Origin of the sequence: Moraxella sp. ZY210820 (assembly GCF_030674635.1) — a bacterium.
Taxonomy (GTDB): Bacteria; Pseudomonadota; Gammaproteobacteria; order Pseudomonadales; family Moraxellaceae; genus Acinetobacter.
This window is the reverse complement of the sequence record NZ_CP089978.1, coordinates 230,686-346,028: the sequence shown is the minus strand read 5'-3', so window position 1 is coordinate 346,028 and position 115,343 is coordinate 230,686. Positions and strand designations below refer to the sequence as shown.

General features: G+C 35.7%; 99 protein-coding genes, 9 tRNA genes, 3 rRNA genes and 2 pseudogenes (2 of these 113 only partly in view). 33 read left to right on the top strand and 80 right to left on the bottom strand.

What is annotated here, in order from left to right:
* The 3 genes from LU301_RS01720 to LU301_RS01710 form a co-directional block, all read right to left on the bottom strand.
* On the bottom strand, nucleotides 1-201 hold the 5' portion of the coding sequence (locus tag LU301_RS01720) for a dihydrofolate reductase (protein WP_305271936.1). Its footprint begins 360 nt before the window's first position; the window shows 201 of its 561 coding nt (coding positions 1-201); the start codon lies at nucleotides 199-201; the stop codon falls past the left edge of the window.
* 63 nt (nucleotides 202-264) lie between these two features.
* Nucleotides 265-696 carry a hypothetical protein gene (locus LU301_RS01715; protein ID WP_305271934.1) on the bottom strand — a complete coding sequence of 144 codons (432 nt, stop codon included), beginning with the start codon at nucleotides 694-696 and terminating at the stop codon, nucleotides 265-267.
* Between the two features lie 8 nt (nucleotides 697-704).
* Nucleotides 705-1,547 (bottom strand): thymidylate synthase, encoded by an 843-nt coding sequence (locus LU301_RS01710; RefSeq protein ID WP_305271932.1) that lies wholly within the window; start codon nucleotides 1,545-1,547, stop codon nucleotides 705-707.
* Between the two features lie 192 nt (nucleotides 1,548-1,739).
* Between LU301_RS01710 and rplM the strand changes: the two genes are divergently transcribed.
* From rplM to LU301_RS01690, 4 genes are all read left to right on the top strand, one after another.
* A complete protein-coding gene (rplM, locus tag LU301_RS01705) occupies nucleotides 1,740-2,168 on the top strand; it encodes a 50S ribosomal protein L13 (RefSeq protein WP_305271930.1) in 429 nt (142 codons plus the stop codon).
* Nucleotides 2,169-2,180: 12 nt separating this feature from the next.
* On the top strand, nucleotides 2,181-2,573 hold the full coding sequence (gene rpsI, locus LU301_RS01700) for a 30S ribosomal protein S9 (RefSeq protein WP_305271927.1): 393 nt from the start codon (nucleotides 2,181-2,183) through the stop codon (nucleotides 2,571-2,573).
* A gap of 143 nt (nucleotides 2,574-2,716) precedes the next feature.
* A complete protein-coding gene (locus LU301_RS01695) occupies nucleotides 2,717-3,364 on the top strand; it encodes a glutathione S-transferase N-terminal domain-containing protein (protein WP_305271925.1) in 648 nt (215 codons plus the stop codon).
* Nucleotides 3,365-3,383: 19 nt separating this feature from the next.
* Complete coding sequence (locus LU301_RS01690) at nucleotides 3,384-3,800, top strand: ClpXP protease specificity-enhancing factor (RefSeq protein WP_305271923.1); 417 nt, start codon at nucleotides 3,384-3,386, stop codon at nucleotides 3,798-3,800.
* A gap of 97 nt (nucleotides 3,801-3,897) precedes the next feature.
* Here the strand turns inward: LU301_RS01690 and rpoC are convergent, their stop codons facing one another.
* From rpoC to trpE, 14 genes are all read right to left on the bottom strand, one after another.
* A complete protein-coding gene (rpoC, locus tag LU301_RS01685) occupies nucleotides 3,898-8,157 on the bottom strand; it encodes a DNA-directed RNA polymerase subunit beta' (protein WP_305271921.1) in 4,260 nt (1,419 codons plus the stop codon).
* 77 nt (nucleotides 8,158-8,234) lie between these two features.
* The gene (rpoB, locus tag LU301_RS01680; protein ID WP_305271919.1) at nucleotides 8,235-12,323 is read right to left on the bottom strand and encodes a DNA-directed RNA polymerase subunit beta; all 4,089 of its coding nucleotides are present in this window, start codon (nucleotides 12,321-12,323) and stop codon (nucleotides 8,235-8,237) included.
* Between the two features lie 278 nt (nucleotides 12,324-12,601).
* Nucleotides 12,602-12,973 (bottom strand): 50S ribosomal protein L7/L12, encoded by a 372-nt coding sequence (gene rplL, locus LU301_RS01675; RefSeq protein ID WP_305271916.1) that lies wholly within the window; start codon nucleotides 12,971-12,973, stop codon nucleotides 12,602-12,604.
* 51 nt (nucleotides 12,974-13,024) lie between these two features.
* Nucleotides 13,025-13,531 carry a 50S ribosomal protein L10 gene (gene rplJ / locus LU301_RS01670; RefSeq protein WP_305271913.1) on the bottom strand — a complete coding sequence of 169 codons (507 nt, stop codon included), beginning with the start codon at nucleotides 13,529-13,531 and terminating at the stop codon, nucleotides 13,025-13,027.
* A gap of 281 nt (nucleotides 13,532-13,812) precedes the next feature.
* Nucleotides 13,813-14,508, bottom strand: coding sequence for a 50S ribosomal protein L1 (gene rplA / locus LU301_RS01665; RefSeq protein WP_305271911.1), 696 nt, complete (start codon nucleotides 14,506-14,508; stop codon nucleotides 13,813-13,815).
* Between the two features lie 2 nt (nucleotides 14,509-14,510).
* Nucleotides 14,511-14,939 carry a 50S ribosomal protein L11 gene (gene rplK, locus LU301_RS01660; protein WP_305271909.1) on the bottom strand — a complete coding sequence of 143 codons (429 nt, stop codon included), beginning with the start codon at nucleotides 14,937-14,939 and terminating at the stop codon, nucleotides 14,511-14,513.
* A gap of 124 nt (nucleotides 14,940-15,063) precedes the next feature.
* Nucleotides 15,064-15,597 (bottom strand): transcription termination/antitermination protein NusG, encoded by a 534-nt coding sequence (gene nusG, locus LU301_RS01655; RefSeq protein WP_305271906.1) that lies wholly within the window; start codon nucleotides 15,595-15,597, stop codon nucleotides 15,064-15,066.
* 4 nt (nucleotides 15,598-15,601) lie between these two features.
* On the bottom strand, nucleotides 15,602-16,042 hold the full coding sequence (gene secE / locus LU301_RS01650) for a preprotein translocase subunit SecE (protein WP_370692213.1): 441 nt from the start codon (nucleotides 16,040-16,042) through the stop codon (nucleotides 15,602-15,604).
* A 203-nt stretch (nucleotides 16,043-16,245) separates the two neighbouring features.
* Nucleotides 16,246-17,436: an elongation factor Tu gene (gene tuf / locus LU301_RS01645; RefSeq protein WP_305270061.1), complete on the bottom strand. Its 1,191-nt coding sequence runs from the start codon at nucleotides 17,434-17,436 to the stop codon at nucleotides 16,246-16,248.
* Between the two features lie 143 nt (nucleotides 17,437-17,579).
* Nucleotides 17,580-17,654: transfer RNA gene (locus LU301_RS01640), tRNA-Thr, on the bottom strand.
* A 36-nt stretch (nucleotides 17,655-17,690) separates the two neighbouring features.
* Nucleotides 17,691-17,766 (bottom strand) — tRNA-Gly (locus LU301_RS01635).
* A gap of 29 nt (nucleotides 17,767-17,795) precedes the next feature.
* A tRNA-Tyr gene (locus LU301_RS01630) sits at nucleotides 17,796-17,879 on the bottom strand.
* A 46-nt stretch (nucleotides 17,880-17,925) separates the two neighbouring features.
* A tRNA-Thr gene (locus LU301_RS01625) sits at nucleotides 17,926-18,001 on the bottom strand.
* A 100-nt stretch (nucleotides 18,002-18,101) separates the two neighbouring features.
* Complete coding sequence (gene trpE, locus LU301_RS01620; protein ID WP_305271904.1) at nucleotides 18,102-19,598, bottom strand: anthranilate synthase component I; 1,497 nt, start codon at nucleotides 19,596-19,598, stop codon at nucleotides 18,102-18,104.
* 371 nt (nucleotides 19,599-19,969) lie between these two features.
* On the opposite strand from trpE, the gene LU301_RS01615 reads away from it, so the two are divergent.
* Together LU301_RS01615 and LU301_RS01610 are read left to right on the top strand one after the other, a co-directional pair.
* On the top strand, nucleotides 19,970-20,938 hold the full coding sequence (locus tag LU301_RS01615; RefSeq protein ID WP_305271903.1) for an AEC family transporter: 969 nt from the start codon (nucleotides 19,970-19,972) through the stop codon (nucleotides 20,936-20,938).
* 46 nt (nucleotides 20,939-20,984) lie between these two features.
* The gene (locus LU301_RS01610; protein WP_305271901.1) at nucleotides 20,985-21,995 is read left to right on the top strand and encodes a methyltransferase; all 1,011 of its coding nucleotides are present in this window, start codon (nucleotides 20,985-20,987) and stop codon (nucleotides 21,993-21,995) included.
* A gap of 108 nt (nucleotides 21,996-22,103) precedes the next feature.
* Here the strand turns inward: LU301_RS01610 and hmpA are convergent, their stop codons facing one another.
* The 4 genes from hmpA to tpx all read right to left on the bottom strand — a co-directional run bounded on the left by hmpA (nucleotide 22,104) and on the right by tpx (nucleotide 27,060).
* Nucleotides 22,104-23,288: an NO-inducible flavohemoprotein gene (gene hmpA, locus LU301_RS01605; protein ID WP_305273909.1), complete on the bottom strand. Its 1,185-nt coding sequence runs from the start codon at nucleotides 23,286-23,288 to the stop codon at nucleotides 22,104-22,106.
* Between the two features lie 192 nt (nucleotides 23,289-23,480).
* Nucleotides 23,481-25,007, bottom strand: a complete 1,527-nt coding sequence (locus LU301_RS01600; protein ID WP_305271899.1) for a helicase HerA-like domain-containing protein — start codon at nucleotides 25,005-25,007, stop codon at nucleotides 23,481-23,483.
* A gap of 174 nt (nucleotides 25,008-25,181) precedes the next feature.
* Nucleotides 25,182-26,360, bottom strand: a complete 1,179-nt coding sequence (locus LU301_RS01595) for a Fic family protein (RefSeq protein WP_305271897.1) — start codon at nucleotides 26,358-26,360, stop codon at nucleotides 25,182-25,184.
* A gap of 202 nt (nucleotides 26,361-26,562) precedes the next feature.
* Nucleotides 26,563-27,060 (bottom strand): thiol peroxidase, encoded by a 498-nt coding sequence (gene tpx / locus LU301_RS01590; RefSeq protein ID WP_305271895.1) that lies wholly within the window; start codon nucleotides 27,058-27,060, stop codon nucleotides 26,563-26,565.
* Nucleotides 27,061-27,427: 367 nt separating this feature from the next.
* Here tpx and LU301_RS01585 point away from each other — a divergent pair, with 367 nt between their 5' ends.
* Both LU301_RS01585 and LU301_RS01580 read left to right on the top strand, forming a co-directional pair.
* On the top strand, nucleotides 27,428-28,321 hold the full coding sequence (locus tag LU301_RS01585) for a DMT family transporter (RefSeq protein ID WP_305271893.1): 894 nt from the start codon (nucleotides 27,428-27,430) through the stop codon (nucleotides 28,319-28,321).
* A 275-nt stretch (nucleotides 28,322-28,596) separates the two neighbouring features.
* On the top strand, nucleotides 28,597-29,976 hold the full coding sequence (locus LU301_RS01580) for a Na+/H+ antiporter family protein (protein ID WP_305271891.1): 1,380 nt from the start codon (nucleotides 28,597-28,599) through the stop codon (nucleotides 29,974-29,976).
* A gap of 75 nt (nucleotides 29,977-30,051) precedes the next feature.
* Here LU301_RS01580 and bfr read toward each other — a convergent pair whose 3' ends face one another.
* The 3 genes from bfr to LU301_RS01565 form a co-directional block, all read right to left on the bottom strand.
* Nucleotides 30,052-30,531: a heteropolymeric bacterioferritin subunit Bfr gene (gene bfr, locus LU301_RS01575; protein ID WP_305271889.1), complete on the bottom strand. Its 480-nt coding sequence runs from the start codon at nucleotides 30,529-30,531 to the stop codon at nucleotides 30,052-30,054.
* Between the two features lie 204 nt (nucleotides 30,532-30,735).
* Nucleotides 30,736-30,930 carry a bacterioferritin-associated ferredoxin gene (locus tag LU301_RS01570; protein WP_305271887.1) on the bottom strand — a complete coding sequence of 65 codons (195 nt, stop codon included), beginning with the start codon at nucleotides 30,928-30,930 and terminating at the stop codon, nucleotides 30,736-30,738.
* Nucleotides 30,931-31,095: 165 nt separating this feature from the next.
* Entirely contained in the window at nucleotides 31,096-31,476 is a 381-nt protein-coding gene (locus tag LU301_RS01565) for a RidA family protein (protein WP_305271885.1), read from the bottom strand.
* Nucleotides 31,477-31,765: 289 nt separating this feature from the next.
* Between LU301_RS01565 and LU301_RS01560 the strand changes: the two genes are divergently transcribed.
* Together LU301_RS01560 and LU301_RS01555 are read left to right on the top strand one after the other, a co-directional pair.
* Nucleotides 31,766-32,077, top strand: coding sequence for a hypothetical protein (locus LU301_RS01560; RefSeq protein ID WP_305271883.1), 312 nt, complete (start codon nucleotides 31,766-31,768; stop codon nucleotides 32,075-32,077).
* 60 nt (nucleotides 32,078-32,137) lie between these two features.
* Nucleotides 32,138-32,605: a hypothetical protein gene (locus tag LU301_RS01555; RefSeq protein WP_305271882.1), complete on the top strand. Its 468-nt coding sequence runs from the start codon at nucleotides 32,138-32,140 to the stop codon at nucleotides 32,603-32,605.
* 25 nt (nucleotides 32,606-32,630) lie between these two features.
* Here LU301_RS01555 and LU301_RS01550 read toward each other — a convergent pair whose 3' ends face one another.
* The 14 genes from LU301_RS01550 to lptF all read right to left on the bottom strand — a co-directional run bounded on the left by LU301_RS01550 (nucleotide 32,631) and on the right by lptF (nucleotide 46,157).
* Nucleotides 32,631-33,233, bottom strand: coding sequence for an aminotransferase class IV family protein (locus LU301_RS01550; RefSeq protein WP_305271880.1), 603 nt, complete (start codon nucleotides 33,231-33,233; stop codon nucleotides 32,631-32,633).
* A gap of 67 nt (nucleotides 33,234-33,300) precedes the next feature.
* On the bottom strand, nucleotides 33,301-34,020 hold the full coding sequence (purC, locus tag LU301_RS01545; RefSeq protein WP_305271878.1) for a phosphoribosylaminoimidazolesuccinocarboxamide synthase: 720 nt from the start codon (nucleotides 34,018-34,020) through the stop codon (nucleotides 33,301-33,303).
* Nucleotides 34,021-34,054: 34 nt separating this feature from the next.
* A complete protein-coding gene (locus LU301_RS01540) occupies nucleotides 34,055-34,651 on the bottom strand; it encodes a lipoprotein-34 precursor (NlpB) (RefSeq protein WP_305271876.1) in 597 nt (198 codons plus the stop codon).
* A complete protein-coding gene (gene dapA / locus LU301_RS01535; RefSeq protein WP_305271874.1) occupies nucleotides 34,652-35,545 on the bottom strand; it encodes a 4-hydroxy-tetrahydrodipicolinate synthase in 894 nt (297 codons plus the stop codon).
* Between the two features lie 244 nt (nucleotides 35,546-35,789).
* Entirely contained in the window at nucleotides 35,790-36,524 is a 735-nt protein-coding gene (locus LU301_RS01530) for a Bax inhibitor-1/YccA family protein (protein ID WP_305271872.1), read from the bottom strand.
* 346 nt (nucleotides 36,525-36,870) lie between these two features.
* Nucleotides 36,871-37,677 carry a hypothetical protein gene (locus LU301_RS01525; RefSeq protein WP_305271870.1) on the bottom strand — a complete coding sequence of 269 codons (807 nt, stop codon included), beginning with the start codon at nucleotides 37,675-37,677 and terminating at the stop codon, nucleotides 36,871-36,873.
* Between the two features lie 123 nt (nucleotides 37,678-37,800).
* A complete protein-coding gene (locus tag LU301_RS01520; protein WP_305271868.1) occupies nucleotides 37,801-38,028 on the bottom strand; it encodes a hypothetical protein in 228 nt (75 codons plus the stop codon).
* Between the two features lie 59 nt (nucleotides 38,029-38,087).
* The gene (locus LU301_RS01515) at nucleotides 38,088-38,744 is read right to left on the bottom strand and encodes a ComF family protein (RefSeq protein WP_305271866.1); all 657 of its coding nucleotides are present in this window, start codon (nucleotides 38,742-38,744) and stop codon (nucleotides 38,088-38,090) included.
* The gene (gene recG / locus LU301_RS01510; RefSeq protein ID WP_305271864.1) at nucleotides 38,737-40,776 is read right to left on the bottom strand and encodes an ATP-dependent DNA helicase RecG; all 2,040 of its coding nucleotides are present in this window, start codon (nucleotides 40,774-40,776) and stop codon (nucleotides 38,737-38,739) included. The genes LU301_RS01515 and recG overlap by 8 nt, the downstream gene beginning before the upstream one ends.
* 1 nt (nucleotide 40,777) lies before the next feature.
* Nucleotides 40,778-41,758: a hypothetical protein gene (locus LU301_RS01505; RefSeq protein ID WP_305271862.1), complete on the bottom strand. Its 981-nt coding sequence runs from the start codon at nucleotides 41,756-41,758 to the stop codon at nucleotides 40,778-40,780.
* A complete protein-coding gene (locus LU301_RS01500; protein ID WP_305271860.1) occupies nucleotides 41,749-42,675 on the bottom strand; it encodes an AAA family ATPase in 927 nt (308 codons plus the stop codon). Before LU301_RS01500 ends, LU301_RS01505 begins: the two co-directional genes overlap by 10 nt.
* 46 nt (nucleotides 42,676-42,721) lie before the next feature.
* Nucleotides 42,722-43,942, bottom strand: coding sequence for a phosphoserine phosphatase SerB (serB, locus tag LU301_RS01495; protein ID WP_305271858.1), 1,221 nt, complete (start codon nucleotides 43,940-43,942; stop codon nucleotides 42,722-42,724).
* A gap of 59 nt (nucleotides 43,943-44,001) precedes the next feature.
* The gene (gene lptG, locus LU301_RS01490) at nucleotides 44,002-45,069 is read right to left on the bottom strand and encodes an LPS export ABC transporter permease LptG (protein ID WP_305271856.1); all 1,068 of its coding nucleotides are present in this window, start codon (nucleotides 45,067-45,069) and stop codon (nucleotides 44,002-44,004) included.
* A 14-nt stretch (nucleotides 45,070-45,083) separates the two neighbouring features.
* The gene (gene lptF, locus LU301_RS01485; protein WP_305271854.1) at nucleotides 45,084-46,157 is read right to left on the bottom strand and encodes an LPS export ABC transporter permease LptF; all 1,074 of its coding nucleotides are present in this window, start codon (nucleotides 46,155-46,157) and stop codon (nucleotides 45,084-45,086) included.
* Between the two features lie 226 nt (nucleotides 46,158-46,383).
* Between lptF and zupT the strand changes: the two genes are divergently transcribed.
* Both zupT and LU301_RS01475 read left to right on the top strand, forming a co-directional pair.
* Nucleotides 46,384-47,181, top strand: a complete 798-nt coding sequence (gene zupT / locus LU301_RS01480) for a zinc transporter ZupT (RefSeq protein WP_305271852.1) — start codon at nucleotides 46,384-46,386, stop codon at nucleotides 47,179-47,181.
* 235 nt (nucleotides 47,182-47,416) lie between these two features.
* On the top strand, nucleotides 47,417-49,519 hold the full coding sequence (locus tag LU301_RS01475) for a TonB-dependent receptor domain-containing protein (RefSeq protein ID WP_305271850.1): 2,103 nt from the start codon (nucleotides 47,417-47,419) through the stop codon (nucleotides 49,517-49,519).
* A 218-nt stretch (nucleotides 49,520-49,737) separates the two neighbouring features.
* Here LU301_RS01475 and LU301_RS01470 read toward each other — a convergent pair whose 3' ends face one another.
* Entirely contained in the window at nucleotides 49,738-51,042 is a 1,305-nt protein-coding gene (locus LU301_RS01470; RefSeq protein ID WP_305273907.1) for a solute carrier family 23 protein, read from the bottom strand.
* Between the two features lie 210 nt (nucleotides 51,043-51,252).
* On the opposite strand from LU301_RS01470, the gene LU301_RS01465 reads away from it, so the two are divergent.
* The gene (locus tag LU301_RS01465; protein WP_305271848.1) at nucleotides 51,253-53,724 is read left to right on the top strand and encodes a heavy metal translocating P-type ATPase; all 2,472 of its coding nucleotides are present in this window, start codon (nucleotides 51,253-51,255) and stop codon (nucleotides 53,722-53,724) included.
* Nucleotides 53,725-53,896: 172 nt separating this feature from the next.
* On the opposite strand, the pseudogene LU301_RS01460 reads toward LU301_RS01465, so the two are convergent.
* The 4 genes and pseudogenes from LU301_RS01460 to LU301_RS01445 form a co-directional block, all read right to left on the bottom strand.
* Nucleotides 53,897-55,976, bottom strand: a pseudogene (locus LU301_RS01460) (peptidase domain-containing ABC transporter).
* Between the two features lie 26 nt (nucleotides 55,977-56,002).
* Nucleotides 56,003-57,268, bottom strand: coding sequence for an HlyD family secretion protein (locus tag LU301_RS01455; RefSeq protein ID WP_305273905.1), 1,266 nt, complete (start codon nucleotides 57,266-57,268; stop codon nucleotides 56,003-56,005).
* A gap of 16 nt (nucleotides 57,269-57,284) precedes the next feature.
* Complete coding sequence (locus tag LU301_RS01450) at nucleotides 57,285-57,638, bottom strand: hypothetical protein (protein WP_305271845.1); 354 nt, start codon at nucleotides 57,636-57,638, stop codon at nucleotides 57,285-57,287.
* Nucleotides 57,639-57,800: 162 nt separating this feature from the next.
* Nucleotides 57,801-58,964, bottom strand: a complete 1,164-nt coding sequence (locus LU301_RS01445) for a JmjC domain-containing protein (protein ID WP_305271843.1) — start codon at nucleotides 58,962-58,964, stop codon at nucleotides 57,801-57,803.
* A gap of 492 nt (nucleotides 58,965-59,456) precedes the next feature.
* Here LU301_RS01445 and hisIE point away from each other — a divergent pair, with 492 nt between their 5' ends.
* From hisIE to LU301_RS01425, 4 genes are read left to right on the top strand one after another with little or no spacing between them, the layout of a single operon-like run.
* The gene (gene hisIE, locus LU301_RS01440; RefSeq protein ID WP_305271841.1) at nucleotides 59,457-60,239 is read left to right on the top strand and encodes a bifunctional phosphoribosyl-AMP cyclohydrolase/phosphoribosyl-ATP diphosphatase HisIE; all 783 of its coding nucleotides are present in this window, start codon (nucleotides 59,457-59,459) and stop codon (nucleotides 60,237-60,239) included.
* A gap of 8 nt (nucleotides 60,240-60,247) precedes the next feature.
* Complete coding sequence (locus LU301_RS01435; RefSeq protein WP_305271839.1) at nucleotides 60,248-60,703, top strand: hypothetical protein; 456 nt, start codon at nucleotides 60,248-60,250, stop codon at nucleotides 60,701-60,703.
* 16 nt (nucleotides 60,704-60,719) lie between these two features.
* Entirely contained in the window at nucleotides 60,720-61,160 is a 441-nt protein-coding gene (locus LU301_RS01430; protein ID WP_305271837.1) for a hypothetical protein, read from the top strand.
* Between the two features lie 29 nt (nucleotides 61,161-61,189).
* A complete protein-coding gene (locus LU301_RS01425; RefSeq protein ID WP_305271835.1) occupies nucleotides 61,190-62,665 on the top strand; it encodes a UvrD-helicase domain-containing protein in 1,476 nt (491 codons plus the stop codon).
* 21 nt (nucleotides 62,666-62,686) lie between these two features.
* Here the strand turns inward: LU301_RS01425 and LU301_RS01420 are convergent, their stop codons facing one another.
* Nucleotides 62,687-62,959, bottom strand: a complete 273-nt coding sequence (locus LU301_RS01420; protein ID WP_305271833.1) for a hypothetical protein — start codon at nucleotides 62,957-62,959, stop codon at nucleotides 62,687-62,689.
* Nucleotides 62,960-63,173: 214 nt separating this feature from the next.
* On the opposite strand from LU301_RS01420, the gene LU301_RS01415 reads away from it, so the two are divergent.
* Complete coding sequence (locus LU301_RS01415) at nucleotides 63,174-63,437, top strand: FAD assembly factor SdhE (protein ID WP_305271831.1); 264 nt, start codon at nucleotides 63,174-63,176, stop codon at nucleotides 63,435-63,437.
* A gap of 11 nt (nucleotides 63,438-63,448) precedes the next feature.
* Nucleotides 63,449-63,862: a protein YgfX gene (locus tag LU301_RS01410; protein ID WP_305271829.1), complete on the top strand. Its 414-nt coding sequence runs from the start codon at nucleotides 63,449-63,451 to the stop codon at nucleotides 63,860-63,862.
* A 176-nt stretch (nucleotides 63,863-64,038) separates the two neighbouring features.
* Here LU301_RS01410 and LU301_RS01405 read toward each other — a convergent pair whose 3' ends face one another.
* From LU301_RS01405 to baeS, 10 genes are all read right to left on the bottom strand, one after another.
* Nucleotides 64,039-64,674: a hypothetical protein gene (locus LU301_RS01405; protein WP_305271827.1), complete on the bottom strand. Its 636-nt coding sequence runs from the start codon at nucleotides 64,672-64,674 to the stop codon at nucleotides 64,039-64,041.
* A 36-nt stretch (nucleotides 64,675-64,710) separates the two neighbouring features.
* On the bottom strand, nucleotides 64,711-65,256 hold the full coding sequence (locus LU301_RS01400) for a GTP-binding protein (RefSeq protein ID WP_305271825.1): 546 nt from the start codon (nucleotides 65,254-65,256) through the stop codon (nucleotides 64,711-64,713).
* Between the two features lie 181 nt (nucleotides 65,257-65,437).
* Complete coding sequence (locus tag LU301_RS01395) at nucleotides 65,438-66,688, bottom strand: hypothetical protein (protein ID WP_305271823.1); 1,251 nt, start codon at nucleotides 66,686-66,688, stop codon at nucleotides 65,438-65,440.
* A gap of 84 nt (nucleotides 66,689-66,772) precedes the next feature.
* Complete coding sequence (locus LU301_RS01390) at nucleotides 66,773-67,369, bottom strand: hypothetical protein (RefSeq protein ID WP_305271821.1); 597 nt, start codon at nucleotides 67,367-67,369, stop codon at nucleotides 66,773-66,775.
* A gap of 231 nt (nucleotides 67,370-67,600) precedes the next feature.
* A complete protein-coding gene (locus LU301_RS01385; protein WP_305271819.1) occupies nucleotides 67,601-68,347 on the bottom strand; it encodes a PhnD/SsuA/transferrin family substrate-binding protein in 747 nt (248 codons plus the stop codon).
* 2 nt (nucleotides 68,348-68,349) lie between these two features.
* Nucleotides 68,350-68,835, bottom strand: a complete 486-nt coding sequence (locus LU301_RS01380; protein ID WP_305271817.1) for a PAS domain-containing protein — start codon at nucleotides 68,833-68,835, stop codon at nucleotides 68,350-68,352.
* Nucleotides 68,836-68,895: 60 nt separating this feature from the next.
* Complete coding sequence (locus LU301_RS01375) at nucleotides 68,896-69,258, bottom strand: roadblock/LC7 domain-containing protein (protein WP_305271815.1); 363 nt, start codon at nucleotides 69,256-69,258, stop codon at nucleotides 68,896-68,898.
* A 787-nt stretch (nucleotides 69,259-70,045) separates the two neighbouring features.
* Nucleotides 70,046-70,726 (bottom strand): response regulator, encoded by a 681-nt coding sequence (locus tag LU301_RS01370; RefSeq protein ID WP_305271813.1) that lies wholly within the window; start codon nucleotides 70,724-70,726, stop codon nucleotides 70,046-70,048.
* 156 nt (nucleotides 70,727-70,882) lie between these two features.
* On the bottom strand, nucleotides 70,883-71,497 hold the full coding sequence (locus tag LU301_RS01365) for a Uma2 family endonuclease (protein ID WP_305271810.1): 615 nt from the start codon (nucleotides 71,495-71,497) through the stop codon (nucleotides 70,883-70,885).
* Between the two features lie 54 nt (nucleotides 71,498-71,551).
* Complete coding sequence (gene baeS, locus LU301_RS01360) at nucleotides 71,552-73,360, bottom strand: sensor histidine kinase efflux regulator BaeS (RefSeq protein ID WP_370692233.1); 1,809 nt, start codon at nucleotides 73,358-73,360, stop codon at nucleotides 71,552-71,554.
* 141 nt (nucleotides 73,361-73,501) lie between these two features.
* Here baeS and LU301_RS01355 point away from each other — a divergent pair, with 141 nt between their 5' ends.
* A complete protein-coding gene (locus LU301_RS01355; RefSeq protein ID WP_305271807.1) occupies nucleotides 73,502-74,098 on the top strand; it encodes a hypothetical protein in 597 nt (198 codons plus the stop codon).
* A gap of 192 nt (nucleotides 74,099-74,290) precedes the next feature.
* Here LU301_RS01355 and LU301_RS01350 read toward each other — a convergent pair whose 3' ends face one another.
* From LU301_RS01350 to LU301_RS01330, 5 genes are all read right to left on the bottom strand, one after another.
* Nucleotides 74,291-74,983 (bottom strand): FKBP-type peptidyl-prolyl cis-trans isomerase, encoded by a 693-nt coding sequence (locus tag LU301_RS01350; RefSeq protein WP_305271805.1) that lies wholly within the window; start codon nucleotides 74,981-74,983, stop codon nucleotides 74,291-74,293.
* 144 nt (nucleotides 74,984-75,127) lie between these two features.
* Nucleotides 75,128-75,871 (bottom strand): BamJ family beta-barrel-assembly machinery protein, encoded by a 744-nt coding sequence (bamJ, locus tag LU301_RS01345; RefSeq protein ID WP_305271803.1) that lies wholly within the window; start codon nucleotides 75,869-75,871, stop codon nucleotides 75,128-75,130.
* Between the two features lie 76 nt (nucleotides 75,872-75,947).
* Entirely contained in the window at nucleotides 75,948-76,691 is a 744-nt protein-coding gene (gene tfpZ, locus LU301_RS01340) for a TfpX/TfpZ family type IV pilin accessory protein (RefSeq protein ID WP_305271801.1), read from the bottom strand.
* 67 nt (nucleotides 76,692-76,758) lie between these two features.
* Nucleotides 76,759-80,445 (bottom strand): phosphatase PAP2 family protein, encoded by a 3,687-nt coding sequence (locus LU301_RS01335; RefSeq protein WP_305271799.1) that lies wholly within the window; start codon nucleotides 80,443-80,445, stop codon nucleotides 76,759-76,761.
* Nucleotides 80,446-80,567: 122 nt separating this feature from the next.
* Nucleotides 80,568-81,008 (bottom strand): pilin, encoded by a 441-nt coding sequence (locus LU301_RS01330; RefSeq protein ID WP_305271796.1) that lies wholly within the window; start codon nucleotides 81,006-81,008, stop codon nucleotides 80,568-80,570.
* 443 nt (nucleotides 81,009-81,451) lie between these two features.
* Here LU301_RS01330 and LU301_RS01325 point away from each other — a divergent pair, with 443 nt between their 5' ends.
* Both LU301_RS01325 and LU301_RS12040 read left to right on the top strand, forming a co-directional pair.
* Nucleotides 81,452-81,670 (top strand): IS630 transposase-related protein, encoded by a 219-nt coding sequence (locus LU301_RS01325; protein ID WP_432525628.1) that lies wholly within the window; start codon nucleotides 81,452-81,454, stop codon nucleotides 81,668-81,670.
* Nucleotides 81,654-82,165 (top strand): annotated as a pseudogene (locus LU301_RS12040) (IS630 family transposase). The gene LU301_RS01325 and the pseudogene LU301_RS12040 overlap by 17 nt, the downstream one beginning before the upstream one ends.
* 137 nt (nucleotides 82,166-82,302) lie before the next feature.
* Here the strand turns inward: LU301_RS12040 and LU301_RS01315 are convergent.
* The 14 genes from LU301_RS01315 to LU301_RS01250 form a co-directional block, all read right to left on the bottom strand.
* A complete protein-coding gene (locus LU301_RS01315; protein WP_305271794.1) occupies nucleotides 82,303-82,491 on the bottom strand; it encodes a hypothetical protein in 189 nt (62 codons plus the stop codon).
* A 173-nt stretch (nucleotides 82,492-82,664) separates the two neighbouring features.
* Nucleotides 82,665-82,907, bottom strand: a complete 243-nt coding sequence (locus LU301_RS01310) for a hypothetical protein (RefSeq protein ID WP_305271792.1) — start codon at nucleotides 82,905-82,907, stop codon at nucleotides 82,665-82,667.
* A 107-nt stretch (nucleotides 82,908-83,014) separates the two neighbouring features.
* Entirely contained in the window at nucleotides 83,015-83,188 is a 174-nt protein-coding gene (locus tag LU301_RS01305; RefSeq protein WP_305271790.1) for a hypothetical protein, read from the bottom strand.
* Between the two features lie 2 nt (nucleotides 83,189-83,190).
* Nucleotides 83,191-84,474: a sensor histidine kinase gene (locus LU301_RS01300; RefSeq protein ID WP_305271788.1), complete on the bottom strand. Its 1,284-nt coding sequence runs from the start codon at nucleotides 84,472-84,474 to the stop codon at nucleotides 83,191-83,193.
* Nucleotides 84,471-85,127, bottom strand: a complete 657-nt coding sequence (locus tag LU301_RS01295; RefSeq protein ID WP_305271786.1) for a response regulator transcription factor — start codon at nucleotides 85,125-85,127, stop codon at nucleotides 84,471-84,473. Before LU301_RS01295 ends, LU301_RS01300 begins: the two co-directional genes overlap by 4 nt.
* A gap of 154 nt (nucleotides 85,128-85,281) precedes the next feature.
* Nucleotides 85,282-87,318, bottom strand: coding sequence for a TRAP transporter permease (locus LU301_RS01290; protein ID WP_305271783.1), 2,037 nt, complete (start codon nucleotides 87,316-87,318; stop codon nucleotides 85,282-85,284).
* Nucleotides 87,305-87,724, bottom strand: coding sequence for a DUF1850 domain-containing protein (locus LU301_RS01285; RefSeq protein ID WP_305271781.1), 420 nt, complete (start codon nucleotides 87,722-87,724; stop codon nucleotides 87,305-87,307). Before LU301_RS01285 ends, LU301_RS01290 begins: the two co-directional genes overlap by 14 nt.
* A gap of 114 nt (nucleotides 87,725-87,838) precedes the next feature.
* Nucleotides 87,839-89,002, bottom strand: coding sequence for a TAXI family TRAP transporter solute-binding subunit (locus LU301_RS01280; protein WP_370692212.1), 1,164 nt, complete (start codon nucleotides 89,000-89,002; stop codon nucleotides 87,839-87,841).
* Between the two features lie 162 nt (nucleotides 89,003-89,164).
* Entirely contained in the window at nucleotides 89,165-90,235 is a 1,071-nt protein-coding gene (locus LU301_RS01275; protein ID WP_305271779.1) for a hypothetical protein, read from the bottom strand.
* Between the two features lie 348 nt (nucleotides 90,236-90,583).
* Nucleotides 90,584-90,698: ribosomal RNA gene (rrf, locus tag LU301_RS01270) — 5S ribosomal RNA — on the bottom strand.
* A 111-nt stretch (nucleotides 90,699-90,809) separates the two neighbouring features.
* Nucleotides 90,810-93,703, bottom strand: a 23S ribosomal RNA gene (locus LU301_RS01265).
* A gap of 445 nt (nucleotides 93,704-94,148) precedes the next feature.
* Nucleotides 94,149-94,224, bottom strand: a tRNA-Ala gene (locus LU301_RS01260).
* A gap of 66 nt (nucleotides 94,225-94,290) precedes the next feature.
* Nucleotides 94,291-94,367 (bottom strand) — tRNA-Ile (locus LU301_RS01255).
* A 71-nt stretch (nucleotides 94,368-94,438) separates the two neighbouring features.
* Nucleotides 94,439-95,971 (bottom strand): 16S ribosomal RNA (locus tag LU301_RS01250).
* The 16S, 23S and 5S rRNA genes sit together here with 2 tRNA genes alongside, the layout of an rRNA operon.
* A gap of 712 nt (nucleotides 95,972-96,683) precedes the next feature.
* Between LU301_RS01250 and LU301_RS01245 the strand changes: the two genes are divergently transcribed.
* Complete coding sequence (locus tag LU301_RS01245) at nucleotides 96,684-97,352, top strand: hypothetical protein (protein ID WP_305271777.1); 669 nt, start codon at nucleotides 96,684-96,686, stop codon at nucleotides 97,350-97,352.
* An 82-nt stretch (nucleotides 97,353-97,434) separates the two neighbouring features.
* Here LU301_RS01245 and LU301_RS01240 read toward each other — a convergent pair.
* The 3 genes from LU301_RS01240 to LU301_RS01230 all read right to left on the bottom strand — a co-directional run bounded on the left by LU301_RS01240 (nucleotide 97,435) and on the right by LU301_RS01230 (nucleotide 97,729).
* Nucleotides 97,435-97,511, bottom strand: a tRNA-Arg gene (locus LU301_RS01240).
* 40 nt (nucleotides 97,512-97,551) lie between these two features.
* Nucleotides 97,552-97,628, bottom strand: a tRNA-Arg gene (locus LU301_RS01235).
* Between the two features lie 10 nt (nucleotides 97,629-97,638).
* A tRNA-Ser gene (locus LU301_RS01230) sits at nucleotides 97,639-97,729 on the bottom strand.
* Nucleotides 97,730-97,951: 222 nt separating this feature from the next.
* Between LU301_RS01230 and rnr the strand changes: the two genes are divergently transcribed.
* A complete protein-coding gene (rnr, locus tag LU301_RS01225; protein ID WP_305271775.1) occupies nucleotides 97,952-100,348 on the top strand; it encodes a ribonuclease R in 2,397 nt (798 codons plus the stop codon).
* Between the two features lie 72 nt (nucleotides 100,349-100,420).
* Nucleotides 100,421-100,636: a hypothetical protein gene (locus LU301_RS01220; protein WP_305271773.1), complete on the top strand. Its 216-nt coding sequence runs from the start codon at nucleotides 100,421-100,423 to the stop codon at nucleotides 100,634-100,636.
* Between the two features lie 99 nt (nucleotides 100,637-100,735).
* Here the strand turns inward: LU301_RS01220 and LU301_RS01215 are convergent, their stop codons facing one another.
* Both LU301_RS01215 and LU301_RS01210 read right to left on the bottom strand, forming a co-directional pair.
* Nucleotides 100,736-101,416 carry a GAD-like domain-containing protein gene (locus LU301_RS01215; RefSeq protein ID WP_305271772.1) on the bottom strand — a complete coding sequence of 227 codons (681 nt, stop codon included), beginning with the start codon at nucleotides 101,414-101,416 and terminating at the stop codon, nucleotides 100,736-100,738.
* A gap of 215 nt (nucleotides 101,417-101,631) precedes the next feature.
* Nucleotides 101,632-102,840, bottom strand: coding sequence for a WG repeat-containing protein (locus tag LU301_RS01210; RefSeq protein ID WP_305271771.1), 1,209 nt, complete (start codon nucleotides 102,838-102,840; stop codon nucleotides 101,632-101,634).
* Nucleotides 102,841-102,985: 145 nt separating this feature from the next.
* Here LU301_RS01210 and LU301_RS01205 point away from each other — a divergent pair, with 145 nt between their 5' ends.
* Nucleotides 102,986-103,780, top strand: a complete 795-nt coding sequence (locus LU301_RS01205; protein ID WP_305271769.1) for an NAD-dependent epimerase/dehydratase family protein — start codon at nucleotides 102,986-102,988, stop codon at nucleotides 103,778-103,780.
* A gap of 156 nt (nucleotides 103,781-103,936) precedes the next feature.
* On the opposite strand, the gene LU301_RS01200 is transcribed toward LU301_RS01205, so the two are convergent.
* Together LU301_RS01200 and LU301_RS01195 are read right to left on the bottom strand one after the other, a co-directional pair.
* On the bottom strand, nucleotides 103,937-104,842 hold the full coding sequence (locus tag LU301_RS01200) for an alpha/beta hydrolase (RefSeq protein WP_305271767.1): 906 nt from the start codon (nucleotides 104,840-104,842) through the stop codon (nucleotides 103,937-103,939).
* Nucleotides 104,843-104,918: 76 nt separating this feature from the next.
* Nucleotides 104,919-107,150, bottom strand: coding sequence for a FepA family TonB-dependent siderophore receptor (locus LU301_RS01195; RefSeq protein WP_305271765.1), 2,232 nt, complete (start codon nucleotides 107,148-107,150; stop codon nucleotides 104,919-104,921).
* Nucleotides 107,151-107,320: 170 nt separating this feature from the next.
* On the opposite strand from LU301_RS01195, the gene LU301_RS01190 reads away from it, so the two are divergent.
* The 7 genes from LU301_RS01190 to LU301_RS01160 all read left to right on the top strand — a co-directional run.
* Complete coding sequence (locus LU301_RS01190) at nucleotides 107,321-110,833, top strand: hybrid sensor histidine kinase/response regulator (RefSeq protein WP_305271762.1); 3,513 nt, start codon at nucleotides 107,321-107,323, stop codon at nucleotides 110,831-110,833.
* Nucleotides 110,834-111,036: 203 nt separating this feature from the next.
* Nucleotides 111,037-111,714 carry a beta-ketoacyl synthase chain length factor gene (locus tag LU301_RS01185; RefSeq protein ID WP_305271761.1) on the top strand — a complete coding sequence of 226 codons (678 nt, stop codon included), beginning with the start codon at nucleotides 111,037-111,039 and terminating at the stop codon, nucleotides 111,712-111,714.
* Nucleotides 111,698-112,477, top strand: coding sequence for a lysophospholipid acyltransferase family protein (locus tag LU301_RS01180; RefSeq protein WP_305271760.1), 780 nt, complete (start codon nucleotides 111,698-111,700; stop codon nucleotides 112,475-112,477). Before LU301_RS01185 ends, LU301_RS01180 begins: the two co-directional genes overlap by 17 nt.
* A complete protein-coding gene (locus LU301_RS01175; RefSeq protein ID WP_305271759.1) occupies nucleotides 112,474-112,731 on the top strand; it encodes a phosphopantetheine-binding protein in 258 nt (85 codons plus the stop codon). The genes LU301_RS01180 and LU301_RS01175 overlap by 4 nt, the downstream gene beginning before the upstream one ends.
* Before the next feature lie 11 nt (nucleotides 112,732-112,742).
* Complete coding sequence (locus LU301_RS01170) at nucleotides 112,743-112,991, top strand: acyl carrier protein (RefSeq protein WP_305271758.1); 249 nt, start codon at nucleotides 112,743-112,745, stop codon at nucleotides 112,989-112,991.
* 20 nt (nucleotides 112,992-113,011) lie between these two features.
* Nucleotides 113,012-113,557, top strand: a complete 546-nt coding sequence (locus LU301_RS01165) for a COG4648 family protein (protein WP_305271757.1) — start codon at nucleotides 113,012-113,014, stop codon at nucleotides 113,555-113,557.
* A gap of 167 nt (nucleotides 113,558-113,724) precedes the next feature.
* On the top strand, nucleotides 113,725-115,343 hold the 5' portion of the coding sequence (locus tag LU301_RS01160) for an ApeI family dehydratase (RefSeq protein WP_305271755.1). It continues 103 nt past the right edge of the window; only the first 1,619 of its 1,722 coding nucleotides appear in the window; the start codon lies at nucleotides 113,725-113,727; its stop codon lies off the right edge, out of view.

Here is a 115,343-nt window from a genome sequence, read left to right as displayed (position 1 = left end):
TCGTCCCATACTTTCAAAGGTTTTACGCCCCATCACAATCACACCGCCAGATGTAATATCTTTAAAATGTTTTAAATCTTCAGGGATATGCCATGCCAGTTGATTATCTTTGCCTATGCAATGATTTTTATCAAATGCAACCACATGCACCAATTCAATATTTTGGGCGTTTAAGGTTTGTTTAATATTTAATAAATTCATTAGGTTACACTCACTATTATATTTAGTTCAATAGAATACTATCATTGAATTTAACTAAAATCTTCACTCAGCAATATCTTTTGATTTCAATAAAACTAATCCACTTAATAAAACAAATAAACATTGCCCTATCAAAAAAACTACTAAAAATCCATTTTGACAATCCACCATAGAGTGCCAAAATAAGCGACCAACTGATGTACTTTCAATCCATTGCATCATCAGCCACATCAACATATAATACATCGAACACAAAGCTACATAAATGATTTTATTTTTAAAACAACTTAATAGTATGGTAAAGAAAAAGCCTAATATTGCCAATAACTTAAAAACCACATCGTCATCATTACCTGAACTATTAATTTCACTCATGTAAAATGGCGTACCATCAAAAATACCAGCACACAAATTATCAGCATTGACAAAAGTTAAGGCTAATGATGAACATAATAATGCACTATTCGCTAACAAGCGATAAGATACTGATTTCATTTGCAATATTAAACAGCCACATCTGCCTTAATACGTTCATGCGATTGATAATTCACAATTTTAATATCATCAAAAGTAAACTCAAATAAATCTTTAATATTTGGATTTAATTCAAGCTGACATAATGGCAGCGGCTCACGGCTTAATTGTAATTTGGCTTGTTCAAAATGGTTATGATACAAATGCGTATCGCCACCCGTCCACACAAATTCGCCGACTTGCAAATCACAAACTTGGGCAATCATATGCGTTAATAAAGCGTAACTAGCGATATTAAATGGCACGCCTAAAAATACATCAGCACTACGTTGATATAATTGACATGACAATTTACCATTAACCACAAAAAATTGAAATAAAGTATGGCACGGCGGCAATGCCACTTGATTGGCTTCTTTCGGATTCCAACCCGAAATAATTAATCGGCGAGAATTAGGGTTAGTTTTAATCTCATTAATCAGCCATTTTAATTGGTCAAAACCATCAGCATTATATTGCCCTTGCTCATTTTTACTCGCACCAAAATTACGCCATTGATGACCATAAACAGGACCTAAGTCGCCTACTTCACGTCCAAATTTAGCAGTCTGCTCTGCTGTTGCCCATTCGTCCCAAATGCTTACACCATTATCCGTCAAATATTTGACATGAGTATCGCCTTTAATAAACCACAATAATTCATAAATAATTGATTTAAGGTGCATTTTTTTAGTAGTTAATAAAGGAAAACCTTGTTTTAAATCAAAACGCATTTGATAGCCAAATACTGAACGTGTACCCGTACCTGTACGGTCGCCTTTATCATCGCCAGTATCAATAATATGTTGTAATAAATTAAGATATGTTTGCATATTTAAAATCGTATCATGAAAAACTTATTGCTACCTATTTTAACCTAAAATTATGGCTATCATCATCTATATTCACAAAAATAAATATTAGAAAGCTGATAATAGAGCTTTTTTTTTACATCAAAATCATATACAATACGCATTCTTAAGTTTGGATAATATCTATCCAAACCAACTATAATAGGTATTGAAATGAAAACTATCAGTGCAAAACCTGCTGAAGTACAACACGATTGGTACGTTGTTGATGCGACAGGCAAAACACTTGGTCGTTTAGCGACTGAAATCGCACGCCGTTTGCGTGGTAAACATAAAACTTCTTATACTCCGCACGTTGATACTGGTGATTATATCATCGTCATCAATGCTGAGAACATTCAAGTAACTGGTAACAAAGCTTTAGATAAAAAGTACTACCGTCATACTGAATTCCCAGGTGGTTTAAAAGAAACTAACTTTGAAAAATTAGTTGCTCACAATCCAGAAGAGATTTTCCAACGTGCTGTAAAAGGTATGTTACCAAAAGGTCCTCTTGGTTATGCAATGATTAAAAAAATGAAAGTGTATGCTGGTAGCGAACATCCACACGCTGCTCAACAACCACAAGTTTTGGATATCTAAGGAATACTACACATGGCTAATAAATACGACTACGGCACAGGTCGCCGTAAAACAGCAACAGCTCGTGTATTCTTATCTGCGGGTACTGGTAAAATCACAATTAACAATAAATCATTAGAGCAATATTTCGGTCGTGAAACTGCTCGTATGGTGGTTATGCAACCATTAGAATTGTTAGATGTTACAACTAAATTTGACCTTTATATCACCGTAAAAGGTGGTGGTATTGGTGGTCAAGCAGGTGCTATCCGTCACGGTATTACTCGTGCATTAATCGCATCTGATGAAACATTAAAACCAGCTCTTCGTCAAGCAGGTTTCGTTACTCGTGATGCTCGTGAAGTTGAACGTAAGAAACTTGGTTTACGCAAAGCACGTCGTCGTCCACAATTCTCAAAACGTTAATCGTTACGAATTTGGTTCGATACAAAAACCTTGCTGTTATGGCAAGGTTTTTTCATATCTTAAAATACATAATGAATTATCACATAGATTTTTCAGCCTATTTTTAGTATGATAATACATTAGCCTTTACATTGATGATGTCTATGTCGATTGAAAAAAATCTATCTCAAGGTATTACACTTTATAGCCATAGTGACGATTTCCGTTCGCATTGGATTCGCTTTATGTTAAAAGAAAAACATATTGCCTATCAACTTATTTTAAGCGATTATGATGATGAAGATATTCAAGATTTAAGCCCTTATCAAACACTCCCTATACTGATTGAACAAAATTTAAAACTCTATCATTGTCTCTCTATTGCAGAATATATCGATGACCGCTACCCCCAATATAAATTATTTGCTGATAGTCCTGCAAAACGTGCTGAACAACGTCAATATTTATGGCGATTTGAACAAGATTGGTTTCATTTAGTCGATGATATTACACGCCATGAAGATAGCTTAGACCCACAAAAACAACAACAGGCTTTAACCCATTTGTCCAATACTTTAAGTTCATTAACCCCTTTATTTGAACATTTTTCTTATTTTTTATCTGAACAATTTACTATTTTAGATTGTATGCTTGCCCCAATCTTGTTAAGATTAGATGCAATGCAACTGTATTTACCAATGCCACATTGTCGTGCCATTCGCAAATATGCAACACGTTTATATCAGCGACAAAGTTTTGTACAGTCACTCACTTTACAAGAACAACATCGTTATCAAATGTATCTAAAATAGGTCTACTTCATAGGATTTTATGATGAGTAATGATATTAATATGACCCCAAACCGTCCATATTTAGCTCGTGCTATTTATGAATGGATTATTGATAATAATCTCACACCACACATTATGGTTGATGCCACACAGGATAATGTAATGGTACCACAACAATTTGTGCAAAATGGGCAAATTGTTTTAAATATCGCTCCACATGCCACTCATCAATTTGAAATAACCAATCACGCGATTACGTTTTCAGCACGCTTCGGTGGTGTTGCACATAATCTTTATATCCCTATGCCTGCTTTATTAGGAATTTACGCCCGTGAAAATGGTATGGGGCTATTTTTCGATCCAAATGAATATAAAGATGTTGAATTTATCGATAAAGAAATTCAACCAAGTGAAGAAGCACCAAAACGTAATTCTAAATTAAGTTTTGTTGATTAAACCGTAATTTTATTTAATCAACATTCTACTAGGTTTCCTGTTACACAAAAAAGAGAAGTTAATCATAGACTAACTTCTCTTTTTGTTTATCATCAGATTACATATCTTGATTCAAACCTTCACTAAATGCTTGGTCTAAATCTAAAGTTGCACTCGATGTTTCACTCAACATATCTGAAGCAAATTCATTGGCTAAATCTTTAGCAAATTCAGCAGCAAAATTATCTTGCTCAGGAAGTTGCTGTTCAGCTTCTTCTGCACGACGGCGTTCTAAATGATACGCTAGACCTGTACCTGCTGGAATCAAACGACCCACAACTACGTTTTCTTTCAAGCCACGTAAATCATCTTCTTTGCCTGTTACCGCTGCTTCAGTTAAGACACGAGTTGTTTCTTGGAATGAAGCTGCAGAAATAAACGAATCAGTCGATAATGATGCTTTAGTAATACCCATTAATTGACGTTCAAAACGTGCAGGGAATTTATTCTGCTCTAATAAAGCCTGATTTTCTTGGACAACTTGGATATAATCCACTTGATCGCCTTTAATAAAGCTTGAATCACCGCCATCAATGATTTCAACTTTACGCAACATCTGACGTACAATCACTTCGATATGCTTATCGTTGATTTTTACACCTTGTAAACGATAAACGTCTTGTACTTCATTTACGATATAGTTGGTTAATGCCACTTCGCCTTTTAAACGTAAGATGTCATGTGGATTTTGTGGACCATCAGCAATGGTTTCACCACGTGTTACTGTTTCACCTTCAAATACGTTGATTTGACGCCATTTTGGAATGAGTTCTTCGTAAATTTCACCACCATCTTCAGGTGTAATGATTAAACGGTTCTTACCTTTAGTCTCTTTACCAAAACTTACGATACCACTTACTTCGGCTAAAATTGCATGCTCTTTTGGTTTACGTGCTTCAAATAAGTCAGCAACACGTGGTAAACCACCCGTAATATCACGAGTACGTGAACTTTCTTGTGGTACACGACCTAAAACATCACCAATACCTACTTTTTCGCCATCACGTACTGTTAAAATAATACTTTGTGGTAAGAAATAGAATTGTTCGCCACCATCAACCGTATCTAATACAATTGCAGGACGTAAATCTTTACCAGATGCAGGACGAGCTGTTACAGGTAAGATTTGAATCGTGGTCATACCAGTTGCTTCATCAGACTTAGATGCCGCAGTTACACCATCAATAATTTGAGAGAAACGTACTTTACCCGCCACTTCTGTTACGATTGGATGTGTATGTGGATCCCAAGTCGCTACGATACCACCAGCTTCTACAGCATCACCATCTTTCAACTGAATACTTGCACCGTATGGTAATTTATAGCGTTCACGCTCACGACCTAACTCATCAGCTACACCAATTTCACCAGAACGAGAAACTGATACTAAATGACCTTTAGCGTGTTGTACTGTTTTTACGTTATGGAAACGTACTGTACCTTTATTTTTCACTTGAACGCTATTCGCTGCTGATGTTCGGCTTGCCGCACCACCCACGTGGAATGTACGCATGGTCAGCTGCGTACCGGGTTCACCAATCGATTGTGCAGCCATAACACCTACAGATTCACCTGGATTTACCAAATGACCACGAGCTAGGTCACGACCATAGCATTTTGCACACACACCAAATGTTGATTCACAACTCACAACTGAACGAACTTTAACTTCATCGACACCTGCTTCTTCTAATTGAATAGCAATTTTCTCATCGATAAGCGTGCCTTTTTCAAGTACTACTTCGCCATCAACCGCACGGCGGACATCATCAGCAGTTACACGACCCAAAACACGGTCACGCAATGGCTCAATTACATCACCACCTTGGATAAGCGGTGTCATCACTAAGCCATGCTCTGTACCACAGTCAGCTTCTGTAATGACTAAATCTTGTGCTACATCCACCAAACGACGTGTTAAGTAACCAGAGTTTGCCGTTTTCAATGCTGTATCGGCAAGACCTTTACGAGCACCGTGTGTCGAAATAAAGTACTGCAATACAGTTAAGCCTTCACGGAAGTTTGCTTTAATTGGCGTTTCAATAATCGAGCCATCTGGCTTTGCCATCAAACCACGCATACCAGCAAGCTGACGAATCTGAGCAGCACTACCACGTGCGCCCGAATCCGACATCATATAAATGCTATTGAATGATTTTTGTTTTTCATCTTCACCCTGCTTATTTTTAACAGTTGTGTAAGATAAGTTATCCATCATCGCTTTCGCAATCTGATCGTTAGTACGAGCCCAAATATCGACAACTTTGTTATAACGTTCGCCTTCTGTTACAATACCCTGATTGAATTGAAGTTCAATCTCACGCACTTCAGCTTCCGCTTTAGCAATAATTTCTTGTTTTTGTGGTGGAATTAACATATCTTCCATACCAACCGAAACACCTGAACGTGTTGCTTGGCGGAAACCTAAATACATTAATTGGTCAGCAAAAATAACAGTATCTTTTAAGCCTAATACACGGTAGCATGAGTTAATTAATTTTGAGATATTTTTCTTATTCATCTCAGCATTAATCATCTCAAATGGCAAACCTTTTGGTACAATTTCCCAAAGTAAACAACGACCTGGTGTTGTATCAACTAAAATACGACGTTGTTCTTGCTCACCTTGTTCATTGATAATGGTTTCATCAACACGAACTTTAATACGTGCGTGTAATGCGACTTGTTGTGTTGCCAGAGCACGATTTACTTCTGCTGTATCAGCAAAAATCATGCCTTCCCCTTTTGCATTTACTGCATCACGAGAAATGTAGTACAAACCCAATACTACGTCTTGCGATGGTACGATAATTGGTTCACCGTTGGCAGGCGATAAGATGTTATTAGTAGACATCATTAACGCACGAGCTTCTAATTGAGCTTCAAGTGTTAATGGAACGTGTACCGCCATTTGGTCACCGTCAAAGTCGGCGTTAAACGCTGTACATACCAATGGGTGTAAACGGATCGCTTTACCTTCAATCAAAATCGGTTCAAACGCTTGTAAACCCAAACGGTGAAGTGTTGGTGCACGGTTCAACATCACAGGATGCTGACGAATTACATGAGCTAAAACGTCCCACACCTCTGCGGTTTCACGCTCTACCATTTTTTTAGCAGCTTTAATGGTACTTGCATAACCTGCTGATTGTAAACGAGCATAAATAAACGGCTTGAATAATTCAAGTGCCATTTTCTTTGGTAAACCACATTGATGTAAGCGTAATGATGGACCTACCGTAATTACCGAACGACCAGAATAATCTACACGTTTACCAAGTAAGTTTTGACGGAAACGACCTTGTTTACCCTTAATCATATCAGCAAGTGATTTTAATGGGCGTTTGTTAGAGCCTGTAATGGCACGACCACGACGACCATTATCCAATAAAGCATCAACAGATTCTTGTAACATACGTTTTTCGTTACGTACGATAATATCTGGTGCAGCCAAGTCTAATAAACGTTTTAAACGGTTATTACGGTTAATCACACGGCGATATAAATCGTTCAAGTCAGATGTCGCAAAACGACCGCCATCAAGTGGTACTAATGGACGTAAATCTGGTGGTAGGACTGGTAATACATTCATGACCATCCACTCAGGCTTATTATTTGACTCTTTAAACGCTTCCATTAATTTTAAGCGTTTAGACATTTTTTTCAATTTAGTTTCAGATGTCGTTTGTGGGATTTCTTCACGTAAACGTGAAATTTCTGCTTCTAAATCAATATCTTTTAATAAGTCTTGAACTGCTTCAGCACCCATTTTTGCTGAGAATTCATCACCATGCTCTTCTAAAGCATTATAATATTCTTCATCAGTCAAAAGTTGGTATTTTTCAAGTGGTGTCATGCCTGGGTCAGTTACCACATAAGATTCAAAATACAACACACGTTCAATATCACGCAAAGTCATATCTAACAATAAACCAATACGACTTGGTAATGATTTTAAGAACCAAATATGTGCAACTGGGCTTGCTAATTCAATATGACCCATACGGTCACGGCGGACTTTAGCTGTGGTTACTTCAACACCACATTTTTCACAAATCACGCCTTTATATTTCATACGCTTGTATTTACCACACAAGCATTCATAATCTTTAGTTGGACCAAAAATTTTAGCACAGAATAAACCATCACGTTCAGGTTTAAACGTACGATAGTTAATAGTCTCTGGTTTTTTCACTTCACCATGCGACCATGACTTAATCATCTCAGGAGACGCAAGACCAATACGAATACGATCAAACTCTAAAGTCGTTTGACCATCTGTATCTTTCTTACGCATAATATCGAGCAAGTCTTTCACTTTAATTCTCCATAAACCGAATGATTTTGCTATATCATTCGGTGAGTTCAATACTGTAATACGTTTTCTGAACGAGATTATTCGCTATCTTTAAGTTCAATGTTGATGCCTAAAGAACGAATCTCTTTAGTCAATACATTGAATGATTCTGGAATGCCAGGATCCATATAATGATGACCATCAACAATATTCTTATAGATACGTGTACGACCATCAACATCATCAGACTTCACGGTAAGCATTTCTTGCAATGTATAAGCTGCACCGTAAGCCTCTAATGCCCAGACTTCCATCTCACCGAAACGCTGACCACCAAATTGTGCTTTACCACCTAATGGTTGTTGTGTTACTAATGAATAAGAACCAGTCGAACGAGCATGCATCTTATCATCAACTAAGTGGTTCAATTTCAACATATACATGTAACCCACTGTTACAGGGCGGTCAAATTGTTCACCTGTACGACCATCAAATAAGATTTGCTGACCAGAACGTGGTAACTCTGCCAATTCTAACAGCTCTTTGATTTGCGTTTCTTCCGCACCATCAAACACAGGCGTTGCTAATGGTACACCTGCACGCAAGTTACCAGCAAGTTTTAAGATTTCTTCATCAGTTAAACTGTCTAAATCTTCTTGCTCACCACCGACTTTGTTGTAAATTTTATCTAAAAATTCACGCAATTCGAGAATAGTACGTTGTTGTTTCAGCATCTTATCGATTTGCTCACCCAAACCACGTGCAGCTAAACCAAGATGTGTTTCCAAAATCTGACCCACGTTCATACGTGACGGTACACCTAATGGATTTAATACAATATCAACAGGCACACCGTTGATGTCATACGGCATATCTTCTACTGGTAAGATGTTTGATACTACACCCTTGTTACCATGACGACCTGCCATCTTATCCCCTGGTTGGATACGGCGTTTTACTGCAAGATAAACTTTTACGACTTTTAATACACCAGTCGTCAGCTCATCACCTGATGATAATTTACGTTTTTTCTCTGCAAATTTCTCATCAATCTCCACACCCTTCTCTTTCAAGAATGTTTGAATTTGTGCTAAACGCTCTGCTACACCTTCATCAGCAGGTTGAATTTCTAATAAATCCACCACTTCTAGACGAGACAATATATCTTCAGTTAATGTATCGCCACGTTTAGTTGTACCACCACCATTTGATACTTGGTCTTTTAATAAGCGGACAATACGCTCACGTGCAGCTTCTTCAAAGATTTTGTATTCTTCTTTCAAGTCTTTACGATACGCATCAAGCTGTGATTTTTCAATTGCTTTCGCACGTTCATCTTTCTCTACACCATCACGAGTAAAGACTTGTACATCAATCACTGTACCTTTCGTACCAGATGGCACACGTAATGATGAATCTTTCACATCAACCGCTTTTTCACCAAAGATAGCACGTAATAATTTCTCTTCAGGCGTAAGTTGTGTTTCACCTTTAGGTGTTACTTTACCAACAAGAATATCACCTGCAGTCACTTCTGCACCGATATAGACAATACCAGATGCATCAAGTTTATTTAACGCTGCTTCACCCACATTTGGAATATCTGCAGTAATTTCTTCTGCACCAAGTTTAGTATCACGTGCCACACATAGTAATTCTTGAATGTGAATAGATGTTAAACGATCTTCTTGTAATACACGTTCTGATAATAAAATCGAGTCTTCGTAGTTATAACCATTCCAAGTCATAAACGCAACACGCATATTTTGACCTAATGCCAATTCACCCATATCGGTTGATGGACCATCAGCTAAAATATCGCCAATTGCAATTTTATCGCCTTGTTTAACAATGACATTTTGGTTAATACAAGTATTTTGGTTAGAACGTGTATATTTGATTAAGTTATAAATATCAACGCCTGCTTCACCTGCAACCATTTCATCTTCATTAACACGCACCACGATACGAGATGCATCAACATAATCAATTACACCACCACGTTTAGCAACCACACATACACCTGAATCTCGTGCTACGTGTGCTTCCATACCTGTACCGACTAATGGCTTATCAGCACGCAACGTTGGCACAGCTTGACGTTGCATGTTAGAACCCATCAATGCACGGTTCGCATCGTCATGCTCAAGGAACGGAATTAAAGATGCCGCTACAGAAACAACCTGCTGTGCAGATACGTCCATATGCGTTACACGGTCAGGTGTCATACGCACAAATTCACCATGATGACGTACAGAAACCAAATCTTCAGCAAGATTATTGTGTTCATCAAGAATTGAGTCTGCTTGTGCAATCACTGTACCCACTTCTTCAATCGCTGATAAATATTCAACTTCATCTGTTACACGACCATCAACCACTTTACGATAAGGTGTTTCTAAGAAACCAAATTGGTTAGTTTTCGCATAAATTGATAATGAGTTAATCAAACCAATGTTTGGACCTTCAGGCGTTTCAATCGGACATACACGACCATAATGCGTTTGATGTACGTCACGTACTTCAAAGCCTGCACGCTCACGAGTCAAACCGCCCGGACCAAGTGCGGATACACGACGCTTATGCGTGATTTCTGACAATGGGTTGTTTTGATCCATAAATTGTGATAATTGGCTTGAACCAAAGAACTCTTTAATTGCTGCTGATACAGGTTTTGCATTAATTAAATCTTGTGGTGATAAATTATCCGTTTCGGCTTGTGATAAACGCTCTTTTACTGCACGTTCAACACGCACCAAACCGACACGGAATTGGTTTTCAGTCATTTCACCTACAGAACGTACACGACGGTTACCAAGATGGTCAATATCATCAACCTCACCTTTACCGTTACGGATATCTACTAATGTACGCAATACATCAATAATATCTTCATGTGATAATACGCCTTCAATTTCACGCGTTTTCTGATCAATACCCACTTCATAAGGACGACCTAAACGGCGATTAAATTTCATACGACCCACAGGCGATAAATCATAACGCTCATTGCTAAAGAATAAATTATTAAATAAGGTTTCTGCAGCTTCTTTAGTCGCTGGCTCACCTGGACGCATGACTTTATAAATTTCAACTAAGGCATCATCACGTGTTCTTGTACTATCTGCACGTAAGGTATCCGCAATAAATGGACCACGATCAATATCATTAGTAAATAAGATTTTAAATTGCTTAATCCCATTTTCAGCAATTTTTACTAAAGTTTCATGATCTAATAAAGTATTTGATGCAATTACACTGCCATCTTTAAGCTCAATATCTTCAGCAACAATGCGTTCATACAGATATTCATCAGGTACTGTTAATTTATCAATACCAGCAGCTTCGATTTGACGTACATGACGTGCATTAATACGCTTTCCTTGCTCAACAAGTACTTTTCCATCTTTATCTTTAATATCAAATTGAGCCATTTCACCACGTAAACGCTCTGGCACTAAATCAATTTGACATACGCCCATATCCAGATATACGCCTACTTTTTCGTAGAACATATCAAGGATTTGTTCATCTTGATAACCTAAAGCACGCAAAATTACCGTTGCTAATAATTTACGACGGCGGTCAATACGTACATAAACTAAATCTTTCGCATCAAATTCAAAATCTAACCATGAACCACGGTAAGGAATAATACGTGCAGAATATAATACTTTACTACTTGAGTGTGTTTTACCTTTATCATGATCAAAGAACACACCTGGTGAACGATGTAATTGCGACACAATCACTCGCTCAGTACCATTAATTACAAATGTACCATTTTCAGTCATTAATGGAATTTCACCCATATAGACTTCTTGTTCACGCACATCTTTAATCGCTTTTGTTTCACGATCTTTTAAAATCAAACGAATTTTTACACGCATCGGTGCTGCGTAAGTTGAACTACGCATAATACACTCACGCACATCAAACTCAGGCTTACCCAGTTGATACTCAACAAATTCTAAAGCCGCATTACCAGTATAACTTTCAATAGGAAATACTGAACGAAACGCTGCTTGAAGTCCGATATCCTCACGCTCTTTTGATGATTTGCCATCTTGTAAGAATGCTCGATAAGAATCGACTTGAATAGCCAATAAATATGGAACATCCATCTTTTGAGGCAATTTACCAAAATTTTTACGGATCCGCTTTTTCTCGGTATATGAGTATGCCATCTTGGGTCCTCTTCATTTAAACTCAATCATTCGGCCGAATGAAACAACAAAACACATTTTAAGTCAAAACTTAAAAATTATAAACACAGAAAATGCTTAAGCATATTTTCACTATAAAAATATGATTAAACATTTTTAGATATTGGGTTAAGTATAGCCACTTAGATTTTCAACATTCAAAAACATAAGCAAGCTATATATTATAACGCAAAATGGTTGATGACCCAATAGCCATCAACCATTTTTTAGAACTTTTTTGCAAAAATTCTATAAACAGATTACTTAAGTGTAACTGTAGCACCAGCTTCTTCAAGTTTCTTCTTAAGTTCTTCACCTTCTTCTTTAGAAACACCTTCTTTAAGAATAGCTGGAGCACCTTCAACTAAGTCTTTAGCTTCTTTCAAGCCCAAACCAGTTGCTTCACGAACTGCTTTAATTACGCCTACTTTGTTTGCACCGAAGCTTGTTAATTCAACATTGAATTCTGTTTGTTCTTCAGCAGCAGCACCGCCAGCAGCAGGAGCAGCAGCAACTGCAACCGCAGCAGCAGATACATTGAATTTCTCTTCAAAAGCAGAAATTAATTCAACTAATTCTAAAACAGTTTTTTCAGCAACTGCATTTAAGATTTCTTCGTTTGATAAAGCCATGAGAATAACTCCAAATGGATATAAATTGATAAATAATAAAATGGATTAAGATTAAGCAGCTTCTTGCTCGTTTTTCTCTTTGAGTGCTGTAAGTAAGCGACCCAATTTCGAAATTGGAGCTTGAAGAACGTTGGCAAGCATAGTAAGTGCTTTTTCTTGGTTCGGTAAGTTAGCAATTGTACTAATACCAGCACCAGTATAGACTTTACCATCAAATGCTGCTGCTTTTAATTCGAAGTTTTTGTTTGTTTTAGCAAACTCTTCAAATAAGCGTGCAGCTGCACCCATATCGTCTTCTGAAGTTGAAAAACCGAGAATTGTTGGACCAACTAAAGTATCATTTAAAATGTTAAACTGAGTTCCCTCAACTGCACGTTTTGCCAATGTATTACGCACAATACGTACATATACATTTAATTTACGTGCTTCAACACGAAGTTGAGTTAATTGTTCAACAGTTAAACCTTGATAGTCAGCAACAACAACAGAATATGCAGAATTTGCTACTTGACTAACTTCTTCTACAATCTGCTTTTTGTCCTCTAAAAGTAGAGCCACTGTAAACCTCCTAAGGTTGCTCCATACATTGCACCGTGCAATGTACACCATTTGTCGCCTTTCAGCCACATTACGGAGGAGAAATCTCTCACTACCGCATCTACGCAGGCTAATTTTTAAGAGTAAGAATTATCGATAGTAATAATCCATACCCGCCTGAGGTCTTTGACGCTAATAGATTTACATCTATCAATTCAAAGTCCACTTGGGTCATTAATAATGTACACATTCCCAATGCCCAAGATTTTTAAATTCCGTCAAACAATCAGTAATATCACTGATTATTTAGATACATCATTTACATCAATAGTCAAACCAGGACCCATTGTAGAGCTCAAAGTTACTTTTTTGATATAAACACCTTTTGAAGTTGCTGGTTTTGCTTTTTTCAAGTCAGCAATCAACGCTTCAACGTTTTGACGTACTGCTTCACGTGTAAAGCCTACTTGACCAATCGCGGCATGAATAATACCAGCTTTATCTACACGGTAACGTGCTTGACCAGCTTTTGCATTTTTTACAGCAGTTGCAACATCAGGAGTTACTGTACCTACTTTAGGGTTTGGCATTAAACCACGAGGACCTAAAACCGTACCTAACTTACCAACAACACGCATTGCATCTGGAGCAGCAATTACCACATCAAAGTCTAAGTTACCCGCTTGAATACTTTCTGCTAAGTCATCAAAACCTACAACATCAGCACCCTCAGCCTTAGCTGCTTCTGCTTGAGCACCTTGAGCAAATACTGCAACACGTACAGTTTTACCAGTACCTGCAGGTAAAGTTGTCGCACCACGAACCACTTGATCAGATTTACGTGGATCTACACCTAAGTTTACTGCCACATCTAAAGATTCTTTAAACTTAACTGCTGGTAAACCATTTAATACATCAACCGCCTCATCTAAAGTATAAACTTTATTCGTATCAACTGCCGCAGCAATCGCTTTTTGACGTTTAGTTAATTTAGCCATAATTATAACTCCACATCCAAGCCCATTGAACGAGCAGAACCTGCAATTGTACGCACACGTGCATCTAAATCAGCACCTGTTAAATCTGGTTCTTTAGTTGTTGCGATTTCTTCTAATTGAGCACGGGTCAATTTACCAACTTTAGTTTTATTTGGTACAGAAGAACCTTTCTGGATACCAGCCGCTTTCTTGATTAAGATTGATGCCGGTGGAGTTTTCATGATAAATGTAAATGATTTATCATTATATACTGTAATTACAACAGGAATTGGTAAACCTGGTTCAACTTTTTGTGTTGCAGCGTTAAACTCTTTACAGAACGCCATAATATTTACACCACGCTGACCTAATGCAGGACCAATTGGTGGAGATGGATTTGCTTTACCAGCAGGAACTTGTAGCTTGATATAGCCATCAATCTTCTTTGCCATGTCTATTTACCTCTGGGTACAAACGCCGCTAAGCTCCCCATTTTAATTAAAAATCTTACCCTTAACATAAAGGCAAGTTATTATACATCACTTTCAATCAAATAGATATTTATTTCAGACAAATTTAGATAATTTTTTCAACTTGTCTAAATTCCAACTCAACTTGAGTAGGGCGACTAAATACACTAATAATCAATGTCAAACGTGACTTATCGTAATTCACTTCTTCAACTACACCACGAGAATTTGCAAATGGACCATCAATGACCAACAATTCTTCACCTGGCTCAAACATTGTTTTAGGACGAGGAGCATTTGTTTTCACATTAATGCGTGCCAAAATTGCATCAGCCTCTTTTTGAGTAATAGGTGCAGGTTTTTCAGGTGTACCTCCTACAAAACCTAATACATTTGGGCATTCTTTTACTAAATGCCATGCCTCATCATTCATATCAATTTCAACAAGCACATAGCCAGGGAAAAACTTACGTTCTGATTTACGCTTTTTCCCATCTTTCATTTCCATCACTTCTTCAGTTGGAACCAAGACCTCACCAAAACTATCTGCCACAGCACTACGCTGGATTCTCTCTTTTAAAGAACGCATCACTTGCTTTTCATAACCTGAATAAGCATGAATAATATACCAACGCTTCATATAACTACCCAATAATTAATTTTGTTAACCAGCTAAATAATGTATCAAAAACCCAAATTAAAAATGCAGCAATAAATACAACAACTATAACTTGCCATGAAGTTGAAATTGTTTCAGGCTTTGTCGGCCATGTTACACGACGCAACTCAATACGAGACTCTTTAAGTAGCTGAATAAAACCTTTACCCTGTTGTGTTAAATACAATAATCCTAACGCAACAATTACACTACCTACAATTACACCAATACGCACCCAAACATCATTTGCCATAACCCAATATTTAGGCAAATAACTATTTGCCATTGTTGCAAATAGCAACAATGCAAGTGCAATCACCCAAAGCACATAATCCAAAGGAGAACTTTGTTTTACCACTTCAACTGACTGTTCTTTTCGCTTTGCCATCTTTATTTGCTCAGTATTTGATGTTTGACCGTTTTGCATTTTTTTACTCATGATAAATTTAGCACTATATTATAAAAGTAGAATATAGACTGAATCAAGTTTTTTCATAATTTACCTACAAAATTAACCAAAAATAAATATAAATTCATTATCATTATTGAATATATTAACTACAAATAAAAAGCTAGACCATAAAGACCTAGCTTTTTGCACTTTAATTTCTAAACAATATAATGTTAGAATTAAGAGATAACTGTTGCTACAACACCAGCACCTACAGTACGACCACCTTCACGAATCGCAAAGCGTAAACCTGCGTCCATTGCAATTGGGTGAATTAACTCTACTGACATTTCTACGTTATCACCTGGCATTACCATTTCAACGCCTTCTTTCAACTGGATTGCACCAGTTACGTCAGTAGTACGGAAATAGAATTGTGGACGGTAACCATTTAAGAATGGAGTATGACGACCACCTTCTTCTTTAGACAATACGTATACTTCTGCATTGAATTTAGTGTGTGGCTTGATTGTACCTGGTTTAGCCAATACTTGACCACGTTGAACCTCTTCACGCTTCGTACCACGTAATAAGATACCACAGTTTTCACCTGCACGACCTTCGTCTAGTAATTTACGGAACATTTCAACGCCAGTTACTGTTGTTTTCGCTGTATCTTTGATACCAACGATTTCAACTTCTTCACCTACTTTGATAACACCAGTTTCTACACGACCAGTTACTACTGTACCACGACCAGAAATTGAGAATACATCTTCGATTGGCATTAAGAAGTCTTTGTCAATTGCACGCTCTGGTTCTGGGATATAGCTATCCAACGCCTCAACTAAAGCCAATACTGAAGATTCACCATATTGACCAGCATCACCTTCTAATGCTTTTAATGCAGAACCACGAATTACTGGAGTATCATCACCAGGGAAATCGTAAGAAGAAAGAAGTTCACGCACTTCCATTTCTACTAATTCAAGTAATTCTTCATCATCAACAAGGTCACACTTGTTCAAGAATACGATGATATATGGTACACCTACTTGGCGAGACAATAAGATATGCTCACGAGTTTGTGGCATTGGACCGTCAGTTGCTGCACAAACAAGGATTGCACCGTCCATTTGTGCCGCACCAGTAATCATGTTTTTCACATAGTCAGCGTGTCCTGGGCAGTCAACGTGTGCATAGTGACGAGTTGGAGAGTCATACTCAACGTGAGAAGTGTTGATGGTAATACCACGTGCTTTTTCTTCTGGTGCTGAGTCGATTTGAGAATAGTCTTTTGCTTCACCGCCGTAGTTTTTTGCACAGATTGTTGCAATTGCAGCAGTTAAAGTTGTTTTACCATGGTCAACGTGACCGATTGTGCCCACGTTAACGTGTGGTTTATTACGTTCAAACTTAGCCTTAGCCATTGTTGAGATTCCTCATAATAAACATTATCTAAACTTAGATAATGATGATAAAAAATAAAGCCTTAATACTTTAAAAGCAGACTATGTAGCCTGCTTTGAACTTAAATGTATTATAGATAAAATTTAAAGTGTTGTAAAGTATCTGGAGCTCTTATCGAGATTTGAACTCGAGACCTCTCCCTTACCAAGGGAGTGCTCTACCACTGAGCTATAAGAGCGATAATTCAATCTGATTTAAATCGATACTTAGATAATGGAGCGGGAGACGAGGATCGAACTCGCGACATGCAGCTTGGAAGGCTGCCGCTCTACCAACTGAGCTACTCCCGCAAAGATACGATTTAGATTGAAAAGGTAGATGGTGGTGAGGGAAGGATTCGAACCTTCGAAACTTTCGTGGCAGAGTTACAGTCTGCTCCCTTTGACCGCTCGGGAACCTCACCTGATTTGCATCGCACTTATTCAGTGCTGTTCTGAGAATTAAAAGAATGGTGCCGACAATCGGATTCGAACTGATGACCTACTGATTACAAGTCAGTTGCTCTACCAACTGAGCTATGTCGGCGTTTTTTTAATGTTCATCTCAGGAACGATGCAAAGTATAGCAAATTTAAAAACTATTGCAAGCACTTTTTGCAATATTTTTTAAAAAATCATTTATTTGTTTAAAAAATCAACCCACTTGCCGATAATTCAACCGCCTTTATCACTGCACGGGCTTTTATTTGCGTTTCATTCCACTCTGACTGTGGTACAGAATCCGCTACTACACCCGCCCCTGCTTGCACATAGACTTTATCATCACGAATTACGCCTGTACGAATTGCAATTGCCAAATCCATTTCGCCATGCCAACCCAAATAACCGATGGCACCGCCAAAAATTCCACGTTTGACAGGTTCAACTTCATCAATAATTTCCATCGCACGGATTTTAGGTGCCCCAGACAGCGTGCCTGCAGGGAAAGTCGCTTTTAATACATCTAAAGCATCAATACCATCTAATACTTCACCTTGGACATTCGACACAATGTGCATGACGTGTGAATAACGCTCAATCGTCATTTTTTCAGTCACTTGCACTTTGCCAATTTTTGATACACGACCAATATCATTACGACCTAAATCAATCAACATCAAATGTTCAGCAATTTCTTTGGCATCAGCGAGTAAATCTTGTTCAAATGCAACATCTTCCGCAGGCGTTTTTCCACGTGGACGTGTACCAGCAATCGGACGTACCGTTGCAATCCCATATTCCAAGCGACATAAAATTTCTGGTGATGAGCCAACAATATGAAATTCTTGTTGATTGTCTAAAGTATAACCTTGCAATAAAAATAAATATGGTGATGGATTTAAATGACGCAACGCACGATATACCGAAATCGCTTCGCCATCAAAATCAGCGACCATACGTTGTGCAGGCACGACTTGCATCACATCGCCTGCTTTAATGTATTCTTTCACATGATTGACATCTTGTTTGAATTTTTCTTCGCCAGTCATCGAAGTAAATTGTGGGAATGTATGCGGTTTTGCCACTAATTTAATCGGCTCATCAAGTAATTTTTCAATTTCATCAAGCACTTGTTGGGCTTTGGCAAAACTATCGCCTTGTGTGGTATCAGCATGATGAATTAAAAACATCGTGTCTTTTAAATTATCAAACACAATCACGGTTTTAGACAACATCAACCAAATATCAGGTAAGCCGATTGGGTCATGGCTCGGTGCAGAATGGCGTAATTTTGGCTCGATATAACGCACAGCATCATAGCCAAAATAGCCGACTAAACCGCCTGTAAACTGTGGTAAATTCGGTAATAATTCTCGTGGCGGTGCATTAAATTGAGCTTGATAATCACGGATAAATTGATATGGGTCTTCGCAAGGTTGCTGGCTTTGTTCACCTTGTTCATTTTGAATGGTTAAAATACCATCATTACAGGAAAAAATACGACTTTCACCCAAACCAATAATTGAATATCTCGCCCAAGTTTCACCACCTTCAACCGACTCAAATAAATAGGCTAATTTGTGCATTTTTAAGCGTGCAAAGACAGTTAATGGTGTTTCAGTATCAGCAAGGCGTTGGCGGAACACAGGAATGGTATTGTAGCCTGCTTGTTCAAGTTCGGTAAATTGGGCAAGTGTGGTCATATTTTTTACTCATTTTTGTTGATAAAGGCATTATAACAAAAAACAACTATAATTTAAGGAGAATTTTGAAGAAAGTAATTTGTTTGGTGGCAAAGATACAGTATTGTAACCATCAAATGAAGAGCCAAACTCTGTATATATCGAAAACTGGGCAAATTTAGTCGAATATATTAAAACAATAGAAGATACATTTGAGTTGAAACATTTAATAGAGACCATGATTTGATAAACAAATTATTGAAAAAAATGATAGATGTAAGGACTAAAATTTTTGTCCTTACAATTACCAGAAAACTGAGCTAATCCCCATTAAGATATTAAATAAATTTGTGGTAAAATATTATTTATTTCACTTGAAAACAACAACTATTATGAATTTTTATGATGTATTACAGGCATCTAGTTTTGCATTAACGATTACTCTGCCTAATTTATTGTTATTGTCATTAGGATTTTATTTATATCGACAAGGGAAAATCGAGCGTAATTTTGTGAATGTTGCTTCAAATTTTGTTTTTAATTATTGCTTACCATGTTTATTGTTTTTAAGTATTATTAAAAGTCAGGTTGATTATAATCAGCAAATCACATTAATTGGTGCAGGTATTCTCGTTACTTTTATTTTATATATTGGTGCAGAAATTTATGCGTATTATCGTATTCAAGCACCTGAAGATAAAGGTGTTTTTGTACAAGGTGTATTCCGTAGTAATATGGCGATTATTTCACTGGCAACCGTTGCCAATGCTTATGGTACAGTGGGGATGAGTGTTGGTGCGGTGTATATGGGTGTAGTAACCATTTTGTTTAATATTTTATCGGTAATTACCTTAAGCCGTACACAACAACAAGTTTCTTTTATCGCACAAGCTTGGGATATTATAAAAAAAATTATGACTAATCCGTTAATTATCGCCCTTGTTTCTGGTTTTATTTATAAAATGATGGCAATTCCTTTACCGCCTGAAGCATTGATGAAAACAGGAACATTATTGGCTGGGGTTGCGTTACCATTGGCATTAATTTGTGCAGGGGCAAGTTTGGATTTAAAGTCAATGTTTGGCTTGTCAGGTTTGTCAATGCAAGCCAGTTTAGCTCGTATTTTGATTGCTCCGTTGATTGCTGTAGCGGTTGGCTTAAGTTTTAATTTGCCACCTTTACAGATGGGTGTATTATTTATGATGGTTTCTGCACCTGTGGCTACAGCCAGTTATGTAATGGCAAAAGCAATGGGTGGAAATGAAACATTAGCTGCCAATATTTTAGCATTTACCACTGTTTTTTCAATGATTGGTATGGGCATTGGTGCAGCAATCTTACGCTCAATGGGATTAATTTAAAGTGTAGTGTATAATAGCTTATTATCATACAAATATTGAGCTAATTATGAATCCAATGAGTGAAGTGATTTTACGTCAAAAATCACAATTAAAAGGTAAAATTTTATTAATTAATCCACCACAAGATAAATTGTGCCACCAATTAGATGGAGATGTGGATATTTGGACGTGGAATTATGCGGATTATCAATATTTTAAAACTGTAGGAAAAATATCAGAAATTTTATTTTCGGTCGAATTTTATAAATCATATGATTATGATTATATTATTATTTTTAATCCTAAAATCAAGCAACAATTACACTATGTACTTCACCAACTCTCTGCAAAATGTACATTAAATTCAGTAATTTGGTTAGTGGGTGAGAAAAAAGCGGGGATTGAAGGTTGTGCAAAATTATTAACAGATTATGGTAAAAGCAGTAAAATTGATATTGCACGTCATTGTCAATTATGGCAATTATTTTTACAAAAACAAGAGTCATTATTACCATTATCACATTGGGTAAAATCGTATGATTTGGTGTGTAATGAGCGAACTTTAAGCATAAAATCACTGGTAGGCGTGTTTAGCCAAAATAAATTAGATATTGGAACAGCAGAATTATTACCATTTTTAACACAAATTCAAGGCAAGAAAATCGCTGATTTTGGTTGTGGTGCAGGTGTGATAGCGTGCCATTTAGCGATTTATAACCCGCAAGCCAAAATTATGGCGTATGATGTTGATGCTTTTGCGTTGTCATCGGTGGCTTTAACTATTGAGCATAATCAATTATCCAATATTGAATATCAAGCGATTACAGGTGTAGATGATATAGATGGCAATTTTGATGCGATTGTGAGTAATCCACCATTTCATCAAGGGGTAGCAACGTCTTATGATGTGAGTGAACAATTATGTCATCAAGCAAAAAAACATCTGAATGCTCAAGGGCAAGTGTGGTTAGTAGCAAATCGCTTTTTGAATTATCCAAGTTTATTGGCACAGCATTTTGCAAACGTAGATATTGTGCATGATGCAAATGGGTTTAAAGTGATACGAGCAAGATTGTGAGATAGACAGCTTTTATCAGTCCTAAAATAAAATAAGCGTTTCATTTTATCTAAAAGTAAAACCGTTTAACATTATATTAAACGGTTTTACTTTTATCATGATGATAAATTATAGAGCAGGTACACCTGTAGTAAATGCTTCAAAATGGATTTGACTTGCAGGAATGCCACGAGCCAATAATGCACTTTGTTGGGCTTTCATAAATGCAAGTGGTCCGCAGAGATAATAATCCGCATCTGCAGGTAACAAGTCCGCAGGTACAGTATTTAAATCTAATTGACCCGTTGCATCTGCTTGACCTTCTTCATACACAGTAAAGGTTTTGACATTATCAAATTTTGCTTTTACATCAGCCAAATGTTGTTTCATTGCGTGTACTTTTTCGTTACGGCACGCATGGATAAAGCTCACTGCTTGTGGTACGCCTGCTTCAACGATTTGATTAAGCATTGCCACCATTGGGGTTAAACCAACGCCACCACTGATAAATACATTTTTCTTATCAGTATTGATTAAGAAGAAATTACCTGTTGGAGCTGTAACTTCGATTTCCTGACCCACTTCATAGCCGTGCAAAGTATTTGATACCCAACCCGCTTTCCAATCATTTTTAGCATCTTCACGTTTTACAGAAATACGCAAATAATCCGCTTTAGCACTATCAGAAAGGGTATATTGACGTGGTTGTTTTAAGCCCAATTCTTCGACCAATACACGCACCGAAATATATTGACCTGCTTTATATTTTGGTAAATCTCCACCATCAACAGGTTGTAAATAGAAAGATGTAATTTCATCGCTTTCTTGGACTTTTTGAGCGATTTTAAATTTACGCCAACCGAGCCAACTTCCTTTTGTTTGTGCGTGTTCATCATAAATCGCTTTTTCTGCACCAATGAATACATCAGCCAAAATACCATAAGCTGCCGCCCATGCTTGAATCAATTCATGGTCCATCGGAATACTTAATACTTCACTAATCGAATGCAATAGGTTTTCACCAACAATATTATAATCAGGTGCTTGGATTTCTAAGCTAACGTGTTTGTGAGCAATTAAATCAATCACAGGTGCTAAAACACTAGGATTTTCAATATTTTCTGCATACGCCAACACCGCACCTGCTAACGAACGAGCTTGTGCACCACTACGTTGATGCCCTAAGTTAAACACTTCTTTAAGATGTGGGTTACCATTAAGCATACGGTTGTAGAAATGTGAAGTTAATGCTTCACCGCTTTCACGAAGTACAGGAACTGTACCTTTAACAAGTTGAATTTGTTCTGGCGTAATAGACATGGCTTGAACTTCCTATCAGTAAGGTTTTAAAGATGTATTTATAATATATCTTTAAAACACTAATGACAAGGGTCAAATTTCAAAATGACGTAATATTATTAAGGTTATGATGATTATTCGTTTACTATTTAAACAAAATCCCTAAGTTTTTAAGCCTAGGGATTATTTTTATCTCAAGTTGATAGGTTATTTTTTACCAAAAATTGACCCTAACACACCACGAATAATTTTTTGACCTGTTGAACTACCTAAAATATTTACCGCAGTTTTCAGTAAATCTTGGTTTTGTTTGCTACGTTGCTGTTCTGCTTTGGCTTGTTCACGTGCTAAACGTTCTTGTTCTTTCGCTTGCTGTTTTTCCAATTCAGCCTGTTCTTTCGCTTGGATTTTCGCTTCAGCTTCAGCTTGCTTTTGTTGTTCTACTTCAGCAACTTTACGTTGTAACATTTCAAACGCACTATCTCGATCAACAGCTTCATCATACACGCCAGCGACAATACTTTGTTGCATCAATGATTTACGTTCTTCTAAGCTAATCGGGCTAAATGAAGAGTATGGCGGCATCACCCAACCACGCTCCACAATTTGTGGTGTACCCTGCTCATCTAAACAACTGATTAAAGCTTCGCCAACTCCCAGTTGGGTAATCGCTTCTGCCACATCAAAATTTGGATTGGCACGGAAAGTTTGTGCTGCCACTTTAACCGCTTTTTGATCTTTAGGCGTAAATGCACGCAAAGCGTGTTGTACACGATTACCAAGTTGTCCGAGTACGCTTTCTGGTAAATCCAGCGGATTTTGTGTAATAAAATAAATCCCCACGCCTTTAGAACGGATTAAACGCACCACTTGTTCAATTTTTTCTTGTAAGGCAGTGCTTGCATTATCAAATAATAAATGGGCTTCATCGAAGAAGAATACCATTTTAGGTTTATCTAAATCACCGACTTCTGGTAAACGTTCAAATAATTCTGAAAGCATCCATAATAAAAAGGTCGCATATAGTTTTGGCGTATTCATTAATTTATCTGCAGCCAATAAATTAATATAACCATGACCATTGGCATCGGTTTGGATAAAATCCATAATATCTAAGCTTGGCTCACCAAAAAATTGTTCCCCACCCTGATCACCTAATGCCAATAAATTACGTTGAATCGCACCTAAACTCGCAGGCGATAAATTACCATATTCATTTTTTAAATCGCCTGCGTTTTCACTGACATAAGTCAGCATGGCTTTTAAATCTTTAAAATCGATGAGTAATAAGCCTTGATCATCAGCAATTCTAAATACGGCAGATAATACACCTTCTTGTGTATCATTTAAATTCAGCATTCTTGATAATAATACAGGTCCAATTTCTGATACTGTGGTACGAATTGGATGCCCTTGCTCGCCAAACATATCCCAAAATGTAACGGGCGAACCTGCAAAATCAATACCATCTAAGCCTAGCATATGTAGGCGTTCATCAAATTTTGCTCCACCTGTACCTGCTTTAGCGATACTAGAAACATCACCTTTCGCATCTGCTAAAAAGACAGGCACGCCAATACGAGAAAAACTTTCTGCTAATACCTTAAGTGTAATGGTTTTTCCTGTACCCGTTGCCCCTGCGATTAAGCCGTGTCGGTTGGCAAGTTGTGAATGTAAAACAATGTCTTGTGATGTGTCGCCAACTTTTTTGGCGATGATGATTGGTGTACCCATAATCAAATTCTCAAATATAAATTAACACTATTATAAACGAGAATAATTGCAAAATAAAAACGATTTTCACGATTTTTAACAGGATTTTGTCAAGAAAAATGTCAAAACTTTTTAAATAAAAATCAAAATGATAGTATATTTTTGGAATAAAAAATGTCAAAGAAAATGTCAAAATTAACCAAAGACAAGTTGATGTTCAAGGTTTTCTTTTAAGAAACCAAGCTGTAATAGTTTTTCTATATCGCGATAAAAAGTACGTTCGGTTTTATTTGCATATAAACTTCGCACTGGCGGTAAATGGTAAAGCTCACGCAGTGTTAAAGAAAGCTCACTTGCTAAATAAATTTCAATTAAACTTACTTGGCGTTCATTGAGTATTTTATTTTGGCGAGCGGAAAATAATGAATTTCTAAATAATAAAAATTTAATTAAAATATTACTTTGATCATGTAATTCATTAATCACTTCAAGCATACCATCAAGTAAAAATTTAACAAAATCGTGTAAGGCATATTCCTGCTTTTGTTTCTGCTGTTGCCGACAATGATTAAATAAAGCAAAATATTGATAAATATGTTGCTGATAATATTGCCAAATCGCAGATGAACTAAATTGATAGCCTGATTGCTCTAAAATCAGCATTTCTAATAATCGCCCAGTACGTCCATTGCTGTCCCAAAAAGGGTGAATTAATTCAAAATAATAATGTGCTAAACTGGCACGAATGAGTGCTGGTTGATTTAAGATTGCAGGTGAGTTTAACCATTCTAAAAAGCATTGCATTAAAAATTCAATATCTGCTAAACATTTTGGCGGTCGATATGTTCCGCCTGTATTTTCATTACCGACAATGGTTTTTTGTCCCGTTTGATTATTACGAAATTGTGCTGATGGATTATTTTTTTCGTCAATATCTTGGGAAACTAAACGATGTAAATGCAAAACATCTGCCAATAATATCTCTTTTCCTTGCAATGGCTGAAAATCACGACTGGCTTTATTTTTGACCCATTCAATCGCTGATTTTAAATTAGTCAAACGCTTTTCTTCGCTATTTTGAATTTGTTCGGGTGAACGTTTTAGAATTTGTGCTGTTTCTTCAGGGGTAAATTGTCCCCCTTCAATGGTATTGGTACTATAAATACTGCTAGCAAGTGTGCGTTCTTGCATGGCATCAACTATTTCTGGCAACATTGGCATTTTATTAAAACGAATTTGAGCATCATTAACACGGTCAAACATCGCTTGTAATTGTGTCATATTAATCGCCAAGCTAAAAGTAAATGAGCCTGATTTGTAGGTCATCACTCGTAAAGTGGTGTCATTTAACCATGTTTTTTCAAGTTCAGGCATGATAATTTCTCAAAATTCCACGTAAAAATGTCAAAGAAAATGTCAAAACATTTATAATATACATCAAAGTGTTAGTTGATTTCAAGCGAAAAAAATGTCAAAGAAAATGTCAAAAAATATTGTTTTTTTATTGAGCTAAAAATAAAAAAATCTCTTTAACCGAAAATCGACTAAAGAGATTATTTTTAACCAATATCGATGATTATAATACTGCTAAAGCCGCATCATAATTTGGTTCTTGTTTAATTTCTGGCACAAGTTCACTATGTAATACTTTATTATCTGCATCAAGTACAATTACTGCACGGGCAGTTAAGCCAGTTAATGAACCAGAGACCATCGCTACGCCCACTTGTTGAGCAAATTCAGCATTGCGGAAAGTTGATACAGTTTTGACATTCGTTAAATCTTCAGCACCACAGAAACGTGCTTGAGCAAATGGCAAATCCGCAGAAATACATAATACAGCAGTATCAGCAAGATTGTTTGCTTTTTCATTAAAGACACGTACTGAAGTTGCACAAATACCTGTATCAATACTTGGAAAAATATTTAAAATTTTACGTTTATTTGTAAAATCAGCTAAATGAACATCTGCTAAATCATTGCCAACCAAAGTAAAATTTTCAACAGTATCACCAATTTGTGGAAATTGTCCTGCAACTTCAACAGGATTGCCACCAAGTGTAATTTGGCTCATAATAGAAACATCCTAAAACTAAAAAAGATAGCTTTACTATAGCGAAAATTATTCAAAAGTGCTAGTGGGCTTTTTGTAATTTTAATCATACTTATAGTATATCTTTTTGAATAAAATCTTGCCCATCATATACAGTCAATCAAACTTATCTCATAAAATATGATAAGATATTGATTTTTAATAAATTATTATTTTTTAATATTTGAAGAATAATTTCATAAAATCAATCATTTAAATCACTCATACGATTGCTCTGGATGCAGTCATTTTATCCTGATGATAAATAGCCAAAAGATAGGCGATATTAATAACAAAAAATCTTATAATTTATCCTATAATAAAGCATTTTTATCATTGTTTATTTTCTATGACTTTATCATCATCGACATCAAAATTAGTTAAACCACACCACGAAACAGGCTCTTATTGGGGTTCTCTATGGATGGTACTTGCTACCTTAAGTTTTACTTTGATGAGTGTTTTAGTAAAAATGGCGGGCGTAAAATTTGCATTACATGAATATGAATTGGTATTTTGGCGAGTATTATTTGCAAGCATTGTATTAGGTGTGCAAGCATGGTTAATGAAACGAGACTTTACCACACAATATCCTAAGGCACATTTTTGGCGGTCGTTGTTTGGTTCATTGGGCATATTTATGTTTTTCTATAGTTTAGGGAGTTTGCCTTTAGCAACAGCAATTACCTTTAATCATACATCTGCCATATTTTTAGCCTTATTATCAGTTATTATTTTAAAACAAATCCCAAGCCGTTTAACATGGTTTTCATTAATATTAGGGTTAATTGGTGTGATTTTTATTTTACGTCCGAGTATTTTACAGTATGGTGCATTTGCTACATTAATCGGTTTATGCAGTGGAGCGATAGCAGGTTATGCCTATTTACAAGTAAGAGAATTATCTTTATTGGGCGAGCCGTCATGGCGAATTGTATTTTATTTTTCCACTTTGGCGACTATTTTAGCAGGAATCGCCAGTAGTATAAAAGGCTGGTCAAGTTTAACTTTTGAAATGTTGCCTTATTTATTGGGTATTGGCTTTTTTGCGATGGTCGGACAATTAGCCATGACTTATGCGTATAAAGTCGGACGTAAATTTATGGTGGCGGCATTGGGTTATTTGGTGGTGGTATTTTCAACTTTATTTGGTATATTTGTATTTAATGAGCCGATTTCACTGTTGATTATAATAGGAATGTTGTTGATTATTGTAAGTGGGATTATTGCGGGGGTGAAATAAATGAAAGGTAGTGATTGGAAAAGTATGCTATTCATATTTAATATTAGAAATATTTGCGTAATATATTGATTTACAACATAATTATTAATCATAAATAATATTCAGCATACTTTTTTAGACCACAATCATATTATTTTTTAATTTAAATAGTTTAATAAAATCAATAAGTTAAATCACTCATACGATTAGTCTGAATAATTGACATAGGATTTATCTTATCAATAAAATTATGTTACAATACGTTAATTTTTTTCTATTTTTATAAAGATTAACTTATGAACGCAGTCGTCATAGCTATTATTGTGATGTGTGCCTTATCACTCTCTCGTATTTCTGTCGTATTGTCTTTAGTCATTGCGGCAGTCGTTGGCGGTTTAGTCGCTGGTTTAGACCTCGCAACCGTTATGAAAACCTTTAATAATGGTGTGGGCGGTGGAGCTGAAATTGCTTTATCTTATGCTATTTTAGGTGCTTTTGCACTTGCACTCGCCAAATCAGGTGTACCTGATATCTTGGCACATAACATGGTTAAAAAACTCCATCAACAATCGGATAGCACCAAAATCGTGAGTGCTAGCAAAATCAAATTCTTTTTATTAAGCGTATTGTTAATTGCTGCTATCATGTCGCAAAATGTTATTCCAGTACATATTGCGTTTATTCCTGTTTTAGTTCCACCATTATTAGCAGTCATTAATCAATTAAATCTTGACCGCCGTGCTGTTGCCTGTGTTATGACGATGGGATTGGTCGGTACATATATGCTTATTCCAGCAGGTTTCGGAGCAATGTTCCTTGAAGATATTGTCATGAAAAATATCAACGAGGCAGGACAAGCCATGAACTTTAGCGTTAGTAAAGACATGATGCCTAAAGCCATGCTAATTCCTGTAGCAGGTATGTTTTTAGGTATGTTGATTGCAGTATTTATTAGCTATCGTAAACCACGTGTTTATCAAAATATTGATGTTGAACCACAAAAAACCATGCATTTTGACGGTAAAACTGCAGCCGAAGAGCCTGTTATTCCACACGTTAGCACTAAAGTCATGATAATGGCAGGTATTGCAATTATCGCAACATTATGGGTACGTCTCTCTTCTGGTTCAATGGCGTTAGGTGGTTTAGTCGGTTTTGCCATTTTATCATTTTCAGGGATTTTCAAATGGAAAGAGTCCGATGATGTCTTTATGCAAGGTATGCGTATGATGGCATTAATCGGCTTTATCATGATTGCAGCAGCAGGTTTTGCAGCAGTAATGAAAGCAACAGGACACGTTGATACCTTAGTCAGTGCTATCATTAGTATGGTTGATGGACAAAAAGGTCTAGCTGCCTTTATGATGTTATTGGTTGGTTTATTGGTAACATTGGGCATTGGCTCATCATTTAGTACAGTGCCGATTTTAACGGTGCTTTATGTACCATTATGTATCCAACTTGGTTTTTCGCCATTAGCTACGATTGCCATTATTGGTACGGCAGCAGCTTTGGGTGATGCAGGCTCACCAGCCTCTGATTCAACACTTGGACCAACATCTGGTTTAGCAGTTGATGGACAACATAACCATATTTGGGATACAGTTGTACCCACGTTTATCCATTTTAATATTCCATTACTCATCTTTGGCTGGATTGCAGCAATGGTGTTGTAATTATCCTTAAATTATTCCCAAACACAAAAAAGCACAAATCTTAAATTTGTGCTTTTTTCTATCAATATGAAACAATTAATGTTCATCTTCGCCCATATTTGATTGGATATAGTTTTGAATACCTACTTTTTCAATCAAATCAAGCTGTGTATTTGCCCAATCATGATATTCTTCTTCAGCTTCTAAAATATTTTGTACCAATTCACGGGTAACATAATCTAAATGCTGTTCAGCCACAGTAATCGCTTTTTGTAATGCTTCAATGTTTTCTTGAGCCTTACGCACGTTGCATTGTAATACTTCTTCAGTATGCTGACCAATATACAATTTACCTAAATGTTGCAAATTTGGTAAACCATTTAAAAATAAAATACGTTCAATGATTTTATCAGCGTGTTTCATTTGATGAATCGATTCTTTATAATCTGCTTCACCTAATTCATTAATACCCCAATCATTAAACATACGAGCGTGTAAAAAATATTGGTTAATCGCAGTGAGTTGATGATAAAGCACTTGATTTAATTGTATAATGACTTCTTTATTACCTTGCATGGTAAGCTCCAAATGATATGTTAATTTTGCTATATTAACCAAATTTATTATATTTTTCGAGTATTTTTTTGAACTGCAAATGAAAACAATATACAAAGTAGAGTATATTTTATTCAAAATAAATTAGCATTATCATTTGTGAATTATTATTAAATAACTTCCCTGTCAATCAATGAACTATTTCAATTTTAAATGATAATCTCATTAAGCCGCTACAGCTAAACGACTCGCAATTTCTGCCAATTCTTGATTGATAATTGAACGAGCTTCAGGGGCACACCGTCCACAACACGTGCCTAAATCCAATAAATCACGCACTTCACGGAAACTGCTCGCTCCTTCAGCCATTGCATTTTTAATATCTTGGTCAGTAATGCCTCGACATAAGCAAACGTACATGATACTTTCTCCCAAATGGATAATTAAATAAGATAAGTAATATTATCGATAATTATTATCAACTGTCAATCATTTTTATTCAATTTATCCATTATTATCATTGTTATTTTCAATTAAAAAGCATTACTTAATCGGTAATGCTTCTCGTTTATATCACGGTAGAATTTATTTAAGTACCACAATACCGTCCATTTCCACTAATGCACCACGTGGTAAACTTGCTACACCCAAAGCGGCACGAGCAGGATAAGGCTGTGCAAAATATTCACCCATAATTTGATTAACTAATTGGAAGTGTGATAAATCTGTTAGAAAAATATTTAATTTTGCAATATCAGCTAAACTTGCACCGCCTGCTTCACAAACTGCTTTTAAGTTATCAAATACACGGCGTATTTGTGCTTCAATCCCATCAACCAATTCCATCGTATAAGGGTCTAAACCAATTTGCCCTGATAGATAAATGGTATCATTAACCAAAATTGCTTGTGAATAAGTACCAATCGCCGCAGGTGCGTGTTCTGTATGGATAACTTGACGTGTCATAATATGCTCATCAATAAAAATTAGTTAGGTTGAATATAGCATAATTCACGGTTTTTAGGCAATGATGAACTCACTTTACTTCACCAAATCAATCATTTCATCAGTACTCATTACAAGATACCATATAATTTTTCATTTGATAGGTAATTTTATATATGCTATTATCCAAATATGAAAATTGTATTAGATAACGTGAGTGCAGTTTAATAAATGAATATAACTTATTGAAATATAAAGATTAAGTAGATGGCATCTACTTATTACTAATTGTGTAATGGTAATATAAACGATGTATATTGTTCATATTTGGTCTAATCAAGAACCATTTCAATCACTTGAATACCAAATCCTTTCTAAAAATTTAGCACAACTTTTAGTAAATTTCTCTCATCATCAATACACTTTAATTTCAGAAGTTTCATGGGTTGATTATGAATTGATTACTGATTTAGACACATTACTTGATGAATTTCATTATTTTCATCAACAAAACACTAATTTTTCAGATGAAATTTTATCAATTATTAAATTGATACAGAAAGCAAAAAACAATAATCATCACATTTTATTTGACCCATTTGAGAATACGCCCTATAAATAAAATGTTAAACGTGAGTTTAGATAATTTATTTTTCATAACTATTTTAATTTAAGGTATCACATGAAAAATTTGCAACTCAATCAAACAGAATTATTACATCGTTTACAATTATATTTCCCTAATATAGCCAATATTCACTTAAATCGTTATTATTTAGCTGTTACAGATTTTGCTGTGATGCGTAGTGATTTCTTTAAATATATTATCAATTATTTCAATAATATCAATATCTTATTCTATTTCTATGATGCAAAAAAAGACCAATTTGAAATCATCAAAAAATTTAATATCTCCAATATTCATGATGCCAAAAAAGTAGCTCACTTTTATTTTCATGAAAATATAAATCAAAACCAATTTTCCTATTTCTATATCATATATGACTCCAATTATAAATTTATTATTTTATCTGATGATAGTTTAGACTTTTCACTATTATTATATAATATCAACCTAGTGAAAAAATCTTTTCTAAAAACCATAACAGATTATTTTATTTTGCTTGATGAAATCACTCTAGGTCATTAATATAAAAATAACACCTAGTAAATCATCACACACCTTGAACCATTTGCATTGAAATCGCTCGTTGTTCATCAAAAGGATTTAAGGCATTAATCATCATCATTTTTTCAAATTGATATAAATGATTGAAATAAATATTAGCCAGTTGAATTTGCCCTAAATCTAATAACTTCGCTCGCTGTGTGCCTGCCAATAATGGTTCTGATGGTGTAAACCATTGCCCATTTTTATAAAATAACAAATTGCCAATGCTACTATCGGTTATTTTGCCATTTTTAACGATGATAATATCATCACATCCACCACGCTGAGCGAATAGTTGATTAATCATTTCACGGTCAGTATATTTATAGCTATAATCAATTTCATTACATATAACAATTTGATAAGTTTGAATATTTCTTGTTTGATAGTGAAAAAACTCAATATGCTGTTGATAAACATCATATTGCATACGACAACGTACTAAACCACGCTGAAATTCATTTGGTACAATAATGTGTGATAAAGCAAAATCTGAATTGGATTGCGTTAAAAATCGCATACCCTGCTGATAACGTTGCTGATGATAATCAAAATTTTGGATTTGCCCATCAACAATGGCAATGGTTTCTAAAAGTTGTAATGTCATGCTATTTGCATCAAAAAATCAATCATAAAAAACTGCACTTGCGTACAGTTTTTATGATTTTAAATCATTAAATATCGCTTAAATCAACACCTAAACGATGTGCCACTTCTTCATAAGCTTCAACTACATCGCCTAAACCTTGACGGAAACGGTCTTTATCTAATTTTTTCTTAGTGTCTTTATCCCACAAACGGCAACCATCTGGAGAAAATTCATCACCTAACACAATACGGTCTTTAAACACGCCAAATTCAAGTTTAAAGTCCACTAAAATCATATTACCTTGTGCAAACAATTCACTTAATACTTCATTTACTTTGTAAGTTAGACGTTTCATTTCTGCAAGTTGCTGTTCAGTTGCCCAACCTAATGCAACTGATTGGCTTTCATTAACCATTGGGTCGCCTAATGCATCATCTTTAAAGAATAATTCAAAAGTCGGTGGTGTTAATGGTAAACCTTCTTCCAAACCTAAACGGCGACATAAACTACCTGCTGTATAGTTACGAATCACACATTCTACAGGAATCATGTCTAATTTCTTAACCAATACTTCAGTTGGTGTTAATAATTGCTCAAAATGTGTTTCAATACCCGCTTCAGCCAATTTTTGCATAATAAATGCATTAAAGCGATTATTTACTTTACCTTTACGCTCAAGTTGAGCAATTTTTTCACCGTTAAATGCTGACGCATCATCACGGAAAACTAAAACCAATAAATCTGGATTTTCTGTGGTATAAACTGATTTTGCTTTACCAGTATAGAGTAACTCTTGTTTTTGCATGGATAAACCTTTAAATATCATTTCTGTTTATGATTTAAACAGGCCAATTTTGATAAATTTGTGTAAGAATTTCAGTTGCAATTTCTTTTGAAGCAAAACTTCCTGTTTCATCATATAATGCCAAAACGTGTGTCGCACCAATTTGACTTAAATATAACAGATATTGTTTGCCATCTTTTTCTAAAACTGCTGACGTTTTATCTTCAGAGGTCAGTTTATAATTTAAACTGCTTGCTGTTGCCACCACATAACGCCAAATTTGCTCCGTATCACCAGCAATTTGTAATAATGGATTTTTATTACCATCATAAATCATATGTGGGCGTAAATTTTGCAACTGAATGGTATTCATTGACATGCTTGCACCTAGAGCAGGACGTGGCAATTCATAACGATTACCACGACGATTTTCATAACGTGGTGCATTGTTTAACGCATGTTCTTCAATAACAGGTGAAGGATATAATGCGGTTTCTTCACGCATTTGCATACCATAAGGCACTTCTAATGGTTTTAATGTTTTCGCATTTTTATATTCTAAAGAGCGGTTATCAATGCCCATCATGCTACAACCAGCCAGACTCAAACTGACTAAGCTAAGCATGATTAATGTTGTTTTTTTCATCATCACTTAGATAATCTCCGCTTGTTGTAAGGCTTGGCGAATTGGCTCACGGAATTGTGTTGCAAGTGGTGTTAAAGGTAAACGAATGCCCACATCAATACGTTTCATTTCATATAAAGCCCATTTTACAGGAATTGGGTTCGATTCACAGAATAAAATCTCATGTAAATGTGCGACTTTGGCATTGCTTTGTTCTGCTTCCGCTTGATTTCCTGCTAATGCAAATTCACATACTTGGCTCATCACTTTGGGTGCAACATTAGCTGTTACCGAGATATTACCTTTCGCCCCTGCCAAAATCAGTTGCCAAGCGGTTGCATCATCGCCAGAATAAACCGCAATTTTACCATTTAAACGTTGAATGAGTTCTGTTCCACGTGGAATATCGCCTGTTGCATCTTTAATTCCAACAATATTTTTAACATCAGCCAAACGTACAACTGTATCATTTGACATATCGACCCCTGTACGCCCCGGCACATTATATAAAATTTGTGGAATATCTACCGCTTCAGCAATCGTTTTATAATGTTGATATAAACCTTCTTGCGTTGGCTTATTATAATAAGGTGTTACCAATAAACACGCATCTGCACCTAAATCCTTAGCTGCTTGAGTTAATTCAATCGCTTCATGCGTTGAATTTGCACCCGTACCTGCAATAATTGGAATACGTTTATTTGCCACACGAATAATTTCTTTAATCACTTGAGTATGTTCTTCCATACTCAAGGTCGATGCTTCACCTGTTGTACCCACCGCAACAATACTATGTGTTCCTTGTTCAATATGCCATTCGACTAAATCTTCAAGTGCTTTCCAGTCTACACCACCATCTTCTAACATTGGCGTTACAATGGCAACAATAGAACCTTGAATATTTGGTGTGTGCTGAGTCATTTTTACCTATCCCCACATTCCTATTTAGCCTAAAATGCTTTTAATTTAAACAGGAAATATGTCTTTTTAACTAAATAATCATCAAAATGATGAACAATCAAAATCATACTAAATTATGAACCATCGCCATCTGTTTCTCAATATCTTTTTTGTAGAAAACACAATTTTTTTCATCATTTAAAGCAATTATACATAAAAAAACTGAACACATCGGTTCAGTTTTTTATTCTCAGCTATGAACGATTTAATCATCACTACTTAAAAAGCCAATTAAACGTAAGAATGAAACATACATCCACACTAAAGTCGCTAAAATACTAATACCACATAACCATTCTGTATATTTTGGTGCAGATTGAGCAGCAAAATTTTCCACTAAATCAAAATCTAAGATTAAATTTAATGATGCAATAATCGCTACAAATGCTGCAAAACCAATCCCTAACCATGTATTTTCAAATAAACCCGGAATAGAGCTTGAGAATATTAAACTTAAAATAATTTGTAATACAAATACAATGGCTATTGCAATGGTTGCTGAAATCACAACAGATTTAAATTTTTCAGTTGCACGAATAATACGAGCTTTATATAAAGCTAACATCACACCAGCAGTTACTACTGTCGCCAACAATGCCATCATCGGCACGCCAGGAAATTTTGCTTGATAATAATAAGATACACCTGCTAAAAAGCACCCTTCAAATAAAGCATAAGGAATACCTAAAGTTGGTGCATATTGTGGTTTAAACGTTACCACTAATGCCAGAATAAAACTGACAACAATACCAATAATACTCGCTAAACCAGCCGCACCTGCATTACCCGTTAAAGCAAAAAAGAAAAATAATGCTACAGCAAATGCTGATGCCACACTTGTTAAAATTACGCTCTTCTGAATTGCACCACCAATCGTCATTGGGTCTTGCGGTGTTGCATACATTTCAACACGATTTAAAATCGGGTTTTGACTGTTCATATCAAATGTTCCTTTCTCTTAACCATATTATGATGGCTGTTAATGCAAATGATAAGCATACTGCAAAAATTGTACAGATACAAGTAAAAAATGATAAATGCAAAAAAACCCGTATATTGTTCCATTAATATACGGGCTTCTTGTCGGAGGGTTGGCGGACAGTCCATTATCTAAAGTTCATCTATGAAATTCGTCCATTCTGTTCAACAACTTTTATCCAAAAGTTTGACATCATGTCAATTTCCTTGTTGATGGTTGTATTATAAAAAAATAATATCAATCATCACTAGCCGTTTTTGACTGAAAATGATGTAAGCCATAGCGTACAATATTGTTTAAAATATCATCATTTATTTAACCAGCCAATTTCTTGGGCAGTTTGTGGGTTGATAACCGTCTCTGCTAAGCTATTTGGTGTATGCCTTTGACTCGGTGATGTTGCCACATATCCACCCATAATTTCCGCAAAACTTTGTGGGTATTTAGGATTTTTATTCGGCTCAGCCAAGCCAATAGGGTCTAAAGGCTGTCCTGTTCTCAAATCATATTTATCAGTTGCACCAAAAGCGTGCAATAATTCATGCACAATAATCACTTTATTTGAACCATGATGTTTCATATCAGCAAATAAATTAACGATACCAATTCGCCCATTTTCTAATGCTGTTGAATGTTTAACCACTTTATGTGTTTTAGGATTATAATAATTGAGATAAAGCGTTACGGTTGGGCTTTTATCTTCATCAAGTTCATATTTCCATGCATAATAACGGAATTTTAAACTCCACAGCATAATATCTATAATACCACCACCACTCGGCACGGCAGGCGGTTTTTGCATCATTTCACGTCCATATTGAATATAAATCGCACTAGGACGATTACGGTATTTTTGACTATTTTCTACTAAATATTGTTGTGCATCTTTAAAATCATCACTAGTTAATTTTTGGATATATTGTTGCACTTCTAGCGAGCCATCAACATTTACAGGGTGTAACATCACAACAATCGGTTTATCCCAATTTTGATTATTATCTCTCCATGCATTTAGTGCGACAGCAACTAAAATAATCAATAAAATAACCACTCTAATATGTTTCCAAAAAGGATAACTGGCTTGTGTTTGAGCTTTTCGCTTATTTTTTGACATGATAAACCTATAAACTTTATAAATGTTGATAATATTTGATAAATTAAAATCAAGATAGGCAAAAATATTTTGCCCTTACAGAAAATCAATCAGTTACACTACATTTAAAATAATGTGATTGTATTAAATATAATCAGGGTTTACTTTACGCCATAATGTCCATTCACCATGTCCATCTAATTGAATTTTCCATTGGGAATAAAAAGTTAAATAAGGATATTCAAATTCTCGAATTTTAATTTGGCGTTGCTCTGGCTCACGGCGATGTTCAACATAGGCTTTTGCCGACTCAAGGCTATCAAAATTATGCTCTTCAACTTTTGAGCCAAAATAAACTAAATAATGTGCCATGTTTTACCTACTCTATTTTGCATTTTTCTATATTGTAACACAATTTAAAAACAATACTATTATCTTGCACCTGCGACACACGCATAACTGATTTTTTCAATCTTTAACGGTTCAAGTGCTTTACTTAAAGCTGATAATGATGCTCCTGTGGTAACAACATCATCAATAATTAGAATATTACGATAAATTTTACCTATTTTATCTTGAATCATAAATTGTTCATCGATATTTTCTAAACGCTCTACACGACTTAAACCCTTTTGCCGTCCTGCACTAGCTCGTTGAATTGGTTGCCAAATGGGTATATTTAAGGCTTTTGCCACAATTTTAGCAATTTCTAAGGCTTGATTAAAACCACGTTCAGCAAGACGCTGTTCAGAAATGGGCATGGCAACCACAGCTTGTACTTTGGGTAATTTTAATTGTAATATCAACTGGGCAAATAATGGTGCATAGAGTAATTGATGATGATATTTATATTGTAAAATCATTTGATTGAGTGGATAGTCATAATAACAGGCAATTTGTACATTTAATTCATGACGTTGCACTTCAGTCAATGCCCAAGGTAGTTGTTGCCAGCAATCTTCACATAAACCTGCGTATATTGAATTGTCCATTTGACAAGCAACACAGGGTAAAAAACGCTGTAAATAATCTCGCCAAGTATGATATAAAGGCTTAAAGCGGATTTTTGAACGTGATAAATTAGACATAAGCATATCTTGTTGCATTTGGAAGCCAACGTTTGACCAATTGTTCTGCATTTTGTGGATATTGTTCTATTAAAATATAAGCTGTTTGATGGGCTTGCTCCAGTAAATGTTCATCACGCTGTAAATTTGCCACACGAAACCCCATATCACCTGTTTGTTGTGTGCCTAATAATTCACCCGCACCACGCAATTCCAAATCTTTCTCTGCAATGACAAAACCATCATGGCTTTCTCGTAAAATATTCAAACGTTCTTGTCCATTTTGTGATAATGGATTTTTATACATTAATACACAAAAACTTGCCTTTGCTCCACGTCCTACTCGTCCTCTTAATTGATGTAATTGTGATAAACCTAAACGTTCCGCATTTTCAATAATCATAATAGACGCATTAGGAACATCAACACCCACCTCTATCACTGTAGTAGCAATTAATAATTGTAATTCATTATTTTTAAATGCCATCATCACTGATTGTTTTTCATCTGCTTTCATTTTACCGTGTATCAATCCAACATTTACATGTGGAAAACGTTGTTGTACCTCTTGATAAAATACTTCGGCAGCTTGTGCATCTAAACTTTCAGATTGTTCAACTAATGTACACACCCAATAGGCCTGTTTATCTTCCATACAATTTTTAATCACACGTTGTAACACTTCTTCACGGCGGTCAATTGCAACAGTTACTGTTTGAATAGGTGTACGATTGGGTGGTAACTCATCAATGATGGAACTATCTAAATCACCATATAAATTCATGGCCAAACTGCGTGGAATGGGGGTTGCACTCAATGCTAATTGATGTGGCATAACTTTTTGATTTTTATTGCGTAATGCCAAGCGTTGCTCCACACCAAAACGATGTTGTTCATCAATCATCACCAAACCCAGTTGGGCGAATTGTACCTGTTCTTGAAATAAAGCGTGCGTACCGATAATCATTTGTGCTTGATTGGATTGAATATCGTCCAATATTTTTTGCCGAGCCTTGCCTTTAATTTTGCCCACTAACCACGTTACAGTAATCCCCAACGGTTCAAACCATTGTTTAAAATTCAGGTAATGTTGCTCTGCCAAAATTTCAGTAGGTGCCATCAATGCGACTTGCCACCCTTGCTCCAATACATGACATGATGCAAGACCTGCCACTAAAGTTTTACCTGCACCTACATCACCCTGTACCAAGCGTAACATTGGAACATTCTTTGCCATATCTTGAGCAATTTCCATAGAAACTCGTTGTTGTGCATTGGTGATTTTATACGGTAAACGTTCTAATAATTGTTGTTTTAATGACTGACTTTCTGTAAATGTAGGTGCTTGAATATGTTGAATATATTGACGGCGTTGCAATAAACTCACTTGATGTGCGACCAATTCTTCAAAAATTAAACGTTGCTGTGCAGGGTGTGAACCTTGCAATAATTGTTGCATATTTGCTGTTTTTGGTGGTTGATGAATATAAACTAAGGCTTGTTTTAAATCATAACCATTGGTCAAATGTGCTGGTAACAACTCTACTAAATCATCAGTATTTTCAATAGCTTGTTGAATCAATTCTCTTAATTTTTTTTGAGTTAAACCATCTGTACTTGGGTAAATTGCTGTCAGTTGAGTTTTTGGTAAAGGTGTAGTTTGACTGATTTGCTCAACTTCTGGGTGATAAAATTCAATACCACGCACACCCAATCGAGCTTCACCAAAAACTCGTAAAACCTTACCCACAGCCATACGCTCTATCATGGTTTTATAAAAATGATAAAAGCGTAAAGTAACTTTCCCGCTCCCATCATCAAGTGTAATTGCTAAAGACTGACGTTTACCTTGACTAAATTCACTCGATTTAACAATCCCTTGAATTAAATAGCTCCGCCCAGCTTGTAATTGATAAATTGGAATAATGGTACTACGGTCTTCATAATCTCTTGGTAAATGGAATAATAAATCATCAAGCGTAAAAATCTGCAACTTTTCCAGTTGAGCCAATGTATTTTTGCCAATACCTTTGAGTTGAGAGAGTTGTGTCATTTTATGCAATAACTCTCTGATAATCTGCTGCTATTTTTTGTAAAAAATAGTCGTTATGTTTAAGATTTGGGAAATAAACATCATAAAAATAATGATATAATACGGTTTTTAGTGAGTTTATTTCTTTAAAATAATTAGCTATTTCTTGTTTTCGGCTACTAATTTCATTTGGTGAATATTGTTTTTCCACATCACCTAATTCTTTATTTTGTCTTACTTTTATAATTTCTTTTAAAATCGGCTCAACAAATTTATTTTCAAAATCATGACAACGAATAAAAGCCCAAACATTATTTTGAATAAAACCTTTTTCCACTAGATGTTCACAAAACATCATAAAATCATTCTGATTTTCAATATATTGATTCAGTTTTTGATTTAAAACTAACATTCTCTCTTGATATGCTGAAAAATCTTGACTTAAAGCAATCATTTTACTTTCTTGATTTTGCAATGAAATTGCTTTTATCCAATCATCATGTGTAAAATTGGTGTTTTTTTGATTGTGTAAAAATAAAAACTTCTGATATGACTCAAACCAAATCTCAGATAGTTTCTCAAAAATAGATAAAATGGGATTGGGATGATTATCAATATAAAGTTTAAATTTATTTTCTAATATTTGATGTAAATAATTCGGTGAAAAAGTAATATTTTCTCGACCATGAGCATAAGTCTGTAAAATATACTGTTGTTTCTCGGATAATAAAATACTTTCATCACGATGATTAGGACACAATACATCAAAATCACTATCAATAGCAATCAGTTGATTCGCACTACAAATCTGTAATAATTTAGATTTTCCTGTAATCGTTTTTCCAGCATCAGAATACAATTTCACTTCATGATGTACAGCAATATTTTGCCAAAACTGTTTATCAGTAATATCTTCAATATAAATTACACCTAAAGTTTTTTGCTTTCGGCTTTTCATGATACTATATGCTTTGGTATAGTCATCACGTCCCATCATAGCCATGTGGTAATTTCCTCCATATCTGTATAGACATCATTCCAACCATTCATGATTAAAGCAGGACTATGCGTAACAATAATAAATTGAGCATCAGGATTTAAAATCGTAAGTTGTTTAATAAAATGCTCTTGCCAATCTAAATGTAAAGAGATTTCAGGCTCGTCCATCAAAATAATTGCTGTTTTATTTTTATCAGCATTACTTAAAACCACACGCAATAAAATATAAATCAACTGGCGTTCACCTGATGACAAATGAGAATAATTTAACTTTTTTTGTAAGTCTATATCTGTATAAACTAACTCATTATTTTCATAACTGACTTGTTTACCAATTTGATTAAAAAATAAATTAAAACTAGATAACAAACGCTCAATCAACTCATCTGTTTTAATTTTATTAAATTCATAAATTGTTTCACGAATCTCCATATCTAAAGCATTGGTTTTTTCTTGATTGCTTTTTTGAATAATATGATTTGCATTAGAATTCGTCAGATTGGCTTCAATTAAATCAATATATAATTTATCTGTATCCTTTCCTAAAATTACTTTAATATTTAATTTATTTTCATTATCTAAACTATTAACTTCATTTAAAGATAAAACACTCTTAATAGATACTATCTGTAATAACACTCTCAAATCTGATGAAATATTATTCTCAAATTGAGATAATTCATTAGGTGAGATTGAATCAAATATTCTTACTGAACTATCACTAAAATATATCTTAGAAGAGTCAAATAAATCTATATTGTTTCTTAAACTTTTTGTTAATAGCATATCATATAAAAGAGATAAAATCGTCGATTTCCCACTTCCATTCGCTCCAACAAGTACATTGACTTGTGGATTAAGTTCCCAACAAATATCTTTTTTACCAAATAAACCTTTAATCTCAACTTTTTCAATTTTCATAATTCTACTCCAAAAAACTATTTAAAAATGGTAGCTTAAGCTACCATCACGCCCGATATAAATCTTTATCATGCACACCTAATAAATAGAGTACACCATCTAAGCCCACACTCGAAATATTTTGATTCGCATTTTCACGAACCATTGGTTTTGCACGGAATGCTACGCCTAAACCCGCAATAGATAACATCGGTAAATCATTTGCTCCATCGCCCACCGCAATAGTTTGTTGTAGAGAAATGCCCATATTATCAGCGATTTGGCGTAAAAGCTCAGCTTTTCTTGCACCATCAACAATCACACCAGACACTTCGCCTGTAACAATACCATTTTCCACATCTAAAATATTGGCATGAACTTCATCAATGCCTAATTTTTGTTGTAAATATTCGGCAAAATATTGAAATCCACCTGATAAAATCGCAGTTTTATAACCCAATGCTTTTAGAGTAGAAATCAGACGTTCCGCCCCTTCAGTAATGGTTAAACGTTCAGCAATTTTTGGTAAGACACTCGCATCTAAACCTTTTAATAAAGCAACACGAGCTTTAAAACTACTTTGGAAATCTAACTCGCCTTGCATTGCACGCTCAGTAATTTCTGCCACTTGATGTCCAACACCTGCTTCTTTAGCTAATTCATCAATCACTTCTTGTTCAATTAAGGTAGAATCCATATCAAAACACACCAAACGGCGGTTACGGCGATATGGATTATTGACTTGCACGGCGACATCAATTTGCAATTCATTAGACAATTTCAAACACGCTTCACGCATGATTTGGTCGTCCATCAAAGTACCATTCAAGCTAAATTGAATACACGAACGCTTCATGTCATTTTGACTTGGATTGAGTGATTGTCGTCCTGATAAACGAGTAACCGTTTCAATATTCAAACCATGTTCAGCAATCACTTGGGTAACTGCTTGTAAATCTGATGGTTTTAACTCTGGAGCAAGTGCTGTTACGATATAACGAGCCTCGCCACCACTTTGCGACCATTGTTCATATTCTTCTTGTGAAATTGGTTTAAAACGCACGGTTAAATTAATTTCTTGAGCCAACATGAGAAAATCTTTCATTGCCAATGCTGTAGCAGTTGGATTGTCAGATGCAACAAAAATTCCTAATGTAAGCTGATTATGAATAACCGCTTGTCCCACATCAAGCATTGTTAATTGATGGCGGTCGAGTACTTCCATTAAACGTGTAAATTGTCCTGCTTGGTCAGGCCCTAAAAATGAGAATAAAATAATTTCTTTCATAATAAAAACAAGTAGGCAAATAATTTAGTAAAATTGTAGCATAAAATCAGCAACAATGACTATTTAGCACGATGTAGTAGATATGCACCAATCAAAAACATCAACACAATTGGCACACACACAAACCAAGCTGGCGATGGGCTATACACCAAACTCGCATAGCCGAGAAAGTCTTGTAAATAGAAAAAGCCTAAGCCTGTAAATAAAGCAATCACTAAACGAAATCCCATCGACTGCTGGCGTAAAGGTCCAAAAATAAAGGAACAAGCAATCAATACCAATGCCATCAAAGCAAAAGGCGACATGACTTTTTGCCAAAATGCTAATTGATAAGGTTTCGGCACTTGACCATATTGGCTTATATATTGCATTAGATTAACTAATTGGCTTGGCGATAAATCATCAGCATCCATTGTTACCATATGTACATATTCAGGTTTTAACGCTAAATTTAAATCTCGTTCAGCAATTTTTTGTTGATAAGCATTATTATCCTGTAATTTAGTTTGTGTAACATCTGATAAACGCCACTGACCTTCTTGTACAAATTGTCCTTGTTTAGCATTCAGCCATTGATTTAAATAATAATCTTCACTAAAAGTCATAGTTTGTATATGACGTAATTGTCCTCGTGCATTGGCATAATCGATATAAACAAATTGATTATCTTCTTTTGTCCAATAACCACGCACTTCACCCAACTTGGCTGCATATTGTTGGTCTTTTACTTTTTTAGCTTGTTCACTGGTATAAGGAATAACCCATTCACTCAAAGCCAAAGAAATAATGACCAAAATCACCGCAGAACGCATGACCCAAGCTACAATTTGCCATAAACTAATGCCCGAAGCACGCATAACAACCAATTCACTATTCGATGCCATACTACCTAAACCGACCACCGCACCAATTAAAGCGGCGATTGGAATAATTTCATATAAATAATAAGGTGCACCCCATAATACATATAATAATGCTTTCCCTGCTGTATAATCGCCTTTAACATCGCCCAACTCGCCTAAATAGGTAAACAGAACTTGTAATCCTGACAAAAGCAAAGTTGCTCCTAACATTGCCACTAAAGTTGTGCTAACCACATGTTTTGCGACGATTTTTTTTGCGAACATGGTTTAAATCTCTCTTAAGACTGCTTGGCGGCTAATTTTGCTTTACGAGAAAACAGTAAAGTGATACCAATATAAATCATAAACACCATAGGATACGCCCACACATCCATTTGTGCTTTACCAATACGTGTTTTGACTGCCATTAATGCTACAATTAGACTTGCAAATAATAAAATCGCTGGGAATAATTTATAATAACGTCCTTGACGTGGATTGACTTCTGCTAAAGCAGTTGCCAATACTAATGCTAAAAATATCACAAATGGTGCAGAAATCCGCCAACCTAATTCGCTACGCACTACAGGCTCATGACGTTTATCCCATAATTGTTTTAAAGTAAAGGCTTCAACTTCAGGACTTTCTAATTCCTTTTGTTTATTTTCTAAACGTAAACGATAATGTTGAAATTCAGCTTGCGTATATTGTGGTTTATCGTGAAAAATTTCATAACGGCGACCTTTCACTAAATCCACCACACTTGCTGTATCATTATTCAATTCAATGCGTGTTGCTTCCTGTGCCAAAATCAATACATCAGGGCGACCTTCTTTTTCTGCTCGTTGATAGAAAAATATATCTTTTAAATTTTTACGGTCATCGGATAATGAACCTGCATAAATAGTATAAGCCCCACTAGAAATAAATTCTTTAGGACGCACCAAATCAAATCCAGAACGCACCGCTTGATTGGCAATTAAATTATCATACTGACGCAAACCCCATGATGAACCCCATAACATCAACACAGCATGCACCACAAAAAAGCCAACCGTCATCGGCACTAATAAACGTGATAATTTCCAACGACTTACCCCACTGGCATTCAGTACGGCCATTTCATGCTCGACATATAAACGACCGAACACGAGCATTAATCCAATAAAAAAGCCTAAAGGTACAATCAAAGTTAAAAATTCTGGTAAGCGATAGCCAATAATGCTAAATAAAATACTCGCATCTAAGCGACCTTGTGCCGCCACACCAAAATATTTAATCAAGCGTCCACCCATCATCACTACAGTCAATAGTAAAATGACTACGGTCGATGTTGCTAGCACTTGTTTGGTTAAATAACGTTGGATAATCAAAATTTATTGTCCAATTCTAAAATATAACTCAGTATTTTATCATATCTAACAATAAATGATATATTGTGTTTTAGTGAATAATATACAACATCTGTATAAACCCTATTTCTATCAAAACAATCACTACTATTTATTTCTGAAATGATTGATATTGTTTTGTAAAACCCACTTTAAATCAAGGAATTTATTATTTATAATAATTCATTTTTAAATAATGATAGATTAAATGAATTTTATAAGTATTGAAGTTTTAACTGCACTGAGTGTAACTTTATTAGCAGGGCTTGCCACTGTAATTGGAGGCTTTTTGGTTTTGTTTCACAAACAACCAAGCCATCGTACTTTAGCCTTTGGTTTAGCTTTTTCTGCAGGTGCAATGGTTTATGTCTCTTTAACTGAGATTTTAAACAAATCTGTTGATTCTTTCTCTGAAGTTCTAACTCAACAACATGCTTTTAGTTATGGCACTATTGCTTTTTTACTTGGTATGGTTGCAGTGATTGTACTTGACCGTTGCGTACCAAATCCTCACGTCATTATTGAAAATAACCAAGATATAGACCAACGCCGTTTAAACCGCATTGGTTTACTTACATTATTCGCCATTACTGCACATAATTTACCTGAAGGCTTAGCAACTTTTTTTGCGACTTTAGAAAGTCCAACTTTGGGTGCTCCATTAGCAGTTGCTATTTCAATTCACAATATTCCTGAAGGTATTGCTATCGCTTTACCTGTTTATATGGCGACCAAAAGTAAAAAATTAGCTTTACTTGCAACCTTTATTTCTGGTTTAGCCGAGCCTTTGGGTGCGATTTTAGGTTATGCAATCTTAGCTCCAATTATGAGTCCATGGGTTTATGGTTGGGTATTTGGTATTATTGGCGGTGTGATGGTGTTCTTAGCTTTAGATGAGTTATTACCTGCTGCTAAAGAATACGGTGAAGGACATGAAACCGTCTATGGCTTAGTCTCTGGTATGGGCGTATTAGCTTTAAGTTTAGTATTACTCAATTATGGCTAATCATTGCATTCTCCATCAGAAATAAATCATGCATTATAGGGTGGAATTTTCACCCTATATTGTTAAGGCTCTAGACGAGTAGAATTAAAAAAATCTTTTAATCAAATTACTATTATTGATAACAATTCTTGTTTACAGCAACAAATAAACCCATTATAATACCTATATCCATACATAAAGTATGTTATTATTTTCCATCTATAGCAACAATTTTATCTATAATGTGAGATAGCAAATGATGTTTTCATATTTTCATTTCTTGAGCAAAAAGTTATGGCTCAAACGGCGTATTGCCAAACACAAATTAATGATTGCTCTTTTGGGTTTAGGTTGTAACTCAATGGTTTGGGCTGAACAACCCATCTTAGCATTGGACACCATTGAGGTTACTGCAACTGCAAATGACAACCGCCATCTTTATGTCGATAGCCAAACTTTAAAGCAGAATGCCAGTAACTTAGGCGATATTTTATCAACACAAACAGGTATTCATGCGAATCAATTTGGTGGTGGTGCGTCAGCTCCTGTCATTCATGGACAAGATAGTCATCGCATTAAGATTTTACAAAATGGTGCTGATGTCGTGGATATGTCGCATACTTCTCCTGACCATGCTGTTGTGGTAGATGCGACTTTAGCCAAAAATGTCGATGTCATTTATGGTGTTGATGTATTACGTTACGGCTCTGGTATTACAGGTGCAGTGGTTAATGTCAATGACGATAAAATTTTAAGACAAATGCCCAACAAAGCACTAGAAGGTGAAGTTGGTTTACGTTTTAATACAGGTAACGATGAAAAACTCGGTCATGCAGGGGTAAGTGTAGGCTTAGGTTCTAATGTTGCTTTACGTTTACAAGGTTTACATCGTAAAGCCAATAATTATCGTGCTGAAAATGCCACGCCTGTTGAAAATACTATGGCAGAATCAACTTCAGGTAGTGTAGGTTTATCATGGATTGGTGATAAAGGTTTTATTGGCGTGGCTTATACTGAACGTAAAGACCAATATGGTTTACCTGGACATAGCCATGAATATCACGATTGCCACCCCGATGAAAATCAACTTGATAAATTCCATATTGAAAACGGTATTTGTGTCGCACACGATGACCACGACCATCACGATGATGAAGAACATGAACACGCTGACCCAATTGTTGATTTAAAATCAAAGCGTTATGACCTACAAGCAGAATATCATCAACCATTCACAGGTATTGAAAAAATCCGTTTAACTGCTGATTATACCGATTATCAGCATGACGAAGTGGAAGATGAACCCGTCAGTTTCTTTAAAAATAAAGGCTACAATACACGTCTAGAATTAACCCATCAACCGATTGGTAATTTAACAGGTCATATTGGTGTACAACTCGGCAAAAATACCATGAGTATTACGGGCGAAGAATCATTACTTCAGCAAGTAACGACTAATCGTCTTGCATTGTTTGCGGTAGAACGCCTGAACTGGGATAATATTGATTGGTCATTTGCAGGACGAGTCGAGCATCATAAAATTGATACCACCGATAAAACCATGCAAAATTACAAGAAAACTGCCTATTCTTATGGTACAGGTTTAGATTGGCATATCACACCACACTTTAAATGGACAGTTTCAGCGACTCATCAACAACGTATTCCAACTGCATTAGAAATGTATGCTTTAGGAGCACATTTGGCAAGTAGTACATGGGAATATGGTAATGACCAATATCAACTAGCGGTAAATAATGCTGTTCATCAACGTTTAAATCCTGAAAAATCAAATAATTTTGAACTCGGTTTCCATTATAAAACTGATGTAAATGATTATAAATTAACAGGTTTTTATAAGGATTATGATGGCTATCTCTATGCTCAAACTTTAGATAGACATGAAAATTTACGCTTAATCCGTTATGCTCAAGCTGATGCGAAATTTTATGGTCTCAATTTTGATATGAATACACAACTTACGCCACGTTATCATCTAGGTGTATTTGGCGATTTAGTGCGTGGTAAAATTGAAACACAAAATGCACCACGTATGCCAGCTCATCGTATTGGTGCACGTTTTAAAGCTAATTTTGGCGATGGATTTACAGGCTCAGTTGAAGCATTACGCACCTTTGACCAAAAACATTATGCTGATTTTGAAACCAAAACGGCTGGACATACGATTATGAATGTAGGGCTAAACTATCAGCGTACATGGGCAAATCAATTTGAATATGATATTTTCTTTAAAGGTAATAATTTATTCGACCGTCCAATGTATTCACATTCATCATTCTTAGCCAACATTCCACAAATGGGGCGTAATTTTAGTTTAGGTGTGAATTTTAAATTTTAATATAATCAAAGAACTTAAGAACTGGTACAAAACTCACCATTGTGTCGTAGGGGCGAATCATATTCGCCCAATAAACACAAGGTCTGCATAAGGGCAAATGTGATTTGCCCCTACAATCCTGTACCAATTTTTAGGTTGAATTAATATACCACCATCACACAAATAACAAGGGCAAAATTAACATTCAATTTTGCCCTTGTTTTAGCTGTATAATAAACTTAATTTGACGATTTATTTTCTCGTAGGTTCAAGAACCAATGCAAAATAATCGCTGCAAAAGTTGCTGTACCAATACCTCCCAAATTAAAGCTACCAATCATCAACCCGAAATCGCCTGTTCCTAAAATAATGGTTACAGCACCAACCATTAAATTTTTATTATTAGAAAAATCAACACGATTATCAATCCAGATTTTTGCACCTGCAATGGTAATTAAACCAAATACCACAATTGACGCACCTGTCAATACAGGAGTAGGAATCGTTTGAATTAAAGCACCAAATTTTGGAGATAAACCTAAAATAATGGCAAAAATACCAGCTATCACAAAAATAATGGTTGAATATACACGTGTAACTGCCATCACACCAATATTTTCGCCATAAGTAGTCATACCTGTTGAACCGACACTACCAGAGAACATAGTTGCCACACCATCAGCAACAAAAGCTTTACCTAATTGTGGCGTTAAATCCTTGCCTGTCATCGCACCAACCGCTTTAATATGCCCTAAATTTTCCGCCACTAAAATAAATGCTACAGGAGCGATAATTAACATCGCATTCATATCAAATGTTGGGCTAGTAAGTGTTGGTAAACCAAACATTGGAGCTTGAGCAATTGGAGCGAAATCAATCGGCTTGCCTAAATTTAAACCATTTGCTACAATCGCATAAATCACATACGCCATGATTAAACCGACCAATAATAGCAAACGTTGTAATAAACCTTTGGTAAAGACCGCAATGACACTCATACATAATACAGTAACTAAAGTCATCACCAATTCAAACGGCTGACCTGCCACACTTTTCACAGTAATCGGAGCAAGGTTTAGACCAATAATCATGACCACCGCACCTGTTACCACAGGTGGCATTAAATTCTCAATCCATTTTGTGCCTGTTGCCATCACGATACTACCAATCACGGCGTATAATAAACCACAAGCAATAATTCCACCTAAAGCAACCGAGATATTAGGATTTGCCCCAGCACCTGTTGCATGAGCAGTCGCTGCTGCCACCACACCGATAAAGGCAAATGATGAACCTAAATAACTTGGTACACGTCCGCCTGTCATGATAAAGAATAAAATTGTACAAATACCACTCATTAAAATGGCTAAGTTGGCATCAAAACCCATCAATAAAGGAGCAAGTACCGTTGCACCGAACATTGCTAAAACGTGTTGTAAACCTAATACGATACTTTGTGCAGGAGGTAAATATTCATCGGGAGCAACTGCTTGTTGATTTAAATCGCCTTTATAAGCTCGCCATTGTGGAAACCAAGACATAATGAACCTTAATCAAATCGTAAAATATAAAACGGTGCAAATCATACTCTAATTTTACACTATTGTGGATATGTTTCAGCGTGTATCTTTAATTATTTTTGCAATGTGTTATCAAAATCTCATTTTTTTTCATAAATGTATTACGATAAAATCGACTTTTACAGGATTTAGACTTATAATTTTCAATCATCAGCAACGGATTAAATCAAGTCTATGAATACAACACAACCATCATCTTTATATCAACAATCATTTTTTATTCAAGGAATGTCTTGTAGCTCTTGTGTTGCAAAAATAGAAAAAAAATTAAACGACATTCAGTACGTTGAACAAGTGAATATTCATTTACATGATAAAAAAGCAACCATTTATAGTCGTGAGCCGATTGAACTTGAATTGTTATTACAAACTGTGCGTGATTTAGGTTTTCAACCGATTATCGCCCAACGACTTGAATTTAATATTACAGGATTACGTTGTGCAGGTTGTGTCAGCAAAACTGAAAAAATGTTACGTGAAATTGAAGGTGTTGATGATGTATTTATTCACCCTACAACCCATAAAACTCGTATTGATAGCTCTGCCCCTATTGAAGCACAACTTATTATCGATAAAATTGCTCAACTTGGCTATCAAGCGAATTTAATCGAAAAAAATCAAAACCATCCACCAGTAACCATCACACAACAACAGCAACAAGAATTACAACAACTCAAACGTGAATCAATCATTGCAGGTATTTTTACACTGCCGATTTTTATCATTGAAATGGGGGGGCATCTCTATCCGCCTTTACATCATGCAATCATGAATCTCATCAGTCATCAACATTTATGGATTTTTGAGTTTATTTTAGCCACTATAGTATTAATTTTTGCAGGTCGGCGTTTTTATCAATTGGGTATTCCTGCTCTATTGCGTTTTATGCCTGATATGAATAGTCTGGTTGCGATTGGTACATTATCAGCTTATGCCTATTCTGTGATTGCCACTTTTATACCGCAACTGTTACCTGAACAGATGACTTATGTTTATTATGAAGCGACTGCAGTCATTATCACGCTGATTTTAATTGGACGTTATATCGAAACTAAAGCCAAAGGACAAGTTTCTCAAGCGATTGTCAAAATGATGGATTTACAAGTTAAAACAGCTCGTGTTTATCAGAAAAATCAATGGGTTGATGTAGATATTGATGATATTGTTACTGGCGATTTAGTTGAAGTGCGTGCAGGTGAACGTATTGCAGTTGATGGTATTGTGCAATCAGGACAAAGCTATGTTGATGAAGCGATGATGACTGGCGAATCTATGCCTGTAACCAAAAATATAGGTGATACGGTCATTGGTGGTACTATTAATCAAACAGCGATTTTACATATTCAAGCCACAACGGTTGGACAGCAATCTGTATTAGCACAAATGATGAATATGGTCGAACAAGCTCAAAGTCGAAAACTGCCAATTCAACATTTAGTGGATAAAATTACGCTATATTTTGTACCTACGGTGATGTTATTTGCGATCATAACACTCATTGCATGGTTAATATTTGCACCACAACTAGGCATACATTTTGCTTTAGTCAATATGGTTGCGGTATTGATTGTTGCTTGCCCTTGTGCGATGGGATTAGCCACGCCTATATCGATTATGCTCGGTTTAACACGAGGTGCAGAACATGGAATTTTATTTCGTCAAAGTGATTCATTACAACATTTACAACAATGCAAAGTGATTGCGTTCGATAAAACAGGAACGCTGACCACAGGACAACCTACTTTAAGCGATTTTGAATGTTTTAGTAATATTGATGAATATCAAATTTTACAATGGGTTGCGTCAATGGAAGCGAAATCACAGCATCCGATTGCTCAAGCGATTGTTAATGTTGCCCGTGAAATGAACCTTGAATTGCTTGAACTTGATGATGTGCGTGATGTCATTGGTTATGGCTTACACGCTATGATAGATAATCATGCAGTATTTGTCGGTGCAGAACGTTATATGCAACAGCTTGGCTTGGATATTTCGCCTTATCAAAATCAAATACAACGTTTGACTAAACAAGGTAAAACACCTATTTTGGTTGCGATTGAACAGCATATTGTCGCTATTTCAGCTGTAAGCGACAGTTTAAAATCAAGCACTTATGATAGCATTCAACGCTTAAAAGCAGATGGTTTTAAAATTGCCATGATTACAGGCGACCATCAACAAACAGCGGATTATATTGCTCAACAATTAGGCATCGATGAAGTGATTGCCAATGTACTGCCCGAAGCCAAAGTCAATGCTATTCAACAATTACAGCAACGTTATCAAACAATTGCGTTTGTTGGTGATGGCATAAATGATGCTCCTGCTCTTGCTCAAGCCGATATTGGCATTGCCATTGGTACAGGAACAGATATTGCTATTGAAACCGCTGATGTAGTGTTGATGTCTGGGCAATTATCAGGTGTATATAAAGCGATTGATTTAAGCCGAGCTACCTTAAATAATATTCGCCAAAATTTATTTTGGGCGTTTATTTATAATATTTTACTGATTCCAATTGCGATGGGCATACTTTATCCATTTTTTGGCGTACTATTATCACCAATGTTAGCTGCTGGAGCAATGGCTCTATCATCAGTTTTTGTGTTGTTGAATGCCTTACGTTTAAAAACAATGGCGTTGTAAATGAAAGAAATATTTTTTGACCCAATACCTAAACAGATGAGAAGTAGTGTGCGTGCCACGCACATTTTACAAGTTTTCATCGAAATTGTGCGTAATACGCACACTACTTAATCTTTATTTATTTCAATGAGTTACAATATTAAATTTAAACCAAACTCACGTTAATTTACCCTTATGTTAAATCAATAACTTCATCAGCACTTGCTATGGTTTCTGGGCGATGGGCAATCATTACTCTTGTGATATTTAAAGATTTAATCATTTCATTAATTTCTCTTTCTTTTTCAATATTTAGATGACTAGTTGCTTCGTCCAAAAATAAGATTTTTGGTTTTTTATACAATGCACGGGCAATAAAAATCCGCTGTTTTTGCCCACCTGACAATACACTTCCCATATCTCCTACTAAAGTTTGATAATTCATTGGCATTGCCATAATTTCATCGTGAATACCGACCATCTTGGCACAGGTTTCAGCCCAATCTCTATCCAATTTATCATCAAAAAAACTGATATTTTCAAGTAAACTGCCTGCAAATAAAACATCATCTTGACTCACGCACGCCACGCAGTTTAATGAATTCACATCGCTCATATTTTTGATTATTTTTCCTGCAATTTTAATTTCTCCGCCATTGGCAGTGAGTTCCCCTAATAATAAACTCATTAAGGTGCTTTTACCGCAACCAGTTGCCCCAACAATCGCAACCGATGAATTTTCTTTGATATAAAAACTGAAATTTTCAATAATATTCGGTTCATCATCACTATATTTAAATGATAGATTTTTCACTTCAATATCATATTGTTCCATTTTTGGTTCATCTAATATAAATTCTTGCTTTTCTTTTTCGGTTAAGACAATATCAGCCAATCGCTCACCATGCAAAGATAGCATTTTAACTTGTACAAATTTATCAATTAAACTACTCACTCGCCCACCAAATTGGTTTTTTATAGGCAATAAATGCCATTAAAATACCCACCGTAAACGTACCATCAATCACATAACTTGCTCCTAAATAAATGATAATCAGATTTTCTAAACCAAAAATAATTCCATTAACAAAACCAAATGCTAAGCCTAATTTTTGCGTTTTTAATCCTGCATTGATTTGATTAACGAATAAAGTTTGCCAAGTATTTTGGCGTAAAGTTTGTTTATCAAAACGTTTAATCGCACGGATACCACGCATAGTTTCCATAAAATGACTGCTTTGTTTGGCACTATGAATAATTTGCTCTTCACTTGCTCGTCTAAGTGGCATATACCAAGCCCATCTTAAAAGTCCATAAATCGCCATTGCACCAATGGCAATCCAAGCCAAAGTTGGACTATAAAAAAACATCAAAATTAAGGTAAAAATCGTCATTAAACCGTCCAAAATGGCGGTCAAAAAACTGGTGGTTAAAGTAGATTGAATGCTATCAATCGAACCAAAACGAGAAATAATATCGCCCAAATGCCTTTTTTGAAAAAATGAACTAGGTAAATGAATTAAATGATTAAAAATATTGGCTTTCCATTGTACATTAAGTGTGGTTGCCAAATACATCACAATCCACGCTTGTAATAGGCTAATCAGTTGTGTTAAAAACATCAACAAACCAAAACCAATCACAAGTGTGGTTAATAAATTTAAATCGGCTGATACAATGGCATGGTCAATCACCCATTGCATGAAAAACGGACTAGTTAAAGCAAAAATTTCTAAAACAATCGCCAAAATCAAAATCTGATTTAACGATTTCCATAATCCACGAATTTCTCCAAATAATTTAAAAATTCTAATTTGTGTTTTTTCTTCCTTTTTCTCAAAATCATTATCCGCCCAAACTTCTAAAGCAATGCCTGTAAAATGTTTTGACACATCATCAAATGTTAAAATTTTTAAACCTGATGCAGGGTCAATCATGGTTATTTTATTTAAACTAACAGATTTTAATACCACAAAATGATTTAAATCCCAATGTAAAATACAAGGTGTGCGTAATTCTTTTAGCTCATCGAGTTCTAACTTTAAAGGGCGGGTATTGAGTTTAATATTTTGTGATATTTTAATCAATGTATGTAAAGTCGCTCCTTTTTGTGAAATCGGATATTTTTGTCTTAAACTAAATAAATCTGTATGATAGCCATAATAATTAGCAATCATCGCAATACAGGCTAAACCACATTCAGCATTTTCAGTTTGCAAAATCACAGGTAATTTACGACCAAAACCCAAAGCAATATTTTGTAAAATATTCATGATAGACTTATTCCATGTTTAAAATATTAAATTTTTCCAGTAATGCTATATAATGGCTCTAAAACCCATTCATAAAGTTTTCTTGTTTCGTGTAATATATCGCCTTCTAACATCATGCCCACTTGTAAAGGCATATGTTCGCCATAGGCTTGAATGTGTTGTTTTTCTAATTTTGCACGCACAATATATAAAGGTTCATTATTCATTTGTTCGGTTAAAGAAACTGTTCCGATTGTAGGTAAATTCTGCCCTGCCAGTGCCGTTTTGGCTACCGAAATAATTTCTGCTTGAGCGTGTCCAAATTTTTGATAGGGATACGCCTGATAACGTAATAACACATTATCGCCAGTTTTTATAAAACCAATGGCACGACTAGGCACATACAGTTGAGCAATTAAAATATTATCTTGCGGTAAAATGCTTAACAAAGGCTTATTATTATCCACCACTTGCCCTATATCTGCATTGACCGTGCTAACCGTTCCGCTAGTATTCGCTTTAATAATAATCGATTGTTGGGCTTGATTTTCAATCAATTCTTGTTGATTATTGACCAATGCTCGTTGAAACTGGGCTTGTTGCACTTGATATTGAGCATTTAAACGTTGTAAATTAATTTCTTGTTCTTTGAGTTGTTTTTCTAAATTTTGCTTTTCACGTTTTAAAGTTGTTAATTTTTCATTTTGGCTAAATACTTCAGCTTTACGGTATTCTAATTCTTCTTGAGAGACAATATTTTCTTGATACGCACTTGAATAACGCTTAACATTATTTTCCGCCAAGTCAATACGTTGATGTTGAGCATTAATTTGCCCATCAAGTTGTAAAATATCATTTTTTAAACGTTGAATTTGGTTTTCAGTACTCTGTTTTTCTTGCTGGTGGACTTGTTGATTACGAGCAATTTCTTGACGTAAAGTTTGCTCTTTAAGTTTAATTTGTTGCTGTAAGGCTTGAGCAATATCGCCATTTTCAGTGTGGCGAGTGAGTGAAATTTTATACAAGGCTTCGCCTGCCTGCACGGTTTTTCCTTCAAAAACGTATTTTTCGCTAATAATACCTTGTTGTAAAGCATAGACTTGTACCAAGCCTGATTGTGGTATCAGTTGCCCTTTAACCGTACTGCGTTTGGTATATTCGCCCCAAATAGCAAAGGCAACCAATACTAAACCAACCGCCAAAGCACAACAAGTTAAAAAAGTAAAACTGACTGGACGAGTCAAAATAATCGAACCCGTCCAGTTTACTTTTTGAGCATCAAATACTTCTTTGCGGAATAGATTAGACATAATCTTACCCTAAAAACTACTATTTTTTAGGTGCATCTCCGTAATTACTACCTGATTTATCATTTTGACTATTAGCCTGTTTATCTAAACCAGTAATTTTATCAATACCAGTAGCCAACCAATCTTGAATAGGTGTATTTTCATTTAACCATGTACCAACAGCCCAACCACCACGTGCAGCCGCATAAACTCCCACACCAGCCATAGCACCTTGCCCTGCTGTCATAGTCATAGAAATAGGCACTTTGGGAGCTTGAGAAATCACTGCACCAACTAATGCAGCTTCACCATATGTACTAGCAGATGAAGCCAAGTTTTCTAATACTTTAGCTCCACTAACTAAATTTAACTCATAAATAGATAATTCACGCATTATTTACTCACCTTTAAAAAGGTATAACAAGAACTAATTATCACAGAAAATACTAAACTTATATATAACCAATGGTAATCCTGTTGGTAATATATTTCATCTAAACTTTCTGTACGTACAATAAATAAAAGAAAAAAGCAACATACGAATAAATAACAAAATTTAAAGAGCTTTTTCATCACTATCATTTACCTCAACAATATCTAATTCTGCTAAATGATAAATCAACTGTTTAATTTTATCTTCATCAACATCATTTAATTGATGAATAATATCAGACAATTTAATTTGATATTTTACAGAAATTAAATTTAATAACTGACGACTGCTCTCATCAATATTGATTTTCGTGCCATTTGCAATTAAATAACCTTTATCGATAGTTCTACAATCAATCTCATTTAAGGTAATTAAAGCATCTAATGAAATATCATTGGCATTTTTATTACCAAAAATTTGCATATTAAATGCACTATCTATACGATAATTAGCAAAATATTCCTGCATAAATTTATCATAATTTTCACGGTCATTTATCATATCCGTAATCGCAGTTGCTGTCGCATTTAAATTATGTAGGTCATATTGCCAATCATCTAAATTATGGCGAATAGATGAAATATTTGGGAATTTTTTCATCAACCATTCAATATAATCATAACCTGTCGGTGCAAACGTTCCAACTGCTAAATGAAAAGTTTCACAATCCATTGGTACAGGATTATGCCACCAACCTCTAGGAATATATAAAACATCGCCAGCTTCTAACACAACTTCCATATCAGGAATAGTTGGCTCCTCTATATCCATATCTTTCGCTTGTTGCATATACAATGGATTTTCAAAATTTGGCTTATATAAAGACCAATGCTTTTTCCCAATCAACTGAATAGCATATACATCTCGAGTATCCCAATGAGATTTAAATGAAGCATCTGAACCAAATGCTAAATAGCCACTTGTTACTGTCGGAGCATTGGCAAATTGAGCAACTTGTTTAGCCAAATTATCCACAAAAGGCTCATTGTTAATACGATTATAGACAATCGTTGCTCCATTTTTCATATGATGATATATCGCAGGTTTAATAAAACGATAACGAGTACGCCCTATATCATCAAAACTTTCTACATATTCAGATACAGGAACAACTTCCCCTTTTCGTAAACGAAATAACTCATCTATAGGATTAGCACGTTGATAAATTTCATTGATTTCTGTCCAAGAAATATCCAGATTTTTCACAGCACCCTTGAATAATTTTGGCTGTTTATATAAATATCCATCTCTAAAATCTTGAGATGAGAGTCCAAAATCTAAAAGCATTGAATTTACTCACCATAAAATATTTACAAAGCATTATAATTAAAAAAAAAAAAAAAATGTCAATAATAATCACAATTTGGTAGATAAATAATAAACTAAAATTTAATTATTAGATTAATATGTAGTCATTTTTTGTATTATAAAATCCATTCCAAACGTAAAACTTACTGGACGAGTAAGAATAATCGAACCAGTCCAGTTTACTTTTTGAGCGTCAAAAACTTCTTTACGGAATAGATTAGATATAAAAACAAATTTAACTCACTCATGCGATTGGTCTATAAAATTAAATTCTTCACAGAGCAATCTCACTATGTAGATAACTGATTGATTTAGTTAAAATTTATTTTTAATAAATAACATTGAAAGACTAAAAATATTTAATAAAATCAAATAGATATTTTTTTATAATGCAATTACCATGACTTTTTCATAAAATTCATCTTATAGTTATGCTACAATATTGACATCAATAATCAATAGAGAATATTCATGACAACTTGGCTCAACGAAGTAAAATTTAACGCTGATGGCTTAATTCCAGCGATTGCCCAAGATTATCAAACAGGGCGAGTGTTGATGGTCGCTTGGCAAAATCAAGAAGCCTTACAATTGACCGTAGAAAAAAATCAAGCGGTGTATTATTCTCGTTCACGACAAAAATTATGGCACAAAGGCGAAGAGTCTGGGCATTTTCAAACCGTGCATGAAATCTGTCTCGATTGCGATGCTGATGTGATTATTTTGATGATTGAACAGCACGGTGGCATTGCCTGTCATACTGGGCGAGAAAGCTGTTTTTATCGCAAACTGACCGCAGATGGTTGGCAAATTGTTGATGCTCAACTGAAAAATCCTGATGAGATTTATCAAAATAATCATGCGGATAAATCGCAACTTATCCACAGTAGCGAACAAAAAAACAACACTGATGAAACGGTTGATGTATTAGACTATTTAGCCAAATTGATGATTGAACGTAAATCCGCCAATGCTGATGAATCTTATGTGGCGAATTTATATCGTAAAGGGCTGAATAAGATTTTAGAAAAAGTCGGTGAAGAAAGTGTAGAAAGTATTATTTCTGCTAAAAATTATCAACATGAACGTAGCGAAGCCAATAAAAATGATTTAATTTATGAAGTGGCGGATTTATGGTTTCATAGTATCGTCATGCTCGGTTATTTTGATTTAAGTCCACAACTCGTGCTTGATGAATTGGCTCGCCGTCAAGGTTTATCTGGTTTGGTGGAAAAGGCAAATCGTAGCAAATAATTTTCAATATGAAAGGTTTATTTTCTGCACAATTACGCAGTTCAGAATTACCTGAACAAGTTTTATCTCGCTTATCACAACAGATAGGCGATGATATTTCTTGGAAAAATTTTATTTCCTATTCTCGTCAAAAATCATGGTTTGGACATATTGAACAATCATCATTTCACATTAGAGCAACTGCTAGAACATGGAATTTTGGTGCTTTAGGTGTCAATTTTTATGGCACGGTATCACCTTTACCCTATCAAGGAGGAAGTAAAATTGAAATCAAAGCAACTTTAGCCAAAGAAATATTTATTTTTCAAATGTTTATACTTATAAGTGTACTTCAGTGTTATGATTTTTCGTCTTTTGCTATACATTTCATTATTACTTATTTTATAAGTATTAGTATTGGTTTTATAATTGCCTATCGATATAGCATACATCGATTAAAACAAAGTTTAAATATTTTTGATTGATATAGGAAATTCTATCATGTACAAGAAAAAATTTTATAGTACTGAAACATCACAACAAATTGTTGAACGATTACAAAATATTCAACATCAACCTAATTCTTTTTCAAATCAAAATAACCAACAAATTTGCGTCACACATATTGAACAAAATCATTTTGAATTGTTTTTATATCCAAAATGGTTATTTTTTACACGTCTAAACTTAAAAATTCGTGGTAAAATTGGCGAAACTGAGCAACAACATCGTGTCATTACCCTTTATATCATGCCATTGGTAAAACAATTTTTACTTTATACTGCTGTTGCATTTTTAACATATTTCCTTATTTATCAACAATTACCATCATTATTTTTCTATTTAGGAATATTATTTGCTGGTTTATGTTTATACCTTTTGGCATTTTTAAATATTGATGAACAATTATTTGCCGATTTAAATTTTAAATCACAGCTTTAATATTCATCATTAATAAGTATCGTAATAAAATGAGCAATTTATCCCCAACCGATGAGCAATTATCCGCCATTAACCAAGCCCAACAGGGACAATCTTTTAAAGTGATTGCCTACGCTGGCACAGGTAAAACCACGACTTTACAAATGGTGAGCCAAGCCTTGCAACACAAACGGGGAATGTATCTCGCTTTTAATAAATCAATTGCCGATGAAGCTCAACAAAAATTCCATCAAAATGTAAATTGTCGGACATTTCATTCATTGGCATTTCGCAGCGTACCACGCAATATTACCGATAAATTACGTTTGCCACGTCTTAGCCCAAGTTTTTTAGCCCAAGAATATCGCCTTGAGCCAATTACTTTACGCCGTTTGATGGGCGGACGTTATGAAAAATATACCTTTATGCCTAGCCGATTAGCCAATGTGGTGTCCAATGGCGTGAGTTATTTTTGTTCAACGGCATCGCAATATCCTGGACCACGTCATTTACAAGCCCCTGATTGGTTACATCAAGATGATATTGAACACTTGCAACAACATCTCTATCCTGCATTGGAACGGCGTTGGCTAGATTCGATTAATCCACAACATCAAGCAGGCATTGGGCATGATATTTATTTGAAATTATGGGCATTGTCTGAACCAAATATTCCATGCGACTATATTTTGTTCGATGAAGCCCAAGATGCTGACCCATTGATGTTGGGCATTTTACTCAAACAAAAAAACACTCAAGTGATTTATGTGGGCGATGCTCATCAACAAATTTATGCGTGGCGTGGTGCAGTGAATGCTATGCAAAAATTGCCTTTAGCAGAAAGTCGTTTAACCACATCTTTCCGTTTTGGTGAGCCGATTGCTGAAGTGGCTAATCATTTTTTATCAGCATTGGACGAAAAAGTACCATTATTGGGCAATCCGAATCATCAATCCAAAGTGATTACCAGTCCACATCATAAAGCCCGTGATGCCATTTTATGCCGTACCAATGCTCGTGCGATGGAATTATTATTATCAGGTTTAATCACAGGCGATAAAGTAGCTTTGCAAGCTGATATTCAACGTTTAAATCGTTTTGTTGAAGCATCAAGCCAGCTCAAACAAGGCAAACGTAGTGTTGATGTACCAGAATTAGCATGGTTTAACTCATGGCATGATGTGCATGAATATTGCGAAACCAACGAAGGTAGTGATTTAAAAACCTTAGTCAAATTGGTTGATGAACATGGCACCGATCCACTGAAAAAAGCCTTAGCCAAAATTACACCAACTGAACAGGCAGATTATATTATTTCTACGGCACACAAGGCGAAGGGGTTAGAATGGAAACGTGTACATTTGGAAGATGATTATCAATTTAAACTGAATGCTCATGATTATAAAATCAGCGATGAAGAATTACGCCTACTGTATGTAGCTTGCACCAGAGCCAAAGATAGTCTCAATATTCAACATATTCGTGATTTGTTGGATAAAATTAAATCGCAACAACGTGCTAAATAAGGCTTGAATTTTTACAGATGATTAATATTTTAATTTATCCAATGCAGGTAAATGTTTTGTCCAATATTGTAACTCTTCTATGGTTTTAAAATCAGGCACAACTACACCATTTTTCAATGCGTCTTCCTTTGTTTCACAACCTTTTATCGCTTGTTTCATGCGTTCTATATCAAAAAGTGGTTGTTGAATCACAAGGCTATCATTAGTTTTGGTTAAATGAATTTCTTCATCAAATGGCAAAGTTTTAACCCACGCTTGTACAGCAGGTGGTAAAGTAGCGATTTCAATAATCATTAGATTGTCCTTTTATTTCAAATAATCTTATTCTAACAAAATTGATAATATTTAGGGAAAATATTACAAAAATAGTTAAAAATATTATAAATATATTATTCAATAAGTTATGCTATCATTAGTCCTAAATCAGTTTATTTTATTCATTTTTAACAAATATAATATACTTTTCAGTTATAATATACCCATTACCCTTTATATTGAGAAAGCAGCGATGAATTTTGACGATTTAACTTTAGAACAACGCAAAACCATTTACCGTGCAAGACGTGGCTTAAAAGAGCTTGATGTCTATTTTGACCCTTATGTCAAAAATCACTATTTACAAGCTGATGACAATGAAAAAGCTATTTTTGGCGAACTGATTGAACAGGAAGATCCAGATTTACTTGATTGGTTTATGGAAGTCAGTGAACCACCTAAACCTGAATTTAAAGCCTTAATTTTAAAGTTAAAACAAATGTTACATGGAAACTAAGCCATTTTACCATGTCGATATATCGTGAATTTCAATTTAGACCAAGCCGTTTAGCACTCATGTTTCACGGTTTGGTTTTTATAATATTGCAAATTTTACTTTATGCCTATCTTTCGCCTGCATTTTGGGCAGTTTGCTTTATCCTTTTTACGCTCGGCTCTGCAATTTTTATCTATGGTCAAACACAAGTCATTTATTTAGGACATCTGGCAGATAAACAATGGACACTCATTACCCAATGCAAAAAGAAAAAACATCAACAACACGTACATATTAGTAATATGCTCAATCACGGTCTTTATGTAGTGATTTATTTTGAACCACAACAAAAAATTGCCCCATTGGTTATTTGGCAAGACCAACTTAATGATTTGCAATGGAAGGCACTCAAAACACAAACTCAATTTAAACAATTTAGTGAATAAATATAGTCAATTCAATTCATCATTAAACTGTAGGGGCGTATCATATACGCCCAATAAACATAAGGTTTGTACAGGGCAAATGTGATTTGCCCCTACAAGTCTGTACCAATTTTTAGGTTGAATTAGTATATTGTTCTGATAAAAATCAACTATATGACGTGAAATTAAACATCACATTATTTATCTTCATCTTTAGAATGTTCAAAACGCAAACCAGATGTTTTAATCGCCCAAATTAATTCCACAAATGCACGATTATTAGTCAAAGGCTCACTATCTAAAATGAGAATATAGCCTGTACCATCAATCCATAAAAATACAAAACTGGTATTTGGCATGAGTAAATCAACTTCATTAAAAAATGAAATCGCCTTACCTTGCATGACCCAACCACGTTGTTGCTGACGTACCATAAAATCTAAAAAGTCCGCCGCAACCACACTCAAAGTATCCGCTTCTTGTTGCGTATAACCAATACGTGCGAGACAGAAGCCTTCATCAGAACCAATGGCAGCACGGCGTTGCCCTGACAAATTTGCCACCACATAAGGTAAAAATTGATCTAAAGGCATGGTTGGCGACATTAATTGACGTTTTAAAACCTGCACCCACCCTTTGGCAGTAAACTCTCCTAACCAATTATGTGGATATTGTGCCAACCATTCACTTTCAGTCAAACTATGTGGATGTGATAATATTTGTTGTAATGCTTCTTGCTCTCGAGTTGGTTCTACGCTAGAAAAAGCTTCAAACACTCCACTCGGTGTCAGCATTAAATACCCATCATACGGGTCTGATAAAACTACAGACATAATTTCTTCCTGATATTTGATGACAATGCTTAAATATTAACTCGCAATCATATACACCAACGAACTTACCAATTGTTGCATATCAGCACGCTTTCGTGCATCAACAATACTGACATTGGCAGGAATACCACGCTCCACTAAATATTCTGATAAACGTTGATGCAAGTCCCAAGGGATATTTTCAGCGTGTGTTACACCAACAACTAATGCACTACTTTTAATCAATGGTAAAAAGCTATCTAAATAATACGCTAAATCATCAACAGGGTCTTCATTTTCAGCATTGAGCAATAAAATTAAACCTAATGAATTTTCACTTAAAATATCCCACATAAAGTCAAAACGACGTTGTCCAGGTGTACCATACAAACGTACCTGTTCACCACTATCTAACTTCATAATACCATAATCCATTGCGACTGTAGTGGTTCTTTTCATTTTACTGACTTCATCACTCGCAACTTCTTCAGTGGTTACAACACCTTTGTCTGACAGCATACGAATTGCTTCGGTTTTTCCTGCACCAACAGGACCAGCAATAATTAACTTATAAGTGTTGGAATCATTTGCATAAATTGTCATCATTTTACTCCGCAGTCAAATAAGAGACTGGTTTGAATTACATCATTTTCATTGTATCAAATCATGTTAGATGCTGTGATAAAATTTACCAATCAATAATAAATTTATTTAATATTTCATTGATAATATCCAAAGGCATCGAACGATGATTTACATCATGAGTATTAAATCTAAAATTATCTTACCAACTTAATTTTTTGAGTAAACGTTCAAAGAAACCTTGAGAACGTGCTTTTATCACTTGTTGATTTTTCACTTGCTCATTTTCTTCTGTTGCAGGAATTTCAAAGGATAAAGGCTTACTTTCTATCGGTTTATAATGCAGAATATCTTCTTCAAAATAAGAAATATCTGCATAATTACTCAACACGGATAATAAAAATACACGCTGAATATTATCAATCGTTAAGAATTTGAATAAAACTCTTAACTGTTCAAAATATTGTGGCTGACCTAAACACGCAGATGACACTGTACGCATATAAGCAGGGACATTGACCATATTCGTAAAATCAGGCATATAATTTAATTTAATACACAAATCAGTTGCATCAAGTTCAAGTTTTTCTGGTAAAATTTCTTGATAAATTTGCCATAAAAATAAGTTTAATTGATAAGGCTTACACCCTTGTTGCAAAAACTCTTGCTCAACCACAATAAATTCATCGCTATACAATGGTTCAGATTCGATTTTATGTGCAGATAAAGTAAAACTTTTCATCAAGATAAAGTATTCAACCACACTTTGCATTTTTTGCAATAGAATCATATTTTTTTCGGGAAATACCAACATTTCATGTTGGGAAATCGTCAGCTTAAAAGGGATACTTTGTGAAAAGATATTGAGCAAATGTTGTAATACGGGTTGTTCATTAAAATTTGTCCAGCGTTGCTCTAATAATTTACGAGTAAATTGAGTACGTTTAGCAATCGCCACTTGCCCCATAGGTGCTTGTGCTACTGAACTATGATTTTCAATATTTAATGATGTTAATTCTGGAGTTTCATCAACGGTTGTTTGTACTGGTACTTGCTCTCCAGATAAAAGACGTTGTAATGCCTCAATAATATTATCACGGCTATAAGGCTGTAATACATATTCAATATGAGCTACAGTTACTTGTTCTAAAGACGCTTGCCAATCTTGTTGAATTTGACGTGAAATTAAAAGTGCTGGCTTTCGCCCAATGATTGATAATAATTGAGTTTTATATTCTTCACTAAAACTCATCATACCAATACCGTCTAAATCGATAATGAACATATCGGTATTGGTTATCACACTAGATTCCATTTCGGGAATAACGGGATATAAATAAGTTGATAATTTACGAGGAATACTCACATAAGTATGTGCGGAAAATTCTCGGCTAATTAACAATTCTAAGGCATTTTGTGCTTGCTCTGAAAAACCAATTAACAAAAATTGCATAATACTCTCATATGGTGTTTGGATTATATTCACATAATTTGACATCATATTTAAATTAGATGACTAAATTGAAATAGTCTAAATTTAATATGTTAAAATTTGATGACAATTATGCCACTTTGAAGTAAAGTTCCAATCTTTTTTACTCAACTTCATCCACACTGTTAAAAATGCAATACGATCCATACATGCCATACAATGTGAAATAAATTCATCTTCTAGCAATTCTAATAACTCGCTATTTTTCTCCTCCCTTGCCTGTAAAAGTTGCTGACTGATATGATTTGCTAACACTAAAGCATCTTCACTATTAATAATCTGCTGATGTACTGGAACATCATTACTTGGTGTTAATAAGACACTCCAACGTGTTGCCAAATCACTAATCGATTGAATATAGTCTTGTTGAGCAATGCATCGCTTAAATTTTGCTAAAGTATCTACTTTAAAACGATGTTCAATATCAACAAAAAAATCTTGCTCTTGTGCTGAAAGTTCATACCAATACATAAAAATATAATCAGCAATTGCACCTTGTAATGGCTCATTTTCTACAAATGACTTGGCAATTTCTATGCGTTGCTTATGGTCATATTTAGAATAAGGTTGTCTTAACACACAACGAGAATGATAACGAAATAAACGTTTCGCCTCGAAAGATGTTTGATTTGAACTATTCATTTGTTTCACTACCGACATTACTTGATGATTACTGAGACGTGCTATATTACCACAATCCACATAAAAATCCATATATTTAATATGGTTTTATGATACTACTGTTTTTGATTGGTCATTTTGTAGCATACTTATGTAAATTTTTGATTTATATAACAATAGTATTGATTAATAAAAAATGCCCAATACAATAATCGATATTGGGCATTCAAGAGATTCACATCATTTAACAAATTAATTCACTAGTGTATCTAATAAATCAATCATAAATTCTGCTTCTTCTTCACTCATTGCTTCAAAACCTTGAGGCATACCCAATTCAGCAAGTACCGCTTTACCCTCATCATCATTTTGTAAAGATAAAATCACTTGCTCAATTTCATTGGCTTTTTCAAAACTATCTTTAACTAAAATAACATGGCTAATTTCAGCTAAGTCACTTTCAATCAATACATTCAGCTGTGATTTAGTTAAGTTCGACAAACTATGATAAATTTCTGAAATAAAGAAAGCCACATCTGCCTTACCTTGAATCACATGACGTGCCGCTGCTTGATAAGTTTCAGTAATATCAAATTTTAAGTCTTCTTCTGTTACATCCACAGCTTCCAACAAACGCATACCTATTAGTAATACGTCTTGGTTATCCGCCATTGCTACAGTTTGACCTGCTTTTACATCATCAAGCGATTTGATTTCACTTTTAGCTGATGACGCAATGACCATTTCATTTGCTTTAGCAATCGGACGTGCAATTGCACGATAGCCTTGTTCACGAACTAATTTTGATGCATCAAACGGATTTGCATAAATAACTGAAACCTCACCTTTTGCAATGAGTGCTTCTTGCTCTGCATGAGATGCTGGAGTAACCAAATGTACTGCAACATCTGAACGTTTTTGTAGCAATGTATTTAACATATGCCAACCTGCAAAACGTTCTGGTGAGAAATCAGGGGCAATCAAAAAGTTATAAGCCATGATTATGCTCCTTTCATCGCAGCGTATTGTGCTACAGCTTGCTCAATCTTAGAACGAGATGGTTTACGGCGAACCGATGTATAACCTACAACTTCACCACGGCGTACATTTGGTACAACTGTTGCATAAACCCAATAATGACTACCATCTTTACATAAATTTTTTACATAACCATGCCATTTTTGGCGTTGTTGAATAGTATTCCACATATCAGCAAAAGCTGCAGCAGGCATATCTGGATGACGTAAAATGTGCTGTGGCTTACCAATCAATTCATCAATACTATAACCACTAATTTCAACAAATGCATCATTGGCATGAGTTAAGATACCGTTTAAATCTGTACGCGATACGATTAACTTACCATCAGGATAAGGACGTTCTACACCAGTATCATATACCGTACGCGTAGTACCATCATTAAAGGTCAGTTGATATTCTGTTGCATCACCAGTTGGTTTTGCCATATTTTCTAATTGAGTACTCATTTAGCTTCTCTATCACGTTTAAATTTAACAAATAAATTGACGCAAACTGCGACCATTTAATTATAGTAACTTCGCTAAAGCCTCTGCTGCACGCTTAATGTCTAAGAAGATTAAGCCTAATTTCGCATTTGGTTTGGCTAAAATTGTCAATACTGCCTCACTACCTGCTGAGGTCATAATGACATAACCTTTTTCGCCTTGAATCAAAATACGGTCAGTAGAACCACGACCCAATTCACTACCTGCACGGTCGCCTAGTGATAATAAGGCTGCTGACATTGCACCTACACGGTCTTCATCTACGCCTGATGGTAAAGCAGATGCAATCATCAAACCATCAGTAGAAATTAAAGCAGAGGCTTCAACATCAGCAGAAGAGCTATTCAAATCATCTAAAATTTGCTGAAACATATCGGTACGCATTTATAACTCCACTTAATATAAGTACAATTTTAAAGATATTTAATCAATTTTTACTATCAAAATACATAAAGTATTTTAAATTTATGTTGTAATAGTAAAAATAGTTACTTGGTCTATTGATAGTATTTTAAACAATACTATACATAACATTTTCCGTTTGTGTAGAATACTCCTATTTAACTTAATATGCAATTCTGTCAATTTTTGCCACCACGCACAAAATTACAAAAAAAAAAAAAAAAAAACATTAAGATACATTTTACACATTTCAACAACATGATTATCATAAATATTAAAAATCTACATTTTATAAAAACAATTTGAAACAATAATATAAGATATTGATTTATAATAATTTTATTTCATATTTTTTATAAGAATATTCCATGTAGTATCATCTATTAGTTTTTTTATATCGTAACTCAATCATAATCGATAATTTGAATTGTAATTTTATATTAATCAAACACAGCCTTCCATAAAAACAGACCAATTTAGTTTGTTTTAAATCAAATATTTAAATAAATATACAATATAATCTTTATTTAATATAAAAATCAATCATTTACTATAAGTAAATGTATTAAAATTTATGTTAAGATTAGCTAAAGATGTATTTTAAATATATCTTTATGTGATTATTACAAAATACAACATTTAAATATATCAAATTAACAAAAAACAAGAATTGAAAGTATGTCTAACTCTCTTTAAAGCTTAAAAAGTGATAAGTGAGACATACTTTTAAGTAAATATTATGTAACTTACTGTCATAAAATGACATCTATTACACGTACTCAAAACGGTAGCCCACACCATATACTGCTTGAATCCATTCATGTGGCGTATCTTCCTCAGTTACATCCATAATTTTACGGCGTAAATTTTTGATATGGCTATCAATCACACGGTCAGCTACATCATAATTATCAGGATTAATATTATCTAATAACTGCGAACGTGAATACACTTGCCCAACATGGGTTAGAAATAATTCCAATAAACGGTATTCAGTTGGCGTTAAATTAAGTGCTTTTTGCTTATACCAAATACGCTGTTGAATGCTATCCACACGGAATAATTCATTACTTTCTGGTTCAACTTTACGCTCCAATCGACGTAATACCGCTTGTACACGAGCGACCAATTCTTTAGGGCTAAATGGCTTACACACATAATCATCTGCCCCCATATTTAAGCCTAAAACACGGTCAATTTCTTCCGTCATCGCCGTTACTAAAATAATCGGTACATCTGATTGCTCACGCACTTTACGGCAAATGGTTAAACCGTCCATACGTGGTACCATTAAATCCATCACCATCAAATGCGGTTTACGTTGTAGAAAGCTATTATAAGCATCTAAACCATCATGATATAAGCTCACTTCAAAACCAGCCGCTTCTAAATAATCTTTAACCAAATTAGCTAACTCAACTTCATCTTCAAGAAGTAAAATATGTTTCATATCGATTTCTCTAACCCCGTACTCAACTTAAAATCATAATATATTGATATGATTTAAAATATTTAATTTTGTACGGGCGAATAATCATTCGCCCCTACATAAAATCAATAACTGACTATAAGTTGAAAATGACGTTTTCTCTAACTATTTTTGATGTTAATTTGCATTAAAATCAACATCTATATACAATTCTTCTATATCAAAAGAATAGCCAATGGATTGATATTCTACCATACCATGCGTATAGGTTTCTTGACTCCAACCAAAGAAATGTCCTCTGCGATGAATGGTAACGTGTTTACGATTTTGCGAAATTAGCACAATTTCTTGTACAGAATGCAGATTTTTATATTCATCAATTTTGTTCATAATCTCTTTTTTGCTATTACTCTTGGATAAAACTTCGCCAACAATAATAGGACTTGATGTATAAGTCGCCTCACCATCAATACCGCAAGCAATACAAAAATCAGGATAACGCACCTGATATTCTGCCGTTTGAACGCCAAAATCGCTGGTATAAACTTTACAATTTGGTTTATTTTTACGTAAAAAAAACTTTACATCTAAACAGTTCGAAGCAATCAGACTATGATTTGATGTCCCACCTGTCATCGGTAGGATTGTACCATTAATCAACTCAACACGTTGATGGGGATTTTTTTGTATATAATCCATAAATTCATCAACGGTGATTTTTTGAATCGTTGTTTTTTTCCCAAAAACATCATTATAACGATAGATTGGAAAAATTTTACTAAATGTTGTCATCACCAATTCTCCTAACTTCCATTATAGACTAATTTACCATCATTGCCTAGTAAACTATTTTTTAAGCACAGGTAAACTTAAGCAACAGCGTAAACCACCTAATGGTGAATGGTCAAATTTTAATTCTCCTCCCAACATTTGAGCAATACGCACACACAATGCCAAGCCTAAGCCTGTACCACCTGTACTACGAGTACGAGAATCATCAACACGATAAAAACGCTCACCCAAACGTTGCAATTGCTCATCAGTCAAACCTAATGGACTATCATCAACAAATAATAGCCATTGTTGTTGATGCAACTCACTATGAATATGTATTTTTCCGCCTGCTGTGGTATAACGAATCGAATTTTGCAATAAATTAACAATAATTTGTTTAAAACGCTCTGCATCAACATAAGCAATAGTATCTATACCATTGATTTCTATGCTTAAATCAGCTTGTTCAAATTTAGGACGGAATTGTTCAACCTCTTGTAGCACCACTTGCCACACTGACACTTCACTTGGATAATGGCTTAATTGTTGTACATCTGCCTGTGCTAAATCTGCCAAATCTTGTGTTAATTTTTTCAAGCTTTGCACTTGACGTTGCATAGCTTCTAAATGTTCTGGTGTTGCCTGACGAATACCATCTTGCATTGCTTCAATTTGTGCTTGTAAAACTGCTAAAGGTGTTTTTAATTCATGTGATGTGTCTGCTACCCATTGCTTACGAGACTGTTCATGTTGATGTAAAATTTCTGCTAAACGATTGACCGTATTAGATAAATCTCCCAATTCATCATGACGTTTAATATTCACTTGATATTGATAATTGCCTTGACTTAACTCTCGTGTTGCCAATAATAATCGTTGGATAGGACGTTTAAAATATTCTGCCAATAATAACGAAATAATTAAACTGGCAATAATTGCCAAAGCATAAATCGACCATAAATAGCGTTGTTGATTATCAAAAAAGTTAATACTTAATGCATCTTTTTGCTCTAAAGTTGCTTTTAAACCTAAATAACCAATGACTTGACCATCAACTTTTAATGGACGATAAGACACTTCCCCCGCTGGCGATGGATCACCTACCACAAACTGCCAATCTTTATTATATAATGATAAACGTGAACTTAAACCCAAACGATCAGGAATAAAAATAAAGGTTTTACGATTTTTTGCCCAAACATCAAACTGTGCAGGGTCTGCGGTAATTAAACCATCATTTGCAGAATCTGTAATGGCTTTAACTTTATCATCGGCTTCCACAGTTGTCGGCTGTGTTTCTGTTCCATTTTGTTGAGGTTCAACAATCATTGGTGGCTTTTCACTTGGTAAACCAATGCTATCACGCAAGGGAAAATTTAAACCTTCAAATGGATTGTATTCTGATGGTAAATTATCCTTTAACGCTTCATATTCTTGAGGGCTTAATTTACCAATAAATTGTTCTTTATCTCGATTATAGCTACCTATCGCTATTCGCTGTTCACGTTGATGAATTTGTCCCGCCAGTTGTTGAGCAGTTTGCTCTTTAAACATCAGCTGTTGCAGTGCAATATCATATTGACGGCGTAACCACCAATGCGATAAACGGTCATAATCTTCTGGGTCTGGTTGCCCTTCAACCATATCAATTTGTGCTTGAATCGCATTTCCCCAATCACCATAAAGATGATAAATACTTTCAAGTATCTCAATCAGATGGTCTAATTTTTGCATTTCTACATCAGCCACATAGCGTGCAAAATTTTTCTGCATTTGATAATGCTGACCGATTAAACTTGCGGTAATAATCAATACTGAAGTAAAGACCACAAAAATAAATAAACGTAATGCGATAGGGATACGAACTTTCACAAGCAATATTCTTAATTTCTACGATATGTTGTATTGTACTAAACATTTTAGGTAAAAATCACACATTATTTCTCCATCTTAGTTGTGTATTATTTATAACATTGAAAAACTTTACGTTTATTTTATTTTATTTTTTTAAGGTCATCTCCTATGAAAACATTAAACAAAATCGTAATTGCTTGTACGGCAGTTGCATCTTTAGGTTTAGTTGCTTGCCAATCGAATACTCAACACTATCAAGCTCCAAAACATCACAGCGAACATCATACTCATCATGATAAACGTGGTATGAAACACGATAAACATCCACGCATGACTGAAGAACAACGCAAAGCATTTGATACTCAAGTACAACAAGTATGTGCAGGTAAAATTGGTCAAACCGTAAATTTCACGATTGATAATAAAACCATGCAAGGTATATGTGCAGTTAAGTTTAAGCCAAATGATAAAGATGGTAAAAAAATATTATTTGGCGATAAAGACAAATTTGACAAAAAAATGAAACACCCAAGTCAAATGAGTGAAGCAGAACGTGCAGACCATGAGAAAAAACGTATAGAAATGCAACAGCAACGTCAAGCATTTGACACACAAGTACAACAAGCGTGTGCAAATAAAGTTGGACAAACAACATCTATCAGTTTAAATGGTAAAACGCTTGAAGGTACTTGCCAAGTCATGATTCAACCAGACAAAGATAAACAAAATATGAAACATCCACATCCTATGCTAGAGAAAAAATAATCATTTTTCATCACCAAAATAAAAGGCCTATCAAATTGATAAGCCTTTATTTTTCATTAATTATAGTCGATTTATATCAAAACAATACTATAAATGTAGGGGTTTATTACATAAACCCTTTGTAAAATCAATTATTTGGGCGTATGTGATACGCCCCTACTTTTCAAATATGAATTGACTAACACATTCATTTTAATGCACTTCTACCAATTCCACATCAAAAATTAATACCGATGCACTTGGAATAACACCTGCACCAATATCGCCATAAGCTAAATGGGCAGGAATAAAGAAACGGGCTTTTTCCCCTACCGACATTAAGTTAATACCTTGTTGTAAACCGCTAATTAATTGTGTCATTTCAAATTTTTTAACTTCATTGCGAGCAATAGAGCTATCAAAAATTGTTCCATCAATTAAACGCCCTTCATAGCGAATACTAACTTGTTGATAATCATTCATTTGATTTACTTTCTTTTTTGCCACCGATTCAAGCCATTGTACTTGTAAGCCTGATTTTAAACGCTGTACTTCACGTTTTTTGCCATTTTCTTTTAAAAATTTTTGTCCTACTTGATTATTTTGTTCAATTTCGGCGAAAAGCTCCAATAATGGTTTAGATTTTTCTTGATTTACCATATGTGTTAAAATTTGATGCATTTCTTCATCAGATAACTTAGCTTTCTTGCCTGTCGCATAATCTTGAAAAGCCTGTAATGCGATTTTCACATTAACAGTTGGTAAGATTTTTTCTTGTGTTTTGGCTAAAGTATAACCATAACTATAAGAAAATTTATCTTGAAATGTACTTTTTTCGCTAATTTGAGCCATCGCCATTGAACTAGACAAACTCAAAACTAAAATAGAAGATGCTAATAATTTCATTAAGTTCGTTCCCGTGTATAATGATATATTAAATATGAACAAGTTACTCTAGTTTAAATTATTTTCGTTCATTTGAATAGCCTAAATCTGTGCAAAAATAAACCTGTTTATATGACATAAACAGGTTTATTTGATAAAGCCAAATTATTCAACTTTTAATAATTCAACTTCAAAGATTAAAGCACTATTTGCTGGAATACCAGGACGTTCCTGACTTGCATAAGCCAATTCGGCAGGAATATAAAACTCAAATTTTGAGCCTTCTTTCATTAAAGACACTCCTTCCGTCCAACCTTTAATAACTTTATTTAACGGGAATGTTGCAGGCTCTTTACGTTGTACCGAACTATCAAAAATATTACCATCAATCGTTTTACCCGTATAGTGTACTGTAACCGTTGATTCTGGTGTTGCTTGCTTACCTGTACCTTCTTGAATTACTTTATATTGCAAGCCAGAAGTGGTTGTTTTCACACCTTCTTTTTTAGCATTTTCTGCTAAAAATTTTGCTTGTTCAGCTACATAGCCTTTTGCATCAACAGGTTCAGCATCTTTTGCTTGTTTATTCATTTCTTGTTCAGCAAGTTCTTTGTTATATGCTTCAAGTGCAGCTGCCATTTCTTCATTGGTAAAAATAGGTTGTTTACCTTCACGTGCATCTTTCTGACCAGCAATTAATGCGGGCATATCTGCTTCTGGTGGTGTTTGCTGTCCTAAAGCATAACCCAGCATATAGCTAATTTTTTGTAAATTAGATGAATTTTGGTCTAATTTTACCTGTTCAATTTTTTCAGAAACAGGAGCAGGATTTTGAGCTGAATAAATCACAGGGGCTAAGGCTAAACCGCCAAGAGCGATGGCAACAACGGTTGAAAGAGCTTTACTCATAATTTAAAATGTCCACAATTTCGTTAAGGTTAAATTTTAACATAGAATGGGGGGAGAAAAAAGCGATAATATTATTTTACCACGGTCTTAAATCCACCACCTTCATAAAACTTTTATCTTTACTATCCACTAACACCACCATATCCACTTCACTAGTTCGCATTGGTAGGAATCCATCTACATTCGGATATTTTGCTAAAATTGGCTCAACCACAGGTTTATTATTAAACTTATTTAAATCCGATAATGGCAATTTTTCTTTAATTACCCTATCCATATTCTCAGACAGCGGTGCATATAAAGCAGGTCGCATAGCAGGCGAAGTGCCTGTCTCTAGCTCATAAAACATCCAATCATCTTGCTCCTCCCTATCTTTGGGTGGGCGAACCGACACCCAAGATGGCGAGCCAAAGCCCTCCTTTTGATAAGCAGGTGGCACCTTGACATCTTTGTCCTTCTCTCGGTCAATCATAAATTTTTGTACCAGTTCAAAACGACTATGGTCAAACGCCACCCACACAGGGCGACCCTTTTCCACACTATATAAACCATAAAATAATGCTAATAACTGTACGATCGCAATCACTACCAAATCAAATTTAAGCCCCTTTTTGCCTTCTTTAGCAAGCACTAAAGTCAAGAGCGGTCCAAGCGTAACGTCAATACCAAGCATAATTAAAATAATCTGCTCTACACCAACAGCCACATCAAAAGGTGCTGGATACCATACAAAAAATACCAAATATAGACTTACCAAGGCAATCAATAATGAAATCAATAAATGCCCAAAAAAATAACGCAAACGAAATGATTTTATCATAACAAGCTCACATTAAAACAAATGTGCATTTGTATTACATATACAAATGCACATCATTTTCAATCTTTTACTCCTGCAATTCAAATTGATGTAAAAACTCAATATTTCTAATCACAGTATCATCAGCAACAATTGCATTACCTTTTGGCGTTGAATACTCCAACTTTAAGTTATTATCGGTTGAGATAATACGGCGTAAAGTTGGGTCAAAGGTTTTTGCCAAATTATTGATACCTTTTGGTGTCAAAATTTGTCGGCGAGCCAAATCATCAGAACGCTCTTTTAAGGCTTCAGCCGTCATATCATGATAAGGCGGTTTCAATACATGATAATTGGTTGCTTCAGGAGAATTTGATGCCACAATAATCCCCTGTCCACCCGATTCATACAGCCACACATATTCAAATTCTGAACGTACAGTATTTAAAATATAAACTAAATCCTGTGGGTAAATATGATGGAGCTGAACCCATTGCTGCAAAATGCCATCATCATGCAAGCGTTTTTTGGCAAGCTGATAAAACTCTTTGTTATATAAATTTGCCGCCCCTGCAAACCAAATACTACTAATCTCCATACTGATTAAATCGTATTTTTTATCTTGAGTCAAAAGATAATTACGACCATCTGTATAATACATATTGACATTAGGTTTTGAGGATACTCCCATATTATTTTCTGGGAAATATTTATCCGCAATCGTAACAATATCCTTTGCCAATTCAACCACATCCAATACTTTAAAATGTTGGTCGTGCAATACCCGAGCTGACATACCTGTACCATAACCAATCACTAGGGTACTATCACGCTTATCAGTGTGCAATAATGGAATTAAAGCGATTGATTCTTGAGCTTCAATTTCACCTGTATTATTGCCCTGAAACTTACCATTGGTCAATAATGTTAAATTTTCACTATTTGGGTCTTTAGCCACTGAAGTTATTCCGCCTGTAATACTTTCCGTATAATCAATCACTTCTCCCCAATAAGACGGTGCAAAATAAACATTCGCCCCTTGCGATAAGCGGTTAAAATCCCACTGTTTTGGATAAGCAAAAAATAAAGCAAAACTTGCGACTAAACTTGCTATACCAGCTTGGAAACCTACATTTTTCACATTGATAGATTTATTATCAACAACAAACATCAACACCGCCAAAGCAAATGCCAACAATGCCAACCCAAAAAACACACGGTTTGAACCAAAAGTCGGCAAGGCATAAAATGCAATAATCAACACGCCTGAAATATTACCAAAGGTATTTAAGGCACTGGCAATCCCCACCGCTTTGGCTTCGCCTTTATTGGATAACCAATCCGATGCCAATGACATGCTTGCAGGATAGTTAATCCCAATAAAGAACGCTGCAGGGAACATCGCAATCGCACATACCGCCCCACGAATAATCTCACGAGCAGTAAAATCAAAAGTATGAAACTGTGCCATGACACCAAAACTGGCAAAATAATCAGGAACTTTATCCCAAAAGAATGCGGTAACAATAATAGAAATACAGACACCACATTGAGCCAGCACAATGGTATAGCGATTGCTGATATATTTTAGAATTTTTTCGCCTGCGATTGAGCCCATACTCAAACCCGCCAAAAAAGTTGCCAACATCAAACCAAAGGCATAGACACTGTTTCCTGCAACTACTGCGAGCATATGAATAGAAACAACTTCCAAGCCAAGCGTAATTGCACCGCCAATGGTTAAAATCAGTAACGCAGAAATACCGATAGCTTTGCTCACCGTCGTTTTTGTTGTACTCGCAGTTTCTTGATTATCTTCAACAATGCTTTGTTCACCCAACTTTTTCACTTGGTCTAGCACATACAAGGCAAGTAATAAGCTAATTGCTGCCGCTAAATTGGTCGCCCCAATCCGTCCTAATGTTGGTAAAATCACATACGCACCAATCAATGAACCAGCAGCCGCACCAACCACATTGGCACTATACAACTTGCTCACAGCGGACTCTGTGGTTACACCAAAGGTTTTTAAGTATTTAAACATAAATGGAACGGTCGCACCCATCAAAATGGTTGGAATCCCTAGCACCAGTGCCCCTAGTCCCACACGAACTGCGGTTAAAATCGGTGCATCTGGAGACAAATCCCCAACCATCGATAAATAGACCCATTGAATCAGTTTGAAGAACGTTGGTGTTAATACTGCATATAAACCAATAATCGCTTCAATACCAATATAGTACATCAACGGTTTTTTGACTTTATCGGCAAAAATACCGCCAATCCAAGCACCAAGTGCCATACCGCCCATATAAGTAACAAGAACAGTATAAGATGCTAATGATGTACTACCAAAGGTAATTGCCAAAGATTTTGCATAAACAACTTCGTATAATAATCCTGCAAAACCAGAGGTTACAAAAGCACCAACCACCCATTTTGGATAATGAGCCAATTTTTTAGTTTGCTGAGCGGACTGGGCATCAGCTAATGTGGCATCATACTGCTGTTCAGCAACTGGTGCTTTCCATACTAGTTTTAGATAAAAAGCGGTTAAATAAACCCAAACACCAATGCTCCAAAGCGACAGCAAACGCACGAACCACAAGTTATCTGACAACCACCCAGGCATAGCAACAATAGAAATCATCCAAAAAACAAAAGTTGCAGCCGCCAAACTCCACAGAATTCTTGTTGATTTTTTGGCAAACCAACCCCGTGGCGAAATCAAAACCAAGCTCAATGCAATGGCGAATGGCATCGCCACAATCAAATCAACGACATAATGCTCACCCGTCCCCAAGGTTGCAATCACCGTCAAAGCCAAGAAAAAGGTGGTTAAATAAAAATAAAGCTTTTTGCGTAAGGTTGCTGCCAACAGCCAAATCATAAACGCACCTGTAAAATGCATGGACGGCATGCCGTTTCTAGGTGCTGGCGGGATAATTTCAGTTTTAGCAAGAAATTCACTGGCAAGCGGCATAGCACCCAACAACTGAATCTCACTAAACGCATAAATAGGACCAGAAATAGGAACAATCATGTAACAAACAAATGCCACACCAAATGGTACTACAATGGTTCTGACAATATTATATTTTTTTGCCCCGCCATCTCGAATAACCAAGCCAAAAAACATAAACAAGCAAAGGCTTAACATACCATAGACTGTTAAAATCAATGCTTTAAACCACTCAGCCCCGCCATCAAATAACATCACCAACCAATGACGAGTACCAAAATAAGCCTCATCTATTTTATAAGCAATCACATCATAGGTCGCTGGACGAGCAAAATGTACAATCTCTAAAGCTGCATTGGTGGAGATACCTAAAAAAATCACAAATAAAGACAAGTAAATATAAAGTTGTAATAATGCTTTATTTTTATGCTTAAAAAATTGAACCAAAACCGCAGATAGGACAAAGACACCCAACGGCGCTAAAAGCGACGCAAAGTCACCGCTGGCCAGCCTATATAATTCATCAGAACCAAGCCATAACAACACCAAGTAGATTAAAAAACCAAAACCAAAGCAAGAAATAGCTATTTTTTGATTAAAATACTTCGGGAAAGCCAATGCCAAAATCAGACCCGCAATGCCAAGCCTAACACCAATTTTATTCATCCAATCCCAAAAAGTATATTCACTCATGGGAACAGAATTCTGTATAGGAAAAAAATTAAAATGGACAAATAGTACCAATAATGCTGATAAAATACTCCACTTTAACCAATACTGCAACTTTTCAAGCAGGTAGTTGACATCACTCATAAAATACTCTAATCTTTAAAAAATAATTCCTATGATAATTATTTTAACATAAATGTTTTATAAATACTAAATAAAACCAGCCTAGTTGTTAGGCTAGGCTGGTTTTGTCTCTTCAAATTAGATTAAGAGCGACAAGTTGCTGGAAGGAACTTGTTAGAAGCGTTAGAAGCACATTTCCACTCATAAGAACCAGAAGCAGAAGTCAATGCAGTTGGGGTCAAAGTAAGTGTCTTACCTTGAATATCTTTAGAGATATTAGCAGATTGCATAGTTGCAGTGATAACACCGCTAGCACCAATCCCAACACTAGCAACATATTTACCTTTAATGTTACTTGCTGCTGCAATACCGGCTTCTAAGTTAGAAGTAGGGAATGCACCTTTGTCAGCATGGAATTCAGTTACTGCTGACTTTTGACCACCAGCTAGGTTCATTGCTTCAGTCATTTGTGTACGAGCGATGTAGTCTTGGTAAGCTGGTAAAGCAATCGCAGCTAAGATACCGATAATAGCGATTACGATCATTAATTCGATTAAGGTAAAACCTTTTTGCATAGTATTCATACTATAACTCCAAAAAATTGTGATTAGATTTGCGATTTATCGCGGTATGTGCGTATTATGCCATATTTTTGTCAGTATGCAACCACCTTAAAATTAATTTCATAAATTATTGATTTATATATTTTTTATTTTTATTATGTGATTTCCATCACAATTATAATTAATTGTTTTATGGTAAAGATGTCAATTTTTGTCAGTTACTGAAAATCAATGCAATTCCACACTTTAAACAATGTTAATATATGTTATCAATAATTTCATCATGTAATCTATATTTGATTATTTTTTATCCTATTAAAAATATATAGTATAATAACATAAAAATCAATACAGGTATTTAATGATGACGTATCCAATGTCTATGCGTAAAAAAAATTCTTGCTGAACTTGAAACCAGTTCTTTCCGTCAAGTTGCTAAAAAATACAATATAAGTATTTACACTTTGTATAGTTGGAAACAGTGTATAGATATTAAAGAAACGCATGATAGAAAACCAAGAACGATTCAAGATGAACAGCTTTTGCAAGACATTAAAGATTATCCAGATGCTTATCAATGGGAAAGAGCTTCTCGTCTAAATTGCTCACAAGCTGGTATATGTAAGGCGTTAAAACGCTTGGGTATTACTCGAAAAAAAATCCTTCATTCCGAAACAAGCTGATGAAGTAAAGCGTCAAGAATATTTAGAGTTACTTTCAATTTATGAAAAGTGTTTATATCCTATTGTTTATATTGATGAAAGTGGATTTAAGATAGAAGATAATCGACCACACGTTTATGCACCCAAGGGTCAAACCTATCAAGAAAAAGGGACTTTTAGCGTTAAGCAAAAGAATGTGATTGGTGCAATTTGTGGACAAACTCCCTTTGCATTAAGTGTATTTGATTGTTCAATTACTGCTGATGTTTTCTATGCTTGGGTTATACAGCAGTTAATTCCTGAATTACCTGCAAATAGTGTTGTTGTGATGGATAATGCACCTTTTCATAAAAAAAAGATATTCAGACTGCTTTAGAACAAGCAGGACATCAAATTCTATGGCTTTCACCCTATAGTCCTGATTTTAATCCTATAGAAAAATTATGGTCATGGATTAAGTATCTAAGAAAAGTATGGAACGTTAATTGTATTGAAACTCTACTATTTTGTTTTTAACTATCGTATCTTTTTTAGGTAATTACACTATATTTCTCTTTTCCCATTCTAAAAGATTATTTTTTAATCTTTTTAATGAAAATATTATGTATTTTTTGTGAGTTATTTCGCGTTTTGTGGATATTTTAAGGATTTATTTAAACCATTTCTGCCAATGTAGGCAATTCAAAAGGCGGATGATAGGATAAAGCAACTAATTTAATGCTATCGTCAAATCGCATATAATGCAAAATATATTCACTCACTTGCTCTCCATTATATGCCATTTCATAAAACGGTATGCCAATGTGATAATGCCATAAGCAATATTGGTGGGCATAACTCACTTTTGCTGACCAATTTGGGTCATCTTTAGGTACATTGTCCGATGATTTGTTACGCCCTTTTAAGCCATCAAAACCGTATTTTTCAATATGCTCAATAAACTCAAAGATTTTTTCTTGGTCAGTATTGGGGAAATGAACAATTTTTTGAGCAAAACTTCAGCTAAAATCAACTTTCATGTCATATTCTGCTGTAACCAACGCTGAAAACTTACAAAATCTTTTTTTGCCCAATCAGGCATTTCAACAAAACCACTTTCAACCGCTTGTTTCATTTCATCTAAATCAAAATTAAAAGGGCGTTCCTGACGAAAATGCTGTTCTAAAGCTTGCATAGCAACAGTTTCAACTGACACACCTTGTTGATGGGCATGATAAAGCATAGCTTGTTCGATATGTGGGGGAATGTCTAAACGCATTGTGATTTTCCTAAAAATTGTGTTAGTTTTGAACATTATAACGTGAAATTTGGAAAAGTAAAATTATTTAAAGACATAAACACAAGAGCTGAAAAATATTTAATCATTTACTGCAATGCCCATTCTTGCATCGCCAAAGCCCCTGCAATCACGATAAAACACATTACCGCACGGCTCGATTTATTATTTTCAATACCAAAATAAGGAAATACCCAACGTTGTACAACCATCATCAATGCAATCATAATGACCAAACAACCTGTTAATAAAAAACCATTCATATTCAACCTTTAATTTTTACTTCAACACGCAAACCACTCGCAAATATCATACTGTCTTTTAAAACTAATTGCCAGCCCATTTTATCAGCAATGCTTTTTACAATTGACAAACCCAAACCAGAACCAACCACTTGAGTTCCCAACACACGGTAAAACGCATCAAATACACGCTCTCGCTGTTCTGGAGCAATACCCTGCCCATTATCTTCTACAATCAAAAGAATATTATCTTGCTGTTGCTCTATTGCTAAATCAATTTGCCCATATTCAGGAATATAACGAATCGCATTATCCACTAAATTTTTTAACAAGGTAAATAATGCAGTCTGTTCAGCCAAAATCTGTACATCTTGGCTATCACGAATGCCTAAATCGATGTGTTTTTGTTCCGCTAAAGGATACAAAAGCTGTATGACTTGTTGATAGATTTCCATAACAGAAATTTGTTGTTTATTGTCAATATGTTGTGATTGATTTTTAGCTAAACTTAACAGTTGTTCAAGTAAATGGCGATGACGTTGAATACTTTGCTGTAATACAGCCAAACGTTCACGACTATCATCATTTAAATCAGTTTGAGCTAAACGTTCTGCTTGCAACGATAATGCAGTTAAAGGTGAACGTAATTCATGTGCTGCATCAGCAATAAAACGTTGTTGTTGCTGTACCGCTAATTGTACACGAGAAAGTAACAAATTGATTTGATGAATAAAATAGACAATTTCTCGAGGTAAATTTTGTGTAGATAAGGGTTGTAAATCTTGTTGGCGATGTTGAATATCCTGTGCAAGCTGTTGTACAGGTTTAAATACTTGACGAATAATAAAAATACAAATTAATATTAAAATAGGTATGAGCAAGAGTAATGGCAATGCGGTCGCCCATGCTCCTGTAAAAGCTAAATCATCACGAAATTCAGTTTTTTGGGAAAATGCCACACGTTCCCCTGTTGGGTAAGTATAGACATAAACACGGTAATTTTCTTGTTGAAATTGCAGATCATGGAAACCATCACGCATACTCATCGGTAATTGCCCATCTTTTAAATAATTACCTAATTCACGCACATAAATTTCTACATCACTTTGAATATCCACATTTTTTTGTATCTGCGGATTAATCAATGCTGCGGTTTGGCGTAACAAATCATCTTGATAATCTAAACCAATTTGATAACTCTGCCAAAAAGATACACCTCCTGCTAAAGTCGCAATCACAGTTGTCGCAATCATTAACCAGCGTATCAGTTTCCATTGTAATGATGGATTATGTTGGATTTCAGTCATGATGGAATCGTCCACCCCACGCCACGAATATTTTTAATGATATCACTACCTAATTTTTTACGTAAGACATAAATTAGATAATCTATCGCATTACTTTCCACTTCTTCCCCCCATGCATAGACTTTATCTTCTAATTCACTACGTGATAAAATGACATTGGGTCGCATTAGTAAGGCTTGTAACACAGAAAATTCTCGGTTAGATAAATTGATATATTGACCTGTTGCCAAAATTTTTACCTGATAAGTTTCACTATTTAAACTAATTTTATCATTGCCTAATTGTGTTGTTGTATGATGATGACGGCGTAAAATAGCACGCATACGGGCTAAAAGTTCATTAAAATCAAAAGGTTTGACAATATAATCATCAGCACCTAAATCAAGCCCTTGAATACGGCTGTGAATATCATCTTGTGCAGTCGCAATCAGTACTGGGGTTTGATGTTGATGGCGAATATGTTTCAACACATCTAAACCACTTTTTTTAGGTAAACCCAAATCAAGCAAAATGAAATCATAAGGTTGGCTATCTACACTATGACACGCCTTTAAACCATCATCAACCCAATCCACTACATAATGTGCATCTTTTAAGCTATCTGTCATTGCTTGTGCAATCATCGGGTCATCTTCAACTAATAAAACTCGCACAATTCACCTTGATTTTCAGCAAAAATAGAAAATTAAATTTTTTGTATTTTATCTGATATGCTATTATGAACTGTATCATTTTTGCTAAAAAGCTAACTCTTAAAAAATAAACCCAAAAACGAATTTTTGGGCTTATTCTAATCATAATATACGATTAAACTTGTACAGCTTTTTTACTCGCTTTAATGTTCATCACTACCATAACAGCAACTATCACCAGTCCAATAATATCAGTCATCATTTCTGGGACAATCAAACAAAATGCACCACCTGCTAAAATCACACGTTGCCACATTGGAATATGCGTTTTAAAATAACCTTCCACTGCTGATGATAATGCCAATACCCCAATAATTGATGTAATACTCACCATCACAATACTTTGCCATGCAGGTAATGGGAAGGTTTTCGCTGTTACCGCTACATCAGTAATATCAATCATCAACATGGTTGGATTATAGACAAACATAAATGGAACAATAAATCCTGCCAATGCTAATTTCAGCGATTGCCAACCTGTTTTCATTGGGTCGCCCCCTGCAATACCCGCTCCTGCAAAGGCTGCTAGGGCGACAGGTGGTGTAATATTAGCAAAAATACCAAAGTAAAATACAAATAAATGTGCTACTAAAATCGGTACGCCAAAATCAGCTAAGGCAGGTGCTGCCATCGTAGCGGTGATAATATAAGCAGGAATAGATGGTAAGCCCATGCCAAGAACCATTGATGCTAACATGGTTAAAAATAGAGTGAAAAATAATGAACCTGCACCAAGTGTAACAATTGATGATGTCATCACCGTACCAAAACTGGTTAAATTGACCACGCCAATCACAATACCAACCACCACACAAGCTGCCATTACCGATAATGATTGTTTTGCACCATCTTCCAAAGCTAATAAAATATCTTTAAAGCCCATGCGTGTTTCCGCACGCAACCAGCTAATCACCACAGTAAAACCAATAGTATAAACAGCTGCATACGCTACAGGCATGCCTTTACCTAAGAAATACACCAAAGCCACAATCGGCAATAACATATGTCCACGAGCTTTCAACACTTCTTTAATGCGTGGTAAATCCGCTTTTGGAATACCTGTTAAATTTTGCTTGCCTGCACGGAAATGCACCTGAGCAATCACGCCTAAATAGTACAATAATGCAGGTAATAAAGCGGCTAATGCAATTGTGCCATATTTTACCCCAGTGGTTTCTGCCATAATAAAAGCGGCTGCTCCCATGATAGGTGGTAGAATTTGTCCACCAACTGATGCACTGGCTTCAACTGCACCAGCAAAGTTTTTGTCATAACCAATCTTTTTCATCAGTGGAATGGTAAACGCACCTGTACCGACCACGTTTGCCACCGCAGCACCGTTAATACTGCCCATAAAACCACTCGAAATGACAGCAACTTTTGCAGGTCCACCTTGTTTATGTCCTGCCAATGCTAAGGCTAAATCGTTGAATAATTGTCCCATGCCCGAACGTGATAAAAATGCACCAAACAAAATAAATAAGAAAATAAATGTTGCCGATGCACCAATTGCTGTGGAATAGAACCCTTCAGTTTTCAGGTAAAGTTGTCCAAAAATATCGCCTAAATCGTATGGACGAGTTAATAAACGGTCAGGCATAAATCCTAAATGGCTAATAAATGGATAAGCCAAAAAAATCATGGCAAATATGGGCAATATCCACCCTGTAATTCGTCTGGCACTTTCCAAAATCAAAATTGTAGTGAGTATCGCAAAGGCAATATCGATTTGATTTGGAATACCACCACGAACCGTCATAATCTCTTGATATTGTAAAATTAAATAACCTGCAGTAGAGAAGGCTAATAACATCAATAGCCAATCATACCATGCCACCGTTTTACGGCTACTCTTTTTAGTCATTGGATAAATGACAAAAATCAAGCCGACACCCACCGCAACGTGAACAGAACGTTGTACAATTTCAGGCATTGGATTAAAAGTGATATAAATATGAAAAATAGAATACAACATCGCAATCACTGCAATCACCCATTTGGCAATATGGTTGATGGGATTACGAGTTACCGATTCTCTATCAAATTTTTCTAAAATTTCTTGTGCTTTGTCAGCACTGACCGCTTCGCTTGTGTCGATATTTTGAGCGATAGGCGGTTGTTCATGTTTTGTATCGTGTTCAGTATTTTTCATCACACCGCTCCGTAAAAAGCCAAAATAATCTTGGTTGTTGTTTTAATTGAATATGAACCACAGTATAATCATCAACATATTGATAAATAGGAAGTTTAATGTTTTCTCCCCAAATTTCACCTTGCATATTTCGTGAGACGACCCAGTTAATTTTAGAGAATGCCACATTGCTACGAAAACCGACATAGCCATCTGGTGCAGAAATCGTACTACCTTGACTGGGTACACCTGCACCAAAAGTTTGCATAAATGTTTTAATTAAAACAATCTGATGATTTTGCTGTTGATACACTTCTTGCCATGCTTGTTTTTCAACCGAATGTCGCCATTTTAGGGTAAAACCTTGCTCTGCCCAGTAACATTGTTGATGTTGAGCCTGTATCAATAGATGAGATGTTGGTAGCAAGCCATATCCCATTAAAAATAAACCAAGTATAAAAAACGCACAAAACAACCACCGAAAATGATTATTTTGTGCGATATTTGACGCATTAGCCACATTCATGTGGAATAATGTAAATTATTTAGCAGGTGCTGATTTTTCTTCAGTTTTTTCTGCTGGCTTGTCTGTTGATGCTAGTTGTTCTGTTGCTTGATTAGCAGGTGCTTTGTCATCAGCAGACTTTTCACTTGCTTGGTCTGCAGGTGCTGTATCATCGGCAGGTTTATTGCCAGCTTTTGCCACTTCATCAAAATAACGTTTTGCCCCTGCGTGCAATGGTGCAACAAGATTTTCCTGTGCATTTTCCACCGAAATATCTTTCACTGCTTGATGTGAAGTTTTTAAACCTTCCAAATTATCAAATAATGATTTGGTTAATAAATATACATCATTTTCTGATAAATCTTTACGCACGACTAAGGCATTCATAATTGCAGCAGTAGGAATATCTTCTGCATTGCCATAAGTACCTTTTGGAATAGACATTGCTGTGAAATAAGTTTTGCTCTTGGCAATTTCATTCAATTTATCAGCAGGAATAGACACTAACTGTAAATCAAAACCTTGTTGTAATTCCATCAATGATGAGTTTGGTAAACCACTAGTTAAGAATGCAACATCTAATTTGCCTGATTTTAACGCATCAGCCGCTTCCGCATAGCCTAAATAATCGACCTTGATGTCATTATAAGTGATGCCGAAACCTTCCAATAATGCACGAGTCGCCAATTCTACGCCTGAACCTTGCGCACCCACCGCAACACGTTTACCTTTTAAGTCAGCAATGGTTTTGATACCGCTTTTGCTTGATGCCACAATCTGCACATAGTTTGGATACAATGCAGCAACTTGTTCAACATTGTCGATTTTTTGTTTAAAACTACCTGTTCCGTTGATGGCATCACTTAAAGCATCGCTCATCACAAATGCCATTTCCACTTTCTTTTGTGCCAATAAGTTTAAGTTTTCAACTGATGCACCTGTGGTTTGTGTTTTTGCATTCACGCCAAATTGTTTCGCATATTGTTCAGTCAATGACGTTGCAATAATATTGTACGGACCAGATGCACCACCAGTCGCTACGGTAACAAATTTAGTTTCTAATTTGTCGCTACTTACAGATGTAGAGGCACTCGCTGTATTACTGCCTTCTTTTTGAGTTGGAGCATTACCACCACATGCAGTAAGAGCTGTTGCAACCATTGCCACGACAATTGCTTTAGCTAAATTGTGTTTAAACATTGTATTACTCCCAAATGTACTTGATACACATAATTTTCATATTACATACTGAATGCTATTTAAAGTCAAGCAGTTATGCTTAAAATAAACATGATTTTTAGATTGAAATTTGCGTAATATCAATCACAATATAAAAATCAATAATTTATTCAATATCAATATTTAATTACTAGACAAATATTTCTTCACTTTTGCAATAGATGTCCCTAATTGCTCCGCAATTGCTTTATGACTCATATTGCTTTCAGCTAATTCTTTCACTTTTTGCGGAATAAAATTGATTTCATAATAATGTTTAGCACGCAATAACATATCAGAAATCTTTTCAGGATCTATAAATTGAATGTCTTCTTCAGTAAATAAACTTTTTGCTAAAGTTAAACGTTGCTCATAATCTTTTGCAAACATCACTTCTTCATTTATTTTTGCCTGATTGAATAGTTTTTGCACTTTTTTACTTTGTAATTTAGTAATACAATAGCTATAAACTTTATTAAAAAATGCATCTTGCTCATAATAAGTATATCTTGCTAATTGTTTCACACTCTCTATATCTACACAGTATTTTTTGATAACATCAAGAGCTTCCTCTTGAGTTGTAGCAATATGGATCAATTTCTTTTTTATTAAATATATGCCGACTTCTCTAGCAGCATCTTCAGATTCATCATAGAATTTAAAACGCTTATCTAAATCATCATCAAACTCTTCACTTTCATCAATTACTTCATTCTCTTGATGTAAGTCCTGATGATCAGTTTGTTTTATTGATTCAAAAAAATCCTGTTTTTCTAAACTAAACAAAACTTGTAAACCAATTTCATATTTATAAGTAACACTTGGATAATGTAAATACAATGTATAACCTATTACATCATCTTTGGTAATGTTAAAAATATATCGATATAATTCAGTATATTGCTCTACATCATTTTTATCTAAATACTCTGCTGGCATAAACTTAATAGCATCATATAAAACGGTCTGCTCAAAATGCTGAGAATAATTATAATCTTCTTGATAAGAAATACATTGTGGTGGATTCTTTTTAATTCTTTCTAATAATCCATGTTCCTTAACTAAGGTCAAATATGAACAAGTTGCACTATTGACAGCAAAGGATACCGTAGTATCTAAAAGAGGTCTGATTTGGGCTAAAAAGTAATTTTTAAGCTCTTCTTTTGTTGTCTGAAGAGATAAATTTAAGTCAGGATAGAGCGTTGATATAATCATATTATCACCTTTACACAAATTACAGGCATTCATCATTTACTTTATTTGAACATTACAATCTACTAGAAAAATTTTGAGCAGTTCAAACATTATGGCAACGTTATGTTTACCCCAAACATAAATGACGATTATTCATCTTACTGCCAATATATGTTTGAAACTCATCTTTTCTAAGTTATTGTAATGATTAGTATTTATGAATACTATATATTAAAGAGATTACACTATTTTTTGTATTTTGAAAAGTATACGATAGATGTAATTTGCATATATTTTTATGTATTATTGTTATTAATAAAAAAACCTTCAACCATTATTTATTTGATTGAAGGTTTTTATTTAAAAAGGAGTTGGCGATGACTTACTCTCACATGGTTAACACCACACTACCATCAGCGCTAAGTGGTTTCACTTCTGAGTTCGGGAAGGGATCAGGTGGTTCACACTTGCTATGGTCGCCAACGAAACTGGTACAGCGAGTATTGAGCTGAGTTGTTTTGTTCATTGCATTTTCTGAATCAAGTTTTCACATTTATTTTGGATTATTGTGTTTATACAACAACTTGGGTGTTGTATAGTCAAGCCACACGAGCAATTAGTATTGGTCAGCTTCACATGTCGCCATGCTTCCACATCCAACCTATCAACGTCCTAGTCTTGAACGGCTCTTTAGAGTAATTAAATTACTAGGGAAATCTCATCTTGAGGTAGGCTTCCCGCTTAGATGCTTTCAGCGGTTATCCCTTCCGAACATAGCTACCCGGCGATGCCACTGGCGTGACAACCGGTACACCAGAGGTTCGTCCACTCTGGTCCTCTCGTACTAGGAGCAGATCCTCTCAAATTTCCAACGCCCACGGTAGATAGGGACCGAACTGTCTCACGACGTTCTAAACCCAGCTCGCGTACCTCTTTAAATGGCGAACAGCCATACCCTTGGGACCTGCTTCAGCCCCAGGATGAGATGAGCCGACATCGAGGTGCCAAACACCGCCGTCGATATGAACTCTTGGGCGGTATCAGCCTGTTATCCCCAGAGTACCTTTTATCCGTTGAGCGATGGCCCTTCCATACAGAACCACCGGATCACTAAGACCTACTTTCGTACCTGCTCGACTTGTGGGTCTCGCAGTTAAGCGCGCTTTTGCCTTTATACTCTTTGCGTGATTTCCGACCACGCTGAGCGCACCTTCGTACTCCTCCGTTACTCTTTAGGAGGAGACCGCCCCAGTCAAACTACCCACCAGACATGGTCCTCGTCCCCGATTAGGGGACTGAGTTAGAACCTCAACATTACCAGGGTGGTATTTCAAGGATGGCTCCACAGAAACTGGCGTCTCTGCTTCTAAGCCTCCCACCTATCCTACACAAGTAAGGTCAAAGTTCAATGTCAAGCTGTAGTAAAGGTTCACGGGGTCTTTCCGTCTAGCCGCGGGTACACTGCATCTTCACAGCGATTTCGATTTCACTGAGTCTCTGCTGGAGACAGCGCCGCCATCATTATGCCATTCGTGCAGGTCGGAACTTACCCGACAAGGAATTTCGCTACCTTAGGACCGTTATAGTTACGGCCGCCGTTTACTGGGGCTTCGATCAATAGCTTCGCTTGCGCTAACCACATCAATTAACCTTCCAGCACCGGGCAGGCATCACACCCTATACGTCCACTTTCGTGTTTGCAGAGTGCTATGTTTTTAATAAACAGTTGCAGCGGCCTGGTTTCTGCGACTGTCGTCAGCTCAAGGAGCAAGTCCCATCACCAACAACAGTGTACCTTCTCCCGAAGTTACGGTACCATTTTGCCTAGTTCCTTCAGCAGAGTTCTCTCAAGCGCTTTGGTCTACTCGACCTGACCACCTGTGTCGGTTTCGGGTACGATTCCTGTGTAACTGAAGCTTAGAGACTTTTCTTGGAAGCAGAGTATCAGCCACTTTGCTATACAAGTATAGCTTGCTATCAGTTCTCAGCATAGAGTACCCCGGATTTGCCTAAGATACATGCCTACAACCTTCCACCTGGACAACCAACGCCAGGCTGACTTAACTTTCTCCGTCCTCTCATCGCATTACACAGAAGTATTGGAATATTAACCAATTTCCCATCGACTACGCCTCTCGGCCTCGCCTTAGGGGTCGACTCACCCAGCCCCGATTAACGTTGGACTGGAACCCTTGGTCTTTCAGCGAACGGGTTTTTCACCCGTTTTGTCGTTACTCACGTCAGCATTCGCACTTCTGATACCTCCAGCGGGCTTCTCAACCCACCTTCTTTGGCTTACAGAACGCTCCCCTACCACTTACATAAAATGTAAATCCGCAGCTTCGGCACATAGTTTTAGCCCCGTTACATCTTCCGCGCAGGCCGACTCGACTAGTGAGCTATTACGCTTTCTTTAAAGGGTGGCTGCTTCTAAGCCAACCTCCTAGCTGTCTATGCCTTCCCACATCGTTTCCCACTTAACTATGATTTTGGGGCCTTAGCTGGCGGTCTGGATTGTTTTCCTCTTGACTATGGACGTTAGCACCCATAGTCTGTCTCCCGGATAGTACTCATCGGTATTCGGAGTTTGCATCGGTTTGGTAAGTCGGGATGACCCCCTAGCCGAAACAGTGCTCTACCCCCAATGGTATTCGTCCGAGGCGCTACCTAAATAGCTTTCGGGGAGAACCAGCTATCACCGAGTTTGATTAGCCTTTCACCCCTATCCACAAGTCATCCCCTGGCTTTTCAACGACAGTGGGTTCGGTCCTCCAGTTAGTGTTACCCAACCTTCAACCTGCTCATGGATAGATCACCCGGTTTCGGGTCTATACCTTGCAACTTAACGCCCTATTCAGACTCGATTTCTCTACGGCTCCCCTATGCGGTTAACCTTGCTACAAAATATAAGTCGCTGACCCATTATACAAAAGGTACGCAGTCACATAACAATGTATGCTCCTACTGCTTGTATGCATACGGTTTCAGGATCTATTTCACTCCCCTCACAGGGGTTCTTTTCGCCTTTCCCTCACGGTACTGGTTCACTATCGGTCAATCAGGAGTATTTAGCCTTGGAGGATGGTCCCCCCATATTCAGACAAGGTTTCACGTGCCTCGCCCTACTCGTCATCATCTTATATAGCCTTTCGTGTACGGGAATATCACCCTCTACGTTCGCACTTCCCAGAGCGTTCCACTAAACTATATAAAACTTTATGGGCTACTCCCCTTTCGCTCGCCGCTACTAAGGGAATCTCAATTGATTTCTTTTCCTAAGGGTACTGAGATGTTTCACTTCCCCTCGTTCGCTTCATTAACCTATGGATTCAGTTAATGATACCTACCTTATGGTAGGTGGGTTCCCCCATTCAGACATCGCCGGATCAATGCTTGTTTGCCAACTCCCCGACGCTTTTCGCAGGCTACAACGTCTTTCTTCGCCTCTGATTGCCTAGGCATCCACCGTATGCACTTATTCACTTGACTATACAACCCCAAATTGTCGTTTAAATAAATATTTTAAAATATCTATTCATTCTTTCAACTTAAAGTCACACAATCTATTCCAAAACGCTTGATTCAGTTTTTGCTAGTCCTCAATTAAATCTTTTCATCTTACGACTACTTCAATCTATTGAGTGAACAATTATTTTCAGACTCAATTCTTGCTGTTAATGAATGATGTTTTATAGCTTTAACCTGTGTTATCACTTATAAAACTGTAATACCTCATCAGTATCACTTAAATTTTATGCTTTAATTACTCACTAATTTCTTTACTTAGTGAACTTAATTGCATAAGTTAATTATTATAACATAATAACTAATTTATTCAATCAAATAAATCATTTAATCTATACCGTACAGAAAAATCATAGATTTTTATCTTGTGTTCGGACTAAGATTATTAATCTTTGCTATTCCTCACTTATGGTGGAGACTAGGAGAGTCGAACTCCTGACCTCCTGCGTGCAAAGCAGGCGCTCTACCAACTAAGCTAAGTCCCCATAGCTTTTCATTTATCTTACCATCTATATTTTTAACTACTTGCACTTTAAAGTGCTTGCAATTAGTGGTGGGTCTAATAAGACTTGAACTTATGACCCCACGCTTATCAAGCGTGTGCTCTAACCAACTGAGCTATAGACCCTCAGATAAACTCTTTCAGAAGAACAACTTGTTGTGGATTCTAACTATCATCAAACGAATCTTTTTTTTCGTTAAGGAGGTGATCCAGCCGCAGGTTCCCCTACAGCTACCTTGTTACGACTTCACCCCAGTCATCGGCCACACCGTGGTGATCGCCCTTTTTTAAGCTAACCACTTCTGGTGCAACAAACTCCCATGGTGTGACGGGCGGTGTGTACAAGGCCCGGGAACGTATTCACCGCAGCATTCTGATCTGCGATTACTAGCGATTCCGACTTCATGGAGTCGAGTTGCAGACTCCAATCCGGACTACGATAGGCTTTTTGGGATTCGCCAAGCCTCGCGACTAAGCTGCCCTTTGTACCTACCATTGTAGCACGTGTGTAGCCCTGGTCGTAAGGGCCATGATGACTTGACGTCGTCCCCGCCTTCCTCCAGTTTGTCACTGGCAGTCTCCTTATAGTTCCCACCCAAAGTGCTGGCAAATAAGGATAAGGGTTGCGCTCGTTGCGGGACTTAACCCAACATCTCACGACACGAGCTGACGACAGCCATGCAGCACCTGTATCAGAGTTCCCGAAGGCACCAAAGCATCTCTGCTAAGTTCTCTGTATGTCAAGACCAGGTAAGGTTCTTCGCGTTGCATCGAATTAAACCACATGCTCCACCGCTTGTGCGGGCCCCCGTCAATTCATTTGAGTTTTAGTCTTGCGACCGTACTCCCCAGGCGGTCTACTTATCGCGTTAGCTGCGCCACTAAAGTCTTATACGACTCCAACGGCTAGTAGACATCGTTTACGGCATGGACTACCAGGGTATCTAATCCTGTTTGCTCCCCATGCTTTCGCACCTCAGCGTCAGTATTAAGCCAGAAGGCTGCCTTCGCCATCGGTATTCCTCCAGATCTCTACGCATTTCACCGCTACACCTGGAATTCTACCTTCCTCTCTTATACTCTAGCCAACCAGTATCGTATGCAATTCCCAAGTTGAGCTCGGGGATTTCACATCCGACTTAATTAGCCACCTACGCGCGCTTTACGCCCAGTAATTCCGATTAACGCTCGCACCCTCTGTATTACCGCGGCTGCTGGCACAGAGTTAGCCGGTGCTTATTCTGTGGGTAGCGTCCAGTACTCAATGATATTAGCATCGGTACCCTCCTCCCCACTTAAAGTGCTTTACAATCTTACGACCTTCTTCACACACGCGGCATGGCTGGATCAGGCTTGCGCCCATTGTCCAATATTCCCCACTGCTGCCTCCCGTAGGAGTCTGGGCCGTGTCTCAGTCCCAGTGTGGCGGATCATCCTCTCAGACCCGCTATGGATCGTCGCCTTGGTAGGCCTTTACCCCACCAACTAGCTAATCCAACTTAGGCTCATCTATTAACGCAAGGTCCTAAGATCCCCTGCTTTCCCCCGTAGGGCGTATGCGGTATTAGCAATCCTTTCGAATTGTTGTCCCCCATTAATAGCCAGATTCCTAAGCATTACTCACCCGTTCGCCACTATCTCCAGGTGCAAGCACCCTTCAACCGTCCGACTTGCATGTGTTAAGCCTGCCGCCAGCGTTCAATCTGAGCCATGATCAAACTCTTCAGTTTAATTCATTCTTAATCAGCATTCATCATCATAAACATAACAACAAATACCAATTCGCCCATTCAATCACTAGCAAAATTTTCGCTCAAATAAATCTCGAGTCAATTTCTACCAAATCAAATGAACTTTATATTCAATTTAAAATATAAAAATCCATCCAATAATAGCAAAAATCCACACAAGTTGTTCTTCTAATCTTTTAGTGAGTTATTAACTCATCGTCTGAGTTAATTAAAAAGTTTAGCTATTATAATCTATTTTCAATCAATGTCAAGCATTTTTTCAATTTAAATTCAAAATAACTAACTTTATCCACAAACAACAGTACCTATTATTTAACTTATCCACAGATTAAAGTTAAAATCAACAAACCAAACAGCTCATCAATCAAACTTATCCACACCACCTTATCAACCACTAAAGACTAATAAAATAATGTAACCTATTGATTTCCTTAAACTTTATCTAAAGCACTATCGCTATGGGTGCGTATATTACAGCAACCAAACAACCTTTGCAACTACTTTATTTTAAATTTATTATCTTTATTAATCAAATGCGTTTTTTTTAAACATAATGAACAAAAATAATCCATTTTTTATGATAAATCACTTTTATATTATCGCAAAAATCATTTATGATAATATCTATAACAATCATTTTTTCAAAAATTATCAACACTTCAAGTCTAAAATAGGTTTAAAGGGGGCTGTCATGAAACTTTCAGATTTTTCTCATGAACAATTACAAGATTATAGTATTTACTATTTTGAGAAAATGACTGTTCTTAATCATTTATTTCTAGTTTATGGTACAATTTTATTTCTATTCAGTTATATTCAATACTTTTTCCAATTAACCATTATCCCCTCAAAATTAAATTTATTTCAATATATTGTACCCAATATTCGTTATCTTATAGAAATACAACAATATCACTTAGCGAGTATGTATGCTATTTTTTTTATTGGAACCATATATCCAGTATATAGATTTTATAGCATTTATCCATTTAGTCTAAAAGAGTTTTTAATTATAAAAAATGAAACACTATTTCTTTTAAAAAAAATATGTGGATTGCTTGTGATACTTTTACTTTTTATTGGAATACAATGGATTGTGATGGAACACGCTTACGAAAAATGTCCTTATAGCACAGCAACGATTGACCGCTCTTGTCTATCTCGTGCTACACCATCTGATAGTTTTATTCCTCATATTTATATTTTAGGTTCAATATTACTTTTCCCTTATGCTTTTACATTCTTATCATTTAGTATCGATGATAAACTTCTAAAGAAATATGATATGGAGATGTTAGCTTTCCCATATAAACACTCAAAAAAAGAAATCATTAAACGTAAATTGGGTGGGTGGTTTTAATATCCATATCATGATACTAAAATCCTAATTTTTTTACCAAAAACAAAAAAGCTACTTCAATCGGAAGTAGCTTTTTAGAATATGGCGCGCTTAGAGAGATTCGAACTCCCGACCCCTTAGTTCGTAGCCAAGTGCTCTATCCAGCTGAGCTATAAGCGCGTAATTTGATTTTTTATCAATAAAACATTTACATTTAGATTGGCGCGCTTAGAGAGATTCGAACTCCCGACCCCTTAGTTCGTAGCCAAGTGCTCTATCCAGCTGAGCTATAAGCGCGTCATGTAAATGGCGGTGAGAGAGGGATTCGAACCCTCGATACCCGTAATGGATATGCCTCCTTAGCAGGGAGGTGGTTTCAGCCACTCACCCATCTCACCGTTGAGACAGTATATTAATGATATTTTTAGTTTTAAGCAAGTATTTTTTTTATTTTTTATCATGTTTATTTATTTTTTAAACAATTTTTGATTATTTTAAGCAATTTTGCTTATATTTTATACATTAATAACTCATCTACACGTTTTTTTCGTGCAGTTTTGACTTAAATCGCTTATGCTTATTACTGTGAAATGAAAATTGATATAATTGAGGTATATAAAATGACAAAAAATTGGAATGATCCAAATGCTCAAGATGAAGCACAACGTTATGAAAATCCTATCCCAAGTCGTGTATTAATTGCGGAAAGTATTGAAAAATTGCAAACCGCCCAATCTCATGCAGAATTAGTACAATATTTTGATTTGCAAGAACAAAAGCAAATTGATGGTTTATTACACCGTTTAGTTGCAATGGTGCGTGATGGGCAATTGGTTAAAGAAGATTATAAATTTCAGGTGATTAAATATCAGCCTGAATTTGAAGCAACAGTTTATATTCAGACGAAAGGTAATGGCACTGCCAAATTAGACATTGGTGATGAAGTGCTATTACCTGAACGAGAATTACGTTTAGTATTTCACGGCGACCGTGTAAAAGTGCGTAAAAGTCGTACTGATAACAAGGGAACTTGGGGCTTTATCACAGAAGTATTACAGCACCGTGTAAAAGAAGTACTCGGCACAGTTGAGCATCATACTGAAGGCTTTTATATCCAACCACGTTATCTCAATCAACATCAGCCTATTCCACTCGAAAAAGAATTGATTGAACACGCAAAAGTGAAAGTGGGCGATATTTTGCGTGTGGCGATTGATGATTATCCAACAAGAGAGCATTTTGCCACAGGGCATATTATTCAAACGATGGAAAATCAAGCAGATACGCAACTGATTATTCCACAAACCATTTTGGAATATGGTTTAAATTATGAATTTGACCCAAAAGCGATTGCCGAAGCAGAAAAATTTAAAGAGCCTAAACCTGCTCAATTTAAAGACCGTGTCGATTTAACAACATTACCACTCGTTACCATCGATGGTGAAGATGCTCGAGATTTTGATGATGCCGTCTATGCCGAAAAACGTGCTGGTGGTGGTTTCCGTGTCGTGGTGGCGATTGCTGATGTGAGCCACTATGTTAAACCGAAATCCGCTTTAGATAAAGAAGCGACCGAACGTGGCACATCTGTATATTTTCCACATTTTGTGTTACCGATGTTACCTGAAGCATTATCAAACGGACTATGCTCACTCAATCCGCACGTCAATCGTTTATGTATGGTCTGTGATTTAACCTTGTCTCGTGTGGGACGGGTAACAGGTTATCAATTCTACCCTGCGATTATGCATTCGCACGCACGTTTAACCTATAATCAAATGGCAGATTATTATGCTGGTAACAATGATGCCGTTCCTGAACAAGCTGATGTACGAAAGTCACTCAATACATTATTACAACTTTATCAAGTTTTAAAAAATGTTCGCCAACAACGTCATGCTTTAGAATTTGAAACTGTTGAAACTTATATGACTTTTGATGAATTGGGCGGTATTCAAGATATTTTGCCACGCACACGCAATGACGCACATAAACTCATTGAAGAATGTATGTTACTTGCCAATGTAGCGGCAGCAGATTTTGCCTTGAAAAATGATATTCCAATCTTGTATCGTGTGCATGAACCGCCAGAATTTAGCCGTGTGGAAAAAGTTAGAGATTTTGTCAAAACATTAGGCTTAAAATTCCCAGAACAACCAACACAACAGGATTATCAAGCAATTATTGATGCCACGAAAGAACGTTTAGATGCACCACAAATCTCATCATTATTGTTACGTTCGATGATGCAAGCACGTTATAGCGATGAAAATTTAGGACATTATGGCTTAGCATATGAACATTATACGCATTTTACTTCGCCAATTCGCCGTTATCCTGATTTATTATTGCACCGTGCGATTAAAGCACATTTGCAAGAAAAACCGTATCCAATTTCAGGGCAAGCCTTAGCAGATGCAGGCGTGCATTTTTCAGCCACAGAACGTCAAGCCGATGAAGCCAGTCGTAGTGTAACCAGTTGGTTAAAATGCCATTATATGCAACAGCATTTGGGCGAAGAATTTATTGGCTATATCAGTGCGGTTACTGAATTTGGTTTATTTGTCAGCTTAAAAGATGTTTATGTTGATGGTATGATTCATATTAGTCAAATTGGCGATGATTATTTTATCTTTGATGCGAAACATCAAGTCTTAGTTGGACAGAATACAGGTCAAATTCTCGGTTTAGGCGATGAAGTAAAAATTAAAGTGGTCATGGTTAATCTCGATGAACGTAAAATCGATTTTGCTTTATTACAACAACTGTCTCGCGCTGGACGTGCCATTCGTCAAAAAGCACCAAATGCGGGCAAAAAAACCGCCAATGCTCCGAAAAAAGCCAAAAAAGAGAAAGTGAAAGATAAGGCGACCAAACCAGCCATTGAGCAAGATAAAAAATTGTCGTTGTCTGATGATGGAAAAATTAAGAAGAAGAAAAAAGATAAAGTCAAAGACAAGGCTAAGAAAAAAGTGAAAAAGAAAAAGGCAAATGCTAAAACTAAGATAGAAGAATAAACGTTGGGCTAGGTTTTCCTAGCCTGATGTTTTTACGCTACACTAGAAACAGTCATATTTTAGGAGATAAAGATGTTAAACAGCTATCAAGCAAAAATTATGAATAATCAATTAGAGTGGATTGATACGCCACCTGTGTTAGATGATGTGCAAGTGATTATTACGGTTTTACCAAAACAAACCACGCCAACTCAACGTAAAATGCCTGAAATTTTAAAAGGGCGTGGAAAACAGCTTGGGGAAATTATTGATGTGCCTGAATTGGGTGATTATACAAAGGTAGAATAAATAATTACAAGCGTTAAAACATAGTATGGATAGAGAAACTAAAAATATATCAAATAAGGTTTAAAATAGTTCTAAATAATATTTATTTAGAACTATTTTTTATTTAAAAATATCACTAAACGAAGTGCCACGACTGACTGGAGGTTGAAATTGATACAGCATATCGGTATAAACATCCATACGCACTTTAATTAGGCGTTCAATGGTAATCTGCTCATCAGGCAATAACATATAAAATGGCTCAAAAGCATACATTTCATCAGGCGACAATACCCCTAATTTTTTAACTGCTCTTTCAAAAAGGGGTTCGTCTTGAATATCTGTCATATCAAAATCAGCTGTGTCAGATTTTAAGTAAAGTAATGTGGATATGCTTGCTCCAAAGTCATCATCGGGTTCTTGCAATTGTTTATCATCAGCCCAGATAGTGTTGTATTGTGGTTGAATTTCAATAATTCGCTTTGTTCTTTCACCATATAACAAACATTCACCAAATGCGGTTCTAGCTATACAATAAAAATTATCAAGTTGTAGATATTTGGTATTGTCTAACCAAGTATCTACAAGATATTGATAATCATCAGGATTGACAATCCATAATAAGCCATTATGGAAACTGCACCACCCTAATTCTTGCCAAATACGAAGTAAAGAACTTGGCAGTTTATTTTCCCAATTCAAGATGACTTGACTATCCACTTTTTGGGACAAGGTTGGTTTTCCTCTTTGTTCAAGGAAAAACTCATACCATCCTTGCAATCTTTTTGATTCAAATGACATATCTATACCTATTTAATTGTAAATGAAATATTCATTTTTGTAGTTTCAAAGTAGTGTTGAGTAGCGATTAAAGCTACGCAAGACGCTCCTTTTACAAGTTTTCATCGAAATGGTGCGTGTTATGCACCCTACCGACTACCTAGTGTTTGTAGGCGAATGAGCATTAACCCCCACATAAAATCAATAAGTTACAATAAATGAAAATAATATTCAACCTAATTTGTTGAACTAAAAGTCGTCAGCTCACTCGTTCTTAAAACATTATGCTTTTTATCTAAATGCAACATTACATTTGGCTGTTTTTCAGAAATAGCCCATACCGTGCCATTTTTAAATTCTCCACCTAACTGTTCATAAATCGGCGGAATAATTTCTACACCATTGACATCAACAAAACCATATTTATTATCTCGTATGATATTTGCCACGCCATTTTTGACCTTACCAATATGACTATATTTTCTATCAATCGGCACAATTACACGTCCTTGTTTATCAATCATACCATAATATTCACCTTCACGGAATATCGAACGTTGTTCGCTAAAAGACTGTAAATCTGTCCAATTTGATTGTGGTTGAATCACAAATTTTCCTTGTAAATCAATGACACCATAGCCAGCATCCGTTTTAACCACAGCCACTTGCTCACTGAAATTTTCTGCTTGCAAAAATTGTACAGGAATGACGATTTTTCCTGATTTATCCATATAGCCATATTTACCTTGCTGTTGCATGCGAGCTAGACCATGACTAAAATGTTGCCCATTATCCAAATAATTTTTTCTCGTACCATCTGAATAATTAGCAACCATTTGGTATCGATCAGCATTTGGCACTTGCCCAAAACCAATGACTACTTGACCAGATAAATTCATAAATCCACATTTTGCTAGCACACAAACTCTCGCCCGTTCTTCCTGAAATGGATCAATCACATGATATTTTTGCGTAGTTAAAACTCGACCATCAACATCAATCACTTGCCAATGATAATCTTGATATTTTTCCTTCTCAGATAGTGCAACACGGTTACGCACTTTATAACGTCCAAAACCTAAACCTTGAATTTCATCATAAGCTTCACTCACATATACGCCTTTTTTGTTAATCAATCGCCAACGGTAATCGTTGCCCAATTTACTGCCAACAACCGCTCGCTCAAATTCATCAAACTTCCCTGCTGAGTCAAATTGATGTGGAATAAAAAGTTTAAATTTATCATCCACATAACCATATTTACCATCTTTTTTAGAAATTGCAATACCATTATGCCAATCTTCATATTCATCCATTTTTCCCACTTTCCACCATTGAAAAGAGACCCAACTCACATAAATTAAAATGGGTAATAAAATCACAATACGGATGATTTGCAATACTTTTTTACGCTTAGGCGAACTTTTTTTCTTGGTATTAGACATGATAATTAACCATTTATAGTACGGATAAAGCCCTATTATGCTGATAAAATCAATACAATACAATCACTATCTATAATGATAAATTCATCTATGATACAATCTAATTCAAACATTTATACTTTGAAAATGTGAGTATCATATCATCATGAACATTCTCGTCATTGGTTGCGGGCAACTGGGTTTAGCCTTAGTACAACAGCTTCATCAACAAGGGCATCACATAACTACCATCAGTCGTAGTCCCAAAATTGTACCCGAAGGTGTACTACATATTTGCAAAGATATTTATCATTTACAAGCAAATGATTTTAATGATAATTTTGATATGGTATATGTGATTTTATCTGCGAACCAACGTGATAAAGCAGGTTATCAGCATACTTATGTCAATACAGCTCAACCAATTTATCAAGCACTTTCCCAATACTCCATTCAAAAAATTATATATATCTCATCAACTCGTGTTTATGGTGAAAATCACGGCGAATGGGTCAATGATGATACGCCACTTTCTGCCCAAGATGACTTAGCAGAATGTTTAATTCAAGCTGAATATACTTGGCGAGATTATTGGAAAGAGAAATTGGTCATTATGCGTCCAAGTGGTTTATTACGCAATATGATTTTTTGGCAACAGCAAGCCGAAAAAATGACAGAAATCAATGAATATCGTTGGCTAAATTTTATTTATCAACATGATGTCGTTAAAATTTTAGCCTTATTGCCCCAATTGGATATGTCCCAACTCAAATCGAGTTATATTCTCACGAGCCATCAACCTATTTTACGTCATGAATTTTTAAATCATTTACGTTCAGTGCAAAATTTAACTGCAATTAGCATACCATCTAACTTAAGTACAACAGGTAAACGCTTGCAAGCATCAAATTTACAAGCATTATTGGCAATGATTCATATAAAATTACAACTGGTTTATTAATTTCCTTTATTTTAGTATCACATAAAAAACGCGTCTTATGCCCAAAAGCATAAGACGTTTAAGCCGTTTTTACAGTAATTTTTTAATGAAAATAAGCAGTATTATCATTAATATTATTATAACTTATTACCCTATAACAAGCAATGATTTTTCTTATTATTTTTCTGATTCATCTATGAAACTATCTTGAGAAAAATACATAATTGCTGATTCTAAACTTAAAAAAGCACTATGAATATGAGTCGCCTGCGGATAAATGACACTTTCAACATTAAGCTGATGATTTAAATATTGGCTTAGTTCTTGGACAGAATCCACCATCGCTCGCTTACTTAACTGCTGTTGCCGTTGCTCACGATTTTGTTTGAGCTTAGGTGAAACTATTTGCTCATATTCCCCTACGGTTAAATAGATTTTTGATGGTTTCACTGATTTGAACTGCATAATATCTTGTTTAATTTGATAATTATTCCACCAAATAGATGGACTAGCAATAAAATAATGACTATAATTATCTTGATATTTCAATAAGTTATATAAGGCATATAAACCACCATATGAATGTCCAAATAAACCTTGCAATTTTGGATTCACTTGCCATGTTTGTGCAATCAAAGGTTTTAACTCTTGTTCAATAAACTGATGAAATTGCTCTGCTCCACCATGTGGATATTGAGTATTCATAATTACAGAATTAGGCTTTGGTGTATAATCTAAACTGCGTGCAGTAATATCAGTAAACTGTTTTGATGAATAGCCAATACCAACAATCAACATAGGACTAACGCCATGTTCATCTGCACGGATATTAAAACCCTGAGCTAAACTACTGGCAAATGGAAAAAAGGCATTCCCATCAAGGATATAAAGCACAGGATAGCCATTTGGGGGCATTTTACCTACAGCAGTCACTTGGATTAAATAATTTTGTTTGGTGTACTGCGAGGTCAGTTGCATTTGTTGAGCATTAACTAAAGTTGCCTCTTGCCATGTTGCGTACATTGTTTGTCCATATAACATGGTATTTCCTAACAATAATAACAGAAATATTAATACTTTCACACTTAAATCCTATGGTCAAAAAACGCCCTATACTCATCTGTATAAGACGTTTTGGATTATTTACACGCTAATTAACCTAGAATGTATATTTTAAATTTGCATAATAAGCACGACCAGCTTCATTATATGATTGGTTTACACTGTTATCACGTAATTTTTGTTCATCAAAAATATTTGATACACCTATACGCCCACTTATACTATCAGTAAATTTATAACCAACATTAATGCTTGCAATACCATAACTCTTAATTGGCATACTGTTTATACCACGATTCTCCGAACGTTGAATGGCAAATTGGCGTGGTTTTTGGCGACCATATTGCGTATAAACAAAGTTTACATCAAAATTATCAGTAATATGATAATTAAAAATAGAGTTAATGGTATAATTTGGAATAATAGACAATGGATTACCTGTAGATTTATCTTTAGAGTCAATCATATAAGTAATATTATTTGTCCAACTTACATTATCAAAAGTTATACCTACACTACCTTCCATACCTTGTACCAATGCTTTTGGAATATTTTCCCAACGTAAAATATGTGAAACTGGATATTGTCGATTACCCTCATTATTGACAGTCGCGATAATATGATCTCCTGCACCGATTTTATTTTTATAATCGTTACGGAAATAAGTCAAACTCGCATTCCAAATATCCTTATCAAACTGCACACCTAATTCAGAGTTAATTGAGGTTTCAGGTTTTAGATTTGCACTACCTAATAAATAACAGTTACCTGTTGTGGTAAAAGTTGGGCAACCATTACCACGTGTATAAAGTAAATATCCTTCCGCATTTTGGTACATATTCGGTGCTTTATAAGCACGAGCAACACCACCTTTAATCGTCCAATAATCACCTATTTTTTGGGTAATGTTAATACTCGGACTCCAATTGACACCTGATTTATTATGATCATCAACACGCAATGCTAATACCATATTGCTCTTATCAGCCAACTGTATATTATTTTCTGCATAAGCTGATAAAATACGTGATTTCATATGGCTACGGTCAGTTGGCAACACACTTGGTAAATATGCCGTTACGCCTGTTGAATTATCCATCGCCAATAATGATGTACTTGCAGGGTCATGGAATTTATCTTCCACATATTCTGCACCTAAGGTTAAATGCTGTGGTCGCCAAGCATTTAATGGCATACTCAATTCACCATTAAGACGGTAAGTATCTAAAACTGCCGTTGATTTATTAGTACTTGTTGGGCGACCTTCAGGACCACCATATAAGCCTTCTAAATTACGGCGGTTTTTGGTTTTATCATATTGTGCTACAATTTTACTGCTTGCCCAATTCCAATCTGCTTCATGTGTTAAAGCATAACTGGTACGTTCCATACGGTTGGTTTCTGAACCGACCAATGAATTAACCAATGTATTTTGTCCTGTACTAAGACTTGCGTCAAGATTACTATTTTGTGTATCGCCTGAATAGATATTTGACTGACGACCATAAGCTCCATCAAAAGTTAAACTTTGTTTTTCGTTAATTTGCCAACCTAAACGCAATCCGCCATCGGTATTTTTAACACCCTCACGCCCTGCTGCACGACTCACACTACCATTTGAAGCAACAATTACAGGGTTAATATCTACCGCATCAGCATCGGTTTTATTAAAATTACCATACATTCGCATCGAAAGTACATCTTTAACCAATGGCAAACTTAATGTTGCACTAATACGACTACTATCTCCTTCCTTTTTATTTTCAGGTTGATTGGTGTATAAGTCCACAGAGCCATGAATTTCATTACTCACTTTTTTGGTTTTTATATTTACCACACCACCCATTGCACCATTACCATAACGAGCAGCCGCTGGCCCACGTAAAACTTCAATACTTTCAATGGCATCACTTGGAATCCAATTACTATCACCTCGTGTATCACGTTCACCACGATAAGCATAACGTACAGCATTACGTGAATTAATTGGACGACCATCAACCATAATCAAGGTATTTTCAGGTCCCATACCACGAATATCAATTTGTCGGTTATTACCACGTTGCCCACCTGCACTATTACCTGTTAAATTTACCCCTGGCATACGGCGAACATATTCTGCAATATCATTACGTACAGGAATGTTTGCTAAATCTTCTTTATCAATCACAGAAACGCCTAATGATTGTTTAACTTGTTCTTCTGCCGTAATCACAATAGTTTCTAATTGTGGTATCGTTTCAACTTCTTGTTGAGCAAAAACACTACAAGAGAAAATTGCTGAACTCAAAACACTCATTTTAAATAGATGTTTAAGAAGATTTTGCATAAGTAAAATACCAAAATAAAAATGAATAAATAATAGTACTTATCATAATATAAATAAGAATATCTATCAAATCATTATGAATTTATTGTTACAGATTGTTTCCATGATAAATCCTATCTTCATCGTTTTTTTAGTTTATAATACACATTTTTATAATCTGTGATGATGCAATGAATAGCTGGTTAATTATCTCTATTTTAGCCTTATATATTTTAATGTTATTTGCCTGTGCCATGTTTGGTGAAAAATATACTCGCAAATTACCAGCCAAATTACGTTTAATTTTATTTAGTCTAACCTTAGGTGTATATTGCTCATCATGGACATTTTATGGAGCAAGTGCAAGTTTAACCAATAATGGGATTTTAGCTTTATCAATTTATATTGGACCTTTACTCTTTATCGCTTTAGGCTATGACATTTGGCGACGTTTAGGACGGGTTCGTCAATACCATGCTATTTCATCAATTGCTGACTTTGTTGCTTCTCGTTATGGAAAAAGTGGAGTTTTAGCTTCTATTGTTACCATTTTAGCCATTATTGCTATCGTGCCGTACTTAGCTTTACAATTAAGAGCGATTGCACTTAGTACTAATATGATTCTTCAAAATGCTCCACATTTATACCAAGCACAATCAAATGATGCAGTCATGTTTTTAACTGCAATTTTAGCAGTGTTAGCCATGATTTTTGGTACACGACAAATCGCTAATACCGAACAACACGGCGGATTAATGCTCGCTGTTGCATTTGAATCCTTTGTTAAATTATTTGCATTATTATCAATTGCGATATTTTTCTTGTGGGTTTCACCACAAAATTTAACCATTTTAAATGAAGATATTCGCCACACCCTACAATCCATACAACAATATGGTGTCCCTGAATCCTTTTGGACACAAACCTTATTGGCAGCCTTAGCCATGATTTGTTTACCACGTCAATTCCATGTGGCAGTGGTCGAATTAGGTAATGAACGTCAATTACGTGGTGTGAAACGTTGGTTTTCATTGTATTTAATTTTAACTATGATGGCAATTATTCCAATTGCCAGTTGGGCATCACACTATCTAGGACAATTGAATGGCGATATTGCTGTTTTAGCACTACCGATTGCTTATCAACAAGATTGGCTTACCGTTTTAGCATTTTTGGGCGGTTTTTCTGCCTCTACAGGTATGTTATTGGTATCATCGCTTGCTCTATCCATCATGCTGACGAACGACTTAATTATGCCGACCATTTGGCGATTTAATCTTATTTCACGCCAAAATCCACGTTTGCCAATGATTTTAAAATGTATCCGTCAGGCCTGTATTTTATTGGTCATGTTACTCGGTTTTATCTTTTTCCGTTTGTTTGATAATGTCGAACAATTATCCATACTTGGTTTATTGGCATTTAGTGCAGTAGCTCAATTTGCTCCAACATTAATCGGTGGTTTATATTGGCGAAACGGAAGCAAACACGGTGTGATGGCGGGTTTAATGATTGGTTTTAGTTTATGGGCTTATACCCTATTATTACCAACCATGCTACGCAGTTTACCTCAAGAATGGGCAATGTCATGGGCAAGTAACTTACTCAATCATGGTATTTTCGATCTAACATGGTTACGTCCCGAGGCTTTATTTGGTTTTTCATCTCTTTCTCCATTAACTCATGGCGTTTTATGGTCATTAGGTTTAAATATTGTTGCTTATATTGGCGTTTCTAAATGGTTCCGTCCAAGTGTTGCTGAGCAAATCCAAGCAGAAAGTTTCTTTTATTATGAAACCAAACCAATTTTAAATACCCATCATGATGATAATCCACATATTGTCCAAGATGAATTACATCAAACTGCTATTCGTTTGAAAGTAGGCGATTTATTTGCATTGGCACAACGTATCACGGGTTATGAACCAACATTACAAGCCTTTAATGCATTTTGTCAGCATAATAATTTAGAATTTAACCAAAATAGTACCGCTAATGGAATGTGGTGGCGATTTACTGAACAATATCTCGCCAGTGCTATTGGTGCATCATCAGCACGAACACTACTCACAACAGCAATGGTCAATGATGGTTTAGCACTCGGACAAGTGGCGAATATTCTCGACCAAGCCTCACGTTGGCAACGTTTTAACCGTAATGTACTCATGACCATGCTAGATAATATGACACTTGGTGTAAGTGTGGTTGATGAAAATATGTGTTTGATTGCATGGAATCAACATTATTTACAACTATTTGAATATCCTGAAAGTTTGGTTTATATTGGCTGTCCTGTTGCCGATTTAATCCGCTATAATGCTGAACGTGGTGAATGTGGTGAAGGCTCTATCGAAGAACATATCAATAAACGTTTAAACTGGATGCGAATGGGTAATCGCCATGAATTTGAACGTGTACGTAAAAATGGTAAAGTCATTCAAATGAAAGGCGTGCCGATTGAAGGTGGTGGATTTGTAACTACATTTGCCGATATCACCGCTTTCCGTGAGCATGAAATTATTCTTGAAGCCAAAGTACAAGAACGTACGCAACAGCTAGAAATCGCACTTGCCGAACAACAGCGTGCCAGAGAACAAGCTGATATTGCCAATATGGCAAAAAGTCGTTTCCTTGCTGCGGCAAGTCATGATTTATTACAACCTATGCATGCTGCACGTTTATTTAGCACAGCATTAGAATACAATATTCAAAATCCTAATGATAAAAAGACTTTAGAACAACTCGACCGTGCCTTACATGGTGCTGAAAGTATGCTCTCTGCTTTGCTTGATATTGCACGTTTAGAAAGTGGTACATTACAACCAAAACGCCAGGCCTACGCTTTAAATGATTTATTAAGTGATTTAAAACTACAATTTTCAGGCATTGCACAACAACGTCAATTAAAATTAAGCGTACATGATACCGCATTTTGGATTGATACCGACCCACAATGGATTAGACGTATCGTACAAAATTTCGTGAGTAATGCCTTACGTTATACTGCTCAAGGGCGTATTGTGGTGGGTGTGTTACGTTCCGCAAGTCAAAAAAATCATATTCGTATTGGCGTGTGGGATACAGGTTTTGGTATTTCTGAACAGCAACAACAAAAATTATTCCAAGAGTTTGAACGCTGCGGACATACTTCACCATGGGGAGAGCAAGGTTTAGGTTTAGGTTTAGCCATCGTACATCGTATGGTACAATTATTAGACTATAAATTATATGTTTACTCGCAAGTCAATCGTGGTTCATGTTTTATGCTTGAAGTACCTTTAGTCTCAGCACCACAACCTGAAACGCTTAAACCTACTATCCAACAAACACAGCAACACAGTTTAAAAGTGTTATGTTTAGATAATGATGAAGCCATTTTACAAGGTATGCAAATTTTACTAGAAAAATGGGGACATCAAGCGATAATGTGTAGCGATAAACAGCAAGCGCTCGCATTTATTGAACAACATCAACCTGATGTATGGTTGATTGACCAACATCTAAATCAAGAACAAATGGGCATTGATTTTATTTTACAGCATCGTGTGGCGGATATTCCGATTGCATTGGTTACAGCAGATAGCGACCCTGATTTACCACAGCGTTTAAAAGAATTAGGTATTATTCTGATGAAAAAACCACTTAAACCTGCTCAGTTGCGTGCATGGTTAAATAGTTTGAAAGTGAAAAGAGCGACATCTTAAACTTATCAAATTAACGGAAATCATGTATAATTATTATTCCATTCTCAACTTAAAATCATGGCATATGGATATGATTTAAAATATTGAATTTTGTACGGGCGAATAATCATTCGCCCCTACATAAAATCAATAACTTACTATGAATTGAGAATGACGTTAATTCTTGATATATTCATCATTATATTTTACTATAGAGCTTTGTTATGCACGGTCATTTATCATCACTTATCTATGCAGATGCTAATACTGAACTCACAGCGATTCAGGACATTCCCGCTATACAGCGTCGTCGTTTATCGCCTTTAGCTAAAATCGCCTTGCATACAGCCAAAACAGTGTTACAACAACATCATGGTGAGATAGATTATATCGTTTGGTCATCTTGCTATGGCGATGAACACACCACTTTAAGCATTATGCAAGATATCGCCCAAGAAGAATTACCATCACCTGCACAATTTTCAACATCAGTACACAATGCAATTTCTGGACTTTATTCTATTTTATTTCAAGATAATACGCCTGCAACTAGTTTGAGCAGTATGCCTCATCATAGCTGGCAAGATGCCTTATTGGAAGCCTATAGTTATTTGCAAATTCATCATAAAAAAAATGCACTGATTGTGTATTACGATGCACCTTTACCAGAAGTATATCAAATTGTAGATAAACATCATCACAATATACAAACCACACATATTCATGCGATTTCTGCTATTTTATCGTTAGATAAACCTGCAAATTTATCTATGCAATTCAAAAGCATGAATCAGCCACATGATGAACCACAAGCCAAAGCATTTTATGATTTTTGGTATAGTGAACAGCAACAATGGCAAAGCCAAGCATGGATTTTTGAAAAGCATGATAGCCAAAATTAACTATGTTTGGCGTGTAATTGGCACGGCATTAGGTTTTGCAAGTTTTGGTTTAGGTGGCTTACTCATTGCATTGTTTGTTGCCCCCTTTGCCAAACTCATACATCGAGACCCTGAACGGCAAGCAATTTTTACACAAAAAGTCATTAAATATGCCTTTCGTACTTTTATTGAAGGCTTAAAATTTGGGGGTGTAATGACTTATGACGTTAAAAATTTACATAAACTTGAAAATAGTTATGGTGAATTAGTCGTTGCAAATCATCCATGTTTGCTGGATGTAGTGATGTTAATTGCATTTATGCCCCGTGCCAACTGTGTGGTTAAACAAGCCTTATGGCAAAACCCATTTACTCATGCACCTGTAAAAAGTGCAGGTTATATTTTAAATCAAGGCTCACAAACTTTTATTGATGCGTGTATCAACAAACTACAAACCGAACAAGCAGGCTCATTAATTATTTTCCCAGAAGGAACACGCACCGAACGTCAGCAAATGCTGAATGATTTTCAACGTGGTGCAGCCAATATTGCTGTGCGTGCCAATGTACCAATACGTCCTGTGTTGATTCGTTGCACGCCATCGACATTAACCAAAAATGAAAAATGGTATCATATCCCAAACCGTGCCTTTCATTTAGAGTTAGATGTACTCGATGCGATTGATATACAACATATATTACCTAATGTAGAAATTAATCCTAAAGGAGTCCGCCAATTTAATGCGTGGCTCTATGATTTTTTTAAGCGAGAACTAGCAAAATGAGTAATTTAACCCAAGAAGTCAAGCAAATGATTATTGATGTCTTAATGCTTGAAGATACTAGCCTAGATGATATTGAAGATGATGCACCATTATTTGGTGATGGTTTAGGTTTAGATTCGATTGATGCATTAGAATTAGGCGTTGCATTAAAAAAACGTTATAATATTCAGCTCAATGCAGAATCTGATGACACCAAAAATCATTTTAAATCTGTTAATAGTTTAGTGGAATTAATTGCAACACATCAAGCATAAGAGGTGAATCTATGCTCAGCCAAGAACAAATCTTAGAACAATTACGCAATTGGATGGAAGAGTTATTTGAAATTGACCCTGAAACCATTCAAATGGAATCTAATCTTTATACTGATTTAGATATTGACAGTATTGATGCGGTTGATTTAGTGGTTAAAATCCGCCAAGCAACAGGTCAGCAAATTAAACCTGAAGATTTTAAATCAGTGCGTACCATTGCCGATGTAGTTGAAACCATTCAAAAACTACAAGCTAAATAGCCAGTTTTGTATGGTTGATTATGCGTATCGCCATTCAAATTTTGCTTAGTATGCTGATGATTGCCTACCCCTTTGCAGTGTGGTGGGCATTACAACAGCAAGCGTTATTATGGGTCAGTCTGTTATTAATCACGGTTGCTATTGTACGTTATTTATGCAAGCCTAATCCTTTATTTGCACCACTCACTATCATGGCGATTTTATGTGGTAGTTCAAGTTTATTTTCACAAAATGAACTTTGGCTCAAGTGCTACCCAGTTTTGATGAGCGTGGGAACATTAGCCATTTTTGCTTATACGCTCAAATCGCCACCAAATATGATTGAACGCTTTGCACGTTTACATCAACCTGATTTGCCTGAAAGTGGGGTACGTTGGACACGCAATGTTACCAAAGTATGGTGTGGATTTTTTATCATTAATGCTTGTATTGCCCTAGCAACAGTATTATGGGGAACAACAGAGCAATGGGCGATTTATAATGGCTTTATTTCCTATATCCTTATGGGTTGTTTATTATTAGGCGAATTTGTATTGCGTAAATGGCATCAACAAAAATCATCTTAGTGATTTCGTTGTTATTTCGTTTGTATCGTCGATTTATATCAGGACAATACAAAAAATGTAGGGGTTTATTATATAAACCCTTTGTAAAATCAATTGCTTGGGCAAATATAATTTGCCCCTACTATTCAATTATGAATTGAAATTACTATAGTTTGATAGGCAGAATTATGTTTGATTTTTTATCATCACAATTTTATAACTCACATATTATGGCATATATGGGGCAAAATCAAACATCTACGCCGATGAACACTCATATCCAACAAGATTGCGTTAGTTATGCCCAATTTTGGCAGATGGTTGCCGATAAAATAGTTATGCTGAAACAGCAACCACAGCAACGCTATGCCTTATGGTGCCAAAATAGTTTGACATTTTTTGCATGGCTCTGGGCAGGCATTTTAGCCAATAAGATTTTAACCTTACCGCCCCATCGTCAAATTCAATTAGAGCAGAATTTAAAAAAACAAGGTATTGATTTTATTGATGATAATACGCCTTATCATCAGCAAGAACAAAACATTGAACAAGTAATACAAAGCTATCATATTGATTGGCAAACCCAACTTAATGCATCTCATATATTATTTTATACCTCTGGCTCTACAGGACAAGCCAAACAAATTCCACGTTGCTTATCACAGTTATTATTAGAAGCACAAATTATCCATCAATATATTGATTTCCCACAACCGTTTATTATGTGGGCAACGGTGAGCCATCAACATTTATATGGTTTAACCTTTCAACTTTGTGTACCATTTATGGCTTCACAAACCTTTTATGCTCAACAACTCATTTATCCTGAACAAATTGAACAACAATTAACGCATTATGCTAATCATCAACAAGCGTTATATCATAATATTTTAATCAGTAGTCCAGCCTTGCTCAAACGTTGTGCAGGTGTATTTGATTTTAAATCAGCAACTTGGCTATTATCCGCAGGGGGACGTTTAGATACTGGCGTACGAATGCACTATACACAAGGGATTTTAGAAATTTTTGGTAGTTCAGAAACAGGCGTGATTGGCTATCGTTATGACGATAATGCACTATGGCGAAGTTTTGATGAATTACAACTCAAATTGAGTGATGAGCAAACACTTGGTATTCAAAGCCCTTATGCTTATCAAAAAGATTGGATTATAACCCGTGATTGTGTACAATTATACGACAATGGTTTTGAATTGTTAGGGCGTAGCGACCGTATTGTTAAATTAGAAGAAAAGCGATTGAGCCTAGACCATATTGAATCTCAACTAAACCAACTTGATGAAGTCAGCGATTGTCATGCCATATTAATTGAACATGATAGCGAACAAACTTCACGCACTTTTTTATCGGTCGTAGTAGCTTTAACCCCAACCGCTTGGCAACAACTTAAACATCACGGTAAACGTGCGATGGTTCAACAATTAAAGCGACAATTAAAAGCTCATTTAGAGCCAATTGCCACACCTAAACATTGGCGATTTGTTGCCTATTTACCACGTAATACCCAGTCTAAACTTAACCAATTATGGGTGAACAAATTGTTTTTATCTACACAATATCCACACGTTTTAGCTCAATCTCAACAAGAGCATACCTATATTTTTACATTACAATTTTCACCTGAATTGTTATGTTTTAAAGGACATTTTGATGGTTTTCCGATTTACCCCGGTGTAGGACAACTTGCCTTTTTTATCCATTTTGCACAACAAATATGGGTAGATTTACTGTCTTGTCGTGGTTATGAACAAGTTAAATTTCAACAACTTATCCGCCCATACGATGTATT

Bases quoted from the DNA above. Each gene is read 5' to 3' on its own strand.
- LU301_RS01715 (WP_305271934.1), bottom strand. From the start codon at position 696: ATGAAATCAGTATCTTATCGCTTGTTAGCGAATAGTGCATTATTATGT.
- LU301_RS01710 (WP_305271932.1), bottom strand. From the start codon at position 1,547: ATGCAAACATATCTTAATTTATTACAACATATTATTGATACTGGCGAT.
- rplM (WP_305271930.1), top strand. From the start codon at position 1,740: ATGAAAACTATCAGTGCAAAACCTGCTGAAGTACAACACGATTGGTAC.
- rpsI (WP_305271927.1), top strand. From the start codon at position 2,181: ATGGCTAATAAATACGACTACGGCACAGGTCGCCGTAAAACAGCAACA.
- LU301_RS01695 (WP_305271925.1), top strand. From the start codon at position 2,717: ATGTCGATTGAAAAAAATCTATCTCAAGGTATTACACTTTATAGCCAT.
- LU301_RS01690 (WP_305271923.1), top strand. From the start codon at position 3,384: ATGATGAGTAATGATATTAATATGACCCCAAACCGTCCATATTTAGCT.
- rpoB (WP_305271919.1), bottom strand. From the start codon at position 12,323: ATGGCATACTCATATACCGAGAAAAAGCGGATCCGTAAAAATTTTGGT.
- rplL (WP_305271916.1), bottom strand. From the start codon at position 12,973: ATGGCTTTATCAAACGAAGAAATCTTAAATGCAGTTGCTGAAAAAACT.
- rplA (WP_305271911.1), bottom strand. From the start codon at position 14,508: ATGGCTAAATTAACTAAACGTCAAAAAGCGATTGCTGCGGCAGTTGAT.
- rplK (WP_305271909.1), bottom strand. From the start codon at position 14,939: ATGGCAAAGAAGATTGATGGCTATATCAAGCTACAAGTTCCTGCTGGT.
- nusG (WP_305271906.1), bottom strand. From the start codon at position 15,597: ATGAAGCGTTGGTATATTATTCATGCTTATTCAGGTTATGAAAAGCAA.
- secE (WP_370692213.1), bottom strand. From the start codon at position 16,042: ATGCAAAACGGTCAAACATCAAATACTGAGCAAATAAAGATGGCAAAG.
- tuf (WP_305270061.1), bottom strand. From the start codon at position 17,436: ATGGCTAAGGCTAAGTTTGAACGTAATAAACCACACGTTAACGTGGGC.
- trpE (WP_305271904.1), bottom strand. From the start codon at position 19,598: ATGACCACACTTGCCCAATTTACCGAACTTGAACAAGCAGGCTACAAT.
- LU301_RS01615 (WP_305271903.1), top strand. From the start codon at position 19,970: ATGAATTTTTATGATGTATTACAGGCATCTAGTTTTGCATTAACGATT.
- LU301_RS01610 (WP_305271901.1), top strand. From the start codon at position 20,985: ATGAATCCAATGAGTGAAGTGATTTTACGTCAAAAATCACAATTAAAA.
- LU301_RS01600 (WP_305271899.1), bottom strand. From the start codon at position 25,007: ATGGGTACACCAATCATCATCGCCAAAAAAGTTGGCGACACATCACAA.
- LU301_RS01595 (WP_305271897.1), bottom strand. From the start codon at position 26,360: ATGCCTGAACTTGAAAAAACATGGTTAAATGACACCACTTTACGAGTG.
- tpx (WP_305271895.1), bottom strand. From the start codon at position 27,060: ATGAGCCAAATTACACTTGGTGGCAATCCTGTTGAAGTTGCAGGACAA.
- LU301_RS01585 (WP_305271893.1), top strand. From the start codon at position 27,428: ATGACTTTATCATCATCGACATCAAAATTAGTTAAACCACACCACGAA.
- LU301_RS01580 (WP_305271891.1), top strand. From the start codon at position 28,597: ATGAACGCAGTCGTCATAGCTATTATTGTGATGTGTGCCTTATCACTC.
- bfr (WP_305271889.1), bottom strand. From the start codon at position 30,531: ATGCAAGGTAATAAAGAAGTCATTATACAATTAAATCAAGTGCTTTAT.
- LU301_RS01570 (WP_305271887.1), bottom strand. From the start codon at position 30,930: ATGTACGTTTGCTTATGTCGAGGCATTACTGACCAAGATATTAAAAAT.
- LU301_RS01565 (WP_305271885.1), bottom strand. From the start codon at position 31,476: ATGACACGTCAAGTTATCCATACAGAACACGCACCTGCGGCGATTGGT.
- LU301_RS01560 (WP_305271883.1), top strand. From the start codon at position 31,766: ATGTATATTGTTCATATTTGGTCTAATCAAGAACCATTTCAATCACTT.
- LU301_RS01555 (WP_305271882.1), top strand. From the start codon at position 32,138: ATGAAAAATTTGCAACTCAATCAAACAGAATTATTACATCGTTTACAA.
- LU301_RS01550 (WP_305271880.1), bottom strand. From the start codon at position 33,233: ATGACATTACAACTTTTAGAAACCATTGCCATTGTTGATGGGCAAATC.
- purC (WP_305271878.1), bottom strand. From the start codon at position 34,020: ATGCAAAAACAAGAGTTACTCTATACTGGTAAAGCAAAATCAGTTTAT.
- dapA (WP_305271874.1), bottom strand. From the start codon at position 35,545: ATGACTCAGCACACACCAAATATTCAAGGTTCTATTGTTGCCATTGTA.
- LU301_RS01530 (WP_305271872.1), bottom strand. From the start codon at position 36,524: ATGAACAGTCAAAACCCGATTTTAAATCGTGTTGAAATGTATGCAACA.
- LU301_RS01525 (WP_305271870.1), bottom strand. From the start codon at position 37,677: ATGTCAAAAAATAAGCGAAAAGCTCAAACACAAGCCAGTTATCCTTTT.
- LU301_RS01520 (WP_305271868.1), bottom strand. From the start codon at position 38,028: ATGGCACATTATTTAGTTTATTTTGGCTCAAAAGTTGAAGAGCATAAT.
- LU301_RS01515 (WP_305271866.1), bottom strand. From the start codon at position 38,744: ATGTCTAATTTATCACGTTCAAAAATCCGCTTTAAGCCTTTATATCAT.
- recG (WP_305271864.1), bottom strand. From the start codon at position 40,776: ATGACACAACTCTCTCAACTCAAAGGTATTGGCAAAAATACATTGGCT.
- LU301_RS01505 (WP_305271862.1), bottom strand. From the start codon at position 41,758: ATGGCTATGATGGGACGTGATGACTATACCAAAGCATATAGTATCATG.
- LU301_RS01500 (WP_305271860.1), bottom strand. From the start codon at position 42,675: ATGAAAATTGAAAAAGTTGAGATTAAAGGTTTATTTGGTAAAAAAGAT.
- serB (WP_305271858.1), bottom strand. From the start codon at position 43,942: ATGAAAGAAATTATTTTATTCTCATTTTTAGGGCCTGACCAAGCAGGA.
- lptG (WP_305271856.1), bottom strand. From the start codon at position 45,069: ATGTTCGCAAAAAAAATCGTCGCAAAACATGTGGTTAGCACAACTTTA.
- zupT (WP_305271852.1), top strand. From the start codon at position 46,384: ATGAATTTTATAAGTATTGAAGTTTTAACTGCACTGAGTGTAACTTTA.
- LU301_RS01475 (WP_305271850.1), top strand. From the start codon at position 47,417: ATGATGTTTTCATATTTTCATTTCTTGAGCAAAAAGTTATGGCTCAAA.
- LU301_RS01465 (WP_305271848.1), top strand. From the start codon at position 51,253: ATGAATACAACACAACCATCATCTTTATATCAACAATCATTTTTTATT.
- LU301_RS01450 (WP_305271845.1), bottom strand. From the start codon at position 57,638: ATGCGTGAATTATCTATTTATGAGTTAAATTTAGTTAGTGGAGCTAAA.
- LU301_RS01445 (WP_305271843.1), bottom strand. From the start codon at position 58,964: ATGCTTTTAGATTTTGGACTCTCATCTCAAGATTTTAGAGATGGATAT.
- hisIE (WP_305271841.1), top strand. From the start codon at position 59,457: ATGACAACTTGGCTCAACGAAGTAAAATTTAACGCTGATGGCTTAATT.
- LU301_RS01435 (WP_305271839.1), top strand. From the start codon at position 60,248: ATGAAAGGTTTATTTTCTGCACAATTACGCAGTTCAGAATTACCTGAA.
- LU301_RS01430 (WP_305271837.1), top strand. From the start codon at position 60,720: ATGTACAAGAAAAAATTTTATAGTACTGAAACATCACAACAAATTGTT.
- LU301_RS01425 (WP_305271835.1), top strand. From the start codon at position 61,190: ATGAGCAATTTATCCCCAACCGATGAGCAATTATCCGCCATTAACCAA.
- LU301_RS01420 (WP_305271833.1), bottom strand. From the start codon at position 62,959: ATGATTATTGAAATCGCTACTTTACCACCTGCTGTACAAGCGTGGGTT.
- LU301_RS01415 (WP_305271831.1), top strand. From the start codon at position 63,174: ATGAATTTTGACGATTTAACTTTAGAACAACGCAAAACCATTTACCGT.
- LU301_RS01410 (WP_305271829.1), top strand. From the start codon at position 63,449: ATGTCGATATATCGTGAATTTCAATTTAGACCAAGCCGTTTAGCACTC.
- LU301_RS01405 (WP_305271827.1), bottom strand. From the start codon at position 64,674: ATGTCTGTAGTTTTATCAGACCCGTATGATGGGTATTTAATGCTGACA.
- LU301_RS01400 (WP_305271825.1), bottom strand. From the start codon at position 65,256: ATGACAATTTATGCAAATGATTCCAACACTTATAAGTTAATTATTGCT.
- LU301_RS01395 (WP_305271823.1), bottom strand. From the start codon at position 66,688: ATGCAATTTTTGTTAATTGGTTTTTCAGAGCAAGCACAAAATGCCTTA.
- LU301_RS01390 (WP_305271821.1), bottom strand. From the start codon at position 67,369: ATGAATAGTTCAAATCAAACATCTTTCGAGGCGAAACGTTTATTTCGT.
- LU301_RS01385 (WP_305271819.1), bottom strand. From the start codon at position 68,347: ATGGCTTATAACTTTTTGATTGCCCCTGATTTCTCACCAGAACGTTTT.
- LU301_RS01380 (WP_305271817.1), bottom strand. From the start codon at position 68,835: ATGAGTACTCAATTAGAAAATATGGCAAAACCAACTGGTGATGCAACA.
- LU301_RS01375 (WP_305271815.1), bottom strand. From the start codon at position 69,258: ATGCGTACCGATATGTTTCAGCAAATTTTAGATGATTTGAATAGCTCT.
- LU301_RS01370 (WP_305271813.1), bottom strand. From the start codon at position 70,726: ATGAAACATATTTTACTTCTTGAAGATGAAGTTGAGTTAGCTAATTTG.
- LU301_RS01365 (WP_305271810.1), bottom strand. From the start codon at position 71,497: ATGACAACATTTAGTAAAATTTTTCCAATCTATCGTTATAATGATGTT.
- LU301_RS01355 (WP_305271807.1), top strand. From the start codon at position 73,502: ATGAAAACATTAAACAAAATCGTAATTGCTTGTACGGCAGTTGCATCT.
- LU301_RS01350 (WP_305271805.1), bottom strand. From the start codon at position 74,983: ATGAAATTATTAGCATCTTCTATTTTAGTTTTGAGTTTGTCTAGTTCA.
- bamJ (WP_305271803.1), bottom strand. From the start codon at position 75,871: ATGAGTAAAGCTCTTTCAACCGTTGTTGCCATCGCTCTTGGCGGTTTA.
- tfpZ (WP_305271801.1), bottom strand. From the start codon at position 76,691: ATGATAAAATCATTTCGTTTGCGTTATTTTTTTGGGCATTTATTGATT.
- LU301_RS01335 (WP_305271799.1), bottom strand. From the start codon at position 80,445: ATGAGTGATGTCAACTACCTGCTTGAAAAGTTGCAGTATTGGTTAAAG.
- LU301_RS01330 (WP_305271796.1), bottom strand. From the start codon at position 81,008: ATGAATACTATGCAAAAAGGTTTTACCTTAATCGAATTAATGATCGTA.
- LU301_RS01310 (WP_305271792.1), bottom strand. From the start codon at position 82,907: ATGCGTTTAGACATTCCCCCACATATCGAACAAGCTATGCTTTATCAT.
- LU301_RS01305 (WP_305271790.1), bottom strand. From the start codon at position 83,188: ATGAATGGTTTTTTATTAACAGGTTGTTTGGTCATTATGATTGCATTG.
- LU301_RS01300 (WP_305271788.1), bottom strand. From the start codon at position 84,474: ATGACTGAAATCCAACATAATCCATCATTACAATGGAAACTGATACGC.
- LU301_RS01290 (WP_305271783.1), bottom strand. From the start codon at position 87,318: ATGAAAAATACTGAACACGATACAAAACATGAACAACCGCCTATCGCT.
- LU301_RS01280 (WP_370692212.1), bottom strand. From the start codon at position 89,002: ATGTTTAAACACAATTTAGCTAAAGCAATTGTCGTGGCAATGGTTGCA.
- LU301_RS01275 (WP_305271779.1), bottom strand. From the start codon at position 90,235: ATGATTATATCAACGCTCTATCCTGACTTAAATTTATCTCTTCAGACA.
- LU301_RS01245 (WP_305271777.1), top strand. From the start codon at position 96,684: ATGAAACTTTCAGATTTTTCTCATGAACAATTACAAGATTATAGTATT.
- rnr (WP_305271775.1), top strand. From the start codon at position 97,952: ATGACAAAAAATTGGAATGATCCAAATGCTCAAGATGAAGCACAACGT.
- LU301_RS01220 (WP_305271773.1), top strand. From the start codon at position 100,421: ATGTTAAACAGCTATCAAGCAAAAATTATGAATAATCAATTAGAGTGG.
- LU301_RS01215 (WP_305271772.1), bottom strand. From the start codon at position 101,416: ATGTCATTTGAATCAAAAAGATTGCAAGGATGGTATGAGTTTTTCCTT.
- LU301_RS01210 (WP_305271771.1), bottom strand. From the start codon at position 102,840: ATGTCTAATACCAAGAAAAAAAGTTCGCCTAAGCGTAAAAAAGTATTG.
- LU301_RS01205 (WP_305271769.1), top strand. From the start codon at position 102,986: ATGAACATTCTCGTCATTGGTTGCGGGCAACTGGGTTTAGCCTTAGTA.
- LU301_RS01195 (WP_305271765.1), bottom strand. From the start codon at position 107,150: ATGCAAAATCTTCTTAAACATCTATTTAAAATGAGTGTTTTGAGTTCA.
- LU301_RS01190 (WP_305271762.1), top strand. From the start codon at position 107,321: ATGAATAGCTGGTTAATTATCTCTATTTTAGCCTTATATATTTTAATG.
- LU301_RS01185 (WP_305271761.1), top strand. From the start codon at position 111,037: ATGCACGGTCATTTATCATCACTTATCTATGCAGATGCTAATACTGAA.
- LU301_RS01180 (WP_305271760.1), top strand. From the start codon at position 111,698: ATGATAGCCAAAATTAACTATGTTTGGCGTGTAATTGGCACGGCATTA.
- LU301_RS01175 (WP_305271759.1), top strand. From the start codon at position 112,474: ATGAGTAATTTAACCCAAGAAGTCAAGCAAATGATTATTGATGTCTTA.
- LU301_RS01170 (WP_305271758.1), top strand. From the start codon at position 112,743: ATGCTCAGCCAAGAACAAATCTTAGAACAATTACGCAATTGGATGGAA.
- LU301_RS01165 (WP_305271757.1), top strand. From the start codon at position 113,012: ATGCGTATCGCCATTCAAATTTTGCTTAGTATGCTGATGATTGCCTAC.